Origin of the sequence: Saccharopolyspora indica (assembly GCF_027853965.1) — a bacterium.
Taxonomy (GTDB): Bacteria; Actinomycetota; Actinomycetes; order Mycobacteriales; family Pseudonocardiaceae; genus Saccharopolyspora; species Saccharopolyspora indica.
On the sequence record NZ_JAQGLB010000015.1, the window covers coordinates 115,344 to 210,391 of the forward strand.

62 protein-coding genes, 1 tRNA gene and 2 pseudogenes (1 of these 65 only partly in view) are annotated in these 95,048 nt (G+C 71.0%); 30 read left to right on the forward strand and 35 right to left on the reverse strand.

The window, feature by feature from the left end; all coding sequences use genetic code 11:
* From OU416_RS40330 to OU416_RS27990, 9 genes and pseudogenes are all read left to right on the forward strand, one after another.
* Positions 1 to 3,021: pseudogene (locus OU416_RS40330) on the forward strand (type I polyketide synthase) (its annotated part extends 2,394 nt beyond the left edge of the window); the annotation flags it as partial.
* Between the two features lie 1,383 nt (positions 3,022 to 4,404).
* Positions 4,405 to 6,309: pseudogene (locus OU416_RS40335) on the forward strand (type I polyketide synthase); the annotation flags it as partial.
* A 27-nt stretch (positions 6,310 to 6,336) separates the two neighbouring features.
* Positions 6,337 to 7,551 (forward strand): FAD-dependent oxidoreductase, encoded by a 1,215-nt coding sequence (locus OU416_RS27960; RefSeq protein ID WP_270930017.1) that lies wholly within the window; start codon positions 6,337 to 6,339, stop codon positions 7,549 to 7,551.
* Positions 7,548 to 8,501, forward strand: coding sequence for a quinone oxidoreductase family protein (locus OU416_RS27965; protein ID WP_270930018.1), 954 nt, complete (start codon positions 7,548 to 7,550; stop codon positions 8,499 to 8,501). The genes OU416_RS27960 and OU416_RS27965 overlap by 4 nt, the downstream gene beginning before the upstream one ends.
* A 16-nt stretch (positions 8,502 to 8,517) precedes the next feature.
* Positions 8,518 to 9,849, forward strand: coding sequence for a crotonyl-CoA carboxylase/reductase (gene ccrA / locus OU416_RS27970; RefSeq protein ID WP_270930019.1), 1,332 nt, complete (start codon positions 8,518 to 8,520; stop codon positions 9,847 to 9,849).
* A 3-nt stretch (positions 9,850 to 9,852) separates the two neighbouring features.
* Complete coding sequence (locus tag OU416_RS27975) at positions 9,853 to 10,854, forward strand: 3-oxoacyl-ACP synthase III family protein (protein ID WP_270930020.1); 1,002 nt, start codon at positions 9,853 to 9,855, stop codon at positions 10,852 to 10,854.
* Positions 10,851 to 11,720: a 3-hydroxybutyryl-CoA dehydrogenase gene (locus OU416_RS27980; protein ID WP_270930021.1), complete on the forward strand. Its 870-nt coding sequence runs from the start codon at positions 10,851 to 10,853 to the stop codon at positions 11,718 to 11,720. Before OU416_RS27975 ends, OU416_RS27980 begins: the two co-directional genes overlap by 4 nt.
* Positions 11,698 to 12,720: a zinc-binding dehydrogenase gene (locus tag OU416_RS27985; protein ID WP_270930022.1), complete on the forward strand. Its 1,023-nt coding sequence runs from the start codon at positions 11,698 to 11,700 to the stop codon at positions 12,718 to 12,720. The genes OU416_RS27980 and OU416_RS27985 overlap by 23 nt, the downstream gene beginning before the upstream one ends.
* Positions 12,721 to 12,753: 33 nt before the next feature.
* Positions 12,754 to 14,160, forward strand: a complete 1,407-nt coding sequence (locus OU416_RS27990) for an acyl-CoA carboxylase subunit beta (RefSeq protein ID WP_270930023.1) — start codon at positions 12,754 to 12,756, stop codon at positions 14,158 to 14,160.
* A gap of 71 nt (positions 14,161 to 14,231) precedes the next feature.
* Here OU416_RS27990 and OU416_RS27995 read toward each other — a convergent pair whose 3' ends face one another.
* Positions 14,232 to 14,447, reverse strand: a complete 216-nt coding sequence (locus OU416_RS27995; protein WP_270930024.1) for a biotin/lipoyl-binding carrier protein — start codon at positions 14,445 to 14,447, stop codon at positions 14,232 to 14,234.
* 245 nt (positions 14,448 to 14,692) lie between these two features.
* On the opposite strand from OU416_RS27995, the gene OU416_RS28000 reads away from it, so the two are divergent.
* The gene (locus OU416_RS28000; protein WP_270930025.1) at positions 14,693 to 15,472 is read left to right on the forward strand and encodes a DUF1963 domain-containing protein; all 780 of its coding nucleotides are present in this window, start codon (positions 14,693 to 14,695) and stop codon (positions 15,470 to 15,472) included.
* Positions 15,473 to 15,614: 142 nt separating this feature from the next.
* Here the strand turns inward: OU416_RS28000 and OU416_RS28005 are convergent, their stop codons facing one another.
* Entirely contained in the window at positions 15,615 to 16,088 is a 474-nt protein-coding gene (locus OU416_RS28005; RefSeq protein ID WP_270930026.1) for a GbsR/MarR family transcriptional regulator, read from the reverse strand.
* Between the two features lie 124 nt (positions 16,089 to 16,212).
* On the opposite strand from OU416_RS28005, the gene OU416_RS28010 reads away from it, so the two are divergent.
* Together OU416_RS28010 and OU416_RS28015 are read left to right on the forward strand one after the other, a co-directional pair.
* Positions 16,213 to 17,112 carry an ABC transporter ATP-binding protein gene (locus OU416_RS28010; RefSeq protein WP_270930027.1) on the forward strand — a complete coding sequence of 300 codons (900 nt, stop codon included), beginning with the start codon at positions 16,213 to 16,215 and terminating at the stop codon, positions 17,110 to 17,112.
* Entirely contained in the window at positions 17,109 to 18,719 is a 1,611-nt protein-coding gene (locus OU416_RS28015) for an ABC transporter permease (protein WP_270930028.1), read from the forward strand. The genes OU416_RS28010 and OU416_RS28015 overlap by 4 nt, the downstream gene beginning before the upstream one ends.
* Positions 18,720 to 18,900: 181 nt before the next feature.
* On the opposite strand, the gene OU416_RS28020 is transcribed toward OU416_RS28015, so the two are convergent.
* From OU416_RS28020 to OU416_RS28035, 4 genes are all read right to left on the reverse strand, one after another.
* On the reverse strand, positions 18,901 to 20,217 hold the full coding sequence (locus OU416_RS28020) for an amidohydrolase family protein (RefSeq protein WP_270930029.1): 1,317 nt from the start codon (positions 20,215 to 20,217) through the stop codon (positions 18,901 to 18,903).
* 479 nt (positions 20,218 to 20,696) lie between these two features.
* The gene (locus tag OU416_RS28025; RefSeq protein WP_270930030.1) at positions 20,697 to 21,890 is read right to left on the reverse strand and encodes a hypothetical protein; all 1,194 of its coding nucleotides are present in this window, start codon (positions 21,888 to 21,890) and stop codon (positions 20,697 to 20,699) included.
* A gap of 26 nt (positions 21,891 to 21,916) precedes the next feature.
* On the reverse strand, positions 21,917 to 24,817 hold the full coding sequence (locus OU416_RS28030) for a DEAD/DEAH box helicase (protein WP_270930076.1): 2,901 nt from the start codon (positions 24,815 to 24,817) through the stop codon (positions 21,917 to 21,919).
* Between the two features lie 5 nt (positions 24,818 to 24,822).
* Positions 24,823 to 26,319, reverse strand: a complete 1,497-nt coding sequence (locus tag OU416_RS28035; RefSeq protein WP_270930031.1) for a serine/threonine-protein kinase — start codon at positions 26,317 to 26,319, stop codon at positions 24,823 to 24,825.
* A 36-nt stretch (positions 26,320 to 26,355) separates the two neighbouring features.
* Between OU416_RS28035 and OU416_RS28040 the strand changes: the two genes are divergently transcribed.
* Positions 26,356 to 26,958: an SEFIR domain-containing protein gene (locus tag OU416_RS28040; protein ID WP_270930032.1), complete on the forward strand. Its 603-nt coding sequence runs from the start codon at positions 26,356 to 26,358 to the stop codon at positions 26,956 to 26,958.
* Between the two features lie 2 nt (positions 26,959 to 26,960).
* On the opposite strand, the gene OU416_RS28045 is transcribed toward OU416_RS28040, so the two are convergent.
* Complete coding sequence (locus OU416_RS28045; protein WP_270930033.1) at positions 26,961 to 27,890, reverse strand: hypothetical protein; 930 nt, start codon at positions 27,888 to 27,890, stop codon at positions 26,961 to 26,963.
* Between the two features lie 681 nt (positions 27,891 to 28,571).
* On the opposite strand from OU416_RS28045, the gene OU416_RS28050 reads away from it, so the two are divergent.
* Positions 28,572 to 30,764: an ATP-binding protein gene (locus OU416_RS28050; protein WP_270930034.1), complete on the forward strand. Its 2,193-nt coding sequence runs from the start codon at positions 28,572 to 28,574 to the stop codon at positions 30,762 to 30,764.
* Between the two features lie 295 nt (positions 30,765 to 31,059).
* Here OU416_RS28050 and OU416_RS28055 read toward each other — a convergent pair whose 3' ends face one another.
* From OU416_RS28055 to OU416_RS28115, 13 genes are all read right to left on the reverse strand, one after another.
* The gene (locus OU416_RS28055; RefSeq protein WP_270930035.1) at positions 31,060 to 31,689 is read right to left on the reverse strand and encodes a hypothetical protein; all 630 of its coding nucleotides are present in this window, start codon (positions 31,687 to 31,689) and stop codon (positions 31,060 to 31,062) included.
* A 130-nt stretch (positions 31,690 to 31,819) separates the two neighbouring features.
* A complete protein-coding gene (gene fmdA, locus OU416_RS28060) occupies positions 31,820 to 33,076 on the reverse strand; it encodes a formamidase (RefSeq protein ID WP_270930036.1) in 1,257 nt (418 codons plus the stop codon).
* Positions 33,077 to 33,134: 58 nt separating this feature from the next.
* Positions 33,135 to 33,425, reverse strand: coding sequence for an FmdB family zinc ribbon protein (locus tag OU416_RS28065; RefSeq protein ID WP_270930037.1), 291 nt, complete (start codon positions 33,423 to 33,425; stop codon positions 33,135 to 33,137).
* 338 nt (positions 33,426 to 33,763) lie between these two features.
* A complete protein-coding gene (locus tag OU416_RS28070; RefSeq protein ID WP_270930038.1) occupies positions 33,764 to 34,660 on the reverse strand; it encodes an alpha/beta fold hydrolase in 897 nt (298 codons plus the stop codon).
* A 46-nt stretch (positions 34,661 to 34,706) separates the two neighbouring features.
* Positions 34,707 to 35,402, reverse strand: coding sequence for an isochorismatase family protein (locus tag OU416_RS28075; RefSeq protein WP_270930039.1), 696 nt, complete (start codon positions 35,400 to 35,402; stop codon positions 34,707 to 34,709).
* On the reverse strand, positions 35,389 to 36,054 hold the full coding sequence (locus OU416_RS28080; protein ID WP_270930040.1) for an SRPBCC family protein: 666 nt from the start codon (positions 36,052 to 36,054) through the stop codon (positions 35,389 to 35,391). Before OU416_RS28080 ends, OU416_RS28075 begins: the two co-directional genes overlap by 14 nt.
* Positions 36,051 to 36,581 carry a (2Fe-2S)-binding protein gene (locus tag OU416_RS28085; protein ID WP_270930041.1) on the reverse strand — a complete coding sequence of 177 codons (531 nt, stop codon included), beginning with the start codon at positions 36,579 to 36,581 and terminating at the stop codon, positions 36,051 to 36,053. Before OU416_RS28085 ends, OU416_RS28080 begins: the two co-directional genes overlap by 4 nt.
* Before the next feature lie 77 nt (positions 36,582 to 36,658).
* Complete coding sequence (locus OU416_RS28090) at positions 36,659 to 39,091, reverse strand: xanthine dehydrogenase family protein molybdopterin-binding subunit (RefSeq protein WP_270930042.1); 2,433 nt, start codon at positions 39,089 to 39,091, stop codon at positions 36,659 to 36,661.
* The gene (locus OU416_RS28095; RefSeq protein ID WP_270930077.1) at positions 39,088 to 39,975 is read right to left on the reverse strand and encodes an FAD binding domain-containing protein; all 888 of its coding nucleotides are present in this window, start codon (positions 39,973 to 39,975) and stop codon (positions 39,088 to 39,090) included. Before OU416_RS28095 ends, OU416_RS28090 begins: the two co-directional genes overlap by 4 nt.
* A gap of 45 nt (positions 39,976 to 40,020) precedes the next feature.
* Positions 40,021 to 41,430, reverse strand: coding sequence for an MFS transporter (locus OU416_RS28100; RefSeq protein ID WP_270930043.1), 1,410 nt, complete (start codon positions 41,428 to 41,430; stop codon positions 40,021 to 40,023).
* A gap of 37 nt (positions 41,431 to 41,467) precedes the next feature.
* Entirely contained in the window at positions 41,468 to 42,739 is a 1,272-nt protein-coding gene (locus tag OU416_RS28105) for an FAD-dependent oxidoreductase (RefSeq protein ID WP_270930044.1), read from the reverse strand.
* Positions 42,740 to 43,003: 264 nt separating this feature from the next.
* Entirely contained in the window at positions 43,004 to 43,786 is a 783-nt protein-coding gene (locus OU416_RS28110) for a maleate cis-trans isomerase family protein (RefSeq protein ID WP_270930078.1), read from the reverse strand.
* 14 nt (positions 43,787 to 43,800) lie between these two features.
* Positions 43,801 to 44,847, reverse strand: coding sequence for a M29 family metallopeptidase (locus OU416_RS28115; protein ID WP_270930045.1), 1,047 nt, complete (start codon positions 44,845 to 44,847; stop codon positions 43,801 to 43,803).
* Positions 44,848 to 45,134: 287 nt separating this feature from the next.
* Between OU416_RS28115 and OU416_RS28120 the strand changes: the two genes are divergently transcribed.
* Positions 45,135 to 45,644: a MarR family winged helix-turn-helix transcriptional regulator gene (locus OU416_RS28120; protein ID WP_270930046.1), complete on the forward strand. Its 510-nt coding sequence runs from the start codon at positions 45,135 to 45,137 to the stop codon at positions 45,642 to 45,644.
* Positions 45,645 to 45,658: 14 nt separating this feature from the next.
* On the opposite strand, the gene OU416_RS28125 is transcribed toward OU416_RS28120, so the two are convergent.
* Both OU416_RS28125 and OU416_RS28130 read right to left on the reverse strand, forming a co-directional pair.
* A complete protein-coding gene (locus tag OU416_RS28125; protein ID WP_270930047.1) occupies positions 45,659 to 49,699 on the reverse strand; it encodes an NACHT and WD repeat domain-containing protein in 4,041 nt (1,346 codons plus the stop codon).
* Between the two features lie 57 nt (positions 49,700 to 49,756).
* On the reverse strand, positions 49,757 to 50,764 hold the full coding sequence (locus tag OU416_RS28130) for a hypothetical protein (protein WP_270930048.1): 1,008 nt from the start codon (positions 50,762 to 50,764) through the stop codon (positions 49,757 to 49,759).
* Between the two features lie 199 nt (positions 50,765 to 50,963).
* Here OU416_RS28130 and OU416_RS28135 point away from each other — a divergent pair, with 199 nt between their 5' ends.
* Positions 50,964 to 51,956 (forward strand): LacI family DNA-binding transcriptional regulator, encoded by a 993-nt coding sequence (locus OU416_RS28135; RefSeq protein WP_270930049.1) that lies wholly within the window; start codon positions 50,964 to 50,966, stop codon positions 51,954 to 51,956.
* On the opposite strand, the gene OU416_RS28140 is transcribed toward OU416_RS28135, so the two are convergent.
* The 8 genes from OU416_RS28140 to OU416_RS28175 are packed head-to-tail and all read right to left on the reverse strand — an operon-like array spanning position 51,928 to position 60,608.
* Positions 51,928 to 53,427, reverse strand: coding sequence for an aldehyde dehydrogenase family protein (locus OU416_RS28140; RefSeq protein ID WP_270930050.1), 1,500 nt, complete (start codon positions 53,425 to 53,427; stop codon positions 51,928 to 51,930). The two genes, OU416_RS28135 and OU416_RS28140, sit on opposite strands and share 29 nt — an antisense overlap.
* Positions 53,424 to 54,521 carry a C45 family autoproteolytic acyltransferase/hydolase gene (locus OU416_RS28145; protein ID WP_270930051.1) on the reverse strand — a complete coding sequence of 366 codons (1,098 nt, stop codon included), beginning with the start codon at positions 54,519 to 54,521 and terminating at the stop codon, positions 53,424 to 53,426. Before OU416_RS28145 ends, OU416_RS28140 begins: the two co-directional genes overlap by 4 nt.
* Complete coding sequence (locus OU416_RS28150; RefSeq protein ID WP_270930052.1) at positions 54,518 to 55,531, reverse strand: P1 family peptidase; 1,014 nt, start codon at positions 55,529 to 55,531, stop codon at positions 54,518 to 54,520. Before OU416_RS28150 ends, OU416_RS28145 begins: the two co-directional genes overlap by 4 nt.
* Entirely contained in the window at positions 55,528 to 56,277 is a 750-nt protein-coding gene (locus OU416_RS28155) for an ABC transporter ATP-binding protein (RefSeq protein WP_270930053.1), read from the reverse strand. Before OU416_RS28155 ends, OU416_RS28150 begins: the two co-directional genes overlap by 4 nt.
* The gene (locus OU416_RS28160; protein ID WP_270930054.1) at positions 56,274 to 57,209 is read right to left on the reverse strand and encodes an ABC transporter ATP-binding protein; all 936 of its coding nucleotides are present in this window, start codon (positions 57,207 to 57,209) and stop codon (positions 56,274 to 56,276) included. Before OU416_RS28160 ends, OU416_RS28155 begins: the two co-directional genes overlap by 4 nt.
* The gene (locus OU416_RS28165) at positions 57,206 to 58,036 is read right to left on the reverse strand and encodes an ABC transporter permease (protein ID WP_270930055.1); all 831 of its coding nucleotides are present in this window, start codon (positions 58,034 to 58,036) and stop codon (positions 57,206 to 57,208) included. Before OU416_RS28165 ends, OU416_RS28160 begins: the two co-directional genes overlap by 4 nt.
* Positions 58,033 to 58,992, reverse strand: a complete 960-nt coding sequence (locus tag OU416_RS28170; protein WP_270930056.1) for an ABC transporter permease — start codon at positions 58,990 to 58,992, stop codon at positions 58,033 to 58,035. The genes OU416_RS28165 and OU416_RS28170 overlap by 4 nt, the downstream gene beginning before the upstream one ends.
* A gap of 8 nt (positions 58,993 to 59,000) precedes the next feature.
* On the reverse strand, positions 59,001 to 60,608 hold the full coding sequence (locus tag OU416_RS28175) for an ABC transporter substrate-binding protein (protein ID WP_270930057.1): 1,608 nt from the start codon (positions 60,606 to 60,608) through the stop codon (positions 59,001 to 59,003).
* 202 nt (positions 60,609 to 60,810) lie between these two features.
* Here OU416_RS28175 and OU416_RS28180 point away from each other — a divergent pair, with 202 nt between their 5' ends.
* The 6 genes from OU416_RS28180 to OU416_RS28205 all read left to right on the forward strand — a co-directional run bounded on the left by OU416_RS28180 (position 60,811) and on the right by OU416_RS28205 (position 66,313).
* Positions 60,811 to 62,736, forward strand: coding sequence for a primary-amine oxidase (locus OU416_RS28180; RefSeq protein ID WP_270930058.1), 1,926 nt, complete (start codon positions 60,811 to 60,813; stop codon positions 62,734 to 62,736).
* Position 62,737: 1 nt separating this feature from the next.
* Positions 62,738 to 63,370 (forward strand): FMN-binding negative transcriptional regulator, encoded by a 633-nt coding sequence (locus OU416_RS28185; RefSeq protein ID WP_270930059.1) that lies wholly within the window; start codon positions 62,738 to 62,740, stop codon positions 63,368 to 63,370.
* Between the two features lie 258 nt (positions 63,371 to 63,628).
* Positions 63,629 to 63,769, forward strand: a complete 141-nt coding sequence (locus OU416_RS28190; RefSeq protein WP_270930060.1) for a lasso RiPP family leader peptide-containing protein — start codon at positions 63,629 to 63,631, stop codon at positions 63,767 to 63,769.
* Positions 63,770 to 63,789: 20 nt separating this feature from the next.
* On the forward strand, positions 63,790 to 65,613 hold the full coding sequence (locus OU416_RS28195; RefSeq protein ID WP_270930061.1) for an asparagine synthase-related protein: 1,824 nt from the start codon (positions 63,790 to 63,792) through the stop codon (positions 65,611 to 65,613).
* Positions 65,610 to 65,861 carry a lasso peptide biosynthesis PqqD family chaperone gene (locus OU416_RS28200; protein ID WP_270930062.1) on the forward strand — a complete coding sequence of 84 codons (252 nt, stop codon included), beginning with the start codon at positions 65,610 to 65,612 and terminating at the stop codon, positions 65,859 to 65,861. Before OU416_RS28195 ends, OU416_RS28200 begins: the two co-directional genes overlap by 4 nt.
* Entirely contained in the window at positions 65,858 to 66,313 is a 456-nt protein-coding gene (locus tag OU416_RS28205) for a lasso peptide biosynthesis B2 protein (RefSeq protein ID WP_270930063.1), read from the forward strand. The genes OU416_RS28200 and OU416_RS28205 overlap by 4 nt, the downstream gene beginning before the upstream one ends.
* 380 nt (positions 66,314 to 66,693) lie before the next feature.
* Here the strand turns inward: OU416_RS28205 and OU416_RS28210 are convergent, their stop codons facing one another.
* Entirely contained in the window at positions 66,694 to 67,680 is a 987-nt protein-coding gene (locus OU416_RS28210) for a hypothetical protein (protein WP_270930064.1), read from the reverse strand.
* Between the two features lie 688 nt (positions 67,681 to 68,368).
* Positions 68,369 to 68,453: transfer RNA gene (locus tag OU416_RS28215), tRNA-Leu, on the reverse strand.
* A gap of 119 nt (positions 68,454 to 68,572) precedes the next feature.
* Here OU416_RS28215 and OU416_RS28220 point away from each other — a divergent pair.
* Positions 68,573 to 69,925 (forward strand): M20/M25/M40 family metallo-hydrolase, encoded by a 1,353-nt coding sequence (locus tag OU416_RS28220; protein ID WP_270930065.1) that lies wholly within the window; start codon positions 68,573 to 68,575, stop codon positions 69,923 to 69,925.
* A gap of 56 nt (positions 69,926 to 69,981) precedes the next feature.
* Positions 69,982 to 70,953, forward strand: a complete 972-nt coding sequence (locus OU416_RS28225) for a tyrosine-type recombinase/integrase (RefSeq protein WP_270930066.1) — start codon at positions 69,982 to 69,984, stop codon at positions 70,951 to 70,953.
* Between the two features lie 31 nt (positions 70,954 to 70,984).
* Here the strand turns inward: OU416_RS28225 and OU416_RS28230 are convergent, their stop codons facing one another.
* Both OU416_RS28230 and OU416_RS28235 read right to left on the reverse strand, forming a co-directional pair.
* Complete coding sequence (locus OU416_RS28230; protein ID WP_270930067.1) at positions 70,985 to 72,457, reverse strand: ArnT family glycosyltransferase; 1,473 nt, start codon at positions 72,455 to 72,457, stop codon at positions 70,985 to 70,987.
* Positions 72,458 to 72,899: 442 nt separating this feature from the next.
* Positions 72,900 to 73,670: a thioesterase II family protein gene (locus OU416_RS28235; RefSeq protein ID WP_270930068.1), complete on the reverse strand. Its 771-nt coding sequence runs from the start codon at positions 73,668 to 73,670 to the stop codon at positions 72,900 to 72,902.
* A gap of 747 nt (positions 73,671 to 74,417) precedes the next feature.
* Here OU416_RS28235 and OU416_RS28240 point away from each other — a divergent pair.
* The 5 genes from OU416_RS28240 to OU416_RS28260 all read left to right on the forward strand — a co-directional run bounded on the left by OU416_RS28240 (position 74,418) and on the right by OU416_RS28260 (position 83,305).
* Entirely contained in the window at positions 74,418 to 77,180 is a 2,763-nt protein-coding gene (locus tag OU416_RS28240; protein WP_270930069.1) for a helix-turn-helix transcriptional regulator, read from the forward strand.
* Positions 77,181 to 77,284: 104 nt separating this feature from the next.
* On the forward strand, positions 77,285 to 78,532 hold the full coding sequence (locus tag OU416_RS28245; protein ID WP_270930070.1) for a cytochrome P450: 1,248 nt from the start codon (positions 77,285 to 77,287) through the stop codon (positions 78,530 to 78,532).
* On the forward strand, positions 78,526 to 79,392 hold the full coding sequence (locus OU416_RS28250; protein ID WP_270930071.1) for a class I SAM-dependent methyltransferase: 867 nt from the start codon (positions 78,526 to 78,528) through the stop codon (positions 79,390 to 79,392). The genes OU416_RS28245 and OU416_RS28250 overlap by 7 nt, the downstream gene beginning before the upstream one ends.
* Positions 79,389 to 80,216 (forward strand): hypothetical protein, encoded by an 828-nt coding sequence (locus OU416_RS28255; RefSeq protein ID WP_270930072.1) that lies wholly within the window; start codon positions 79,389 to 79,391, stop codon positions 80,214 to 80,216. Before OU416_RS28250 ends, OU416_RS28255 begins: the two co-directional genes overlap by 4 nt.
* Positions 80,213 to 83,305, forward strand: coding sequence for a non-ribosomal peptide synthetase (locus OU416_RS28260; protein WP_270930073.1), 3,093 nt, complete (start codon positions 80,213 to 80,215; stop codon positions 83,303 to 83,305). The genes OU416_RS28255 and OU416_RS28260 overlap by 4 nt, the downstream gene beginning before the upstream one ends.
* A 27-nt stretch (positions 83,306 to 83,332) precedes the next feature.
* Here the strand turns inward: OU416_RS28260 and OU416_RS28265 are convergent, their stop codons facing one another.
* On the reverse strand, positions 83,333 to 84,148 hold the full coding sequence (locus tag OU416_RS28265; protein WP_270930074.1) for an SDR family NAD(P)-dependent oxidoreductase: 816 nt from the start codon (positions 84,146 to 84,148) through the stop codon (positions 83,333 to 83,335).
* Positions 84,149 to 84,457: 309 nt separating this feature from the next.
* On the opposite strand from OU416_RS28265, the gene OU416_RS28270 reads away from it, so the two are divergent.
* The coding region (locus tag OU416_RS28270) for a type I polyketide synthase (RefSeq protein WP_408642288.1) at positions 84,458 to 95,048 on the forward strand (10,591 nt) is incomplete at its 3' end.

A 95,048-nucleotide genomic window follows, 5' to 3' on the forward strand; every position in this document is an offset into this window, starting at 1 on the left:
GGACCGGACGCGGTGCTCGCTCCGATGGCCCAGGAATGCGGCGTCGCCGAAGCAATCCCCACCTGCCGCCGCAACCGTTCCGAGGTGTCCGCGGTCATGACCGCCTTGAGCAGGCTCCACGTGGCGAACGTGCCGGTGAACTGGGAGGCGGTGCTCGACGCGCGCGCAGCGGGCATCGTCGAGCTGCCCACCTATCCGTTCCAGCACAAGCGGTTCTGGCCGGGACCGCCTGCGGCCCCGGCGGGACTCGCGGCCACCGCGCCGGAACCGGCCGAGGAGATCGAGGCCGCCGACGAGCTCGGGCTCGCCGACCTGCCCGAACCCGAACGCCGCTCGGCGTTGCTCGGATTGGTCCGCAGCAGCGCGGCGGCGGTGCTGGGACACGACTCCGGCCAGGAGATCGAGCCCGACCAGCCGTTCCAGAACCTCGGCTTCGACTCGATGACCGCCGTCGAGTTCCGCAACCTCCTGCAGCGCACCGCCGGGGTCCCGTTGCCTGCGACGCTGGTCTTCGACTACCCGACACCGGCGGTGCTGGCCGAGCACATCGGTGCCGTGCTGCGCGGGGAAGCTCGACCCGTGGCCGAGCCGGTCGGCGCCGGTGCCGTCGCCGACGAGCCGATCGCGATCGTCGGGATGGGCTGCCGGTACCCCGGCGGGGTCGACTCGGCCGACGACCTGTGGCGCCTGGTCGCAACGGGCGGCGACGCCATCTCACCGTTCCCGGCCGACCGCGGCTGGGACGTCGACGGGGCTTACGACCCGGACCCGGACGCGATCGGCAAGAGCTACACCAGGTACGGCGGGTTCGTGCTGGACGCGGCCGACTTCGACAGCGGCTTCTTCGGGATCGGTCCCCGCGAGGCCTTGGCGATGGACCCGCAGCAGCGGCTGATGCTGGAGGTGTCCTGGGAGGCGCTGGAGCGCGCCGGGATCGACCCGCAATCGCTGCGCGGCAGCCGGACCGGCGTGTTCGCGGGCATGGTGTCCAGCGACTACGCCAGCAGGCTGCGCTCCATCCCCCCGGAGCTCGCCGGTTACCTCGGCAACGGCAGCGCCGCCAGCGTGCTCTCCGGCCGGGTGGCCTACGCCCTGGGCCTGGAAGGGCCCACGATGACGGTGGACACCGCGTGCTCGTCGTCGCTGGTGTCGATCCACCTGGCGGCGCAGGCGCTGCGCGGCGGCGAGTGCTCGCTCGCCCTGGCGGGCGGCGTGACCATCATGTCCACACCGGCCGCGTTCATCGAGTTCAGCAGGCAGCGGGGGCTCGCAGCCGATGGCCGCTGCAAGGCGTTCGCCGCCGCGGCCGACGGCACGGCCTGGGGCGAGGGAATCGGGATCGTCGTCCTGGAACGGCTGTCGGACGCGCGGCGCAACGGCCACCAGGTGCTGGCCGTGCTGCGGGGCTCGGCGGTGAACCAGGACGGCGCGTCCAACGGCTTGACCGCGCCGAACGGGCCTTCGCAGCAGCGGGTGATCCGGCAGGCGCTGGCCAGCGCCGGACTGCGTCCCTCCGATGTGGACGCTGTGGAGGCGCACGGCACCGGGACGTCGCTGGGCGACCCGATCGAGGCTCAGGCGCTGCTGGCCACCTACGGGCAGGACCGGGAACGACCGCTGCTGCTGGGCTCGCTGAAGTCCAACATCGGCCACACCCTCGGAGCCGCCGGGGTCGGTGGCGTGATCAAGACCGTGCAGGCGATGCGCCGCGGAGTGCTGCCGAAGACCTTGCACGTCGACGAGCCCACCGGCCACGTGGACTGGTCGGCGGGGGAGGTGCGGCTGCTCACCGAGCCCGAGCCGTGGCCGGACACCGGGCGCCCGCGCCGTGCCGGGGTCTCGTCGTTCGGCGTCAGCGGCACCAACGCGCACCTCGTGCTGGAGCAGGCAGTTGAAGAACCGGACGACTCGCGGCCGGACGCGACGGTGTCCGCCTGGGTGCTCTCCGGGAAGAGCCCGGAAGCCCTCCGCGACCAGGCGTCCCGGTTGCTCTCGCACGTGGAGTCCGCGCCCGGGCTGCCGATCGCCGACGTCGGGCACACCCTGGCCACCGGCAGGTCCGCGTTCGCGCACCGGGCGGCGGTGGTGGGAAGCCGCGACGAGTTGACGAGCGGACTGCGGGCGATCGCCGACTCCCCGCCGCAGGAAGCGGCCGCAGCCCCTGGGCGGGTGGGCGTGCTGTTCTCCGGGCAGGGCTCGCAGCGGCTCGGCATGGGAAGGGCGCTGCACCAGGAGTTCCCCGTGTTCGCGACCGCTTTCGACGATGCGTGCGACCTCCTGGACGAACACCTCGCGGGACACCTCCCGCACGGCGTCCGCGAAGTGATACACGCGGCCGAGGGCAGCCCGGCAGCCGCGCTGCTGGACCAGACCGCCTACGCCCAGACCGGGCTCTTCGCGTTCGAAGTGGCCATGTACCGGTTGCTGGAGCACTGGGGAGTGCGGGCCGATCTCGTGCTCGGGCACTCGGTGGGCGAGCTCGCCGCGGCGCACGTCGCCGGGGTCCTCGACCTGGACGACGCGGCGGCCCTGGTCGCGGCCCGGGCCCGGTTGATGCAGGAACTCCCCGCAGGCGGGGCGATGGTGTCCCTGCGCGCGACCGAGCAGGACGTGCGGCGCGTGCTGACCGACGAGGTCTCGATCGCCGCGGTCAACGGCCCGCGGTCGACGGTGATCTCCGGGCCGGAGGACGCCGTGTCGGCCGTCGCCGCCCGCTTCGAGAAGGCCAAGCGCCTGCCGGTCAGCCACGCCTTCCACTCCGCGCTGGTCGAACCGATGCTGGCGGAGTTCGCCGAGGTGGCCGCGCGGCTCACCTACCGGGCGGCGGCCGTCCCGGTGGTCTCCAACGTCACCGGTGAGGTGTGCGACGACATCGCCACGCCCGAGTACTGGGGGCGGCACGTGCGGGCCGCGGTGCGGTTCGCCGACGGCGTGCACGCGCTGCACGAGAAGGGCGTTCGGCACTTCGTCGAGGTCGGACCGGATGCGGTGCTGACCGCGATGGCGCAGGAGTGCGTGCCCGGCTCGTGCATCGCGACCAGCCGCCGGAACCGGCCGGAGACGACGGGCGTGCTCGACGCGGTCGCCCGGTTGCACGTCGACGGTGGCGAGGTCGACTGGCAGCGCGTGTTCGAGACCTGGCGGCCTCGCCGGGCGGACCTGCCGACCTACGCCTTCCAGCACCAGCGGTACTGGCTGGACGACGCGGCCGACGGTGCGGAGGCGCACGAGGTGGTGTCGCTGGCCGGCGGCGAGGACGTGCTGCTGACCGGTCACCTGCGCAACGCATCCGACACCGACCTGGTCGAACTGGTGCTGCGCGCGGGCGAACGGATCGGCTGCGACAGGATCGGCGAACTCACCGTCGAAGTGCCGCTGGCGGGAGCCGACGTCGACGTCCAGGTGCTGGTCCGGTCCGGGACCGCCACCTGCTACGCCAGTTCCGACGGCGACTCCTGGACCCGGCACGCCACCGCGACCCTGCTGGCCGCCGGGGCGGCGAGCGCCGGGCTGCTGGAATGGCCGCCCGCGGAGGCCGAAGAGGTCGAGCCGGGCGTGTGGCAGCGCGGGGACGAGATCTGCGCCGAGATCGCCCTCGACGCGGACCGGAGCACCGACGGCGTGGGCATCCACCCGGAGCTGCTCGCGGCGGCTCTGCGGCTCACCGGCGATGACCGGCGGCCGGTCGCCTGGAGCGGGGTGACCCTGCACGCCGCCGGTGCCACCTCGGTGCGCGCTCGCCTCACCACCGCGGGCGCGGACGTGGTTTCCGTGCTGCTCGCCGACGACACCGGCGCCCCCGTGCTGTCGGTCGAGTCGGTGCAGCTCGGCGACGTCCAGCCCGAGCCGGGACGGCATGCGGTGCTGTGCCTGGAGTGGAACTCCCGTCCCGGCGATGCGGCACCGGCGGACATCGCGGTGCTCGGCGACGACCGGTCGGGAGTCGCGAAAGCGCTGGCGGACGCCGACATCCCGGTGCGGGTCGCAGCAGGTCTGTCCGAGTTGGACGAAGTTCCCGAAGCGGTGCTCGTCCCCTGCGGCCCCTGGGCCGGTGAGGTGCCGACGGCGATCCGCACCGCCACCGCGGCCGCCGTCGACCGGCTGCGCGCCTGGGTGAGCGAGTCGCGGTTCGCCCGGTCCCGGCTGGTCTTCGTCACCCGGGGCTCCGAGCTCGTGGCGGCCCCGCTCTGGGCGCTGCTGCGATCCGCGCAGCTGGAACACCCCGACCGGTTCCAGATCGTCCACCTCGACGGTGACGTGCCCGGCGACCTGCTCGCCGCGGCCGTCGGCTCCGGGGAGCCCCAGGTGGCCGTGCGGGCGGGCGAGATCCAGGTGCCCAGGCTCGCGCGCACGACCGTGACCGAGCCGGACCAGGCGCTGTTCCCGACCTCCGGCACGGTGCTGATCACGGGCGGCTCCGGCGGTCTCGCCCCGGCGGTCGCGCGGCACCTCCTGGACCGGCACGGCGTCACCGACGTCGTGCTGCTGTCCCGTCGTGGTGGCCGGGACGGTGCGGGAATCCGCCACGTCGCCTGCGACGTGGCCGACCGGGCCGCGTTGGCCGCGGTGCTGGCCGACATCCCCGAGCTGGCCGCGGTCGTCCACCTGGCGTGCGCGGTCGAGGACGGGCTGCTGGACTCGCTGACCCCGGACCGCCTGGATCACGTGCTGCGGCCCAAGGTCGACGGCGCGCTCAACCTGCACGAGCTGACCGCGGACCGGGACCTGGCCGCGTTCGTGCTGTTCTCCTCCGCCGGGGCCGTCGTCGGGAGCCCGGGCCAGGCCAACTACTGCGCGGCCAACGGCTTCCTCGACGCCTTGGCGCGGCATCGCCGCACGATCGGCCTGCCCGCCACCTCGCTGGCCTGGGCGCCGTGGCTGGCCGCCGACGGGATCAGCGGTCGGCTCGCGGACAAGGACCGGGCGCGGTTGTCGCGCGGCGGCGCTGTTGCGTGGGAGACCGACGAAGCACTGCGCGTGCTGGACGCGTGCATCAGCAGCGGGCGGCCAGACCTGGTGCCGATGCGGGTGGACAACGCCGTCCTGCGGGAACAGGCGCGCACCGGAGCGTTGCCACCGGTGCTCTCCGACCTGGTCCGGGCGCGCAGGTCGGCGCGAACCGCCGAGCGCAGCAGCGATGAACCGGCACTCGCGCAGCGGCTCGCCGCGATGTCCGAGGAGGAACGCGCGGAAACGCTGCTGGAGCTGGTCCGGACCCACGCGGCCGGTGTGCTGGGGCACCAGTCGGCTGCGGAGGTCGATGCGCGGGCCGCGTTCCTGGAGCAGGGATTCGACTCGTTGAGCGCGATGGAGCTGCGCAACCGCCTGGCCACCGCGCTCGACGTGGCACTGCCCGCGACCGTCGTCTTCGACTTCTCCACCCCCGCGGCGCTCGCCGAGCACCTGGCGTCCCGGACGGCCACCGAGGAGTCCGGCTCCGCGGTGTTCCAGAGCGGGTCGCTGGACGACGACGCGGCCGGACCGCTGGCCGCGCTCTACTGGCAGGCCTGCGAGCTGGGCAAGATCGAGGAATCCGTGCACCTGCTGGAGGCGGCGTCGCAGCTGCGGCCGATGTTCCACGCGGACGCACCGGCCGAAGCCCCGGCCACGGTCCGCTTGGCGACCGGGGACGCCGAACCGCTGCTGATCTGCTTCCCGTCGTTCGCACCGGTCGCCGGCCCGCACGAGTTCGCCAGGTTCGCCGCGGGTTTCGGCACCTCGCGCGAGGTGTGGGCGATCCCGCAACCGGGCTTCATCAAGGGCGAAGAACTGCCCGCGACCATCGACGCGCTGGCGCTGATGCACGCCAACGCGGTGCGAGAACGGGCCGCGGGCCGCAAGTTCGCGCTGGTCGGCCGGTCGGCCAGCGGCTGGCTGGCGCACGAGGTCGCCCACCTGCTGGAGCAGCAGGGCATCAGCCCGCAGGCGGTCGTGCTGGTGGACAGCTCCTCGCCGGAGCACATGGCCAAGACCGGCGTGGCCAACGCGATGGGCGGTGCGATGGCCGACCGGGAGAGCGGGTTCGACCTGCTCAGCGACATCCGGCTGGCCGCGATGGGCGCCTACTCGCGGATCTTCGACGGCTGGCGGCCCAAACCGGTCCCGACGCCGACAGTGCTGCTCAGCGCGCTGGATCCGTTCTCGCCGGCCCTGCTGGAGGAGGACAACGAGCACCACGGGCAGTGGCGGTCGTTCTGGGAGCTGCCGCACGAGGCGGTGGACGTTCCCGGCGACCACTTCTCGATCTTGGAGGAGTACGCCGATTCCACCGCGACAGCGGTGGAGAAGTGGCTGCAGGACAACGTCTGAACGCCCCGAACGGAAAGGCGGACAACAGTGAAGATCGTCATCATCGGGGCAGGCTTCGGTGGTATGGCCTGCGCCATCTGGCTGGCCGAGGCCGGGCACGAGGTGGAGCTCTACGAGCAGGCCCCGCAGGTGCGCACCAGCGGCAACGGTGTGCTGCTGCTGCCGAACGGAACCGGCCTGCTCGGCGAACTCGGCGTCGAACTCGACGGCCTCGGCGCGCGGATGGACACCGTGGACGGACTGTTCCGGGACGGCACCCGGGCATTGCGCGTCGACCTGGCGAAGATCGCCGCGCACTACGGCGGAACCGTCCTGGTGGGGCAGCGCGGGAGGGTGGCCGAGCGGTTGGCCGCCCGGCTGCCCGACGGCGTGCTCCGGCTGGGCATGAAGTGCACCGGGGTGCAGCAGATCGGGGAAGGACCCGGCTCGGTCGCAGTGCGGTTCGCCGACGGCAGCGAGGCCAAGGCCGACCTGGTGATCGGCGCCGACGGTCAGCGGTCGGTGGTCCGCACCGAGCTGTTCGGCGAAGACCCGGCGGTCTACCTCGGCGACGCCACCTGGCACGGCATCTGCGAGATGCCCGGCGAGTTCGCCGACGGGCACGCGGTGCACAGCATCTTCGGAGACGAGGGCATCTGCGTGATGCACCCGGTCGGCGACGGCCGGGTGTACTGGGCCTTCGAGCTGCCGTTCACCGACGGCGACCGGCTGCCCCCGGGCCGGCCGGGCGACACCCGGTCCCTGCGCGGCGAGGGCTCAGCGGCGGAGAACCTGCGCGCCAGGTTCGGCCACTGGCCCGAACCCGGGCTGCGCCGGCTGCTGACCGTCATCCGGGACGAAGACGTCAGCGTCTTCCCGCACATCATCCACCGCGAACTCCCGCAGTGGGGCGAAGGCCAGATCACGATGGTCGGCGACGCTGCGCACGTCGTGCCGCCGCGGGTGGGCATGGGGCTGAGCCAGGCGCTGGAGGACGCTTGGGTGCTCTCCCGCACGCTGTCCGGCGGCGGCGACGTGGTGGCGCAGATCCGCGGCTACGAGCAGGCGCGCATCCGCCGGGTGCACAAGATGCAGAAGGCCGCCCGGGCGCTGGGCCGCGACACCGTGCCGCTGCCGCCCTGGCTGCTGCGGGTGGTCGGCCGGTTCCTGCCCGCCACCAAGTTCAACCTCGCCCAGGTGCGCAACTCCAGCAACTACCTCAACGACGACCTGCCCGAGATCGCCGGGGCGGTGCGCCGATGATGCGGGCGGGAGTGCTGCACGCCTTCGGATCGGCGCCCCGCTTCGAGGAGTTCCCGGCGCCCACCGCCGCTGCCGGGGAGACGCTCGTGCGGGTCAAGGCGGCCGCGATCACCCCGCTGGCGCGCTGGATCGCCAGCGATCGCGACTACGGCCGCAGCGATGTGCCCTTCATCTGCGGCAGCGAAGGAGTCGGTGAACTCGAGGACGGCTCCCGGGTGTCCTTCGGCGTGCTTCGCGCGCCCTACGGTGCGATGGCCGAAGTCGTACCCGCGCCCACCCGGCTGTGCACGCCGATCGTCCGGGACGACGTGGACGACGTCCTCGCCGCCGCGGTGAAGAACCCGGGGGTGTCCGCCTTCAACTCGTTGGGGTGGGGCGCGAAGCTGCAACCGGGCGAGAACGTCCTGGTGCTCGGTGCGACCGGAGTGGCGGGGCGGCTCGCGGTCCAGGTGGCGAAGCTGCTCGGCGCGGGGAAGGTGATCGCGGCAGGGCGCGACGAGAGCGGCCTGGAAGTGCTCCAGCAGCTGGGCGCCGATGAACTGGTCCCCTTGGGACAGTCGGACTCCGGCCTGGGCAAGGACTTCCGGCGGATCACCGAGCAGATCGGCGTCCAGGTGGTGCTGGACTACCTGTGGGGACGTCCGGCCCAGGTGCTGCTCGACGCCATGCCTCGGCGGCTGATGGCCGATCGCGAGATCCGCTACCTGCAGCTGGGCAACAGCGCTGGAGCAACGATCTCCTTGCACGCCAACGCATTGCGCCGAACCGGTGTGACGCTGGGCGCGGGCGCCCCACCGCCGGTCGAGCTGGTCCAGGAGAACTACCGGAAGGTGCTCGACGGCGTCGCCTCGGGTCGGCTGCGGATCGATTGCGCTGCGGTGCCGCTGTCCGAGATCGAGGCCGCGTGGCAGCAGGACACCCGCGGCCGTCGGCTCGTCGTCGTCCCCTGAGAGGAAGAGGGAAATCATGGATGCACTCGCCGCCGCGGCACTCGACGGTGCCGACGCGAAGGAGCTGGAGAGCCACCCGGTGCCCACCGAGTACCTGGCCGTGCACACCGGCATCGAGGACATCGGCATGTTCGGCGGTGCCGAGGACAAGGACGTCCGCAAGTCGCTGCGCGTGGGCAGGGTGCCGATGCCCGAGCTGGCTCCGGACGAGGTCCTGGTCGCCGTGATGGCCAGCTCGGTCAACTACAACACGGTGTGGTCGGCGACCTTCGAACCGGTGCCGACCTTCAGCTTCCTGCGCCAGTACGGCAAGCGCGGCTGGTGGGAGCGCCGCCACGACCAGCCGTACCACGTGCTCGGCTCCGATGCGGCCGGGGTGGTCGTGCGGACCGGTTCGGGGGTGCGCCGGTGGCAGCTCGGCGACCACGTGCTCGTCAGCCCGATCCAGCTCGACGACCAGGAACCCATGACCCAGGCCGACGGCATGCTCGGCGAGGGGCAGCGGGCCTGGGGCTACGAGACGAACTTCGGCGGCCTCGCGCACTACGCGGTGGTCCGCGCCAGCCAGCTGATCCCCAAACCCGGCCACCTGAGCTGGGAGGAAGCGGCGAGCATCCCGGCCTGCGGGGGCACCGCGTACCGGATGCTGATCGGCGATCGCGGTGCCCGGATGAAGCTGGGCGACGTGGTCCTCATCTGGGGCGCCGCGGGCGGGCTCGGCGTGTACGCGGTCCAGCTGGTCAAGCAGGCCGGTGGGATCGCGGTCGGGGTCGTCGGTTCCGAGGAGAAGGCCGAGCGGGTGCGCGCGCTGGGCTGCGACGTCGTGATCAACCGCACCGAGCTCGGCATCGGCGACGACACCGGCGACGACCCGGCGGCGGTGATCGAGGCGGGCAAGCGGATCGGTGCGATCATCCGGCGGGAGACCGGGGAGGACCCGCACATCGTCTTCGAGTACGTCGGCCAGGCGACCTTCGGGATCTCCATGTTCGTGGCCCGCCGCGGCGGGGTGGTGGTGACCTGCGGCTCCAGCACCGGCTACCAGCACCAGTACGACAACCGCTACCTGTGGATGAAGCTCAAGCGGCTGATCGGCAGCCACGCGGGCAACCTGCAGGAGATGTGGGAGTGCGTCCGGCTCGCCGACCAGGGGCGCATCGTGCCTGCTCTGTCCACTGTGCACCCGATCGAGGACATCGGCGAAGCGGCCCGCTTGGTGCAGACGAACGGTCACACCGGAAAGGTCGGCGTGCTCTGCCTCGCCCCGATGCGCGGGCTGGGCATCACCGACCCGGAGAAGAGGGCGAGCATCGGCGAACACCGCCTCGCCCCGCTGGGAATGGGGTGAACCATGCAACGCAACACGATCGGAGTCCTGGCCACCGGCTCGTACGTGCCGGCCTGGGAGATGACCAACGCCGAGCTGGCGCCGCGGTTCGACGTCACGCCGGAGTGGATCGAGCGCAAGACCATGATCTCGGCCCGGCGCTACGCGGCGGCCGACGAGGCGGCCTCGGACCTGGCGCTGCACGCCGCGCGCAACGCGATCGAGCAGGCGGGCATCGGCCCCGACCGGCTGGACTACATCGTCGTGGCGACGTCCACGGGGGACGCGCCCCTGCCGCCCGTGGCGTGCCTGCTGCAGGACGCGCTGCGGGCCCGCCGGGCGGCGGCCTTCGACATCAACATCGCGTGCAGCGGCTTCGTCTACGCGCTCGCCGTGGCCCGGAGCCTGATCGCCGAGCGCCCGGGCGGTCACGCCCTGGTGGTCGCCACCGACGTCTGGTCCCGCTTCACCGACCCTGGCGACCGCGGGACGTCGGTGCTGCTGGCCGACGGCGCGGGTGCGGCGGTGATCGGCCCGGTCGGCGCGGGCGGCATCGTCGAAACCGAACTCCTCACCCACGGGGACCAGTCCGACCTGCTGGTGGTCGAAGCGGGCGGGAGCCGTCGCCCGGCCTCGCACGACACCGTCGACGAGGTCGCGCACACGCTGCGGATGCGCGGCCGGGCGGTCACCGAGTTCGTCACCGGCCAGGTGCCGACGACCGTCAAGGAACTGCTGGCCAGGGCCGGTGTCGGGCCGGAGGAGGTTTCGCACTTCATCCCGCACCAGGCCAACGGGGTGCTCCTGACGGGCCTCGCCGACCAGCTGGGCCTGGTGAACGCGCAGACCCACCTCACCGTCGAGCGCTACGGGAACTCCGGGGCGGCCTCGTTGCCGGTGACGCTGGACGAAGCGCACCGGGCCGGGCACCTCCGCAGCGGTGATCTGGTGCTGCTCGTCGGATTCGGCGGCGGCATGTCCGTCGGCGCCAGCCTGCTGGCCTGGAACGCGGAGGTCTCACCATGACGGACAACGCCGAGATCAGCCGGGTCGGAGTGGTCGGCTGCGGCGTGATGGGCGCCGGGCTCGCGGAGATCTCCGCCAAGGCCGGACTGGACGTGCTCGTCGCGGTGACGTCGACGACCTCGGAGCAGGCCGGGCGCAAGCGCATCGAGCGGTCGCTGGCCAACGCCGTCGCCAAGGGCAAGCTCGGCGAGGACGAGCGGGACTCGCTGCTCGAACGGATCACCTTCACCACCGACATCGGTGACTTCGCCGACCGGCAGCTGGTCGTCGAGGCCGTCACCGAGCACGAGCCGACCAAGCTCAAGATCTTCTCCCAGCTGGACGCGGTGCTCGAGGACGACGAGGCGATCCTGGCCACCAACACGTCGTCGTTGTCGATCATGCGGATCGCCCGGGCCACCGAGCGGCCGGGCCAGGTGATCGGCACCCACTTCTTCAACCCGGTTCCGGTGCTGCCGCTGGTCGAGGTGGTCGGTTCGCTGCTCACCGAGCAATCCGCCCACGACCGGCTGGCGGCGTTCCTCACCGACGTCCTCGGCAAGGAGGTCGTCCGCGCGCCGGACCGCTCCGGGTTCGTGGTGAACGCGCTGCTGGTGCCGTTCCTGATGGCGGCGATGCGGATGGTCGAATCCGGCTTCGCCGCCGCGGCCGACATCGACCGGGGGATGACGCTGGGATGCGCGCACCCGATGGGGCCGCTGCGACTGGCCGACCTGATCGGGCTCGACACGCTGCACGCGGTCGCGACCGAGATGTACGAGGAGCACAAGGAACCGCTGCACGCACCACCGCCGCTGCTGGCGCGCATGGTCGACGGCGGCCTCCTCGGCAAGAAGTCCGGCCGTGGATTCTACGACTACCGATGACGAGCGAGACGTGATGACCGAAGGTGTGAAGCGCCGGGTGGCCAGGGCCGTGCGGCCGGGTGGCCCGGAGGTGATCGAGGTGGTGGAGGAGGCTCTCGCCGCTCCGGGGCCGGGCGAGGTCCTCGTCAAGGTGGTGGTCTCGGGCGTCAACCACGCCGACGGCCTGCTGCGCTCCGGCGGCTACGTGGTGTCCGCGCGGTTCCCGCACCCCGTCGGGGTCGAGGCCGCCGGGGTGGTGGCCGCCATCGGCCCCGGCGTGCTGGTTCCGGTGGGCACCCGCGTCGCCGGGACGGGCTGGCTGGGCTCGTGCGCGGACTACGCCGTCGTCCCGGTGGAGCGGCTGGTCGAGATCCCCGGCCAGCTCTCCTTCGAACAGGCCGCATCGGTGGCGCACGCCGGCGCGGCCGCGGGCGCTCTCACCCGGGTCTGGCCGGTGGAGGGCCGCGTGGCGGCGGTGTGGGGAGCGGCGGGCGCGGTCGGCCGGCTGCTCGTGGTGATGCTCGCCCGGAGAGGCGCCGAGGTCATCGGAATCGCCAGCGGCGCACGGGTGAAGGCGGTGCAGGAGCTGGGCGCCGCGCACGTCGTCGACCGGGCTGCCGGTGATGTGGCGGAGCAGGTCCGCGCGGCGACCGGGGGCCGCGGGGCGGACGTGGTGTTCGACCCGGTGGCCGCCGAGACCTTCCGGACCAGTCTGGGCATGCTCGCCCCGCGGGGCTGCCTGATCAACTACGGCCAGCTCGCCGGGGAGGTGGACGGAGCTCTGTTCCACGAGCTCTTCCGCGCCGGGGGAGTGTTCGTGACGAAGTTCAACGCGGCCGCCTACGTCACCGGCTACGCGGACGTGACCCGGCTGATCGGGGAGGCCTTCGAGCTGGCCGCCCAGCACCCGTCGGCCGTGGTTCCGGTGGCCGACCGCTTCGGCCTGGCGGACGTGGCGGCCGCGCACCGGGCCCTCGACTCCGGCCCGGCGGGCAAGGTCCTGGTCATTCCCGGTCGCTGAACCCGAATCACCTGCTTCGCGAGGAGAGTGAGCATGTCGATCGCACCTGCCGTTGCCGAACCGGACCTGCGGGATCCGCTGGTCCGGCTTTCCCAGCTCGTGGACGTCGATTCGCTGGTCGTGCTGAACCCCGGTGACGACAGTGGCGTGCAAGCGGCCACCGGTCGCGTGGACGGCGTCCCGGTGGTCGCCTACTGCACCGACGCCACCAGGATGGGTGGCGCGCTCGGTGCCGCGGGCGCTCAGCGCATCGTGGAGGCCATCGAACTGGCGATGCGCCAGCGCAGCCCGGTCATCGGGGTGTGGCACTCGGGCGGCGCCCGGTTGGCCGACGGTGTGGAGTCCATGCACGGCGTGGGCCTGATGTTCGCGGCGATGGTCAGGGCATCCGGGCGGATCCCGCAGATATCCGTGGTGCTCGGCCCGGCAGCCGGGGCCGCCGCGTACGGTCCGGCGCTCACCGACGTGGTCGTGATGGCCGACGCGGGGCGCGTTTTCGTCACCGGGCCGGACGTGGTGCGCAGCGTGACCGGCGAGCAGATCGACATGGCCGGGCTGGGCGGACCGGAGGCGCACGGAAAGCGGTCGGGCGTGGTGCACGTGACGGTGGGCAGCGAGCACGAGGCCCACGAGCACGCGCGGCGCCTGGTGGGTTTCTTCGCCAAGCCGGGCATCTTCGACCTGGCCTCGCTACCGGCCGACGAGGAGCTGGACTTCGCCCTGCCCGCCTCGCCCCGCCGCGCCTACGACGTCAAACCGCTGATCCGGTCCCTTGTGGACTACGGTGATTTCCTGGAACTGCAGGCGAAGTGGGCGCCCAACATCGTCATCGGGTTCGGGAGGCTGGGTGCGCGGTCGATCGGTGTGATCGCCAACAACCCGCTCCGCAAGGGCGGGTGCCTGGACTCGCTGTCGGCGGAGAAGGCGTCCCGCTTCGTGCGGTTGTGCGACGCGTTCGGCGTCCCGCTGGCGGTGCTCGTCGACGTGCCGGGCTACCTGCCCGGTGTGGGGCAGGAGTGGGGCGGCGTGGTGCGCCGCGGCGCGAAGCTCCTGCACGCCTTCGCCGAGGCGGTGGTGCCCAGGGTCACCTTGATCACGAGGAAGTCCTACGGCGGTGCCTACATCGCGATGAACTCCAGATCGCTCGGTGCGACGAGAGTCCTGGCGTGGCCCGGTGCGGAGGTCGCGGTGATGGGCGCGGAAGCAGCGGTGGGGATCCTGCACCGGAAGAAGCTCGCGGCGGTCGCGGACGACGAGCGGGAAGCCCTGCTGACCCAGCTGATCGCCGAGCACGAGCGCATCGCCGGCGGCGTGGACAGGGCGATGGCGCTCGGCGTGGTCGACGAGGTCGTCGACCAGTCCCGGACTCGCCGCCGCCTGGCGGAAGCCCTCGCGGCCGCCCCGGCAGGCCGAGGCCACCACGGCAACATCCCCCTGTGATCAACTGATCTGCGCGGGGAGGAAGGGCGCCTCTCGCCGAACTGGCGAGAGGCGCCCTCCGTCGTACCGGCCTACTCCGCGGCGATGACCGCGATGAGGTCTCCCTCGGCCACCGCGTCGCCTTCGGTCACGGCCAGATGCGTCACCACGCCGTCGATTTCGCTGAGCACCGGGATCTCCATCTTCATGGACTCCAGGACAGCGAGCTCGTCATCGGTCTTGACCTGCGCGCCCTCGGCGGCCCGCACCGTCCAGACGGTGGCAACCATTTCCGCTCTGATCTCCATCAGATTCCCTTCCGCAGTGCTCAGCGGGCGGTGGCGACACTGTGGACCACGCCCACGTCATGGCCTTCTTCGGCGAATTCCGGAAAATAGGAGGACTTCGGCCTGCAGCGGCAGGTCGTCCTCCGGGCTCTGGCCTGGAAATCACCTTACCGTCAGCAACAACCAGGAGAGTGCCTCCGCTCGGTCGAATCCGCAGTTTCCACGACGGCTCACGGGGACCGGGCGGAGGCCAGTAGGTTCGATCCATGACGGACACCGAGATCGAAACCCACGAGACGACGGCCGCCCGCTTCCGCGCCGAAGCCGTCGCGCGGGGCATTCCGGCCGCCGAGGTGGAGGCGTACCTGCGCACCGCCCGCCCGGCGATCTACCTCGCTGCGGACGGCTCCGGCCCGGTGGTTGCGCTGACCGGCGGGAACCCACCGCTGCCCGAAGGTGCTCCGGCGCCGACGGCCGCGTTCGTCGGGGCCGTCGACTGCGCGGCCCTGCCGCCCGGCGCGACAGACCTGCCGCTGCCCACCGAGGGCCTGTTGCTGTTCTTCGCCGACCCCGCGCCGGGCGCCGGGGCGGTGGTCGCCGACGCGGTGCGCTACCTACCGGCCGGGACGCCGTCGGCGGAACACCCGGGCAACCCGGACGACGGCGTGAGCACCTACCGCCGCGGACGACTGGACTTCTGCTTCCACCAGTGGTCGTGGCCTTGGCACGAGGAGGACGACGACGAGGAGTCGCAGCAGGTCGCCGAGCTGGAGTCCGCCTGGTCGCACGTGGTCGGCTGGCGCCCCCGCTGGCGGTTCCAGCTCGGCGGTGAGCCGGTCCTGTTCAACTGGGACCCGGTCGAGGTGGCCCAGGGCGAAGTGCCGCTGCCCGCCGGGGACGGCGACGAGTGGACGCTGCTGGCCACCTGGCGCGGTGACGACGACTGCGACGAGCTGGAGTCGGCCCTCTTCCACTGGGTGATTCGCCGCGCCGACCTGGCCGCGCTCCGCTTCGACCGGGTGTACGTGTACGTGGACGCCTTCTGACCGTCGAGGCAGCGAACTCCCGGCAAGTCTCCCGACCGCTGAACGACTCCAGCTCCTCGCCGCCTGGACGGCCACCGAGGCGAGGGCGCAGCGCTGACCCAGGACCCGCTCGAACGATCGACCCGGCTATGCGAGCACCGCGTCATGAATGTTCAGGCGGTGTCGTGCGCTCCGCGTTCTCGACCTGCTGCCACTTGTCCAGCAGGCCTGCCATCTCGGCGTGGATGAAGCGGAAGAAGTCGCGCATGTCGGTGATGCGCTCCACCGCCGGTGAGCCGGTGTCGCCGAGGGCGCGCACGCCGTCCTCGGCGAGCTCGGCGATCGCCTGGTAGATCCCGCCCTTGGTGACGCTGGAGGTGTACCAGGCGTCGTCGCGCAGCCGGTAGCTGTCCCTGCGGGAGCCCGGTACCGGCCGCCGCTCGACGATGCCGAGCTGCATCAGGTAGCGCACCGCGCCGGAGATCGCCGGGGGGCCGACTCCGAGCCGCTCGGACAGGTCCGCCGCGGTGAGGGCGTCCTCGTCGGCGGTCATCAGCGTCATCAGCACCCGGGCGGCCATCCGGGAGAATCCCCACTCCGCGAACGTCATCGCGGCGTTCTCCACGAACTGGCTCACGGCCCGTTCGTCCCGTCCGGTCCCGGCTCCAGCGGCCACGCTCACGTCCCTTCGGTCGTCCTCCCGCAAGTGTATATGGTTCTGAATGTTCACAAATTTGTGAATGTTGTGTAGGTTGAGAACCATGGAACTGACGATCGCGGTGTCCGGGCTGGTTAAGACGTTCGGCCGGACGCGCGCACTCGACGGGCTCGACCTGTCCGTCCGCACCGGTGAGGTGCACGGCTTCCTCGGCCCCAACGGCGCGGGCAAGTCGACCACCATCCGAATCCTGCTGGGCCTGATGCGCTCCGACGCCGGGCACGCGCGGCTGCTCGGCGGAGACCCGTGGCGGGACGCGACCGAACTGCACCGGCGGCTGGCCTACGTGCCGGGCGATGTGTCGCTGTGGCCGAACCTCTCCGGCGGCGAGGCGATCGACCTGCTGACCCGGTTGCGCGGCGGCGGCAACCGGGCACGGCGCGAGGAACTGGTGGAACGGTTCGGGCTCGACCCGCGGAAGAAGGGCCGGGCCTACTCGAAGGGCAACCGGCAGAAGGTCGCGCTGATCGCGGCGCTGTCCTCCGATGCCGACCTGCTGATCCTCGACGAACCGACGTCGGGGCTGGACCCGTTGATGGAAACGGTCTTCCAGCAGTGCATCGCCGAGGAGCGGGAGCGCGGCCGCACCGTGCTCCTGTCCAGCCACGTACTGTCCGAAGTGGAGGCTCTCTGCGACCGCGTCAGCATCATCCGCGGTGGCCGCAACGTGGAATCCGGGACGCTCGCTGAGCTGCGGCACCTGAGCCGGACCTCCATCACCGCGGACCTCGACGGCCCGGTGCCCGAACTGCGGCTGCCCGGCGTGCACGACGTCGAAGTGCAGGGCGCGCGCTTGACCTGCGCGGTGGATCCCGCAGCTCTTCCCCAGGTGCTCGAACGGCTCGCCGCGGCCGGGATCCGCGGCCTCGCCAGCCAACCGCCGACTCTCGAAGAGCTCTTCCTGCGGCACTACGGGACCGAGCGCGCGGAGGCCGTCCGATGAACTCCTTGGCGGGAACCGGGCTGATGCTGCGGCACGTGCTGCGGCGCGACCGGGTGCTCGGCACCGCGTGGGTGCTCTTCCTCGCGCTGCTCGTGGTCGGGGTGGCCAAGCAGTACGCGGGGCTCTTCCCGACCGATCGGGCGAGACTGGACTTCGTCGCCGAGGTCCGGGCGAACGCCGCGCTCAACGCCTTCACCGGTCAGCTCCACGGCGACGGGCTCGGCAACCTCGTGTTGTGGAAGACGGGCGACATCGCCTTCACGCTGATCGGGCTGATGGCGGTGCTGCTGGTGGTCCGGCACACCAGGGCGGAAGAGGAATCGGGCCGTGCCGAGCTGGTGGGCGCGGGCGTGCTGGGCAGATTCGCCACGCTGACCGCGAGCCTGCTGGCGGTCAGCCTGCTCAGCGTGCTGGCGGGAGCGCTGTCGGCGGTGGGACTGGCCGCCTTCGGGCTCGACGCGGCCGGTTCCGCCGCGTTCGGTCTCGCGCTGATCGCGCCGGGTCTCGTCTTCGCCGCGGTGGGCGCGGTGGCCGCACAGCTCTCCGAGCGTGCTCGCGGCGCCATCGCGATCGCCAGCACGGTGCTCGGCATCGGCTACCTGATCAGGTTCGTCGCGGACGGCAGCGGTTTGCTCTGGCTGCGTTGGCTGTCGCCGAACGGCTGGAGCCACCTGGCCGAGCCCTTCGGCGGCAACCACGTCGGGGTGCTCGCAGTGCCCCTGGCGGTGGCGTCCCTGCTGGTAGCCCTTGCCTTCCGGTTGGCAGCACGGCGCGACGTGGGCGCCGGTGCGCTTCCCGCCCGCCTCGGGCCTCCTACCGCGGTCGGTCGGCTGCGCAGTCCGCTGGCACTGGCCTGGCGCCTGCACCGCGGCCAGATTTTCGGCTGGACGGTAGCGCTTTCGGCGTTCAGCGCCGCCACGGCGGCCGTCGCGACCGGCATGCCGGAACTGGCGAGCCGGTCGGGGGAGCACGTGCGGGAGTTCTTCCACCGCTACGCCGCAACACCCGACGCGGGTATCGCGGACACCTTCATCTGGCTGATCATCGTCAGCATCGCCGGGGTAGCGGCGCTGTACCCGATGATGGCCGTCCTGCGGCTGCGGGCCGAAGAAACCGGTGGCCGCGCGGAGATGACGCTGGCGACACCGACCAGCAGGCTGCGCTGGGCCGGCGGCCACCTCCTGTGCGCGGCGGCGGGATCGGCGCTGATGCTGGCCGCCAGCGGCCTCGCTGCTGGCCTCGTCTACGGCATCACCAGCGGCGATGTGCCCACGCAGCTGCCCGGAGCGCTGTCGGCGACGCTGGTCCAGATACCGCCGGTGTGGCTGATCGGATCGCTGGCGGTGATCGCCGTCGGAGCCTTCCCCCGCCTGGCGACCGCCTTCGTCTGGGTGGTGTTCATGCTGGTCAACCTCTTCGGGGAATCGCTGGGTCCCATCCTGGGAATCGACTACGGGTACGCGAACCAGGTGGTGCCCTTCCACCACGTTCCCAAGATCCTCACCGGCGGTGAGTTCACCGCCGCGCCGCTGCTGATCATGACGTTGCTGGCGGTGGTGTTCGCCGCAACGGGCCTCGCAGCGCTCAACCGCAGGGACATCCGGTGAGCCGGTCCGGCAGGACGCCGAGCTCGCCTGGGAGCGAAGCGCTTCCGGTGGGTGCCCGGAGAGAATCCACGGCACGACGACGCCTGGGGCAGGCCCGAGTGCGAGTCCGCGGTGCGCGCACCGGCACCCGACGCGCCGGAAGCTCGTGCGTGAGCGCCCCGGCGAGAACCGGGGCGACCGCTCACGAGGCGCGGGTCAGCGTCGTCGTCACCTGGGTGCGGGCGACGAGGCGGCCCTGATGGATGACCACGCGGTCTTCGGTGGCACCGGCGACCGCTTCGTCGAGATCAGTCGCGCGGATCGCCAGGAGTTCCGCGGGATCCCCCGGACGCAGCGTCACCGGGGGCAGGTTCAGCACAGCGCGGGCCTGGTCGGACACCGCCGCGTAGGCCGCCGGGATGTCGAGGTGGCCCGCAGCGACCAGCAGGGCGGCTATCTCGAACGGGTCGGCCCGGCCGACGGCGTTGAACGGGTCGCGCCAGTTGTCCCCGCCGGCGGCCAGGACCGCGCCCGCGCGGCGGAGCGCATCGATGGCCGTCAGCGCCCGCGGCACCCGGGTACCGCTATCGCGTCCCTGCAGGTACAGGTTGGTCTGCGGCAGCGTGATCACCGCGACGCCCGCACCCGCCGCCTGCTTCGCGATGAGCTCGGCGGTCCCCGGGTCTTGTTGGCCCAGGCTCACGCAATGCGAGGCCGCGACCCTGCCGCCCATGCCGGTCCGGGCGGTTTCGGCGATCAGCTCGCGCAGCGACAGCACGCTCGGGTCGGTGGTCTCGTCGGTGTGCAGATCGACCATGCGGTCGTACTCGCGGGCGGCGGCGAGGTATTCGCGCACCGCTGCGGCCGGGTCCGGGTCGGCGTAGGGCAGGCCGCCGACCACGTCGGCCCCCATCCGCAGCCCCTCGTCGAGCAACGCCCGCGCTGGAGCTCCTGCCACGCCGGAGATCGTTCCTGCGAAGGCCACGACCTGGATGTCGGCGATGTCGGCGTACCGCTGCCGGAGGTCCAGCATCACCGCCAGGGCTCGGGTACCGCTGCTCTCCGTGGTGTCCACGTGGGTGCGGATGGCGGTGTAGCCGTGCCGGACCGCCAGCTCGATGCCGCGGCTGGCCCGGTCGCGCACGTCCTCGTCGGTCATCGTCGGTGCGAGCGCGGGCATCACCTCGATCGCGCCCTGCAGGTCGCCGGTCGGGTTCGGCACCCGCCGCGCCAGGAACGCCTTGTCCAGGTGCGCGTGGGCTTCCACGCCGGACGGCAGCAACAGGTAGCCGTTGAGGTCGACCTCCTCGGCATCGGCCGCAGCACCACCGATCGCCGCGATCTTGCCCTGGTCGAGCAGCACGTCGGCCCGCTGACCGCCGGGCAGGGCCGGGCCCCGCAACAACAACCGGCCGCCGCCCGCGGCCGCCCCGGACGAAGTGCTGGTGCAGGCCGCTGCACCGACGGTGGCGAGCGCTCCGGCCAGCACCGCGCGCCGGGAGACGTTCGGACGAGCCATCGGACACCCCTCTGGGTCGACGGGCGCGACGCACCCTCGGGAGGCGTTCCGGAGGCTCCCTCGACTCCGATCGGGATGGATCACGCTAGCTGCGCGAACAACGCCTGACATGCCGCCGTTCAGGTGCGGATCGATCAAGGAACCATCCACTGAGGTCGCATTCCGTCGTGCTGTCGGCGACACTGGTTCAGATACCGCCGGTGTGGCTGATCGGATCGGCGGCGGTGATCGCCTTCGGATCCTTCCCCCGCCTTCGTCTGGGTGGTGTTCATGCTGGTCAACCTCTTCGGAGAATCGCTGGGACCAATCGGCGACTTCGCGGCCGCCCCACTCCTGATCACGACGGCGCTGGCGGTACTGCTCGCCGCAACGGGCCTCGCAGCGCTCAACCACAGGGACAACCGGTAAGCCGGTCTGGCAAGACGCCGAACGTGCCGCGGGCTGTCGACGGATGTGATCACCCAGCCAGGCAGGGGCATTTAGGAGTCTCGTTGCAGGTCGTTGTCCAGTTGGTCGAGCTGGTTGAGCAAGTCGGTTTCTCCGGCCTCGGTGGCCAGAGCACGTAGCCTGGTGTCGTTGAGATCGGGGAAGTCCAGTTGATCTCCGGTCATGCGTAGCAGGTCGGCACGGTCCTGCGGCCGATAGCGGAACACCCCGAGTAGCGACTTGGCGCGAGTCAGCAGAGCACGTCGGCGTACTTCGTGGTCTTGGCACCACACACGGACTACGACGGTGCGGAGATCGACGAACGAGCCGACGTCTGTGATTCCGCGTTGTGCCGCTGGTCCGAAGTCCTCGGGAGTGAGATCGGCCTGCCACGATCCGTCCGGGTGCTGGAAGAGCTCCCGTCCGGGTGGGGCATTCCGCTCCAACCAACCCCGGACGATCTGTTCCTGCATCTCAACAGGTGGCGTTTCGTTCTGCAATGTGAAGCCGATGTCGGGAAGGTTGGTGCACAGATCACTGAGCTCCTCGTCGAGCTGACCGCGGACGGCTTCGCTATAGGCGAGGTAACGGACGTAGCCGCCTCGCACGACCGTGCGCACGAGGAAGAGCGGAAGGTACACGTACTCCGGCTGTGCGTCCTCCGGGTTCTCCACCGAGAGCGGAAGGTTGAACTTGTCGCGGTCGGGGTTCTTCTCCAGGTCGGTGAGCGCTTCACGCCGGAACTGCCACGTGCTGGTCAGCCAGACGAACTCGTCCCGCTCAGCCCGGGCTCGCGCCTCGGAAGGATCCAGGAATACAGTTGAATCCTGGTAGTAGCGCCGGTGCAGCGGCTTTGATCGGAAGCCGTCGAAGTAGAGCTTGCGCCGATCTTCACGGCGGATCTCGAAGCAGGTGTTGGCGGCCAATGACTCGTGAGCGAGCGAGGTCAGTGCGAGCTGATCGCCGCGGGAACTCAGGTGACCGATGCGGTGCAACACCCGGACGGCGCGGTCCACGAGAACGGGGTCCAGGGACAAGAACTTGGCGAGATCTCGAACAGTCGTGAACTCACCGTCGTCGATGGACCGCTCGATGAACTTGTCGATGAGCGCGTAGTCGCGTCCCGTCCTGGTGGTGGCTCGGACTTCGACCTCGTGCACCGGGAACAGGACGCGGAACACTCGGGTGGGGCAGACGCCTTGGCGGTATGCTGCGTCTTCCAGAGCGCTGCGCTTGGCCTTGTTCATGTTGTGCTGGGAGGGTGCGTGTGCAGTCATGATCCCAATTCGGTGAGTCGGGCGACGATGGCGTTGTAGGCGACGATTTCTCCGTCGCGTCGCAGCGTGTCGCGCAGCTTCTCCATCAGGGCGGTGAAATCGGGATCCCTGCTGGTCAGCAGTGCTTCCAAGTCTCCGACGAGCACTAGGCGCTGCTTTGCTCTTGTGAAAGCGACGTTGAGGCGCCGCAGCTCGTCGAGGAATCCGATGTAGCCGCCTGCGTTGCTGCGGGTGAACCCGTAGAGCACCACGTCGCGCTCCCCGCCCTGAAAGGCGTCAACCGTGCCGAAGTTGCCCTCGACGGTCTTTGAGTTCGGTGCCCAGTGGCTCGCCTCCTCCTTGAGATGGCCGAGTTGTTCGTTGTAGGGCACGATCAGAGCCCACTCGGCCCGGTTGCTGTTGTAGTGCTCAGCGAGCCGATTGAGAATTCGCGCCTCTGCCCTGTTGATGTATCCCGCGTCTTCCACCTGCGTTTCGCGGCGTTCATGCTCGAGCAGCGTCGAGGTGTCCACGAACACCAGTGGCCTGCTGAAGAGAGCATCTCCCCGTCGCGGCTCCACTGCGGACTTCACGGTTCCGCCGTAGAAGTGCTCGGAAATGAGCCGTGCGATCGCCTCAGGCATCCGACGCTGCGTCTGCAGTTGCACCACATGATCCGTGGGTACTGATTCGACCAGGATTTCCAGCATGCTCTTCTGGGACAGAGCTAGGAGTTCGGTGGCATCGTCGCGCTTCTCGATCGCGCGCTTGAATGAATCTTTGGTCACTGGGGGCAATTGCTTGTGGTCGCCCACGAGCACGCCGCGTTTGCCGCGGATCAGCGGAATCAGGGCGTCGGAGGTCTGCACCTGCCCGGCCTCGTCCACGATGACCAGATCGAACTCCTCGCCAGCGATGTCCTTCTGGGTAGCGGCGCCGACGCAAGTCGTGCCGATGACGTCGGCGTAGCGGATCAGCTCCGGGCGGATCTGCTGGATCGGGCAGGAGGACACGGCGTCGTGCCACTCGTTGGCCAGCACGGAGCGCGTGTGCAGAAGCCCGATGCGCCTCTGCACACCCTGGTGCAGTCCTCCGACGAACTGGAACGTCGTCGCATCGTCCGCGCCTCCAGGTACGGGCGGCAGCGATTCGATGTTGAAGAGTGCGTGGCTTAGCGTGGAAAGCGTCTTCAGCGCGTCGGCTCGGTTCTGGTCGACTTCCCCCGCAGCGTCCTCACATTTCAACTGCGCAGCCCGCACTTCGGGTATCTCCTGGAGCATCGCCTCGAGCTGGTCGTGAGCGAGCCGGAGGAGCTCGCGGGTCTCGTTCCACCGCTTAGAAACGGCATCGAACCGATGGCGTTGCTTCTCGACGCGGCGGTCGCGCAGTCGGCCGACGAGCCGGGACCACCAGCTGTCCCGGGTGTGATCCGCGCGCTGGGCGGCCTGGTTCAGGCTGTTCTGCGCACGGCGAGCACGTTCCCGCTGATGGTCGAGTTGCTGCGAAATCTGCTGCACGCGGGCGTGCGCGGGACCACCGACGGAGCGGCGGCACCTTTCCAGTTCCGCTTTGCGCGATGCGAGCTCACTGCGGGACTGCTCCCAGGCCGTGAGCTGCTCGCCCAGCAGCTGGTGCCAGCGGAGCGCCTCCGGGAGCTTCTGGTAGTTCTCGCAGGTTACCCGGCTGCTGCGTTTGAGCCCCTCACGCAGCTCGTGTGCGTAGTTGTCCAGCAAGATGGGCTGCACGTTGGGATCGACCTTCAGCTCGTCACCGAGGCGGATCGCGATCACATCTTTCGGACGCCGGTCCAGGACGTTGTCCACAGCCTTGTTCGAGAACGACGTGACCAGGGTCTTCCCGTTGTCGGACCGTCTCAGGGCGTCGACCATCTCCGTGATGACTCGCGTCTTCCCGGTGCCCGGAGGCCCTAGAACGATCAGAAGGTCCTCGATGCTCAGTGCGCTGCGGAGGGCACGTTCTTGGGACGGGTCGAGCTGTTGGGAGGGCTGCACCTCGACCTTGCGCATCGGCCGCGTCTGGTGCTCGACGAGCACCTTCAACAGGGACCGGTTCTGCGTCTGCCGGGACCGCAGTGCTTCCGCCGTCTCACGGCGCTTGACGTGCACGACATCAAAAGGTGCCGGGACCAGGATTCCCGGGCCCGTCAGCTGATTCCAATCCGGCGAGCTGTCGAACTTCACTGCGACTGCCTTGCCGGTCACCTCCACCACCTGGCCACGCAGGTCGGAGGCACCGCTGATCTGCACGTAGTCGTACCGCTTCGGCACAGGGCCTTCGATATCAAAGATGTAGGTGCTCGTCGTGGTGAAACCGCGCGAGCCTCCTGGACGCACGCGCTGGTAGGCGAAGCCGGTTTGCAAGGAGACGTCCTGCGCTTCGACTTCGCGGGCGATCTCGTTGAAGATATCGAGCATGTCGAGGTAGCGCTCGTGCTGGGGGTCGAGACGTGCGACGTTCTCCTGGTCGGCCAGATCCTGCTCGAGCTGTTGCCATTCCTTGCAAAGCTTTCGCCAGCACCTGGTGGGGTTCTCCGGGAGCTCCTTGATCCGAGCTTTGACTCTCCATTTGGAGCGCAGCAGCAGGCAAGACCGATCGAGTTTAGCGTGATGCCACAGCGTGAACGGTGTGGCGTCGTTGATCCAGAAGAAGCGTTCGTCCTTGTTCAGACCGAGATGGACGACGTAGCCGTAGGTGTACAGATAAAGGCGGCCCTTGCCCTTGCCCGTTACCACGGTCGCGGGAACTAGCCCATCAGATCGGCGTGACAGGTCCTTGATGATCTGCTCAGGTCCTGCGGGCAGGAGCGGGGACTTCGACTCGCGCTGGCGCAGCTTTTCCTGCAGGTCATTTCCGGGGATCAAGTGGATCGGACCAGTTACCGGGACTTCGCGCAGCATGCTGCTCACTTCCGGAATGCGGATGCCAGATCGGCGACCGTCGGACGTCTGGCGGGAACGGGGTCGAGGGCGGCATCGATCGCCGTGCAAGCGGCTTCCGGGGCGACCGGACATACCTGTCGCACCGGCAGGGATGCGCTGTCGCGAGGTCGGTGACCGCTGATCTGGTGGTAGGCGACGGCGGCCAGTTGGTAGGCGTCGGTCCAGGGGCCGATGCGGCCCCTTCCTCGGAAGGTCTGCTCTGGAGCGGGATAGGTGGCGTGCTCACCCGGAACTGGCGTACGGGTCGAGGCGCCGAGATCGCGCAGCGCGAGGTTCTCGTCGTCGATCCGGACGATGCTCTGTGGTGCCAGTTCGCGATGGCTGTGTCCACGGCGGTGCAATGCGGTGAGCGGGTCGGCGAGCCCAGCGAGGGCCGCCAGTGTTCGGCGTACCACGATCGAATCCAGCTCATCGGGGTACGGGGTGTAGTCCGCGAGGGTCGCGAAGCGCTTGGGGGGTTCATCTCGCCGAGGCCAGGAGAGAACGAGGGTACGCGTGCGGTCTTCGTCGAGCAGGGCGAGCGGGCGCGGCACAGCTTCCTGGTCCCGGCTGATTTCTTCGGTCAGTTCGTATTCTGCCGCCAACGATGCGAAGAGTTCCCCTGAGCACTGGACTTTCTGCTCAACCTGTTTCAGCCAGACCCACTCGTGCGGCTCGCCGATGAGCATCGCCGGCGCCTGCCGCAGAACCTCTGGACCACCTTCGCCACCGGGCAGCTCGACTCCGTTGTGCACGAGGAGCCTCTGGTCATTCAGGAGAATCGTTTCTCCGGCGCAGAGGATTACGTTCAAGACGGGCGGTGGCGTGTCCGCGCTGTGGGGAGGATTCGATTCCTGCGTGATCGGATGGGGTGGGCCTTGCGATGGCTTGGCGTGTAGGGGGCTGTTGCGTAATACGCGCAAGAGGTCCTGGACGCGGGGGTCCTCGGTGTCGATATGGCTGATCACGTAGGGACGTCTGGAGTAACCGGCCAGCATTCGTGGGATATCCGTGATGGCCCTGCCAGGCAGGACCACTGGCAGCATCTTCTTGAGCGTCCGGGGAAGGTTCTCCGCGAGGCTGTCGCGGGCGAGCGCGGCTCCAATCACCCCCTCGGGATCTCCCGGATGCATGGAGTCCATCAGGCGCTTCATCTCGGGTGACGCTATGACCAGGATGAAATCCGCTTCGTCGGACCACGCGATCGCGTCGATCACCTGATCGGATCGCTGCGGTGGGCTCCATTCGGGCAAGTCGGCATCGATGCCTGCGCCTTCTCGCAGCATCGTGGCGAATTTGATCACCTGGGCGATGTGCGCCTCCGAGTCACGCGCACGGAAGACATAGACGCGCGGGCCTTGCGCGGATTCCCCCGGATTCGGCACGACCGGACTCTCCTCCACTTCCGTGATCGGCACCATCGGAGAACGTGCCACACCAGATGCAGCAGCGGTGCCGAAGCAGGCCGAATTGTCCAGCATTTGGCCAGTGCAGATGGTGGTTGAACAGTCATCGTCATGACATGGTTGCTGGTCAAGGTCCCAAGCGAGTCGCGTGATGAGGGAGAAATGCAGCTACCCACCGCCGTCTTCATCTCTTACATCCACGAGGATGAAGAACATCGCAAGCAGGTGTTGAAGTTCGTGCAGTTGCTGGCAAGCATGGGAATCGACTCGGTGAACGACTTCTGGCTCAAGCCGTACCGCCACGACATCGGCAAGTGGGCCGAGCACTACATCAGGGCATCGGACTACACCCTGGTGATCGCTTCGCCGCGGTTCCGGCTCATCGGCGACGGATACGGCGCTGACCATGAGAACGAGGGCGGTCAGTGGGAAATCGCCCTCCTGCGGGAAAAGCTCCAGCAAGCCCGGAGCGAGTGGACTCGACGTATCCTTCCGGTCCTGCTTCCCGGGCACACGAAGGCGGAGATCCCCGACTTCCTCCAACCGTCCGGTGCACACCACTACCACGTCCCGGAGATCACGAAGGACGGTGTCGAGAAGCTGTACCGCACGTTGACGAAACAGCAGAAGCACGTCAAACCGGAACTGGGGGAGCCGATGGAGTTGCCGCCGAAGTCCGGCCCCGGCTCACCCGGGTGGGAGTCCGGTTCGTAGCGCTACCGCTCCCACCGGATTCCGTAGGCGAACTCCGGCTGCAGGTTGCGGAAGCGCACGTGCACCTCGCCGGCGGCATCCGTTTCGAGCGGTGTGCCGGTCACCGATCGCAGGTCGTTCTTGAAGACCTTCTCCAGCAGCCCGACCATGCGCGGAGTTCGTGTACCGAACCGGACCGTGAGGGCGAACTCCGCGCAGGCGCTCTTCGGCACGCACACGTAGTGCGGCAGCATTTCCGCCGCGCGAAACCGTAGCGCGATCTCGTGCTTCTGCCCACGCCGCAACGGTTCAGGTGGCCGAAGCGTAAGCCCGTTGAGCTTGCTTGATCCGTTCCGCGTGCGCAGCAGGGTCCCACCGGCGAACACATCGACTTTGACGTCATCCGCACCGTGGATCGCCATTTGGTCCGAAGCGGTCAGCGGGGTCGCGAGGTCGAGTTCGTCGAGAGATTCGTTGCAGGCCACCACGCTACGGAACACGAAGGCCTCAGGACTCGGTTGGTCGAGCGCCAGCAGTACCCGCATCCGCTCGGTGTGCCACGAACCTGTCGGCGTTGCCGCAGTCTCGCTGCCTTCGGCGAGCAGCAGGGCCAGTTCTGCACATCCTTCGTCGATGCGACGTCGAGCGGTGCGGATGTCGCGATCGATCGCCTGCGCAACCCACGCTTGCCGGTTCTGGAGAAACCGCGACTCAGGGCCGCTGAGGCCTAACGCCGTCAGCGCGGCTTGTCGTTGTTCACGTCCCAACCACTGGGCCTGCAGAGTTATCGCCTCGATGACCTTCTGGACGGTCCTTGTCGGCGTGTCGTCGGAGGTCACTCCGCAGGCGGTGCGCAGAGCATCGCCGATCTCGTCAGCTCGCGCCAGACACAGCCCGCGATTCCTGCGAAGCCGCTTCAGCTCCGCTTCGCAGTCCTCGGCGCTGCTTCCCAACTATCCCTCCCAGTGATCACGCATTGCTGATGACGTCGACGAATCCCAGTGCAAGTTCCGTATTGGTGCGACTGAACTGCGCTTGGAAACGGAATATGCCGAGGGATGAGTTTCATTCTGGCGACAATGAGGGGGCGGCTTGAGCGCTGCGCTCACGGTCGTTCAGCTGGCTGTGGGCCGATTTCAGTGCAGGGTGAACCGGTCGACTGATTCGGCCTCTCGATCAGCTAGCCCATCTCCCTCTGCTCTAGAAGGCCGAATCAACGACACCTAAAGGTGTCGGCGGCGCAATGGCGGGGCCGGGGGCCCGCTTGACCTGCGGCGCGGTAGTCTTGGCCGGGACGCTGGTGTCGCAGGCCTGTGACGGCCTGGGGTGGAACCCGACTGCGCTGCGCGGTAGGGGCTTCGGTGTTGTTGCCACGTGGGCGATGGTCTGCGTTTCAGTCGGGATCGGCTATGGTTTTCGACGATCTTCACTCGGATAGAGCAGCTTCTCGCCACATTCGAGAGCTCTTTCACCGCTCCGTGCGATCAGTATCCCGAAATGATCAACCATCAGGTTCCTTTCGCTGGGGACAACTGGTGTGTGACGAGGTTCGGATTCTTCGTTAAGCGGTATCCAGGGCGGACTCGGTGTGTTGTCATGGACATGGGTGATCATGTTCGAGGGGTGGGGGACGCATGCACGGGACGGCGGACCGCTTGGTCGTTGCCGGTGGAGCGCGCAATGAGGTGTCGGGGTCGGTAGGCACTGTGGTTCAGGCGGGCACCATCGTCGGTGACGTGCACTTTCAGACGTCCTCCAGCTTGCCGGTTCCACAACAGCTGCCACCTGCACCGGGTGGTTTCGTGGGGCGCAGCGAGCAACTGGAGGAGTTGAGCGCTGGCTCATCCGAGCAGTCAGGAACATCGCAGGCGGGCTCGCGGATCACGTTGGTGTGTGGAACTGCGGGTGTCGGCAAGACGGCGCTCGCGGTGCACTGGGCCCATCAGGTGAGAGCGGACTTCCCGGACGGCCAGCTGTACGTCGACTTGCGCGGCTATGGTCCGAACCGTCCGTTGGACCCTGGGGAAGTGCTGGCTGGATTCCTGCGTGCCCTGGGCATACCGGTGGAGGAGATCCCAGATGCTCTGACTGAACGGGCTGCGCTGTATCGGAGCCTTCTTGCTGGGCGGCGCGTTCTCGTGGTGCTGGACAACGCGTGCGCCGAGAACCAGGTACGTCCCTTGTTGCCGGGCTCGTCGTCTTGCCGCGCGTTGGTCACGAGTCGTCGTGTGTTGTCGGGTCTGATCGTGAGCGAGGGTGCTGCCCTCGTTCGGGTCGATCTGTTGACCGCTGCGGCGGCGTTGGAGCTGTTTCGCACGCTGGTCGGTGCGCGCGTTGATGAGGAGCCGGCTGCGGCTGATTCCGTGATCAGGTCCTGTGCACGGTTGCCGTTGGCCTTGCGGGTGGCGGGGCAAGCAGCGCGTCTGCGGCCTTCGATGTCGCTGGCCGACCTCGCCGCGGATTTGAGGGAACGGGAAGTCCAGCTGGATGTCTTGGGCGATGATGATCCGTCGACGTCCGCGCGAACGGTGTTCTCGTGGTCCTACGAGCAGCTTTCTGGTGATGCTGCAAGGGCTTTTCGTGCGCTGGGGGTGTATCCGGGACATGACTTTGACGCTTATGCGCTGGCGGCGTTGCTGGACATCACGTCCCGGGAAGCCGGACGCGCGATCGATTCCTTGGTCCGAGCGCACCTCGTTCAGGATCCGGGCTGCGGTCGGTTCGACGTGCACGACCTCTTGCGGTCGTACGCCGAGGAGATCGCGGAGCAGCACGACAGCGACCACGATCGCCGCTCTGCCGTGCGTCGGCTGTTCGACTACTACTTGCACACTGCTGACAAAGCGGACCGGGTCATCACACCGCACCGTTACCGGATTCCGCTGGAGGGCGTGGTGCGTGCCTCACCGGTGTTCGGTGGCCACGACGATGCCCTGGCGTGGCTGAACACCGAGCGACCCAACACGACGGCGATATTCCAGGTGGCGGATCCGGTTCTGGACTCGCATATGTGGCAGCTGGCCTACACGCTGCGCGGCTACTACTTCCTCAGCAAGCAGTGGAAGGACTGGACGGAAACACATGAGCTGGCTCTTGAATCCACCCAGCGCAAGGGTAACCGCTACGCCGAGGCACAAACGCGAAACAACCTCGGACTGGCGCTGTTGGAGCAAGGAAAGCTGGATGCTGCGGCCGACCATTACGAGAAGGCGCGCAAGCTCTTCGAGTCCGTTGGTGACATCCACGGTGTGAGCAATGCGCTCGCCAACCGAGCAGGAGTTCTGCATCACCTCGGTGACAACGAGTCGGCCCTGCAGGAGCTCGAGCGTGCGCTCACCTGCTACGAGCAGACCGGGGCAAGGCGCAACGCTGCGATCACCTTGCGGAGGATGGCTCGCATCGAGATCGACTTGAGGCTCTTCGACGCTGCCGTCCTGCGACTGGGCCGTGCGTTGAACCTGTTCGGCGATCTCGGGCTGCAGCTGGATGCGGCGATAGCGTTCAACTGCCTTGGCGAAGCGCATCACCAGGCCGGCAACCAGGTCGAGGCCAGACAGGCGCACGAAAGGGCCGTGACCCTCAGCAACGAATGCGGCAGCCGCTTCGAGCATGCCCGCGCTCACCACGGCCTAGGTCGCATCGCTGCCAATCAGGGTCGAACCTTGGAAGCTGAGGAGCATTGGGAAGAGGCATTCGCTACCTACACCGCTTTGGGGGCTCCGGAGGTTAGCGAGCTGAATGACGAGCGGACAACGCTGCGGAAGACACCAGTTCCACGGCAACGCCGAGAATCGCCGCGACAGAATCCCGGTTCGCAAAATGAATGAACAATTTCTGCGCGATGGCTCCGAGGCGAGTTGCGCACCAATCACCTGGCTTCGGCTTCCGGATCCTGACCAGCATCCACGCCAACCTGCGAGAACGGGCACGGCCCACCTGTCCTCGATCGTGCTCGCTGGGACACCCAGGCGGCGCAGGCCAACACTCACGGATGACCTGCGGAAATAGCTCGCGCAGGAGGCGATTCGAGGCGGTTGAGCGGGGGCGCCCGAGAGATCGTCGGTTGGAGCAGGCGCACGCGCACCTGTGCGGGATCTGGCTACCGGAGGGGGGAAGCGACCGTCAGATCTTCCCGCCGTGCTCGGCGGTGCGGTGCCTCAGCTGTCGGCTGAAGGTCGCGCAGAAGCTCTCGGACAGCGGTGGCCAGTCCCAGAAGTCGAAGGCGAGGGAGCCCAGGGCGAAGCCGGGGTCCCACTGCCACTGGGTGACGGGGACGGAAGCGCCGCAGGTGGGGCAGGGGGCGGTGCCCTCACCGGTTTCCTTCCAGGTGGCGATGCCGTCCTCGAACGGCTGCCAGACCTCGTCGTCCGGTTCGAGCTCCGTCGGGTAGTTGATGATCACCGTCTCGCCCTGGCACCGCGGGCAGACGGCGGATGCCGCCGCGTCGAGTCCCTGACCGGCCACGTAGTGGTTCCGGCCGACGACGACGGCCACCGGGCCCGGCAGCCAGTCCGGGTTCGACGAGCCGGACACGGCTCGCGCCCAGCGGGGACCTCGCACGTAGCCCTTGTCCACGGGATGGCTGAACACCCGGTCGCTGGACAGCTCCCGCGTGATCAGGCCCTCGGCGACCATCCAGTCGACCATCCGCTCGGCGAGCGGCCCGGCATCCTCGAGGGTCACCTCCACGTCGATGATCCGCTCGAAGTAGTCGCCCATCGTCCCCACCGCCTGTCGATCTGCTGTGGACACTGTGCCATCCCGCTTCCGGCAGCTGTCCCGGGATCGACGGAAACGTGGAGCTGAGCGAGCCGGCCGGCACGCGGGGCGGCGGCCCGGCCACCGCCCCGGTGTGCGTTCGGATGTCGTGCGTGCCGGCAGTTCACCGGTTCTCGGCGCGCGGGGCGCCGATGCCCGGATCGATCTGGAACGGTCCGGACGCCGACGGCCGCACGTCGAAGTCGAAGATCGCGGTCGGGAGGTAGACCGTCGAGCACGAGTTCGGGATGTCCACCACGCCGGAGAGCCGGCCCTCGATGGGGGCCGCGCCCAGCAGGAGGTACGCCTGCTCGGGCGAGTAGCCGAACTTGGTCAGGTACTCGATCGCGTGCAGGCAGGCTCGCTGGTACGACAGGTGCGAGTCGAGATAGCGCTGTTCCCCGTCGAGAGTGACCGAGGTGCCCGAGAAGGCGATCCACTCGCTGAAGCGCGGATCCACCCGACCGGGCATGAAGATCGCGTGCTCGTGCACGCCGTAGGTCTCCATGCCGCCCCTGATCAGGTCGACGCGCAGGTCGATGAAGCCACCCATCTCGATCGCGCCGCAGAAGGTGATCTCTCCGTCGCCCTGGGAGAAGTGCAGGTCTCCCACCGAGAGGTTCGCGCCGTCGACGAACACCGGGTAGAAGACCCGGGTGCCCTTGCTCAGGTTCTTGATGTCCTGATTCCCGCCGTTCTCCCGCGGCGGCGCCGTGCGCGCCGCTTCGGCACCCACCCGCGCCCACTGGTCACGCGGCAACCCGCCCAGCACGGCGTGCTCCGCCTCGGGCGGGAGCGCCAGCGGCGGAACGCGATCGGGGTCGGTGGCGATGAGGGCCCCCTCCCGGGTGTTCCACCTGGCCAGCAGATCAGCCGAGGGGGCGGTGCCCATCAGGCCGGGGTGGATGAGGCCTTCGAAGCTGACGTGCGGGACGTGCCGGCTGCTGGCCACCTGGCCGTTGAAGTCCCAGACCGCCTTGTAGGCGTCCGGGAACTGGTCGGTCAGGAATCCGCCGCCGTTGTTCCTGGCGAAGATGCCGGTGTAGCCCCAGCCCTGGCCCGCCAGCGGACCGGAGTCCTGCTGCGGGATCGGACCGACGTCGAGGATGTCCACGATCAGCAGGTCACCCGGGCGAGCGCCCTCGACCGCGAACGGGCCGGACAGCTTGTGGACCGACAGCAGCGGTGCGTTGAGGATGTCCTCGGCGGAGTCGTCGTTGACGATGGCACCGTCGAACCATTCCCGGCAGTCGACGCGGAACGAGTCGCCGGGCTTGACGGTCGCGACCGGAGGAATCTCCGGGTGCCACCGGTTGTGCCCCAGCTTCTGCTGGTCCTCGAAGCGCTTGCCGGAGTCGAGCGGGAAGATCACTTCAGGCATGTCGTGCTCCTGATCAGGTCGTGACGGGTTCTGCCGGGCCTCGGCCGGTGGCGGGGAGTCAGGGACGCGGCAGCTTGCTGTGCAACGGGTTCTGCGACACCCGCGGCGCCGCCCGGCGGGCCGGTCCCGACGGCAGCGAGGTGACGACCGCCGGCTCGTGCGCCGACGCGGCGGTGGAGTCGATCAACCGGTACGCCGCGCTGCCGGCTCGGGAGAGGCGCGGCGCGGTGACGCGCCGCCGGGCCGGTTCCCCGCACGCCGGGCAGGCGACCGACGCCGGCACTTCCCGCATGGCGAAGCTGAGGTCGAACTCGGTGCCTTCGGGGCAGCGGAACGCGTACAAGGGCATGGCGCTCAGCACCCCCGCGACCCGGTGTTCGACGCCGGGTCGTTGCCGGTCGTGTCACCAGTGCTGCTCGGCTTGCCTGAGACCGCTGCGCGACGCATGCGCTTCCTTCCTCCTGGATTCACCTTGCTTGCGACGAGGGTTCGACCGCGGTGGCTCGACACCTCGGCGACACCGACCAGAACAACGGAGATTACGAGAGCGACCGCGTCGGAGCCACCGGAGAGCGGCCACCGGGCGTGGAGCCCAGCAGCGCCGCAACGGTGCAGGTCAGCCGACTGCCGGACAACAGCGGCCAGCCGGTGGAACGGACCGGTGAGCACGGCTGGTGGCGTCGGCGATCAGCTCAGCTTCCGCAGTGCTCCGCGCACCGCGGCGAGGGCGGCGCCGGGTTCGTCCCAGAAGACCATGTGCCCGGCTCCGGGCACTTCGACGAGTTCGGCGGAGGGATTGGTCTCGGCGGCTTCCCGCGCGCCCGCGGCGGTGACCACCGGGCTGTCGGCTCCGTGGACGAGGACCGCGGGGGAGGGGACGTCGGGCCAGTGGGCGAAGAAGTCCTCGGATTCGAACCCGGCGTGCGTTGCCGCGATCGCGGTCCGCGAGCAGGAGGACAGCCAGCGGGCGCGCAGCTCCTGCTCCCTGCGGGGCCAGCGGGGCCAGGACTGCGCCACCTCGTCGGCGTCGGTGCCGCTGCGGGCCTGGTCGAGTTGGCGGAGGAAGGCTTCGAGGCTGGTGGGGTACGGGTCCCTGCCGGGTCCGCTCATCGGCGGGTCGACCAGCACGACCCCCCGCAGTTCGTGCTCGCCGGTGGTCGCGGCCAGCGCCGCGATCCGCGCACCCATGGAGTGCCCGAGCAGGACGGGCCTGTCCAGGTGCAGCCCGGACACGACAGCATCGACATCCGCGGCGTAGCTGGCGAGGTCGTAGCCGTGCAGTGCGGAGTCGGCGGACGGGCTGTCGGAGAGCCCGCGGCCCCGGACGTCGAGCACCAGCGGACGCACGAGACCGGTCAGGCCGCGCGCCACGAAGTCCATCGTGATGGCGGGGCTGGTGATGCCGGGCAGGATCAGCACCGGCACGCCGTCGGCCGGGCCGTAGTCGAGCAGGTGCAGCCGGAGCGATCCCGAACGCACCCACCGGCTCACCGCGGGGACGTCGCCGAGATCGGCCAACGCCGGTTGGCTCAGGGTGCGGGCAGCCGGCGGTTCGGTCGGGATCAGCGGGAGGGGCGTGGTCACGAGTGGCCTTTCTGGGTCGGTGGGTCGGCGTGCGCTCCGGCGCCGCCTACGCGAGGGACGCGGCGGTGCTGAGCCGGGGCAAGCGGTCGAGGTAGGCCAGTGCGTCGTAGAGGCCGATGACATCGGCGTACTTCGCCTGCAGGTCGAACAGGGCGGCATCGTGCGGGCCCCGCGCACGGTCACCGCAGGCTTCCCGCACGACGAGGGTGTTGAAGCCGCTCTGCACGGCATCGACCGCGGTGGCGCGGACGCAGCCGGAGGTGGTGGCGCCGCAGACCAGCAGCGTGTCGGTGCCCAGGCCGGTCAGCAGGGCGGCCAGGCTGGTTCCGTGGAACGCGGAAGCGCCCTTCTTCAGCACGAGGTGGTCGCAGGCTTGCTGCTCCAGCCTGGGATCGAGGGCGATCTCGTCGCTTCCTTCGCGCAGAGCGCGCATGCCCGGTGCTTTGCGGAGCCAAGCGCAGGAGTCGCCGTCGGCCTCGGCGGGCGTGTAGCTGATCGCGGTGTAGATCACCGGCACGGCGTGCTGCCGGGCCGTGGTCGTCAGCACGGCCGCCGCGGTCACCTCCCGGGTGAGGTCGGACCCGGAGGCGAAGCCGGGCTCGGTGAAGCCGCGGGTCAGGTCGACCACGACCAGCGCGGGGCGGCTGCCGCGAGGAACGGCGGCGCCGAACCCGGCCCGGTCGTAGGTCGCATCGGTCTCGGCCCCGTGCAGGCCGGCGGATCGGTGGTCATCGTCGGGCACGCTGCAACTCCTTGATCAGTCTGTCCTGGGTGCGGATCCGGCCGAGCAGCCAGCCCTGGAAGAACCCGAGCGCCGCGGCGGCAGCCACCGCGGCGTACCGCCCGGCGCCGGGCGGGAGCAGCATCGCCAGCCCGTCGAGGGCATCGCCGCTGTCCTTCGCGGCCGGGGCGGGCGCGGTGCCGCTGTCGGCCGGGACCGCGGTGCTCGGCCCTCGCTGCAGTTGGGTGGCGAGGTTGCGGGCGAACTGGTCCAGCAGCCGGTTGGACACGGTGCCGATCGCGCCCTTGCCGAACTGGGCGAGCTTTCCGCGCACGGACAGGTCCGTGCGCAGGGTGAGCGTCGCGCCCCCGGGAGCTTCGAGCACGGTCAGGACGACATCGGCCTCGGCATCGCCGTTCCCGTGGCTGTCCGCGCCCCGCGCGAGCAGGCGCAGCCTGCGATCGGCGGCAGCGACCTCGCTGAAGCGCACCGTGCCGGAGTACGCGGCGCTGATCGGGCCGACCTTGAACTTCACGCGACCGCGGTAGGTGTCGCCGTCGCGCCCGTCGAGGGTCGCTCCCGGCAGGCAGCCCGCCACCCGTTCGACATCGTTGATCAGGGCGAACACGGCGTCCGGGTCCGCCGGTACTTCGAGTTGGTTCTCCAGGATCACGGGGTCGCTTCCTTCTCGGCGGAGGTGGGGCACGCGGCTTCGGCGTCCGAAGTGGACCGCCTGGCTTCGGCGGTGGCGGCGATCGCGTCGACGATCGTCTGGTAGCCCGTGCATCGGCACAGGTTGGCCGAGACCGCCTCGCGGATCTCCTCGCGGTCGGCGTCCGGCTGCTGGGCGAGGAAGCCCTCGGCGAGCATGAGGAATCCGGGGGTGCAGAACCCGCACTGGAGCCCGTGGTGGTCGCGGAAGGCCCGCTGCAGGTCGGAGAGCTCGCCGTCGCCGGCGAGCGACTCGACCGTGCGGATGTCGGAGTTCTCGGCTTGCACGGCGAACATCAGGCAGGCTCGCACCGGTTCGCCGTCGACGAGGACGGTGCAGGCGCCGCACACCCCGTGCTCGCACCCGACGTGGGTGCCGGTGAGACCCAGGTCGTGGCGCAGTGCGTCGAGCAGCGTCTTGCGCGGTTCGACGAGCGCCTCGTGCTCCGCACCGTTGACGTTCAGCCCGATCAGGTGTCGCTCGTTCATCTTGTGCAGGTGGCGCAGCCCCGCGGTGTCGGCCTCGGGGCGGAAACCACCCCACCTCCTTTCGCCAGTCGCGCTGATCAAGCCCGCACCGGGTGTTCCCGCGGGGTGCGCGCCGCGTCCAGCGCGGCCAGCACCGTCTGCGGGTGCACGGGCGTGGTGTCGAGTTCGACCCCGGTGTGGCGCAGTGCGTCGTTGACCGCGTTCAGCACCGCGGCCGGTGCACCGATGGTGCCGCCCTCGCCGGCGCCTTTCGCGCCGCTCTCGGTGAACGCGCACGGCGTTTCGAGATGGGTGACGGTGATGTCCGGGATCTCCGTCGCGGTCGGCACGAGGTAGTCGATGAAGCTGGCGGCCGAGGGTTCGCCGTTGTCGGCGTAGGTGACCTCCTCGAACAGCGCTCCGGCGATGCCTTGAGCGATCCCGCCGCGGCACTGGCCGTCGACGACCTGCGGGTGGATCACCACACCGCAGTCCTCGACGCAGGCGTAGCGCAGGATGCCGATCCGGCCGGTGCCCGGATCGGCCTCGACGACCACGGCGTGGGTGGCGTTGGAGAACGTGCCGTCACCGGCGACGTCGAAGCTCGCGGTCGCGGTCAACGTCGGTTCGACGCCCTCGGGCAGCAGGTGGCTGCGCAGGTGGGCCACCTCGGCGATGTCCTCGAAGGACACTCGCCGGGAGGGGTCGTCGATCTGGACGACGCCTCCGTCGCCGTCCAGGCGGACGTTGTCCGGACGGGTCTTGAGCAGGTGCGCGGCGATGGTGCGCAGCAGCTCGGCGAGGCGCCCGGCCGCGACGGACACGGCGGAGCCGCCGATGGTCACCGACCGCGAGGCGAAGGTGCCCCACCCGTAGGCGATGCGCTCGGTGTCGCCCTGCCGCAGCTTGACCTCGTCCAGGTCCAGCCCCAGCCGGTCGGCCGCGATCTGGGCGAGGGTCGTCTCGTGCGACTGCCCGTGGTTCATCGTGCCGCTGGTGACCACCACCGACCCCGTGGTGTCCATCCGGATCTCGGAGACGTCGAAACCGGGGACCACCCGCATCTTGCGCTTGGCGAAGGCGTCGGACCCGTAGCCGGTCCGCTCGGAGAAGCAGCAGTAGCCGATGCCGATGTGCCGTCCTTCCGCGGCGGCCCGCTCCCGGAACTCGTACCAGCCCTCCTCGCGGAGCGTGGCCTCGGCGAGGTCGAGCGATTCCCGGTAGGTGCCGGGATCGTAGGTGATGCCGTTGACACCGGTGTAGGGGAATTCGGTGATCACGTTGCGCCGCCGGATCTCGACCGGGTCGATGCCGAGTTCGCGCGCCGCGCGCTCCATGACGCGTTCCACCGCCATGACGTACTGCGGTCGGCTGACCCCGCGGTAGGGGGCGGTCGGCGCCTTGTTGCTGGTGATGGCGCGACCGCGGACCCGGTAGGCGGGCACCTGGTAGACGCTCGGCATCTCGGCGGAGGCCATCAGCGGTTCGATGCCCGCCGTGAACGGGTAGCAGGAGTAGGCGCCCATGTCGCAGACGACGTCGACGTCCAGCGCGGTGATCCGGCCTTCGGCGTCGAACGCCGCGCGGGTGCGGTAGCGCTGCTCGCGGGCCAGGAACGCGGCGGTCAGCGCCTCCCGGCGGTCCTCGATCCACTTCACCGGCCGGTCCAGCTTCCGGGCCGCCGCCGCGACCGCGATCTCCTCGCGGCCGACCACGCACTTCTGGCCGAACCCGCCGCCCATGTCGGGGACGGTGACCCGCACGGTGCGCTCCGGGACGCGCAGCGACCGGGCCAGCACCGTGCGCACCTGGTGCGGGACCTGCGTGCAGGTCTGCACCAGCAGCTGGTCGTCGCGGTCGTCCCAGGAGGCGACCACACCGCGCGTTTCCAGCGGCAGCGCGTTCTGCCGCCCGCTTCGCGTGACGACCTCGACCACGCAGCCCGGCCCGGATTCGGCGGCCTCGAACGCGGCGTCGACCCCGGGCGTGTCGAACATCGACACGTCGAGGAGGACGTTGCCGGGCGCCTCCTCGTGCACGAGCGGTGCGTCCGGGGCGAGCGCGGTCTCCTCCGAGACGATCGCGTCGAGGGGTGCGAAGGTGACCACCGCGGCTTCGATGCCGTCTTCCGCGCTGTACGGGTCGCGAGCGATGACCACGGCCACCGGTTCGCCGACGAAGCGCACCTTCTCCTTGGCCAGGACGGGCATCGCGGTGGGCGCGAACTCCTCCGGCGGGCGGTCGAGCAGGGCCACGATGTCGCCGAGGTCGAGATCCTCTGCGGTGTAGGCGGCCACGACGCCGTCGACCGCGCGGACCGCGGAGAGGTCGATGTCGAGGATCCGGCCGTGCGCGACGGTGGAGCGGACGAATCCCGCGTGCAGCATCCCGCTCAGCTGGACGTCGTCGATGAACCGCCCTCGACCGCGCAGCAGGCGTGGGTCTTCGCGCCGGGGCACCGCAGCCCCGACCCAGCGCTTCCCGCCGGACTGCGGAGATCCATGTCGGGCACCGGTATCGCGTCCGGTCATCGCGTCACTCCTTTCTGCCACGCCTCGTGCAGGGCCTGGGCGACGAGCGTCCGGGTGAGCCGGCGGCGGTAGGCGCCGGTACCGGCCGCGTCGTCGGGTGGATCGATGGCCGCTGCGGCGGCCTCCCCGCACTCGGTGAACAGATCCGGTCCGGGGACACCACCGGCGAGCACGGCCTCGGCCTCCGGAATCCGGACGGGCGCCGGGGACACGCCCCCGAGCACCACCCGCCCTCCGGCCAGCCGGTCCGCGTCGGCGGCGTCGAGCGAGACCGCCGCGTCGACGATCGCGAAATCCCCGTGGCGGCGGGCGAACTCGGTGAGCGCGGCGCGCGGCGCCGGGCGCGTGAAGCGCACTTCCACGACGACCTCGTCGGGTTCGACGGCCGTGGCGTAGAACCCGTAGAACATCTCCGCGGCCGGGATCTCCCGTTGCCCGTTCGGTCCTTCGGCGACGATCACCGCGTCGAGGAGCAGGGCGAGCAGGCACCACTCGGCGGTGGCGTCTCCGTGCACGATGCTGCCCGCGACGGTGCCGCGGGAGCGGATCGGCAGGTGCCCCACCCACCGCATCGCCCGGGAGAGCACGTCGAACTCCGGCCCCAAGGTGCGACCGGCGGTCTCGACGGCGCGATGGGTGCTCAGCGCCCCGATCCGGAGTTGCGGGCCGTCGCGCCGGATCGCGCTCATCGCCGGATCGCGGCGCAACGGCCCCAGGTCGACCAGCACCGTCGGCCGGGCGAGCCGGAAGTTCATCATCGGGATCAGGCTCTGGCCACCGGCGATGAGCTTCGGCTCCGCTCCTGCCGCCGCCAGTTCGCCGAGCAAGCCGACGGCATCGGCGACATCATGCGCCCGGTGGTAGCTGAACGCAGCGGGCTTCACGCGGTCGACCTCCTCGTTGTTCGTCACTCGCAGCGATTTTCGACGTCATGGAACCGGAATATCCGTCGTCGCAGGGTTTTTCGAATCCGCCGACGCCGACCCGGGATCGGTGATGCGGTCGAGTTCGCGCCCCCGGGTCTCCGGCGCGGCGACCATCATGAACACGACCGCGGCCACCACGAGCACACCGAGCACGGTGAAGGTCAGCGGCAGGCCCAGCACCGGCCACAGCACGCTGCCGAACAGCAGCGGGGCGAAGCCGGTGACGGCGCGGCTCGACGACGACGCCCAGCCGAAGCCCGAGGCGCGCAGCTCCGTCGGGTAGAGCTCGGAGACGTAGGCGTACATGACCGGGATGACCGTCAGCGCGAAGAGGCCGAATGCGCCGATCGCCACGACCGCCCAGGAAGGCGTCCCCAGCAGCAACGAGAACACCACCAGCAACACCGCCATGGCCGGGCCCGCGGTCGCGATGACCCGCTTGCGGCCCACCCTGTCCACCACGAGCACCGCCAGCACGACGCCGACGATTCCCACCGCGTTCATCAGCGCGGTCGAGGCGAAGGCCGCGATCTCGCCGAAGCCCTCCGCCTTCAGGATCGACGGCATCCAGCTCAGCGCGGCGTAGTACACGAGCATCACGCTGGTGAACAACGTCCACGACACCGCGGTGATCCGCGGGTTGAAGGCCCACACCCGGCGGAGCTGGTCGAACGCTGCCGCCAGCGCCCCGCCGCGGGTGTCCTCCGCGACCGCCGCCGGGATCGCGTAGGGCTCCGGCTCCGCCCCGGTGCGCCGGACGAGATCGTCGATGACCGCGCGAGCTTCGTCCTCGCGGCCCTTGCGGACCAGGTACAGCGGGGATTCCGGAACGCCGCGGCGCACCCAGATCAGCAGCACCGCCGGCAAGATCATCAGCACCAGCATCCAGCGCCAGTTCCCGTCCACCGGGACCAGCAACGTCGCCGAGACGCCCGCCAGCGTGGTGCCCACCGGCCACCAGCCGTCCATCGCCGAGAGCACCCGTCCCCGTTGCCTGCGGGGTGAGAACTCGCTGACGATCGCGTAGTCGACCGGGATGCACCCACCGAGACCGACTCCGGCGAGGAAGCGCAGGAGCAGGAAGATCTCCAGGTTCGGCGACAGCGCGCCGACCGCGGAGAACAGCGCGAAGAGCAGCAGCGTGATGCTGAACGCCCGCTTGCGGCCGATGCGGTCGGCCACCGTCCCCCAGGCGACCGCACCGACTGCCATGCCGATCAGGTTCGCGGTGGCCACCAGCCCCTTCTGGCCCGGCGACAGCCCGAACTCGGTCCCCACCAACGGGGTGAGGAAGCCGTTCAGCGCGACGTCCCAGGCATCGAACATGTAGCCCAGTCCGCCGATCAGGAAGATCTTGCCCTGCACGCTCCATCGCCAGGGCAGGTCCTGGACGACTTGGTCTCCGGTACGCATGAGTCACTCCGATGTGCGGTGGCGGCGGCGTCACGCGTCAGCGTGCGAACTGGTATTGGATGGATTCGGTGTCCGGGTCGGTGAGCGGGCTGCCGTTCCACAGCCAGTCGTAGGACACGTCGGACTCACCGTCGAAGCGACGCAGCTTCTCGTCGCGCTCACGCTGCTCCGGGCCATCGGGCAGGTGGTAGAAGCTCATGTTCCGCAGGGACGCATCCTGGACCATGCCCGCGTGCTTCGCCCGTCGATCGACGTAGCGGACCAGGGCCGCCTCGATCCCGTCGCGGGTCACCCGGCCCAGCTCCTCGGCGAGCACAGCGGCGTCCTCCATCGCCTGGGAAGCGCCTTGCGCCTGGTAGGGCAGCATCGCGTGGCAGGCATCGCCGAGCAGGGCGACCCGCCCGTCGACCCAGACCGGGTCGCGGCGCCTGCGGTACATCGCCCACACCGACACGTCCTCGTCCTTGGCCTTGGCCAGCACGGCCGGCACGCGGTCGTCCCAGTCCTGGTACTCCGCGGCGAGCTGCGCCGCGGTCGCCGGGCCGCTCCAGTCGCGGGCGATCTCCTCGGTGCACGGGACGATCGCGACGACGTTGAGGTGCTGACCGCCGCGGATCAGGTAGTGCACCAGGTGCTTGTCCGGGCCGTACCAGATCGTGGAGTGGAAGCGGTCCACGAGGAACCGGGTAGCCGGGTCGGCGGCCACCAGGTCGCCGGGGATCAGCGCGCGGTAGGCCATCTCGCCGGAGAACTCCAGGGTGTCGTCGAACCCCGCCAGATCCCGCACCGCGGACCGGATGCCGTCCGCCCCGATCACGACGTCCCCGGTGAACCGGCGCCCATCAGCGGTCAGCACCGCCGGGCGCGCCGGATCGGTGCGGTCGAGGTCGACCACCTGCGCCGAGGTGGCGACCTGGACCACCGGACCGGGGCCCGTCGGGTCCGAGCACGCTTCGAGCAGGACGCCGTGCAGGTCGGCGCGGTGGTAGTGCCAGTAGGGCGCCCCGTACTGGTCGATCACCCGCTGCCCGAGCGGCAGCTGGCCGATGATGCTCCCGTCCGCCCAGCGGCGGCGGACCTGGTCCTGGGGTTCGGTGCGCACGCGTTCGAGCTCGGCGCGCAGTCCCAGTCCGATCAGGATCCGGCTGGCGTTGGGCGCGGTCTGGATTCCCGCGCCGATCTCCCCCAGCTGCGGGGCCGCTTCGACCACGGTGACCCGCAGGCCGCGCTGCCGCAGCGACAGCGCGGCGCACAGGCCTCCCAGGCCGGCACCGACAACAACGACTTCGAACGACTGGCTCGCAGCCACGCTGGCCTCCTCGTCCTCGCCGGAACCCGCGCCGGATTCAGGTGATCCGAACACGTACTATCCGGATATGCAAGGTCTTGTTTGAAAAGGATTTGTTCGCAGATGATGACCGTTTGACGCGCTCTTGATCGGCGCGAAGAGGGCGCGGGCGATCAGGGCGCGGACGAGCGAGCACGAGCTCGCAACGGGTGAGAACGTGCAGCCCGAGGAGCCGGGACGCCCCATCAGGAGCAGCCCCGGCCACGAGCGTCGCGCGCCGGAGGGTCAGACCGCGTGCGCGGGCACCCCCGGGGCGGCGACCGCTCCGCTGAGCAGCCTGCCCGCACCGGGCACTCGGGGTTCGAGCCCGAGTTCGGACAGGATCCGGAAGGTGGTGGCGGTCGCGGCCGAGAGCACCGGGATCCCCACCTCGTCCTCGACCGGCTGGATCGAGGGCAGGGACGGCATCTGCACGCAGGCCGACAGGACCAGCGCGTCGGCGTTGGACAGGTCGAGCTTGCGGTGGTGCTCGCGCAGATCGGCCGGATCCAGCCGCGCCACGGCGAGGTTGTCCGGCACCTCCAGCGAGAGCGCGTCCACCACCTCGACCCCGGCGTCCTCGATGTAGTCCGCCACCGCCTTGGTCAGCGGCTTCATGTACGGCGTCAGGATCGCGACCTTGCGCGCGCCCAACGCGCCGATGCCCGACAGCAGCGCACCAGCGCTGGAAACGACCGGGGCGCCGCAACCTTCGGCGCGCAGCGCGCGGGTGATGTCGTCCTCCGCGGTGCAGTGGTAGCCCGGTCCCTGCGCCATGATCGCCACCAGGCACGCGGTGGCCACGACCGACGGGCGGGCGTCGGCCAGTTCCGCCGCCGCTCGCTCGGCCTGCGCGTTCATCGCCCGCAGTTGTTCGGGGGTCACGTGCTGCATCCGCGCCCGCGCGGAGTGGAAGATGAACCGGTCTCCCGGATCGACCTCCTCCCGGGCTCGCAGCATCCGCGGCAGCTCGGTCTCCATGGTGAGGTTCGAGCTGGGCACGATCATTCCGATGTGGTGCTCGCGCACCGCCGCGTCCGCGCTCATCGGCCACCGGCCGGGCGCATCTCGGCAACGGTCAGCTCGCCCGCGTCGACGATCAGCTCGTCGTCGAGGTACAGCGAGTTGCCGCGCATCGGGATGTCGAAGTGGCAGGCGGTGTCGTTCGGGCCGCCCAGCTCGTTGTTCGGCCCGATGGAGAACATCACGTTGCCGTAGAAGCTGCGCAGCTCCATGCCCATCCCGCCGGGGAACTGGGTCAGGCCGTGCCAGTGGGCGCGCTCGTCGAGGCCCCAGCCGACGTGGCTCATCCCGTAGCCGCGCGGGTCGTCGAAGCTCTCGATGTAGGAGCGCAGCAGGTCCGCGTCCAGCCCGGAGGACCCGGCGCCGCCGCGGATGTCGCGGATGAAGCCCTCCTCGATGGTGATCTCCACCGGGGTCTGCACGTAGGTGTTGAACGGCAGGAGCACGTCTCCGGGCGAGAGCACGATCTTCCCGTCCACACCGTCGTCTGCTCCGCCGGTGAAGACGAACGCGGCCGGCCAGTGGTCCCATCGCCCGGGGGTGTCGGTGTAGCCGTACTCCGACAACGTCGGGTACACGCCGAGCTTGTAGGTGACGTCGGTGCCGGCCGGGCTGGTGATCCGCATCGTGCTCGCCTTGGCCAGCAGCTCGGCGCCGGTCTCCACCCGCTCGCGCAACTCCTTCGTCGGCATCAACCGGGCGAGCAGTTCCGGCGGCTCGACGGCGGTCAGGATCCGGACCCCGGCGTCCTGGATGGCGAACTGCTCCTTGCTGAACAGCAGGAAGGTGCAGTCCACGACCATGTCGACGCCCTTGAGCGCGTCCACGGCCTTGGGGATGTTCCCGAGGCCGGAGTCACCCACGGCCCACGCCCCCGAAGCGCTCGCCGGCGAGGGCAACCGCATGTGGAACGCCGCGGCTCCCAACTGCTGCGCGGCCCACAGGAACGCGTCCGCGTACTCCGCGCGCTCCCCGCCGCGAGTGAGCACGACGACGGTCTCTCCCTCGTGCACGCCGGACAGGCGCAGCTGCTGCAAGCAGATGTCGTTGAACAGGTTCTGGTCCACGGTCGACCACCTCCGCCAACAATCCGAGCACGTATAATCCGGATACGCAAGAGTTGTCTTTGGCGGGACCTCCGCGTACCGGGCCCGCGACTGCCCCTCGCCGGGGGTCGACCGATCGGCCGATCCGACGAACGGGACAACTCCGTTGCACGACCCCGCGTTGCGCCATCCGGACGGCCCAGGGCTGGACAGGGGCCGGGCCGATCCCGCACCCGGGAGCAACCATCCGGGCACGTATTATCAATGGGCACCTGACCCAGGTGCCCGAGTCGCATGGGAGGAACTCAATGGGGGAGCCAACGCGCACGGGCCGGCGTGTTGCGGGTGCGTCTGCCGTCGATCCGGCACCGCCCGCGGACCTGCTGGCCGCCCCCGGTTACGGCGCCCGTCGGCTCCACCAGGCCTACCTCGCCGCCTGGAACCGGCACGTCGACCCGGTGCTGACCGGCCCGCAGTTCGCGGTGCTCTCCGCTGTCCACGCCTACCCGGGCAGCGACCAGAGCTCGCTGGCCGACGCCGCCGCGCTGGACACCTCGACGATGGCCGACCTGTGCCGCAGGCTGGAGCGGCGAAACCTCATCCGGCGCGTCGAATCCCCGCGCGACGCCCGCCGCAAACTGCTGTCCCTCACCGAGGAGGGCGAGGCGGTGCTCGCCCAGGTGCACCAGCGCGCCCGACGGCTGGACGAGGCCCTGCTCGCGGGCAACGACATCGCCCGCGATGCCGACATCGCGACCCTGCTCAACACGCTCGGCGCCCGCTGGGAAGCCGTCGCGGCAATCGAAAAACTGGACTGAGCCTCGCGCGGCTCTCACGAATCCGGGCAGGGCGATTCGATGATCTCCCTGCCGGAGAAGTGCCTGTCCCACAAGGCGGGCGTGAGGTAGCTTCCTGTCGTCTTGCAGATCCTGTCGATCACTTGATCGATATTGATGTTGTGCAACCGAGCCGCAGTTGCGGTGTCGCTGGCTAGTGTCCGGCCGTCCGCGCTGAACGCCACCGATTCGACAGGCTTGCGTTGGGCGGTCAGGAGATCGCCTAGCGGTTCTGCTTTCTCCGGGGCGGACACATCCCACAACCGCACGAAACCACCCCCGTTGAGTCCTCCGCTGCTGGCTAGTGTCTGGCCGTCCGCGCTGAACGCCACCGAGGAGACGGGCTCGGCTGGGGTGGTCAGGGGTTCGCCTAGCGGTTCTGCTTTCGCCGGGACGGACACATCCCACAACCGCGCAAAACCAGCCCCATCGATGACACTGCTGCCGCTGGCGAGCGTCCGGCCGTCCGCGCTGAACGCCACCGAGGAGACGGGCTCGCCTGGGGCGGTCAGGAGGTCGCCTAGCGGTTCTGCTTTCGCCGGGACGGACACATCCCACAACCGCACAAAGCCGTTGCCGTCGCCGCTCTCGCTTCTTCCGCCACCGCCGGCCAGCGTCCGGCCGTCCTCGCTAAGCGCCACCGAAGAGACGGGCTCGCCTGGGGTGGTCAGGGGTTCGCCTAGCGGTTCTGCTTTCGCCGGGACGGACACATCCCACAACCGCACAAAACCATCCCCATTGCTGCCAACGCCGCCGCTGGCCAGCATCCGGCCGTCCTTGCTGAACGCCACTGAAGAGACGGACTCGCCTGGGAAAGTCAGGGGTTCGCCTAGCGGTTCGGCGTTCTCGGGAACGGACACATCCCACAACCGCACCGAACCATTTCTGGTGCCGATGATGCTGCCGCCGCCGCTGGCGAGCGTCTGGCCGTCCTTGCTGAGCGCCACTGAAGAGACGGACTCGCCTGGGATGGTCAGGGGTTCGCCTAGCGGTTCTGCGTTCTCCGGGACCGATACATCCCACAACTGCACCGAACTGCTGATGATGCTGCCGCCGCCGCTGGCGAGTGTCCGACCGTCCTCGCTGAACGTCACTGACCTGACATAGTTGTCATTCGCCAGGGGGCGATCTGGAACATCCAGCAACCGAACCGAACCACTACCGGTGCTACTGCTGGCGCTGGCGAGCGTCTGGCCGTTCGCGCTGAACGCCACTGAAGTGACAGACTCGCCTTGGACGCCCAGCGGATCGCCTAGCGGTTCTGCTTTCTCCGGAATGGACACGTCCCACAGCCGCACCGAACCACCCCCGTTGAGTCCTCCGCCGCTGGCCAGCATCCGGCCGTCCTTGCTGAACGCCACCGAGAAGCCAGCCTCGTCTCGCGAGGTCAGAGGATTTCCCAACGGTTCCGCTTTCTCCGGGACGGACACGTCCCACAGCCGCACCGAACCATCGCTGTCGCTGCTGCTGGCGCTGGCGCTCGCCAACGTTCGACCATCACTGCTCAACGCCACCGAATTGACGGTTGCGCCTTGGGCGGTCAGGGGTTCGCCCAGTGGCTCTGCTTTCTCCGGAACGGACACATCCCACAACCGCACTAAACCATCCCAGCCGTTTCCGCCGCCGCTGGCTAGTGTCCGGCCGTCCGCGCTGAACGCCACCGAATAGAGGGATTCGCCCTGGAAGGTCAGGGGTTCGCCCAGCGGTTCTGCTTTCTCCGGAATGGACACGTCCCACAACCGCACCGAACTACTGGTGATGCTGCTGTTCTCGACGTGCCCGCCGCCGCTGGCTAGCGTCCGGCCGTCCGCGCTGAACGCCACCGAAGAGACGAACTCGCCTTGGACGGTCAGGGGTTCGCTTAGCGGTTCTGCTTTCTCAGGAACGGACACGTCCCACAGCTGCACCAAACCATTACCGTTGCTGTCACCGCTGCCGCTGGCTAGTGTCCGGCCGTCCGCGCTGAACGCCACCGAAGAGACGGACTTGCCTTGGACGGTCAGGGGTTCGCCTAGCGGTTTCGCTTTCTCCGGAACGGACGCATCCCACAGCTGCACCAAACCACGCTCGTCGCTTCCGCCGCCGCTGGCCAACGTCCGACCATCCGGGCTGAACGCCACCGAGTCAGCCCCTTCCTGGGGGATCGGTGGAGCGGACAGCAGGTCGTTCGCGGTGTCGTACAGCTTGGTCTTGATCGTTTCGTCACCCTTGTTCAATTGGTATGCGGCGAGGTTCAACTGGGCGGCGAGCGAAAGGTCGGCGCCGTTGAGGCTGTCCTTCAGGATCTGGTCGGCTTGTGCTGTGAGCTGGTTGGCGGTCGCGACTTCTCGTTGGGAGTTCGCGACGTACGCCGCGAACAGGGACAGCACCGAAAGCAAGGACAGCGCCACGATCACAGTGTTCCGGCGGCGGGCCGCGCGGCTCTCGTTGTGGGCAGAGGCACGGAGGAAGCGGCGTGTCGTGGCAGTGAGGTTGTCGCTGTGCGGTCGGGTCGATGCGTGTTCGCGGGCGGTTTGCAGGCGGGCGCCTCGGTAGAGCGCGCTGCGGTCGCGGCCTTCGTTCTCCCAGGCCGTGGCGGCTTCGGTGAGCTGCTGGCGGATGAGATTGCCCGCTCGGTCCTCGTTGATCCAGTCCCGCAGGCGTGGCCAGGCGTGGATCAGCGCTTCGTGGGTGATCTCCACCGTGTCTCGGTCGAGTCCTTGGGTGAGCAAGCGTTTGCCGGTGAAGGCGTCGAGGGCCGCGGTCACGGTCTGGCCGGTGCCAGCACCGAGCAATTCGGTGCGGGGCACGCGGCGGCGGGTGTGCTCGGTTCCGTCGCCGATCTTGATCAGCTGGAGGAACAAGACGCGTGCGGCATCTCGTGCTGCGGGGTCGAGCCGGTCGAAGGCGTGGTCGGCGGTCGTGGCGACCGCGTTCTCGATGCCCCCGGTGAGCCGGTACGCCTCCACCGACAAGGAGCGACCGTGTCGCCCGAGGTACGTGGCCCGCAGTGCGTGGGCGAGCAGGGGAAGGCGGCCGGCCTCGTACCCACCGGGCCTGTAACCCTCGTCGCCGTCACCGGCCATCGCGCCCAAGTCCCTCAGGAGCAGCTCGACCAGGCCCGGCTCGACGCTCAAGCCCGCGCGCTGGGCGGGATGGAGGATCGCTTCGCGCAGCTCATCCCGGGTCATGGGGCCGACCACGACGTGCCCGTGCTGCACGGACTCGCGCAGCTCCGGGTATTCGGCGCAGCGCGCGTAGAAGTCCGCACGCATCCCGAGCACCACCAGCGCCACCGGCTCCCCATCCGCGGCACCAGCGGTGCACAGGCGCGAGAGCAGGTCGAGGAAGCGGCGTTGTTCCTGATCGTCGGTGCACAAGGTGAACAGCTCTTCGAGCTGATCCACGATCACGATCAGCCTTGCGCCTGCTGCGATCGCGCTGCTCGATCTCGACCGCACGACCGCACCTAGCGCCTCCACGCAGCGGTCGGGCCGTTCGGCGATCGTCCGCTCCACGTCGGCAGCGGGCTCACCGGTGATCACGGCGATCGCTTCGGCCAGTGCTTTGATCGGCCGTGCGGTCGGGGTGATCCGCAGTCCCGGCCAGTGCTGCGAGCCGGGTATCGCGCCCTGCTCCAGCTTGGGGATCAGGCCGGCGTGCAGCAGCGACGACTTCCCCGCCCCGGACGGCGCCATCACCATCAACGGCCCGCCACCTTCCCGGAACCGCTCGTCCACCCGCCGGATCAAGTCCGCCAGCAACCGGTCCCGGCCGAAGAACCACTCCGCATCCTCCGGGCCGAACGCGGCCATGCCCTTCGGGTACGGATCGGCCTCGGTCGCCGAACCGGGCTCCACGCGACGCGTGCGATGAACACCGACACCGAAGTAGAGGTGGGTCTCGATGTACTGATCCCGCCCCGCTTGGTACACGCCGGCATTTCCGGAAGCACGTGCCTCCTGCACATGCACATCCCGCGTCCGACCTGTCCGGACAAGCAGATCAGGATCGTCGGCGCTGACGTTGTGCGCCCTGCGCGATTCCTGCTCGTCCATGCCGCGTTCCCTCACATCGCCCCGCCTGATCCGAGAACCTGACCATGCTCCACCGGTTCACCTGTCGGTGATGTGCTGGTCGCCCAGCGCCTGGTACACCCTGCCGTTACCGGAGGCCTCCGCCTCCATGTGCACGCTCTGCTGCCTGCGGTCGACATGTTGGGTGTTGCCATCGCCGATCTGAACTTGCTCGGTGTGCTTGGCGTCGATGTTGTACTTGCCTTGTTCGCTGTGGTTGACGTTCCCGTGGAACGTGCCGGCGTGAACTGCGGTGTTCGCCCCGCTGAGGGAGTTGCTCACGCTTGTGCGGAAGGTGTTGCCGTCTCCGGTGACCTGGTTGCCATGGACTGATCCGCTGTTGCTGATCGAACGCTCGCCAGAAGCGCTGCCCGGCGGGTGAGAGGACGCTTCCGGTGACACCGCGGCCGGTTCGCCGGTGAGCGGGATGCTGCTGATCTGACTCGGGTGGACTCCGGTGACCCGAACCCACGAATGTTCGGTGAACTCCTTGTTCGTGATCAGCAGCGGAGCGAACTCGTTTCGGTCGATCACGCGCGTGTAGTCCTCTTGGAACACCGTCCGGTAGGCGATGTCGGAAAGGATGAGCGCGGTCGTGAAGGCATCCGTGGTGATGTGCTCCTGGCAGTGCTGGACGACTTGCTTGAACGCGGCCGCGTCGAGCAGCCGGCTGAGGTCGATGTTCGGTCGGTGAAAGCCGCGCTCGGCAGGCAGCGCGCCCAGGTGCACGGCGACCCGGAGCCGGATTTCAGGCTTCGAGAACCTGTTGTGCGCGGCCAGGAATTCGTCGAGCGCACCGATCATGTCGACCAGCGTGGGCAGGAACCTGCTCGGATACACGCGCAGGAACCCGTCCCCGGTGAACTGGTCGTCCTGGACGGCGTCGCTGCCGAGGCCGACAGCGCGCAGCGCTGCTCGCGTCAGGTCGCGGACCAGTTCGGGGATGCTGCTGAGATGTTCGGGGCGGCTGCTCCCTGACCCGATCATGTCCACCGCGAGAAGGGCGGCGTGTTCCGGCATCAACGCCGAACCGGGCGTTTCGGACAAGGGGTGACTCCGTTCATGCCGTCGAGATGAACGCAGTTTCCCCAACCCGCGCAGCTGTGTCTCCCTTGTTTCAGGGAATCAGCCATATGGCTGCCACCGCCATGAATCGCTGCGTTGCTCGGCGTGGTCACGGAGATGCGTCACAGGGAGACGGGTCGCCGGGTGCCGGTGGGGTAGAGCGGCGGTTATTGTCGTTACCGTGCGCAGGAAAGAGTCGGTGAACCTCGTCGAGGTGGCCAAGGCCGCCGGAGTCTCCAAGACGACGGCGTCCGACGCGCTGCGCAACTCCGGACGGGTCTCCGAGCGGACCCGCGAGCACGTCGTCGCCGTCGCCAACCGGCTCGGCTACTCGCCGAACCTCGTCGCCCGCTCGCTGCGCAGCTCCAGCACCGGCACCATCGGCCTGCACCTGCCAGAGGTCCTGACCCGCTCCGAGTACTACATGTCGTTCGTGCTCGGCGTCGTCGACCGGGCCGCCAAGATGGACTACGACGTCATGCTGATCACGGCGCACAACGTGCCCTCGCGCCGGTTCCACCGCGTCGACGGCGTCGTGCTCGGCGATCCGCTGGAGACCGACACGGTGGTGCGCGGGCTGCTGAACTCGTCGGTGCCCGTCGTCACGTGCGAGCGGTACACCGGTGACGCCGAGCCCGCCGCGGTGGTGCGCTCCGACCACGCGGGCACCCTGGACCGGTTGCTCGACCACCTGCGTTCGGCGGGTGCGCGCGACATCGCGTTCCTGGCTTCGAGCACGGTCACCGACTGGGGCCGCACGCTGCAGCAGACCTACCTGCGCTGGTGCGAGCGCCATGACATGCGGCCCCGGCTGCGCGAGATGGCGTTCGGCTCGCCGACCGCGGTCATGCAGGACAACGTGCGCGCCCTGCTCAACGCCGACCCGGCTGTGGACGCGCTGGTGTGCGCGCCCGACGGTTCGGCTGCTGCGGTGCTGCCGGTGATCCGCGCGGCGGGCCGGACCATCGGCGAGGACCTGCTGCTGGCGTCCTGCGTGGACAGCACGGCGCTGCACCACACCGATCCGCCCGTCACCGCGATCGACCTGCGCCCGCGCGAGGCGGGGGCGGCCTGCGCGCAGCTGCTCTTCGACATCCTGTCCGGCGAGGCCCCGGAGGGCACCGTGAGCGCGCTGCCGATCGGTCTCACCGAGCGCCGCTCGACGCGGGGCTGACGACCACCCCGTCGACGCGGCGCGGCAGCCGCCACGGGTTCGCCGCGCGCAGCGCGGGTGGCAGCGCGGCGTCGGGCATGTTCTGGAAGGCCACCGGGCGCGTGAAGCGCGCGAGCGCGCCGGCGCCGACCGAGGTCGTCGCGGGTTCGGTGGTCGCGGGCCACGGCCCGCCGTGGTGCTGGGCCCAGCCGACCGCGACACCGGTCGGCCAGTCGTCCACCACCACGCGCCCGGCGAGGCCGCCGAGCCTCGCGACGAGTGGCGCCACCTCGGGATCGTCGGCGCCTCCGGTCTGCACCGCGGCGGCCAGGGTTCCCCGCAACCTGCCCAGCGCGCTGTGCAGTTCTCCGGCATCGGCGTACTCGGTGACGATCGCGACCGGGCCGAAGCACTCGTCCAGCAGGCGCGAGCCGGATTCGAGCTTCTCGATCGGCACCCGCAGCACCGTCGTGTCCACGCTCCAGCCGCCGCGCGGTCCCGGGACGTCGGCGACGACCTCGGCGCCCGCGCCGACCAGCTCGCGGACCCCGGTGGCAGCAGCGCAGGCGATGGCGTCGGTGAGCATCCACGCGCTCGGGGAGAGCCTGCGCAGCGCCTCGGCGACGTGCGCGGCGGCGCCGGTCCCGGCAGGCGCGAACAGCAGTCCCGGCTTGGTGCAGTACTGCCCGGCTCCCCGGGTGAACGACGCCGCGAAACCGTCGGCGATCCCGGGCATCCGCGCGGCCGCGCTCGTGGTCACCACCACGGGGTTGACGGTGCCCATCTCGGCGAACACGGGGACGACCACCTCGCGTTCGTTCGCCATCCGCCACAGCGCCAGGCCGGCCCGCTGCGAGCCGGTGAACGCGACGGCCGCGGTGCGCTCGGAGCGCACCAGCGCGGACCCGGCCTCGAATCCGGTGACCAGCGAGAACAGGCCCTCCGGCGCGGAGGTGCCGGTGAGCGCGTCGCGGGTGAGCCGGGCGAGCGCCTGGCTCAGCCGCGGGTGCGCCGGGTGGCCCTTGACCACCACGGGGCACCCGGCCGCGAGCGCCGACGCCGTGTCGGTGCCCAGCACGCCGAACGCGAACGGGAAGTTGCTCGCGCCGAACACGGCCACCGGGCCGAGCGGCACGCGGACGCGCGCCAGCGCGGGATCCCCGGTGTCGACCGTGGCGTCCAAGAAGGAGCCCTCGGTGGCGACACCGGCGTAGAACCGCAACTGGGCCGACGTGCGGCCGATCTCCATCCGCAGCCGGTCCTCGCCGAGCGCGGTTTCCTCGTCGGCGAGCCGGACGAGTCCGGGTGCCGCGTCGAGGGCGTCGGCGATGGCGGCGAGCCACGTCGCGCGCTCCGCGGGCGCGGTCGCCGCGATGGACGGCGCCGCGGAGGCCGCGGCATCGAGCGCGGCGCCGACCTCCGCCGCCGTGCTCGCGGGCACTTCCGCGACGGCGGCTCCGGTCCGCGCGTCGTAGCTGATGTCAGCGGTCATGCGAACGCCCCTCCTCCGGTGGAACACGTGATCCACGACCGCTCGTCGACCGTGCACGGGCCGCCGTGGTGGACGTGCAGGCTGTGCGCGGCGACGTCGATCGAGAGGGTGGCCAGGCTTTCCCAGCGCTCGTGCGCGGGCAACGCGAGGTCCGCGTGCGCGCAGATCGGGGCACCGCTGTCCCGGTGGACGCACAGCGCGCGAGCGCGCTCGGTGCGGTCTTCCGCGCCCAGCGCCGCGCCCCCGTGCTCCCGCAGCCATGCGTAGCGGTCGAGCGTGCTCGACACGTCCGCCGTCGTGCGCTCGCCGGAGGCCAGCGACGGATCGAGGAAGTGGTTGGTGTGCAGCAGGAACCCGTTCTCGGGGTGCAGCTCGGCGACCCCCGCCGGACACAGCTCGACGCAGCGCGCCCCGTCGCGGGTGACGACGGTGAGCACCGACGACGCCGACAGCCGCGCCGAACGCGCGATCCGCACCGCATCGTCCGCAGTGGTCGCTTCGTCGAGGATGCGGCGGGCGACGACGTGCACCGGCACACCGATCTCGGCGCCGTCCGACCGGTGGCGCAGCACGTTGAAGTGCAGTCCCAGGCCCGCGTCGTTGACGCCGATCTTGCCCACCACGCCGAACTCGGTGAACGTGGCGACCCGGCGGCCCGTCCCGGTGGTGAGCGTCCACGCGAGCATCGCGCCGCGCAGCACGTCGTGCCAGTCCCAGGTCTGCACCGTGCGCGGTGGTGTCCCGTCGCCGGGCAGCACCACCGACGTGGAGCACTCGCCCTCACCGGTGACGGCCGCCGCCGCGAGGATCTCGGTCCGGGCGTTGAGCGCGCCGAGCTGCCACGCGGGCAGTCCGCTGCCCTCGGCCATGCCGGCGATCTCCGCGCCCAGCGACGGCGCCCACGCGCCGATCTCCGCGAGCGCCGCCGCGCCGTGGTCCCGCACCTGGTGCGGGTGCAGCCCGTGCGCGGTGAACAGGCGCGCGTACCCGGCGAAGGTCTCGCGGAGCCCGTCCCGGCAGGCCGCGCCGAGTTCCCGGCCGCGCGCGGCCGGTTCGGTCTCGGTGCTCGCGTGCCGCGGAACCAGCGCGTTCATCGGGCGCTCGCCAGGACCGCGTCCCACGCGAGCTCGGAGGCCAGCGCGCCGAACCCGGTCGCGTTGACGCCCTGCAGCTCGACCTCGTCGGTGGTGAGCGCGTACAGGGTGTCGCCGTCGAGCTCGGTGTGGAACGGGTGGATGGCCCGGTGCATCGAGCTGTGCACCTGGGTGGCGAACTGCTTCAGCGCGACGTCGTTGAGCTTCGCGTTGGTCACCACCACGGTCAGCGTCGTGTTGCCGGACGCCGTGCGCGCGGTCCCGGTGCCCGCTGCCGCGGCGGCGTAGTCGTCCGCGGGCATGCGGCGCTCGCCGGTTTCGGCGTGGTAGTTGCCGCGCACCACCGTGCCGTCGCGGTCCACGATCACGCCGACGGCGTTGACCACGGTCGCGACGAGCACCTTCAGCTCGCCGTACCGGCCGAAGGCCGCGCCCTGCCCGGCGAACTCGGCCCGCGAGAAGTCGATCTTGCCGACCGAGGCCGACCGGCCCGCGCCGCAGCGGCCGACGGGGAACCGCCCCTCGACGGCGTTGTCCAGCGCGGCCTTCCCGAGGGCGAGGTCGGGCGCGATCGCGGTGTCCCGCACGGAGAAGTCGTAGATGACGGAGCCGGAGACGTGCTGCAACGCGGCCCAGTGCGTGCGGTTCTCCGCGCGGTGCAGCAGTGCGGTGCTCACCCCCGCCGCCGCTTCCAGCCCGTACACAGAGCCGCCCGCGAGCACGATGGCCTGGTGGAAGCCGTAGCCGCCGGACATGCCGACCGCGCCGCCCCGGGCGTCGATCGCGGTCCGCGCGCCGCCCGGCACGTGGATCACCGTGCAGCCGGTCGGTCCCTCGGCGTACTCGGCGGTGCCGACGTGCACGCCGGGGATGTCGAAGGCGACGACCGAGTCGCCGGGACTCGGCTGCGGGGTCAGCATCACGTCGTCGTTGGTGAGCACCCCGGGCGCGAAGGCCGAGGCGGTGGCCGGTCGCGGCGCAGTGCCGTTGGTTCCGCTGGCAACACTCACAATGCCTCCACTAGTTTCCTCGAGTACTCGTGCTCCGGGGTGCCGAAGAAGACCGCGGCGGGGGCGGTCTCCACCAGCTCGCCGCGCCGCATCACCGCAACCCGGTCGGCGACGTAGCGCACCGCGCCGATGTCGTGGCTGATGAACAGCGCCGCGAAGGAGAACTCCGCGCGCAGGTCCTTGATCAGGTTGAGGATCTGGGCCTGCACCGACACGTCCAGCGCGCTGACCGCCTCGTCGAAGACGACGAACGGCGGCCGGGTGATCAGCGCCCGCGCGATGGACACCCGCTGCCGCTGCCCTCCGGAGAGCTGGTGCGGGAAGCGCTGCGCGAACGACCCGCCCAGCCCCACCTGGTCGAGCGCGGCGAGCACCCGCTCGTCCACCTCGGCCCGGTCCGCTCCGCCGAGCACGACCAGCGGCTCGGCGACGCACTGCCCGACGCGCATGCGCGGGTTCAGCGACCACTGCGGATGCTGCAACACCGCCTGCATCCTGCCGGTGAGTTCCGCGCGCCGCTTGGGGAAGGGCTTGCCCTCGAATCGCGCGGTGCCGCTGGTGGGCCGCTGCAACCCGAGGGAGACCATGCTCGTCGTGGTCTTGCCGGAGCCGGATTCTCCCACCAGACCGAGGATCTCGCCCTCGGCCACAGACAGCGACACCCCGCGCACGGCGTGCACCTGCCTGCGCCGCCACGGCGGTCCGGAGCTGAACGTGACGCCGACGTCGTCGAGTTCCAGGATCACCGGCCGACCTCCGTGGTCAGGTGGCACAGCACGTCGCGTTCGCCCGTCGACACCAGGGGAGGGCGGTCCGACGAGCAGGAGGCGTGCGCTTCCGGGCAGCGGGGCGCGAACGCGCAGCCCGCGGCGGAGCCGGTGAGCACCGGTGGCTGACCGGGGATCGGCACCAGCCGCTCGCCGTCGGCGACCGCCCCGGGCACGGCCCGCACCAGCGCGGCGGTGTAGGGGTGGCGGGGTGCGGCCAGCACCGCGCTCGCCGGGCCGGACTCGACGATCCGCCCGCCGTACATCACCACCACCCGGGAACAGCGCTTCGCCACGGCCGGAAGATCGTGGCTCAGCCACAGGATCGTGGTGCCCGCCTCGGCCGCCAGCGAGAAGATCACCCCCAGGACCTCCTCGCGGATCTGGCTGTCCAGCGCGGCCGTCGGCTCGTCGGCGATCAGGATCTCCGGTTCTCCCGCCATCGCCATGGCGATCGCGACGCGCTGCGCCATCCCGCCGGAGAGCTGGTGCGGGTAGGACCTGGCCACCCGCTCGGGATCCGGGAGCCGCACGCGCTGCAGGTGCGCCACGACGTCGCCGCGCCCGCGCAGCACCAGCTCGACCTGCTTGCCGACGCGCATCGTGGGATCGAGCGAGCCGATCGGCTCCTGGAACACCCAGCCGAGCCTCTCGCGCCGGAGAGCGCGGAGTTCCTTGGGGCGCAAGGCGTTCACGTCCTGGCCGCCGATCCGCACGGCACCGCTGACGACGGTCGCGGCGCCGGGCAGCAGACCGCCGATCGCCGAGCCCAGCGTGGACTTGCCGGAGCCGGACTCGCCGACGATGCCGATGGTCTCGGCAGGCTCCACCGCGAGCGTGGCGCCGTCGAGCGCGCGCACGCCCGAGGAGTAGTCGACGACGAGGTCGTCGACGTGCAGAAGGTGCGTCATACCAGCGACCGAGCCTCCCTCGGTTCGAGACCGTCGCGCAGACCGTCGCCGAACACGTTGATGGCCAGGATCGCCGCGACCAGCACGATCCCGGGGACGATGACCAGCCACGGCGCCGCGAGCAGGTAGGTGCTGCCCTGCTGGAGCAGCGCGCCGAGCGAGGACTGCGGCGGCTGCACGCCGAAGCCGAGGAAGCTGAGCCCGCCCTCGACGAGGATGCCCACCGACAGCGCGTAGGTGCCCTGCACCGCGATGGTGCCGGACAGGTTGGGCAGCAGGTGCCGGACCAGGATGCGCGGCCAGCGCGCGCCGCTGATCACCGCGGAGGTCACGTACTCCCGCTCGGCCACCGCGACCGCCGCCGCGCGCACCACGCGCGTCATCAGCGGGATGGTGATGAGGACGATGCTGCACAGCGTCGCCGTTCGGCCGGGCCCGACCACGGCGGCGACGAGGATCGCGAGCACGATCGTCGGGAACGAGTGCAGCACCTCGATCAGCCGCATCACGACCTCGCCGAGCCAGCCGCCGCGGTAGCCGGCTGCGATGCCGAGCAGCGTGGCCAGCACGGCGGTGACCAGCACCGCAGCCGCCGAGAGCAGCAGCGTGCTGCCGATGCCTTCGAGCAGCCGGGGCAGCATCGAGCGGCCAAGCTCGTCGGTCCCCAGCAGAAAGTCGGCGCCCGGCGGGGAGAGCCGCGGCCCCACCATGGCATCGGGGTCACCGCCGATCCCGGTCGCCGTGCCCACGGCCGAGGCGAGCACCAGCACCGCCAGGCACACCAGGCCGGAACGGGTGAGCCAGTCCGCGTTGCGCCACCAGATCATCGCTTCCGTCCCTTCGCAGCACCGAAGCGCGGATCGAGCACGCCCGCGACGGCGTCGGTCAGCATCGTCGTCACGACGAAGACCACGGCCGCCAGCAGCACGCCCGCCTGAACCACCGCGTAGTCCCGCCGGCCCACCGCCTGCACGAGATAGGTGCCCACACCGGGCAGGTTGAACAGGTACTCGACGATCACCGCGCCACCGAGCAGGTAGGCGGTGACGGTCGTGAGCACGGTGACGACCGGGATGGCGGCGTTGCGCAGCACGTGGCGGACCACGATGGACACCGGGCTCTCGCCGCGCGCGACGCACGCCGTGATGTAGGTCTCCACCAGCACGTTCAGCACCGCGTCGCGGGTGGTCCGGGCGGTCACGGCGATCACGAACACCGACAGCACGGCGGCCGGCAGCACCATCGACCGGAGATTGCCCACCGGGTCCTCGCCGAACGGCACGTAGCCGCCCACGGTGAGGCCGAGCGCGTAGCGGGAGAACAGGAACACCACGACGCTGCCGAGCACGAACTCCGGCACGCTCACGCCGAGACCGCTCAGCAACCTGCCGACGGCACCGCCCCTGGCGCGCACCGCGGTCCAGACGCCGAGCGGCACGCCGATCAGGACGGCGGCCACCACACCGGAGAGGGCCAGCTGCACGGTCACCGGCAGCCGCAGCCCGAACTCCGCGGTCACCGGCTCACCGGTGATCATCGAGGCGCCGAGGTCCCCGGTGAGCGCGGTGCCCAGCCACCGCCAGTACTGCACGGGGATGCTCTGGTCGAGCCCGTACTTCGCCGCGACCGCGGCCTGCTGCTCGGGACTCGCGAACGGCCCGAGCACGACCTCGGCGAAGCCGCCGGGCATCAGCCGGGAGGTGGCGAAGATCAGGATCGAGACGAGGAACAGGATCACCACGGCGCCCACCGCCCGCCGCAGCCACCACGTGAACAGTCGCACGAGTCCTCCTAGTCGGTGCGCAGCCGGAAGTCGGCGATGCCGCGGAACAGGTGGCCGTAGCCCTCGGTCTCGTAGAACGTGGGGCTGACCGCGTCGGACCGGAAGCCGACCAGCGCGGGTTTGGTGACGAGCGGAATCATCTGGCCGTCGGTGTCGACCGCGTCGCAGAGCTCCTGCAGCGCGGTGGTGCGCTCGGGGCCCGCCGGGGTCTCGATGGCCTTGTCGATCGCGGCGTTGAGCGCGGGATTCGGTGCCATGAAACCGGCGTTGAACCCGGCCTGCTCGGGGTTCCACCACCTGCCGGCCATGCCCGCGTCGGCGTACCCGGCGAACCAGGACAGCGCCGCGTCGAAGGTGGCGGGCACCTCGCCGTAGACCTCGCCCGCCCAGCTGCCCTCGTCGAGCTGCTCGATGCTCACCCGGATCCCGATGCGCTCGAGGTTCTGCTGGATCACCTGCGCGACGGCGGGCGCGGGCCCTGTCGAGTACGCCGCGAGCCGGAAGGTCAGGTTCTCGGAGCCGGCCTCCCGGAGCAGCTGCCGCGCCCGGTCCAGGTCGGCCTGCGCCGAGGGCACCAGCGCCGGATCGCATGCGCCGGGCAGCGCGACCGGAGTGACGCCGGTGGGCCTGCCGAGGCCGCCCAGCGCGGAGTCGGCCATCGCCTGCCGGTCCAGCGCGATGTTGATCGCCTGGCGCACCCGCGGGTCGTCGAACTTCCCGCCGGGCGCGTTGCTGTTGAGCATCAGGTAGTAGAAGTCGGTGGTGGTCTGCGCGCCGATGCGGGTGCCGCGGGCGCCGTTGAGCAGCTTCGGCGCGTCGACGTTGCCGAGCATCGCCACGTCGGCGCTGCCGTTCTGCAACGCGGCCATCCTGGCTTGCTCCTGCGCCGAGATCACCACGGTGACGGTGTCGGCAGCGGGCTTTCCCGCCGCCCAGTAGCCGGTTCTGCGCTTGAACCGCCACGAGACGTCCTGGCGGTGCGTCTCGACCTCGAACGGTCCGGTGCCCAGCATGGTCTTGGCGGGATCGAGCGATCCTTCCGAGATCTCCTTCATGGGAAGCACGGCGGCGGGCACGTTGGCGAGCGCGGCCAGAAACGGCGCGTACGGCCGGGAGAGCTTCACCGCGACGGTCCGGTCGTCCACTGCGGACACTCGCTCGACGGGGCCGACCTGCGCCTGCCACACGCCCTGACCGGCGAGCAGGCGTTGCAGACTGCCCACCACGTCGTCGGCGGTCATCGCCCTGCCGTTGGAGAAGGTGACGGCGTCGCGCAGGTGGAACACGTACTCGGTGGGGCTCGGGGTCTCCCAGCTCTCGGCCAGCGCCGGTTGGACGCCGAAGTCGGGGCCGACGGTCACCAGCGTCTCGTAGACCAGCGACATGAGCTGCCACGACGTGGCGACGTCGGCGAGCTGCGGGTCGAGTCCGGTGGCGGCGCCGATGTCGACGGTCATCTGCAGGTCGAGCGTCCCGCCCGCGGGCACGGCACCGTCGGCGACCGCGAGGTAGCCCGGCACGTCCGAGCGCGCGGTGGTGCTGTCGAGCGGAGCCGCGGAGCAGCCCGCGAGCGCGACGACCGTCCCGGCGGCGCAGGCGAAGTGGGAAATCCGCATCGGACCTCAGCTTTCCGGTCGCGGCCTGACGACCGCGGTGCCGACCAGTGCCGGAACGTTCCGACATGGGCAGCGATTAAACGGCGGCAGCCCGGTCGCGTCAACCCCCAGATGCTGTTCATTGACCGGCTATCGCCGAGTGGTTAACGTGACCGGACAATGCCGGAACGTTCCGGCAGTGCTGCGACCCCCAGGAGATCCAGTGCTTGACCGCCAGGAACCCCACCCGCTCGCACCGCTGACCGCCGACGAGATCACCGACGTGCGCCAGATCCTCGATGCCGCCGACGTGCTGCGCGGGACGACGCGGTTCTCCTACCTGGGGCTCGTCGAACCCGCCAAGGTCGACCTCGCACGCCACGAGCGCGACGGCTCCGCCGTCGCCCGGTGGGCGCGGGCGCTGCTGCTCGACGTCGCCACCGGCGAGGCGCACGACGTGCGCGTGGACCTGGGCGAGCGCGCGGTGCGGTCGATCACCGCGATCGACGGCGAGCACGGCCAGGTGCCGGTGCTCGGCGAAGAGCACGACGTGGTCCGCGAGGTCATGGCCGCCGACGAAGGCTGGCGCGCCGCGCTGGAGAAGCGCGGGATCACCGATCCGGCCCACGTGTACCTGGCGGCGCTGTCGGCCGGTCGGTTCGAGTCCGTCCCGGACGGTGGGCGGCGGATGGTCCGCGTGCTCGCGCACTGGCGGCCCGATCCGTCCACAATGGTCTGGGCGCACCCGGTCGACGGGCTCGTGGCCTACGTGGACCTCATCGCGCGAGAGGTCGTGGAGATCGTCGACACCGGCGTCCTGCCGATCCCGCGGGAGTCGGGCGACTACGACGATCCCGCGGTCTCCGGCCCGCCCCGGACGACCCAGCGGCCCATCGAGATCACCCAGCCGGAAGGACCGAGCTTCACGCTCACCGACGGCGTGCTGAGCTGGGAGAACTGGCACGTGCGGCTCGGCTACGACATGCGCGAGGGGCTGGTGCTGCACCAGGTCGGGTTCACCGACGGCGGCGAGCTGCGGCCGGTCGTCCACCGGGCCTCGGTCGCCGAGATGGTCGTGCCCTACGCCGACCCCGGCCCGATCCGGTTCTGGCAGAACTACTTCGACACCGGCGAGTACCAGCTCGGCAGGCTCGCGAACTCGCTGGAGCTGGGCTGCGACTGCCTCGGCGAGATCACCTACCTCGATGCGACCGTCGCCGACGGCCGCGGCGAGCCGACGACGATCGCCAACGCCATCTGCGTCCACGAGGAGGACGCGGGCGTGCTGTGGAAGCACACCGACCCCGCCAACGGCAGCAGGCAGACCCGGCGCCAGCGCAGGCTGGTGATCTCGTTCTTCACCACGGTCGGCAACTACGACTACGGCTTCTACTGGTACCTCTACCTCGACGGCACGATCGAGCTGGAGTGCAAGGCCACCGGAGTCGTGTTCACCGCGTACTACGACGAGCGGATCGCGCCGCACGCTTCGAAGATCGCGCCCGAACTCGCGGCGCCCTACCACCAGCACCTGTTCAACGTCCGGCTCGACATGGCCGTGGACGGCGACGTCAACGCCGTCGACGAAGTGGAGGTCGCGCGGATGCCGATGGGGGAGGGGAACCCGTTCGGCAACGCGTTCACGCGCTCGGTGCGCAGGCTCGCCAGCGAACGCGAGGCGCAGCGCATGGCCGCTCCCGAGCGCGGCCGGGCGTGGCACATCGTGAATCCGCAGCGGCGCAACCGCCTCGGCGACGAGACCGGCTACGCGCTGATCCCGCAGGGGCAGCCGACGCTGCTGGCCGACGAGCGCTCGGCCATCCACGGGCGGGCGGCCTTCGCCACCAAGCACCTGTGGGTCACCCGCCACGACGAGACCGAGCGGTACCCGGCGGGAGATCTGGTGAACCAGAGCCCGGCCCACGCGGGACTGCCGCAGTTCGCCGAGGACGACCGCGATCTCGACGGCGCGGACCTGGTCGTGTGGCACACCTTCGGCCTCACGCACTTCCCGCGCCCCGAGGACTGGCCGGTGATGCCGGTCGACAGCTGCGGTTTCACGCTCAAACCCGCGGGCTTCTTCGACCGCAACCCGACGCTCGACGTTCCCGCGCCGTCGGGCGACCACTGCCACCGAGGGGGAGCCTGACATGCACGAGTTCGCGCGCTACGCGGCACCGTCGACGGCCGACGAGATCGAGCTGGTCCGGCGGCACCCCTTCGCACTGGTGGTGAGCGCGGCTGGACAAGCGCCGGTCGGCACCCACCTGCCGGTGATCTTCCCGCAGCGAAGGGAAATCCCGGACTCCTGGGGGGACGTGACGCTGCTCGGGCACCTGGCGCGGGTCAACCCGCAGTGGCGCGACTTCGCCGTGAACCCGCAGGTGCTGATGGTGTTCTCCGGACCGGACGGCTACGTCTCGCCCTCGACCTACGGCTACACGCCGGCAGTGCCGACGTGGAACTACGCGGCCGTGCACCTCACCGGCGAGGTGGAGCTGATCGAGGACGCGGCGACCACGCTCGACGTCGTGGAGCAGACCGTGCTCGCGATGGAATCGCAGCGAGATCCGAGCTGGGACATGACGTCGTCCCGGGCGAAGTTCGAATCGCTCGTCGAGCACGTGGTGGCGTTCCGGGTCCGGGTGCGGACCGCGCACAGCGTGTTCAAGCTGAGCCAGGACATGCCCGCCGACGTCCGCGAACGCGTCCGCGACGACGTCGCGAGAAGCGCCCCCGCGGGCGCGGAACTGGCCACCCTGATGCGCGACCACGACAGCTGACGCGTTCGGGGGCTGCAACTGCCCGAGAAGCTGCAGTCCCTCGGAACGACCGACAGGCGTGGACCTCGACCCCGGAGGACTTCGTCGAGAGGACGAATGCAGCCTCCGAACTCCTTGGTGAAGCTGCCCTGCAGCATCCAGAAGTGTGTTCGGGCCACACGGTGAGCTGACAGCGCGAGCGCTCTTGTCCATGACCGGCTTGAGTGTCCACCGGGACCCGGAAGTGTCCGGTTCCGCGCTCGAGGTGAAGGAGAGATCATGGACGTCACCGAGATCCGTTCCGACGAGGGCATCGCCGCCTACGAATCACCCACGATCACCGACGCCGGCGAGTTCGCCGAGCAGACCAGGGGCGAATTTGGCGATTGGGCCGACTTTCCGGTCGGTCTGTGGCTCTGACCCGGAGTTGAGCACTGATCGTGACTGATAGCAGCGATTTCCCCGCGCGATGGTTCGTCGTGCTGCCCGACTCCGACGAGCACCGGGAGGTGCTGGAGCGGGTGCCGGCCACCGCGCGGCGGATCGCCTCGCACGCCTCCGGCCGACCCTGGCTGGTGGGAGACCTGCCGCCGGGGCAGTGCACGACCGTGGAGGCCGGAGATGTGCGGCTGGTGGTGTTCGGGCTGTGCCCGGACACCACCTCGGCGTTGACTCAGCAGCTCTCGCGGGTGCGTGGTGTGGAGGACCTGGACGGGCTGGCCGCCGCGCTGCCGGGCAGTTACCACCTGGCGCTGTCGGTTGACGGCCGGATGCGGGTGCAGGGAACGGCCTCCGGGCTGCGGCGCGTGTTCCACACCCGGCACGGCCGCGGCACCATCGCCGCTGACCGGGCCGACGTCCTGGCCGCGCTGACCGGTGCTGCGCTGGATGAGGACTGGCTCGCGCTGGGGATGCTCAGGTTCCTGCCGCACCCGCTGGCCGACCGGCGGACGTGGTGGCGCGGTGTGGGCGGTGTGCCCGCGGGATCGGCTCTGCTGTGGGAGGCCGACGGGCAGCCCCGTGTGCGCCGGTGGTGGACACCACCAGCGCCGACCCGGCCGGTGGCCGAAGGCGCGGAGGCACTGCGCGAGGAGTTGGCCCGCGCGGTCGCACTCCGCGTGCGCCACACCTCACCAGATGTCCGGTTGGGGTGCGATCTGTCCGGTGGGATGGATTCGACCTCGCTGTGCTTGCTCGCCGACCACCACGGCGCCGACCTGGTCACCGCCACGCTGAGCCTGAGCGACGCATCCAGCACCGACGCCAAGTGGGCCGACCTGGCCGCCGCGGCGATGCCCGGTCTGGACCGCTTCCACCTCGGCGCAGAGGACCTGCCCGCATGCTTCTCCGGCATCGACGGGGTCCACCCACCCACCGACGAGCCCTCTCCGATGCCGCGCGGCCGGGCGATATTCGGTCGGGTCGCCCTGCACTACACCCACCACGGGGTGGGGATTCAGCTGGCCGGGCATGGTGGCGACGAGGTCGTCGCCGCTCCTGATGCCTACCTGCACGAGCTGGTTCGCCGTGATCCACGCACGGCCCTGCACCACCTTCGTGGCCACCGGGCACGACGTCGCTGGAGCAAGGCTCGCATCGCGCGAGGACTGCTCGACCGCAGCGGCTACCAGCAGTGGCTGGCTGCGGAGGCGGGCCTGCTCACCGCACCCGACGAGGCGAGCGCGCTGTTCGGCTGGAGCCCACCGGTGCGGATGCCGCCGTGGGCCAGCAAGCACGCTGTGCGCGTGGTCGCCCGCGCGCTGCGCGAGGCGGCCGCCGACGCGCACCCGCTCGCGACCACTCGTGGCCAGCACGCTGCGCTGCAACGCATCCAGGGCGCGGGGTACTTCTACCGGTTGATGTGCCAGGAGCTCGGCAGCCCGCACACCGAACTGCCCTATCTGGACGATCGCGTGATCGAGGCGTGCCTGTCGGTGCGGCTGGCCGACCGCGGCACTCCCTGGCGGTTCAAACCGCTGCTGACCGAAGCGATGCGCGGCATCGCACCGGCCGAGTTCCTGTCCCGCACCACCAAAGACACCGCCAACCTGGACTGCTTCCAGGGGCTGCGCACCCACCGCGACCGAGTGCTGGAGATGGTGGACTCCTCACCGCTGGTCCAGCACGGACTGGTCGATGCGGCCGCGCTGCGCGCCGCCGTGATCTCCCCGCACCCACAGCGGTGGGCGGCGTTGGAGTACACGCTGTCCTGCGCGAGCTGGCGACCCCACACCCCGATCACGATCTCAGGAGCACCGGCATGACACCGCAACTGCACCCCAGCGTCGTCGCCACCACGACCGACAGCGGAATGGTGCTGCTCCACCAGGATTCGGGCCGCTACTACGAGCTCAACCCGACCGGCGCGACGATCGTCCAGTCCCTGGCCGACGGCACCGACCCGGTGCAGGAACTGATGCGGCGAACCTCGGTATCCCAGGACCGAGCAGCCCAGGACGTCAGCACCTTCCTCCAGTCCCTGCACTCCCGCGGACTGGTGGTGCAACGATGACCAGGCCAGCGGCTGTCACTGCCGTCCCACCGCTGGTGTGGTGGCGGCGTCCCCCAGTACTGGTGGCGGTGACCGGCGCGTGGTGGCTGGCGCGTCAATCACCTGCACGCATCCAGACCGTGCTGACGAAACTGCGGCGCGGCGCCAGACCGGCCACCTACCCGCAAGCCCTCAAAGCCCGAAACGACGTGCTGGCCACCAGCGTGCAATGCCACGGCGAGGGCTGCCTGCAACGATCGCTGGCCACAGCGCTGCTGTGCAGGCTGCGGGGCACCTGGCCGACGTGGTGCACCGGGGTACGCACGCACCCGTTCGGCGCACACGCCTGGGTCCAGGTCGGTGACCGCCCGGTCGACGAACCATACCCGGACGACTACTACCGGCCGATGCTCGTCGTAGCCCCCGGCCCAGGAACACGTTCCACGGTGAAGCCCCGACCAAGCCAGCGTTGACGGCTGGAGTTCGCGTGCGTGCTTGGGAGACGAACCAACACAGGTGCTGACCGCAGCGGACTGGGCGTGGAAGTGGACGTGACGGTGGCGCCGTGTTCGGCGGCCGGGTCGTGGCACTGCGCGACTCGATTGGGCCTGCCATCGACCGGAGCGGCCTACGAACGGCGTGCGGGATGACCCGTTGATCTGGGTCAGCTTCGTGCACCAGCTCCGCCACGTCGACGGCTACGTCCGGGACACTCTGACGAGACAGGAGCCTGCGGCACCCTCTACTGTGCATCCGAATCCGGCATCAAGTCAGCGGTACAGCTCATGCTGCTGGGGCTCATGGGGGACTTGAGCCGCGGACGTGCAAACGCCAGGCGGATCAAATCGTCACGTCAGGAGAGCAGGCGCATGGCGAGCACGGTCCCATCCGGGAGGACCGACACCGGGCCATTCCACGAGTCGTTCGAGGAATGGCTGGGCCAGGCGGAGCGGCGCTCGTAGATCTCGCGGCGATACTGCTCCACCCGTCCATCGGCCAAGAAATGGAGCAGGTCGTCCGCAACGCCGGAGAAGGCCTCAACACGGGTCCCGTTCAGCCGGAAGACGTGGTCGGTGCCGGTGAAACGAATGCCGAGGAAAGTGTGGGCCACATCCTGCACGCTACCGGCGGCCGCGTGCGCGAATCCGGTGAAGTGCTTCCGCCCTTGGCGGTCGGTCAAGTACTGAGTGGTCGCTCCTCCGCCGCCGGCAAATGCCGTCAGTCCAGCGGCGGCCGTGCGCGCGAGCACCCGCCCAAACCATTCGTACCGCTCCGGTGTGACGTGGAAACCGGTGACCGAAGTACGGGGCTTGTCTCCCTCGGCGGGCAGTCGGATTTCGGGGAAGTGATGCGCATCGCTGAGCTGGACGTCCAGACCGCCACCCTCGGCGTGGGGCCTGCTCAGCCAGCCATCGCGTCCCTCGGCGCAGAGTGCGTGAACGGTGACATGGCCGTCCGGGGGCAGCCCGGTGCTGAAGATCAGGACTGGCGTCTCGTTCAAGTGCCCGATGTGCACCGCCTCCACGTGAGCCGATGCGGATGCGAGTTGGCCATGAGCGAACGCAGTGTTGCTGTGATTGCCCTTGCAGGCGATCGGGAGCGCCAGGGAAGGCTCTCCCGGCTTCCACAGTTCGGCGAAGAACTGCGGGCGGTAGTTACCTCGTGCGACCCAGCCGGCGCGCAGCGTCGTATCCGCGGGCACGATCGAGACCATCCGGTCCGGATAGCGCTGCGCCAAGACCCGCTGGGCCGCCACCAGTGCGAAGCCGATGCCGAGCTCGCCCGACTGGAGAGTCTTGTAGTGCTCCGCCGTCACCCTGCCCTCATCGGACAGCTTCATGAAGGAACCGGTGTCTCCGGTCAGCGCCTGGCCGTACTTGAGCGCTCCCCAATGCTCGGCGAGTCCGCGCGCGGCTCCTCGTCGGCATCCGCTGCGGCAGCGGCCACGGCGCCAACCAGCTTGGAATCCGAGCGGAGGGAGATGTTCGAACGTTGGGCAAGATCCCTCAACACGTCTTCTGCCGACTTCAACACCATTCCCCCTATGGGCCCGTAGACGGACTGCACTCGGTACTGTGTGATCGACACCGACGTGCAACGCTACGTTTTCGATCACACACGCGCTTCCGCGCAACGAGTGATGCGGGTCGAGGATCTTGGTTGGTCCACGGTGATGTGGCGCTGGTCGGCTCGTGCGGCAGAGCGTTGAGATTCAGGCGGTGACGGCCACCGACTGGGTGGTCGTTCGGGTGTGGGAGCACGAAGATCCCGAAGAGGCAGCCGACCGCACCGCGCAAATGGGCCGCGATCGCAAGGGCTACCGGTCAAGTTAATAGCGCTGTGGTTATCGCGGCGGAGAAGTTGGGTCTTGAGACACTTGCGGCCGAGACGACTGGCGGGGAGGTGCGTACCCGAAAGGATTTGCACCCCCACTGGTAAACGCGCAGGCTGGAGAGTTGAGGTGTTGAGTGGTCGACAGCTTCTGCATCAAAAATCCCAGGTCAAAGACTTGACCTGGGATGATCTTGTGTCCGAGGGGGGACTTGAACCCCCACGCCCTTAATCGGGCACTAGCACCTCAAGCTAGCGCGTCTGCCATTCCGCCACTCGGACATCTCGGGTCACCCTCGTGCTCCGGGGGTTCCCGCTGTGTTGTGTAGATAGATTAGCCCATGGTCATCCGGGGGTCGACGGCACCCCCCTCTTTCGGGCTCGGGTGATAGAAATGCCTGGTGAGCGAGCACAGCGGTTTGTCCGGTACTGATCATGAGGCGGGGTTGCGGCTGGCCGAGGAGGAGGTTGTCGGCCTGGCCAGCGACTTGATCCGCATCGACACCACCAACACCGGTGATCCCGAGACGCTCGTGGGCGAGCGTGCCGCCGCCGAGTTCGTGGCGGGCAAGCTCAGCGAGGTCGGGTACGAGGTCACCTACGTCGAGTCCGGGGACCACCCCGGGCGGGGCAACGTCATCGCGCGGTTGCCCGGGGCCGATTCCAGCCGGGGCGGGTTGCTGGTGCACGGGCACCTGGACGTCGTGCCCGCCGATCCCGCCGAGTGGTCGGTGCACCCCTTCTCCGGTGCCGTTCAGGACGGGTACGTGTGGGGCCGCGGTGCGGTCGACATGAAGGACATGGTCGCCATGAGCCTGGCGATCGCGCGGCGGTTCAAGCGGGACGGCATCGTGCCGCCGCGGGACGTCGTCTTCGCGTTCCTGGCCGATGAGGAGGCCGGGAGCTTCCACGGGGCGCAGTGGCTGGTCGACCACCGGCCGGAGCTGTTCGAAGGGTGCACCGAGGCCATCAGCGAGGTCGGCGGGTTCTCCGTCACGCTCAAGGACGGTGTGCGCGCTTACCTGGTCCAGAGCGCCGAGAAGGGCATTCGCTGGCTGAAGCTGCGGGTCAGGGCGCGGGCCGGGCACGGGTCGATGGTGCACGACGACAACGCCGTCACCAAGCTCTCCGAGGCCGTCGCCAAGCTCGGCAACCACCGGTTCCCGCTGGTGCTGACCGACTCGGTGCAGGAGTTCCTCGCCGGCGTCACCGAGATCACCGGGTGGGACTTCCCGGACGACGACGTCGAGGGCGCGGTCGCCAAGCTCGGCAACCTGTCGCGGATGGTCGGGGCGACGCTGCGCGACACCGCCAACCCGACGATGCTCACCGCCGGGTACAAGCACAACGTCATCCCGTCGGTGGCCGAGGCCGCGGTGGACTGCCGGATCCTGCCCGGGCGGGAGGAGGCGTTCGAGCGGGAGCTGGCCGAGCTGCTCGGTCCCGACGTGGAGCGCGAGTGGGTCGGGCTGCCGCCGGTGGAGGCCAAGTTCGAGGGGCGGATCGTGGACGCCATGAGCGCCTCGCTGATCGCCGAGGACCCCGGGGCCAAGGCGCTGCCCTACATGATGTCCGGGGGCACCGACGCCAAGTCGTTCAGCCGGCTGGGCATGAGCTGCTACGGCTTCGCCCCGCTGAAGCTGCCCGCCGACCTCGACTTCAGCGCGCTGTTCCACGGCGTGGACGAGCGGGTTCCGGTGGATGCGCTGCAGTTCGGCGTGCGAGTGCTGGACCGGTTCATCCGCAACAGCTGACTGTCAGAGGTGTCTGGTTTCATCCACCCCGTAGTTGATCATCGGGGAGGTGCGGCGTGGACCTGGCGCGCTTGATCGAGATCTACCTGGAGCACTTGCAGGCGCGCAAGCTCGCGGCGAACTCGCTGCGGGCCTACCGCCGCGACCTGGAGTCGGTGGCCGGTGAGCTGGTCGAGCTCACCGGCTCCACCGCCGACCGGTTGCCGGTGGAGCGGGTCGACGCCTCGGTGCTGCGTTCGGCGTTCGCGCGGTTCGCAGCGGCCCGGTCGGCATCGTCGGTGACCCGGGCCTGGTCGACCTGGAACGGCTTCTTCGGATTCCTGGTGGTCGAGGGTGCGGTGCCCGGCAACCCGATGCAGGTGATCCCGAAACCGCGCAACGCGCCTTCGACGCCGAAGCCGCTGCAGGGCGAGGACACGCCCGAGCGGCTGCTGCGGATGGTCGCCTCCGGGGCCAGGCGGGCGCGCAACCCGTGGCCGGAGCGCGACCTCGCGGTGCTGGCCACGCTGCTGTGCACCGGCGTGCGCTCGGCGGAGCTGCTGGACCTGACCGTGGCGTCGCTGGCCGGGCGCGACGGCGACCGGCGGCTGCACGTGCACGGCAAGGGCGGCAAGAACCGCTCCATCCCGATCGAGGACGCCCTGGACGTGCTGATCCAGAACTACCTCCGGTCGAGGCGCGAGCGGTTCGGCGAGCGGATGCCCGGGGGTGAGCCGTTGTTCGTCGATCACCGCGGCGAGCGGCTCCAGCGCGGCGGGCTGCAGTACCTGGTGCGGCAGTCGTTGCGGGCCGCCGGCGTGTCCGACCGGGTGCAGCCGGGTGCGATGGTGCACGCCCTGCGGCACACCTTCGCCACCCGGCTCGCCGAGGACGGGGCGAACGCCGCCGAGATCGCCAAGCTGCTCGGCCACTCGTCGATCAACTCCAGCCAGACCTACATCGACGTGACCGCCCGCGAACAGCGGATGTCGGTGCGGGCCAACCGAACCCTGCACGTCCTCGGCGAGCTCTCCGAACCGAAGGGCTGATCACGCGGGAGTCGCGAAGCGGGGCCGGTTTCTACGGGTCGCCGTAGGACTTGAGGGTGCGGTAGCGGGGCCACAGTTCGCGCCAGGGGGCGCGGGGGTTGCGGCACACGGTGATGGTGGCGTGGCGTTCGGTCGTGTCTATGCCGGTTCGGTCGTCGGCGCGGGCTGCGATGCGGCAGTCGGCGAAGTCGGCGGTCAGGCGGTTGCCGTCGACGGATATGGCGATGATGACGCGGGCGGAGTCGGGTGGTGGGCCGAGTCGGTGGAGTTCGTTGTTGCCGCTGTAGACGGCGGGCAAGTGGTGGGCCGGGCCGTATCGGTCGAGGGCTCCCGCCTCCCCGTAGTTGCCGGCGAGCACAGCTGCGGCCGCGCGGTCGTCGCGGGGCAGGCCGCGGTGGACGGCGGCGACCTGCTCGGTCAGGGACTGCCAGCCCACGCTGTCGACGGCCAGGGTGTTGACCGTGACGTGGGTGAGGGCGCGCACCGGGAGGACGGGGAGCGCGAGGAGCAGGTTCACGACGGCTCCGAGGGCCAGCAATCCCGCGGCCGCGGGATTGCGGAGGCGGCCGCGGGCCGACCACGCGGCCGTCCGGACGCAGCCGGCGGCGAACAGCACGACCAGGTATCCGGCCACGTAGTCCCCGCGACCGCCGTTCGTCAGGAGCACGGCGAGGGTGCCGACCAGGAAGCCGGGCACGAGCGCCCGCACCGGCCGCCACGCCCGTTCCCGCCACAGCGCCAGCGCCCCCACCACGCAGAAGAGCACCTGTGCGAAGCCGATGAAGGAGACGAGGGTGAGCACGAAGAAGCCCGCACCGTCGTGCTCGTGGGCCTTGGCCAGGGCGTGCGCCATCTGCAGCTGCGGAAAGTCGTGGGTCGCTTGGTAGACGAGGTTCGGGGAGCCGAGCACCAGCGCCAGGGCCGCCCCGGCGTAGAGCTTCCGGTCGCGGAAGACCGCGCGCGGTCCCGTCAGCGCCAGGGCCACCAGGAGCGAGACGGGCAGCACCAGCACGATGTACTTGGCGTACATGGCCAGGCCGCACACCGCGCCCGCCACGAGCCACCACCTGCCGTCGCGCCGCAACAGCGCCCGCAGAACGGCCAGCTCCACGGCGCACCAGGCGACCAGGTCCACGCTGCTGGTCAGGACGTAGTGGCCGTAGAGGAGAACCATGAACGAGGTTCCCAGCCCGGCCGCGGCGAACAGCTGCGCCCTGCGCCCGCCCCCGAGCTCCGCGGTCATCAAGGCTCCCAGGACCACCACCGCTGCGAAGCACATCGCGCCGACAACTCGCACTGCCCACAGGGTGTCGCCGAACACGCCGATGCTGCCCCGGTAGAGCAGGGGCAGCAGCGGCGGCTGGTCGGCGTATCCCCACGCCGGGGCCCGAAGGCCCAGCAGCCGGAAGTACAGCTCGTCGGCGTGCAGCCCGTACCGGTCGGCGCACAGGAGCACGGCGGACGTCAGAACGCCGGCGGTCAGCAGCACCCCCGTCCACGCCACCGGCTTCCCCGGCCCGCTGCCCGAGGGCGCGCCCACGCGCTGTGGAAATGGCGAAGCGGTGAGTAGCACGCGTCTCCTCCTGGGATCGGTCGGCGAACTGCTCCGCAGCAGCCGGTCTCGGCGGCGAGGCAGACCGCTCCCAGGACGGGAACCTTCTTGCGAACGGGGCAGAACGGCGGGCGCCAGCACTCCTCGACGCCACTGCTGCAACGGTGGTTCCTGCACACGGCAACACGTTTCGTCTCGGTGAACATCTCCTGCCGACCCGATTCACCCCCGGCCGCCGGAGAAGCACCCGATCAGGCGCCGCCGCTGTCGACGTCCGGTGCGAACTCCTCCTCAGCGCAGGGCGGATGTGGCCGCTGCGTTTCACGTCCATTTCGCCGGCGGGAATTCTTCGCGACCACATCCGGGGTCCTTCGGGGTGGAAAGGCGCGGCGGCTTACCGGGCTCTGCCGGTCGCGGGACTGATCGAGCGCAGTTCTCGGCTGATCTCGGCGTTCACCGCTTCCTGGTGGTTCACCAGGTAGAAATGTCCTCCTTCGAACACCTCCACGCGGAATTCGCCTTCGGTGTGCCGGTGCCAGGCCTCGGCTTCCGGGACGGTGGTCTTGGGGTCGGCGTCGCCGGTGAGGACCGTCATCGGGCAGCGCACGGTGCGATCCGGCGGGCACCGGTAGGTCTCGATCGCCCGGTAGTCGTTGCGGATCGCGGGCAGGACGGTCTGCAGCATTTCGTCGTCCATGAGGCCGAGGTCGGTGCCCCCGAGTCGCTTCAGCTCCGCGAGCAGGCCGTTGTCGTCGCTTTCGTGCACGTTCTCGCGTCGCGTTGTGGAGGGGCCGCGGCGGCCCGAGAGCACCAGCGCGCGCGGAGCGGTTCCGCTGTGCTGCTGCTCCAGTCGCCACGCCGTCTCGAAGGCGAGCACCGCACCCATGCTGTGCCCGAAGAAGACGGTCGGCCTCTCGTCGAGGTGGGTCAGTTCGGCCGCCACCAGGTCGGCGAGCGCCGGGATGGAGTCGACGAGCCGTTCGCGGCGCCGGTCCTGCCTGCCCGGGTACTGCAGCGCGACGACGTCCACGTCGGGGGTGAAGTGCGCCGATGCCGGGTGGTAGAAGGTGGCCGAGCCGCCCGCGTGCGGGAAGCACACCAGTCGCGCCGGGCTGTCGGGCGCCGGGTGGAAGCGGCGCAGCCACTTGTTGCTGGAATCCGTCATGGGCAGGTTCCTCCGTCGGGGCCGGGTCGTCGTGGCCGTCGGATCGCGTCAGCGGGCACCCGCGCCGGTGCGGCCGACGAGATCCCGCGCCCCCAAGTCTCCGAGCTCCGGGCGCCGGTTCAACTCCGTCCGCGGCATTAGGGGGTTCGAGGCGGTCCGATAGGGGTTTCGGAGCGGCCGGGCGTGGTGGGCGTCCGGCCGGGCGCACATCCGGGAATTTCCCAGAAATGGGGGAGGGGCGCGGAGGATACTGACCGCGTGCCGGGTGGCAGCAGGGTCTTTCCGGGTGATCTCGCGCCCGACTCGCCTCGAGTTTGCGGAATTATCCCGAACTGGTGGTGGAGGTCGCATTCGGGCAGTTGATCCGGCGCAGTTGAACTTGTGGTGATGGTCACAGCCCTTCGGTGGTTCTCCTGGCTCGGGGTGAACGAGGCATCTCGGGACGTTGTTGTCCAACTGGGGGCATTTCGGGAGGTCGGCGGCGTCCTTGGTGGAATTTCCCGGCCGATGCAACCCTCTTTCGGCGTATTCGTGATTCTGTTGTTCGGATTATCGCTACTCGGTCGGTTGCGCCGTCGCGAGATACCGCATCAAACATCGCAATGAGTGGCCATTCCGACGTTGTCCGGCGCTTGACACCCGCCGACGCCCCGTGGCACGTTTTTGCTGCTGGGGCTCATTGAGCCTGTCCATTTGCTGGTCGGGTCGCGTTTTCTTGATTTTTAAAATTCCACGTTGGGGGATTTCGTGACTGGGTTGGTCGAACGTCGCCGGCAGTCGGTGGCTTTGGACGGGATGCTGGACGCCTGCGTCGGCGGAACCGGTGGGGTCGCGATGCTGCGCGGTGCCGTTGGCAGCGGCAAGACGGCATTGCTGACCGAGTTCGTCCGGCGCGTCGTGGTCCGGGGAGTGCGCTGCCTGTCCCTGTTCGCCACGACCGATGACGCGGACCGCTGGAGCCTGCTCGACGCCGTCGCCGACGCCGCTGGGCGTCCTGGCGCCGACCCGCTGGTCGTCATCGAGGACCTGGTCTCGGAGGGACCGGTGGTCGTGGTCGTGGACGACCTGCGCCTCGTGGGTGCGGCCGCCGAGGAACTGCCCCGCGCGGTGGCCCGGCTGCAATCCGCGGGTGCCCTGGTCGTGCTGGCCGACGCGGGCCTGCCCTGGGACGTGGTGCACGTCGAACTCCTGCGGTTGTCCGGTTTCCGGTCGATCTGGTTGCCCGCCCTGGCCTCCTCCGGCGTGCTGGAGGTGCTCGCCGATCACCTCGACGACCCGGACGTCCCCGCTCTCGCGGCCGAGGTGCACGCGATCACCGCGGGAAATCCGCTGCTGGTGCGCGCTTTGGTGGAGGACCTGCTGGCGGTCGATCCGGGGAAGCGGCTCCCGGTGGCCCCCGGCCGCGCCTTCGGCGAAGTCGTGCTCGCCTGCCTCACCCGGATCGGCTCCGGAGCTGCCCGGCTGGCGAAGTGCGTCGCGGTGCTCGGCGATGACGTGGACCCGGCCGTGCTGGCCGCGGCCCTGGAGGTCGACGCGGAGGAGCTGCCCGCGCACCTGCGCACCTTGTCCGGTACCGGTCTGTTCGCCGACGACGGGCGCGCCGCGTTCCGGTCGGCGGACGCGCGGGCCGCGGTGCTGTCCGGGATCGGCGCCGGTCACGCTGCGGACCTGCGGGTCCGGGCCGCCGACGCGCTCCGCCGCAGCGGTGCCGAAGCCGGCGAGGTCGCCGCGCACCTGCTGGCCGCTGAGTGCGCGCCGGACGGGTGGGCGGTCACCGCGCTGTTCGACGAGGCCCAGCGCTGCCTGCGCGACGGCGACCTCCACCTGGCGCGCCGCTACCTGGACCTGGCTGCGAGCCGGCGCACGGCCGCCGGGTGCCCCGGCATGGACGCCCACGCCATCGCGCTCGGCTGGTTGATCGACCCGGCGAGCGTGCCGCGCAGGTTTCGCGGAGCGCTCGGTGCCGTCGCCGACGGCGAGATCGCGGCGCACGACGCGATCGTGCTGACCGGGCAGCTGCTCTGGCACGGGTGGCACGACGAGGCCGTCCCGGTGCTGGACTGGCTGGCCTCGAACGGAGACGCCTTCGGCGCCGACGACGCCACCGACCTGCGGATCCTGTCGTTGCACACCGCGATCACCTATCCCGGTGTCGCCGGGCGGTTGGCCGTCTTCGACCCCGGCCAGGTGCGCAGCGAGGTGATGATCGGGGCCAGCGACGCGGTGCTGCGCTCGATGCAAGCCCTGCGGAACACGATCACCGCCGGTCCGAGCGAGGAGCTGGTCGGTGAGGCGCTGCGGCTGCTGGAGGTCTGCACGCTGCGCCGGATGTCGTTGCAGCCGTGCCTGTTCGCCCTGCTCACCCTGATCTACGCCGACGAGCTCGGCCACGCCGAGCACTGGTGCGACCGGCTCATCGAGCAGGCGAGCAGCGACGGGATCGTCCTGCTGGAGGCCAAGCTGCACGAATCCCGAGCGCACATCGCGCTCGCTTCGGGCGATCTCTCGAAAGCCGAGCTGCACGCCCGCCGCGCGCTGACCGCCATGCCCGCCGAGGCCTGGGGAACGGCGTTGGGCGCCCCGCTGAGCACGCTCGTCGCCGCGCTGGTGGGGATGGGGCGGCTGGAGGACGCGGCCGTCGAACTGGGCAGGCCGGTGCCGCCGGCGATGTTCCGCACCGTGTGGGGCCTGCGCTACTTGCGATCGCGCGGCTACTACTACCTCCACACCGGAGCCGCGCGCGCCGCGCTCGGCGACTTCAGGTCGATCGGCGGGCTGATGACCGAGTGGGGACTGGACAGCCCCGTCCTGCTGCCGTGGCGCTCCGACGCCGCGGAGGTCCACATGCACCTGGGCGAGCGCGATCTCGCGTCCCGGTTGCTCGCCGAGCAGGCCCGGCTGCCCGGCGGCGAGACCGCCCGGCTGCGCGGGGTCGAGGCCCGCATCCGCGCGGGCAACATGGACCCGAGGGACCGCGGGCGCACCCGGATCGCGGCTGCGGCGGTGCAGCACCTGGAGACCTCGCAGGACCGGCTGGAGCTGGCCAGGGCGCTGGCGGTGCTGGGCGAGGCGTACCGCGGGTCCGGGGACAGCCGCCGGGCCCACATGGTGACCCGGCGGGCGCTGCACCTGGCGACGCTGTGCCACGCCGAGCAGCTGACCTCCGAGCTCACCGTGCAGCAGCGGCCGGTCGCGGTGGCGGACCGCCGGGCGGAAGGGCTGGAATCGCTCAGCGACGCCGAGCGGCGGGTGGCCGAGCTGGCGTCCCGGGGCGACACCAACCGGGAGATCGCGCGCAGCCTGTACATCACCATCAGCACCGTCGAGCAGCACCTCACCCGCGTCTACCGGAAGCTCAAGGTGCGCAGGAGGGTCGACCTCCCCGCCGACCTCGGGCTGCCTTGGCAGGCTTCCGGTGCCGCGCAGCCCGAACCGTTGCGCAAGGTCGAGGTGCACCCCGGACTTCCGCGCGAGCACCGGCGGGGTAGGAGTCGTCTAGGGGGCTCTTAGGGGCGGTCGCGGCTGTGCCGCCGCCGTAATTTCCTAACCGGGAGCGGTCGGCGAGGTGCCCGCTCTTCCGTTCGACCTTTCGACCGAAATTGGGAGATTGTCTCGTGACCACGCCCAATGATGCCGATTCGGCGCAGATCCCGGCGTATCCGATGGCCAGGGGTTGTCCGTTGCACCAGCCCGCCGAGTACGCCGACCTGAGCACCCGGCGACCGGTCAGCCGGGCGGTTCTGCCGTCGGGGAAGTCGGTGTGGTTGGTCGCCAGCTACGAACTCGTCAAGGAACTCCTGATCGATCCGCGGGTGAGCTCCAACCGCTTCCACGCCGGTTTCCCGCACCAGTTCCGCCAGGTGCCGACCGCGGCCCAGCAGGACGCGCAGCTGCGGCAGAAGTCCGCGGTGATCGGGCGGGCCTTCGGCGTCGACGGCGCCGAGCACGCCGCGCGCAAGCGGCTGGTCGTGCCGGAGTTCACCGTGCGGAAGGTGCAGGCGCTGCGGCCGCGGGTGCAGGAGATCGTGGACGACTGCCTGGACGCGATGGTGGCGGCAGGCAGCCCGGCGGAGCTGATGTCGGCCTTCGCGCTGCTGGTGCCCTCGCGGGTGATCTGCGACCTGCTGGACGTGCCGCAGGCGGACCGGGAGTACTTCCTGGAGCGGACCATGACCATGGTCGACCACGCCAGCACCGTCGAGCAGCGCAAGCAGGCCAACATCGACGTGCTCAGCAGCCTCGACGGGCTGATCCGGGCCAAGGAGGCGGACCCCTCCGACGACGTGCTCGGCCGGATCGTGCGGCGCAACGTCGAGCTGGGCGTGCTCAGCCACGACGAGATCGTCGGGATGGCGGCGTTCCTGCTCATCTCCGGCTTCGAGACCACCGCCAACATGATCTCGATGGGCACCCTCGGGCTGCTGGAGAACCCCGACCAGCTGGAGCTGCTGATCGCCGACCCCGGCCTGGCCGCGAACGCGGTCGAGGAGCTGCTGCGCTACTTCAGCGTCTCCGACCCGGCCGGGTCCCGGGTCGCCCTGGAGGACATCGAGATCGGCGGCGAGACGATCCGCGCCGGCGACGGCGTGATCGCGCTGGCCGGGGCCGCCAACTGGGATCCGGCGGTCTTCGACGACCCGGAGCGGCTGGACATCCGGCGCAACGCCGGCGGCCACCTGGCCTTCGGGCACGGTGCGCACCAGTGCATCGGCCTGCACCTGGCCCGGTTGGAGCTGGAGGTCGTGTTCAGCACGCTGTTCCAGCGCTTGCCCGGCCTGCGGGTGACCACTCCGGTCGAGGACCTGCGCTACAAGGTCGGCACGAACATCTACGGCGTGCACGAGGTGCCGATCGCATGGTGAAGTCCACCCAGCGCACGATCGTCTTCGACGAGATCGCCGAGCAGTACGACAACACCGGCATCGCGTTCTTCCGCCCGATCGCCGACAGGCTGCTGGAGCTGCTCGCCCCGCAGCCCGGTGAGCGGGTGCTCGACGTGGGCTGCGGCCGGGGAGCCGTGCTCTTCCCGGCAGCGGCCGCGGTCGGGCCGTCCGGCTCGGCCCTCGGGATCGACATCGCCGAGGCGATGATCACCGCGACCGCGGCCGACGCGGCAGCGCGCGAGTTCGCCAACGTCGAGGTCCGGGTGCTCGACGGCACCGCACCGGACCTGCCCGCCGCGTCGTTCGACCTCGTCGCGGCGAGCATGAGCGCGGCGCACTTCCCGGACCCCTTCGCGACCGCCGCCCACTACGCGCGGCTGCTGCGGCCCGGTGGCCGGATCGGGATGACCGGTCCGGTGCCGCCGCCGACGCTGTCCGAGTGGGACCTCGGCGCGCTGCGCGTCGACCGGATCATCGCCGCCGCCGATCCGGACGCGCTCGCCGCGGCGCACCCGCGGGTGGCCGCGCTCTACGGCGCGCACCCCTTCGGCCCGCCCGGCCGGATCTGCGAATCCCTGCGCGCGGCCGGGTTCACCGAGGTCGCCGAACACCGCCAGGACGTCGTCCTCGCCGCCCCGACCGCGCAGGCGCTGATCGACTGGACCTGGTCCACCGGCTTGCGCGTGTACTGGGAGCTGGTGCCGCCCGAGCGCAGGGAACAGGTCGCCGCCGAACTGGCCGCCGAGCTCACCGAGCGCGCGGCGGGCGGGCAGGTGACCGCCGTGTACCCCGTCCACCACTACCTGGGGCGGCTGCCCCGGACCGGAGGCACGACATGACCACGACGCCGGTGTGGCGGGAGATCGGCGCGGACCCCGGAGGGCCGACGATCGCGCTCGCGGTCGACTACGCGGCCACCGGCCGCCCGGAGGCGGCGTTCGGCGACCTGGCGGACGGGCTCGGCGCCGGGACGGCCCTGTGGGAGACGGTGCAGCCCCCGCTGGGCGCGGAGGCGGATTTCGACGCCGCCGACTACGTCGACCGGTGGCTCTCCGCCGTGCCGGACCGGCCCGTTGGCGCCGTGCTCGGGTTCTGCGCGGGCGGGGCGTTCGCCGGTGAGCTCGCCGCACGGCTCGCCGAGGACACCGGCCGCGCTCCGGCGCTGCTGCTGTTCGACCCGGAGTCCCCGACGACGCTGACGCTGTACTACCAGTACCGCAAGGTGGTGGAGAGCCTGTCCGGCGTGCTCGGCGCCGAACGCGCCGCTGCCGCCGCCGCCGACGGCGACCGGGCGCTGGCCGGTGCCGACGGCGTCGAGCGGCTGGGGACCGAGCTGGTCCGGATCTTCACCGGCGCCGCCGAGGTGGCGTGCGCGGCCGCCGGTTTGGACGAGGAGTACGCCGAGGAGCTCACCGGCACCTACCGCTCCTTCGTCCGCTACCTCGTCGCCGCGGCTCAGATCGACCGCGACGAGCGGTGGGCGGGCGCGGTGGTGTTCAGCTCGGCCACCCCGACCAGCGGCCTGAACCCGCTCGACCCGGCCGCCCGGGCCGCACTGGTCGACCGGGAACTGCGCTTCGACGTCGCGCACGCCGACCTGCTGCGCACCCCGGAGGTCGCGGCCGCCGTCGACGAGGTGCTGGCGGGGAAGGGCGCGCGGTGACCCGCACGAGGGAGGAGGCCGGCCCGGTGCCCGCCTCCAGCAAGGAGACGGCGCTGTGGCTGCTGGAGCGCCTGGTGCCCGGGGCCGGGGTGAACAACCTGCACCTGGCCTTCCGGGTCACCGGCGGCGTTGATCCGGCGCTGCTGACCCGCACGCTGGACGTGCTGGTCGCCCGGCACGAGGTGCTGCGCCGCGCGTTCCGCGCCGAGGAGTCGGGGCTGGTCCGGGAGACCGTCCCGGAGCTGGTGGTGCCGCTGGAGCGGGAGACCTGCCCGCCGGAGGCCGCGGCGGCCCGGCTCGCCGACTTCGTCGCCGCACCGTTCCCGCTCGACGGTTCTCCGATGCTGCGCGCGCTGGTGCTCGGCGTCGGTGCCGACGACGTGGTCTGCGTGGTCGTGCACCACTTGGTGTTCGACACGGTCTCGGCCGCGGTGCTGCTCGACGACTTCGTCGCGGTGTACGACGGGCTGGCCGCCGGTGCGCCGCCGCAGCGAGCGAGCGGCTGGGCGCAGGCGGTGGCCGAACCCGAGGCTCGGCCGGAAAGCCTGGCGTACTGGCGGGAACAGCTGCGCGGGGTGCGCCCCGACCGGCTCGCGCTGGCCCTGGTGCCGCCAGGGCCGTCCGCGTCGGCCGATCCGGACGAGGCCGCGGTGCTCGGTGATCAGGTCGAGGTCGAGCTCTCCGGCGAGGCCGTCGGCGCGGTGGCGACCGCGGCCAGGGCGCTGCGCGTGCCGGAAGCCGTGGTGCTGCTCGCCGCGTACGCGGTGCTGCTGCACGCCCACGGCGCCGGGCCCGACCTAGTGATCGGCTCGCCGCTGAACGTCCGCGGCAGCGACGCTCCCAGAGCCATCGGCTACCACGTCAACGTGGCGCCGCTGCGCATCGCGGTGGATCCGGAAGCCGGGTTCGCGGCACTGGTCCGCGCGGCTCGCGACGCGTTCTTCGGCGCGCTCGCGCACCACGACGTCCCGGTGGACGACCTGCTCGGGGAGATCCCCCGCAGCGGCGGTTCGTGGCGGCACACCGTCTTCCGGCACGTGTTCAACTACGTGCCGCACACCGGGCCCGCCGAGTTCACCGTGGGTGGCAGGCCCGCCGCGGCGGAGCCGGTGGCCACCCGGTACAGCAAGTTCGACCTGGAGTTCTTCCTGCTGCCCCGGCCGGACGGCATCCGGGTCCGCGCGGTGCACAACACCGGTGTCGTGTCCAATGCGGATGCCCACGCGATGGTGCTGCGCTACGACCGCCTGCTCGTCGACCTCGCCGGGGACGCGGCGCGCGCGGTGGGCTCGGTCCCGGTGGCGCACGCAGGCGACCTGGAGGTGCTGACCGCGGCGAACAGCACCGCCCGCGAGGTCCCGTTCCCGACGGTGCCCGCCGTGCTGGGCGCGGTCGTGGCCGCCCAGCCGGACCGGGTGGCCGTGGTGTCGGCGGACCGCGCGGTCACCTTCGGTTCGCTGTGGACGATGGCCGGATCGGTCCGGGACCGGCTGCGGGCGGCCGGGGTCGGTCGCGGCGACGTGGTGGCGCTGCTGGCCGCGCGCGGGCCGGAGCTGGCCGCGGCGGTGTTCGGCGTGTGGCTGGCCGGGGCGGCGTACCTGCCGCTCGACCCCGAGCACCCGGTCCAGCGCCTGGCCTACCAGCTCGCCGACTCCGGGGCGGCCGCGGTGCTGGTCGGCGCGTCGGCGCGGGTCCCCGACGAGATCGGCTGCCCGGTCCTGGAGCTCGCGGACGCCGTGGCCGGGCCGGGTCCGGACGAGCCGCCCGCGGTGCCGGTGACCGGGGCGGACCCGGCGTACCTGATCTACACCTCCGGTTCCACCGGCCGTCCCAAGGGGACGCTCGTGGGGCACGCGGCGCTGGCCAACCTGATCGGGCACTTCGCCGCCGACCTCGGTGCCGCCGCGGACACCGCGCTGTGGTCCACCACCTTCTCCTTCGACATCTCCGCGCTGGAGCTGTTCGCGCCGCTGGTGCGCGGCGGCCGGGTCGTGGTCGCCCCGGACGAGGCCAAGCTCGACGGCCGGGTGCTGGCGGAGTCGGTGCGCGACCACGACATCACGCTGCTCCAGGCCACCCCGACGACGTGGCGCCAGGTGCTCGGCGAAGCGGGCCACGCCCTCGCCGGGCGGACCGTGCTCTGCGGCGGTGAGCCGCTGCCGGCGCCGCTGGCCGCGGAGCTGGTGGCCACCGGGTGCTCGCTGCACAACGTCTACGGGCCGACGGAGACCACCATCTGGTCGACGTGCGCCCGGATCGGGGCGGCCGGGGAGCGGATCGGGGTCGGGGCGCCGATCGCGAACACCACCGCGTTCGTCGCCGACGAGCAGGGCCGGGAGCTGCCGGTGGGCGTGATCGGGGAGCTGTGCATCGCGGGGGCGGGCGTGGCGCTGGGCTACCACGGTCGTCCGGAGCTGACCGCTGAGCGCTTCCGCACCCGGCCCGGCCGCGGCCGCCACTACCGCACCGGTGACCGGGCCCGCTGGCTCCCGGACGGCACCCTGGAGGTGCTGGGCCGGGCCGACCGGCAGGTGAAGCTGCGCGGCAACCGGATCGAACTGGGCGAGGTGGAATCGGTGCTGCTCGGGCTCGCCGAGGTGAGCGCGGTGGCCGTCACCGTCCTCGGCGAGGACGAAGGAGCGGTGCTGGTCGCCGCGGTGCTGGGCACCGAGCAACCCGGTCTCCGCGAGCGGCTGTGGAGCTCCGCGCGGGCCGAGCTGCCCGCGGCAGCGGTACCGCAGGACTTCGTGTTCCTGGAGCGGTTCCCGCTCACCGGCAACGGCAAGGTCGACCACCCGGAGCTGCGCCGGATGCTGTCCGAGCGGGCCGCCCCCGCCGCCGGGCCCGCCGGTGCGCAGGCCGCGGTCGATCCGGCGACGGCCGGGATCATCGCGCGGTTCGCCGAGCTGCTCGACCGCGCGGACGTGGTCGCGGGCACCAACTTCTTCACCCACGGCGGGCATTCGCTGCTGGCCGCGAAGCTGGCCCAGCAGGTCCAGCGCGAGACCGGGGTGCGGGTGCGGATGGCCGACGTGTTCAACCACCCGACCCCGGCCGAGCTGGCGGGCTTCGTCGAGTCCGGCGGTTAGTCCGATGTGGACCCGATGGCGGGGTGCTCAGCGCAGCGGTGCGCCGAGCACCTCGTCGTGGTCGGCGCGCAGCAGCGGGATCAGCTTGTCGGCGTTGGGCAGCGCGTAGAACCGGTTCTCCCGGATCGCCTCCAGCGTCATCTCGGCCACCTGCTCCGGTGCCATGCCGTCGTGCTTGGTGCGGCGGGCGTGCTCGGCCAGCTTCCTGGCCTCCGGCGGCAGCGACTCCGGGCCGTCGCCCTCGCGCGGGGTGTTCGGGTCGATCGCGCTGACCACCGCGCCCGGGCACAGCACCGTGACGCCCACGTGCGGTGCGCGGTCGGCCAGCTCCAGGCGCAGCGACTTCGACAGCCCCACCACCGCGTGCTTGGCCGCGGTGTACGGGGCGATGAACGGTGCCGACACCAGGCCGCCGATCGACGAGGTGTTCACGACGTGCGCCTCGGGCTGCTCCAGCAGGTGCGGGACGAAGCTGCGCACGCCGTGCACGACTCCCCACATGTTGACCTCGAGCACCCAGTGCCACTCGGCCAGCGGGATGTCCCAGCTCCGGCCCATCCGGGACACGCCGGCGTTGTTGCAGACCACGTGCACCGCGCCGTACTCGGCCACGGTCCGCGCGGCGAGGCGGTCCACGGCTTCGGGATCGCGCACGTCGGTGGGCACTTCCAGCACGTCCGCTCCGGATGCCCGGATCCGCCGCGCGGTCTCGGCCAGCGCCGGTTCGTCCACGTCGGCCAGCGCGAGCGCCATGCCCCTGGCGGCGAAACCCCCGGCCAGCGCTCGGCCGATCCCGCTGCCCGCCCCGGTGACCACCGCGATCCGGCCGGCCAGTTCTCGCATGTTCTTCCTCCGCGTCTTCCTTGCCCAGCACCGGATTCCGGTCGGAACGGGGCGCATTTCCCCGTGCGGCAGCGAGTCTAGCGGTGACGGTGCTCACCGGGTAGCGCTGCGCGCAGGCGGGGCGGGCCCGGTCCGGGCGCGGCGCATAGGGGGGCTCTAGGGGGCGTTGCCGGGGTAGCCGGGCGGTTCGGGTCACTACGTTCGATGTTCGGGACCAGCTGGTTTCGCCCTGTCCATCGAGAGTTCGGGGGTCGAGTCGACGTGACGACAACTGCCGCGGAGCCGAACGAGCCGATCGCCGTCGTGGGCATGTCGTGCCGGCTTCCCGGCGCACCCGATCCGGGTGGGTTCTGGCGCCTGCTGCGGGAGGGGCGCTCGGCGATCGCCGAGGTGCCCGCGGACCGCAGCGCGCAGTGGGACCCCGAGGCGCTGCGCCGGATGCCGACGACCCGCGGTGGATTCCTGGAAGCGGTCGACCGGTTCGACGCCGGTTTCTTCGGCATCTCGCCCCGGGAGGCCGCCGCCACCGACCCGCAGCAGCGGTTGATGCTGGAACTGGCGTGGGAAGCGGTCGAGCACGCCGGGCTGCTGCCGGTTCCCGGCCGGGTCGGCGTCTTCGTCGGCGCGATCTGGGACGACTACGCGCTGCTGACCCACCGCCGGGGCCCGGATCTGGTCGACCCGCACACGTTCACCGGGCTCAACCGGGGCCTCATCGCCAACCGGGTCTCCTACGCGCTCGGCTTCACCGGGCCCAGCATGGTGGTCGACACCGCCCAGTCGTCGTCGCTGGTCGCCGTGCACCTGGCCTGCGAGAGCCTGCGGCGCGGCGAGGCCGACGTCGCGGTCGCGGGCGGGGTGAACCTGCTGCTCGCCGCGGAATCCGGGCTCGGCGCCGCCGGTTTCGGCGGGCTGTCCCCGGACGGGGACTGCTACCCCTTCGACGCCAGGGCGAACGGTTTCGTCCGCGGCGAGGGCGGCGGCGCCGTCCTGCTCAAGCCGCTGGCCGCGGCGCTGGCCGACGGGGACCGGGTTTTCGGCGTGCTGCGCGGCAGCGCGGTGAACAACGACGGCGCGTCCGTCGGCTTGACCGCGCCGGACGCCGACGCCCAGCGCGACGTGGTGCGCGCAGCCTTCGACGCGGCGGGGCTGGCCCCGTCGGCGGCCCAGTACGTGGAGCTGCACGGCACCGGCACCCCGGTCGGGGATCCGGTGGAGGCGCGCGCCCTCGGTGCGGCGCTGGGCACCGGCCGCGACGCGGACGAGGCGCTGCTGGTCGGCTCGGTGAAGGCCAACGTCGGCCACCTGGAGGGCGCGGCGGGCATCGTCGGGTTGCTCAAGGTGGTGCTGAGCCTGGACGCGGGCGAGATCCCCGCCAGCCTGAACTTCCGCACCCCGAACCCGGACATCCCGCTGGAGGACCTGCGCCTGCGGGTCGCGCGGACCGCCGGGTCGTGGCCGCGCCCGAGCGAGCCGCTGGTCGCGGGGGTGTCCTCGTTCGGCATGGGCGGGACGAACTGCCACGTCGTGGTGACCGCCGCGCCGGAACCCGCCGCGCCCCGCAGGCCGTCGGCCGAACCGGGAGCCGTGCTGCCGTTCGTGGTGTCCGGACGCGATGCCGCCGCGCTGCGCGCGCAGGCCGCCCGGTTGGCCGACGCCGAGCCGGGCTCGCCCGCCGACACGGCGTTCTCCTTGGCCACCACCCGATCCGCGTTCCCGCACCGCGCGGTCGTGCTCGCGGGAGACCAGGACGAGCTGGCGCGCGGCCTGGCCGCGGTGGCCGGAGGGCTGCCCGCGGCGTCGGTCGTGCGCGGCACCGCGGCCGAGGGGCGGCGGGTCGGCCTGCTGTTCGCCGGGCAGGGCGCACAGCGCGCGGGCATGGGCCGCGAGCTGGCCGCGCGGTTCCCGGTGTTCTCCCAGGCGTTCGACGCCGTGTGCGCGGAGTTCGCGGACCTGGGAGTGCCGGGCTTGGCCGACGTCGTGCGCACCGGGGACGGTTTGGAGCGCACGGAGTTCGCCCAGCCGGCGCTGTTCGCCTACGAGTTCGCGCTCGCCGAGCTGTACCGCTCGTGGGGCGTGGAACCGGAAGCCGTGACCGGCCACTCCGTCGGCGAGTTCGCCGCGGCCTGCGTCGCCGGGGTGCTCTCCCGCGCCGATGCCTGCCAGGTGGTGGCGGCTCGGGGCAGGCTGATGCAGGCGCTGCCCGCCGGTGGGGCGATGGTGGCGGTGGAGGCCGCCGAGGAGGACGTGCGGCCCCTGCTGGCGGGCGCGGTCGACCTCGCCGCGGTCAACGGCCCCCGCGCCGTGGTGCTCTCCGGAGCGGAGGACGACGTGGCCGCCGTGCTGGCGCGGCTGCCGGAGTGCCGGACCAAGCGGCTGCGGGTGAGCCACGCGTTCCACTCGCCGCTGGTGGAGCCGATGCTCGCCGAGTTCGCCGCGGTGTTGTCCACTGTGGAGTTCTCCGCGCCTGCCGTGCCGTTCGTCTCCGCGGTCACCGGAGCGGTCGCTGCCGACGAGGTGGCGTCCCCGGAGTACTGGGTGCGCCACGCCCGGGACGCGGTGCGCTTCGGCGACGCCGTCGCAGCGATCCGCGACCTCGGGATGACGGACCTGCTCGAAGTCGGCCCGGACGGCACGGTGGCCGCGCTGGCCCGCGAGATCGGCGGCACGACCGTCCACACCGGACCCAGACCGGACCGGGCCGAGGACGCGGCCGCCCTCGCCGGGGCGGCCGGCTTGTTCGCCCGCGGTCTGCCGATCGACTGGACGGCCGTGGTCGACGGCGAGCGCGTGCCGCTGCCCACCTACGCCTTCCAGCGCACCCGGCACTGGCTGCCCGCGGCCCCCTCCGCGAGCCCCGCCGTCGCGCCGCCGCCCGCAGAGCCCGCTCCCGAGCCCGAGGCGGTGCCCGCGGACTGGAGCGCCGAGGACCTGGTGCTGCGCACCGCCGCCGCGGTGCTCGGCCACGCCGGTCCGGATGCCATCGACCCGGACGCGACCTTCCGCGACCTGGGCCTGAGCTCGCTCACCTCGGTGGAATTCCGCGACGCCCTCGCCGCGGCCACCGGACTGCGCCTGCCTGCCGGGCTGCTGTTCGACCACCCGACTCCCACCGCGCTCATCGCGCACCTCGACTCCCGCCGGGACGGCGGAACCCCGGACCCGGGCGATGCCACCAGCGCCGAACAGTCCGATGTGGATGACGACCCGATCGCGATCGTCGGGCTGGGCTGCCGGTTGCCCGGTGGCGTCAACTCGCCGGACGACCTGTGGCGGCTGCTGCGCGAGCGCGGCGACGCCGTCGGCGCGTTCCCCACCGATCGCGGCTGGGACCTCGACGCGCTCCACGACGCCGACCCGGCCAGCAGCGGCACCTCGTACACGCGGTCCGGCGGGTTCGTCTACGACGCTGACCGGTTCGACGCCGCGTTCTTCGGCATCAGCCCGCGCGAGGCCGCGGCCATGGACCCGCAGCAGCGGCTGCTGCTGGAGACCTCGTGGGAGGCCGTGGAACGGGCGGGCATCGACCCGCTCGTGCTGCGCGGCAGCGCCACCGGGGTGTTCGTCGGCGCGATGGCCCAGGAGTACGGCCCCGGCATGGTCGACGCGGCCGATGCCGAGGGCTACGCGCTGACCGGGAGCACCGTCAGCGTCGCCTCAGGCCGGATCGCCTACACCCTGGGTCTGGAGGGCCCCGCGCTGACGGTGGACACGGCCTGCTCCTCCTCGCTGGTCGCCCTCCACCTCGCCGCCCGGTCGCTGCGGGCGGGGGAGTGCTCCCTGGCCCTGGCGGGCGGGGCGGCCGTGCTGGCCAGTCCCGGGATGTTCGTCGAGTTCAGCCGCCAGCGCGGGCTGTCCCCGGACGGCCGCTGCAAGGCCTTCGCCGCGGGTGCCGACGGCACGGGGTGGGCCGAGGGCGCCGGCGTGGTCGTGCTGGAGCGGTTGTCCGATGCCCGGCGCAACGGTCATCCGGTGCTCGCGGTGATCCGCGGGTCGGCGGTCAACTCCGACGGTGCTTCCAACGGCCTGACCGCGCCCAACGGGCCGTCCCAGGAGCGGGTCATCCGCACCGCGCTGGCCGAGGCGGGCCTGACCGCCGCCGACGTGGACGCGGTCGAGGCGCACGGCACCGGGACCACGCTGGGCGACCCGATCGAGGCCGAAGCCCTGCAGGCCACCTACGGCCGCGCGCACACCGCCGACCGCCCGCTGCTGCTGGGCTCGCTGAAGTCCAACATCGGGCACACCCAGGCCGCGGCTGGCGTCGCCGGAGTGATCAAGATGGTGCTGGCGATGCGGCACGGCGTGCTGCCCGCGACCCTGCACGTGGACGAGCCGACACCGCACGTGGACTGGTCGGCGGGCACGATCGGCCTGCTCACCGACGAGACCGAGTGGCCGGCCACCGGACGCCCGCGCCGGGCCGGTGTCTCCTCGTTCGGCATCAGCGGGACCAACGCCCACCTGATCCTGGAAGAAGGCGCCGGGCGGCGGCAGGAACCGGCCGGGACGCCGACCGCCACCGGTCCGCTGGCCTGGACGTTGTCGGCCCGCGGTGCGGACGCGCTGCGCGGGCAGGCCCGGCGGCTGGCCGAGCACCTGGACGCGCACCCCGGCGCCACCGCCGCCGACGTGGCGGTCTCGCTGCGGGGCCGGGCGATGCTCGACACCCGCGCCGTGGTCGTCGCCGGTGACCGCGAGGCGCTGCTCGGCGGGGTGCGGGTGCTGGCCGACGGCGGCACGTCCCCGGCCGTGGTCAGCGGGCAGGCGCGACGCCGCGCGAAGCCGGTCCTGGTGTTCCCCGGTCAGGGCTCGCAGTGGGCCGGGATGGCGGCCGACCTGCTCGACGACGAGGTCTTCGCCGCGAAGATCGACGAGTGCGCCGCCGCGTTCGAGCCCTACGTCGACTGGTCGCTGCGGGACGTGCTGACCGGTGCCCCGGGGGCGCCCGAGCTGGAGCGCGCCGACGTGGTGCAACCCGCGTTGTTCGCCGTGATGGTGTCGCTGGCGGCGCTGTGGCGGGCCGCGGGTGTGCGCCCGGCGGCCGTCGTCGGCCACTCGCAGGGCGAGATCGCCGCCGCGCACGTGGCAGGTGCGCTGAGCCTGGCGGACGCCGCGCGCATCGTGGTCTTGCGCAGCCGGGCCCTGGGCGTGCTCGCCGGGCGCGGCGGCATGGTCTCCCTGCCCGTTCCCGTCGCCGAGGTCCGCGAGCGGCTGGCAGCCTACCCGGACCGCATCGGCGTCGCGGCGATCAACGGCCCGGCCGCGACCGTCGTCGCGGGCGATGCCGACGCGCTCGACGAACTGCTGGCCGAGTGCGAGCGGGACGGGGTGCACGCCCGCCGCGTGCCCGTCGACTACGCCTCCCACTCCCCGCACGTCGACGCCATCCGCGACGAGCTGCTGGACCTGCTCGCCGGAGTTTCCCCGCGCAGCGCCGAGATCGCGTTCTACTCGACCGTCAGCGGAGGTCCGGTGGACACCGCCGGTCTCGACGCCGGCTACTGGTTCCGCAACCTGCGCCAGCCCGTCCTGTTCGAGCAGGCGGTGCGGGCGGCGCTCGCCGACGGGCACGACGCGTTCGTCGAGAGCAGCCCGCACCCGGTGCTCACCATCGGCGTGCAGGAGACCGCGGACGCGGCGGAATCCACCGCACTGGTGTGCACGTCGCTGCGCCGGAACGAGGACGGTCCGACCCGGTGGCTCACCTCGCTGGCCGAAGCGCACGCGGGCGGCCTCCGGATCGAGTGGCCCGCGCACGCCGGGGCCCGGATCGCGTTGCCCACCTACGCCTTCCAGCGGCAGCGGTACTGGGTCGAGCCGTCGACCCGCCCCACCGACCCGGATCAGGCCCGGCTGTGGGCCGCCGTCGACGACGCCGACGCCGACGCGCTGGCCGAGGTGCTCGCGCCGGACGGCGACCGGGCCGCATCCGACGCCGCACTGCCCGTGCTGGCGGCGTGGCGGCGGCGCACCCGCGACCGGGCCGCCGCCACGCCCGGGCACTACCGCGTGCGCTGGCAGCCGGTGCCCGAGCCCGCCGCCACCGCGCTGCGCGGACGGTGGCTGGTGGTGGTTCCCGACGGCGCCGAAACGCCGGACCTGCCCGCCGAGCACACCGCCGTTCCCGTCGTGCCGGGCACCGACCGCGCCGAGCTGGCCCGCGCGCTGACCGGAGCGCTCGCCGGACCGGACCCGGTCGTCGGTGTGCTCTCGCTGCTGCCCGGGCTGATCGACACCATCGCCCTCGTCCAAGCGCTCGGGGACACCGGCAGCTCGGCGCGGCTGTGGTGCGCGACCCGCGGCGCGGTGGCCACCGGACCCGACGACCGGGTCACCGCCCCCGCCCAGGCCCGGCTGTGGGGACTGGGGCAGGTGGTCGCGCAGGAACATCCGGACCGCTGGGGCGGTCTCGTCGATCTGCCCGCCGAGCTCGACCAGCGGGCGCTGCGGCGGCTCGCCGCCGTGCTGGCCGGGGCCGCGGGCGAGGACCAGGTCGCGCTGCGCCCGTCCGGGATGTTCGGCAGGCGGCTCGTTCCGGCGCGCGGCACGGCCACCGGGACCGGCCCCGATCCGCTGCGGGGAACCGTCCTGATCACCGGTGGCACCGGCGCGCTCGGCGGGCGCGTGGCCCGGTGGCTGGCCGCCCGCGGCACCGAGCACGTGGTGCTGGCGGGTCGCCGCGGTGCCGCGGCACCCGGTGTCGCAGCCCTGCTCGACGACCTCGCGGAGACCTCGACGCGGGTGACCGCGGCGGCCTGCGACGTGACCGACCGCGACGCCCTGGCCGCGCTGCTCGCCGAGCACCCGCCGACCGCCGTGGTGCACGCCGCCGGGGTGCTCGACGACGGCGTCGTCGACGGGCTCACCCCGGAGCGGGTGGCCGGGGTGCTGGCCGCCAAGGCCGACGCGGCCGAGGTGCTGCACGAGCTGACCGCCGGACTGGACCTGGAGGCCTTCGTCCTGTTCTCCTCGGTGATCGGCGTGCTCGGCAACGGCGGCCAGGGCGCTTACGCCGCCGCCAACGCGCACCTGGACGCGCTCGCGGAACTCCGCCGCGCCGATGGCCTGCCCGCGACCTCGATCGCCTGGGGAATCTGGTCCGGCGGAGGTATGGCCGATGGCGGGATCGAGGACCGGATGAGCGGGCGCGGCCTGCTCGGCATGGACCCCGACGCCGCACTGGCCGCGCTGGGCACCGCGCTGGAGCGCGGTGAGACGACCCTGGTCGTCGCCGACGTGCGCTGGGACCGGTTCGCCCCGGTGCTGACCGCTGCCCGCCCGAGCCCGCTGATCGCCGAACTGCCCGAAGTCGCCGCCCTGGCCCGGGAAACCGCGGGCGAGCTGTCCGGGTTGGCGGGACGGATGGCGGGCCTGGCCCCCGACCAGCAGCGCCGCGTCGTGCTCGACACCGTGCGCGACCACGCCGCCGGTGTGCTGGGGCACGCGAGCGCCGGCGCGGTGGTGGTGGACAAGGCGTTCCGCGAGATCGGGTTCGACTCGCTCACCGTGGTGGAGCTGCGGAACCGGCTCGCCGCCGCCACCGGCCTGCGCCTGCCGACCACGCTGCTGTTCGACCACCCGACCGTGACCGCCGTCGCCGACTACCTGCACGGCCGCCTGCGCCCCGATGCCGAGGCGGCCGCCGACGGGGGAGCGGTCGTCGCGGCCCGCACCGGCCCGTCCGACGAACCGATCGCGATCGTGGCGATGGGCTGCCGCTTCCCCGGCGGGGTCCGCTCTCCGGAGGAGCTGTGGGAGCTGCTGGTCGACGAGCGGGACGTGGTGTCCGACCTGCCGTCGGATCGGGGGTGGGATCTGGGTGGGTTGTTCGATCCGGATCCGGATCATCACGGTACGTCGTACGTGCGGTCGGGTGGGTTCTTGCACGATGCGGCGGAGTTCGATGCGGAGTTCTTCGGGATTTCGCCGCGTGAGGCGTTGGTGATGGATCCGCAGCAGCGGTTGTTGCTGGAGACGTCGTGGGAAGCGGTCGAACGGGCCGGGATCGACCCGCGCGCGCTGCGGGGCAGCCGCACCGGCGTGTTCGCCGGCATGGTCTACCAGGACTACGGCACCCGCCTGCACGAGGCGCCCGAGGGCCTGGGCGGGTTCCTGGTCACCGGCAAGTCCTCCAGCGTGATCTCCGGTCGCGTCGCATACGCCCTCGGGCTCAGCGGGCCCGCGGTGACCGTGGACACCGCCTGCTCGTCGTCGCTGGTCACCCTGCACCTGGCCTGCCAGGCGCTGCGCGCGGGCGACTGCTCGCTGGCGCTGGCCGGTGGTGCGACGGTGATGGCCGCACCCGGCATGTTCATCGAGTTCAGCCGCCAGCGCGGCCTGGCCCCGGACGGCCGCTGCAAGCCGTTCTCGTCCACTGCGGACGGAACGGCCTGGGGCGAGGGTGCCGGGATGCTGCTGCTGGAGCGGTTGTCCGACGCCCGCCGCAACGGTCACCCCGTGCTCGCCGTGGTGCGCGGTACGGCGATCAACTCCGACGGCGCGTCCAACGGGCTGACCGCGCCCAACGGTCTCGCCCAGGAGCGGGTCATCCGCGACGCCCTGGCCAACGCCGGTCTGTCCACAGCGGACGTGGACGCGGTGGAGGCGCACGGCACCGGCACCACGCTGGGCGATCCGATCGAGGCCCGAGCGCTGCTGGCGACCTACGGCCAGGACCGCGCCGAGCCGCTCTGGCTGGGCTCGCTGAAGTCCAACATCGCCCACCCGCAGGCCGCCGCCGGGGTGGCCGGGGTGATCAAGATGGTGCTCGCGCTCCGCAACGGGCTGCTGCCCGCACTGCTGCACGTCGACGAGCCGACGCCGCACGTGGACTGGTCGGCCGGAGCGGTGCGGCTGCTGACCGAGACGCGGCCGTGGCCGGAGGTCGACCGACCGCTGCGGGCCGGGGTGTCGGCCTTCGGCGTCAGCGGCACCAACGCCCACGCGGTGCTGGAACAGGCCCCGGCCGAGGACGCGCCCGCAGCCGTCGCCGACCGCGCCGTGCCGCTGGTGCTGGCCGCCCGCGACCCGCGGGCCCTGGCAGCGCAGGCGGCCGAGCTCGCCGACCGGCTGACGGCCCCGGCAGCGGCCGGTCTGGTCGACACCGCCTTCTCCCTGGCCACCGGCCGGACCCCGTTCGACCACCGCGCCGTGGTGGTCGCCGCCGACCGGGCCGCCGCCGGGGCCGCGCTGCGCGAGCTCGCCGCCGGGACCGCACCGTCCGATGTGGCCATCGGGGAGGCGGTTCCCCGCGGGCGCACGGCTTTCGTGTTCCCCGGGCAGGGTTCGCAGTGGCTCGGCATGGGCTCGGCGCTGCTGGTCTCCTCGCCGGTGTTCGCCGCGCGGTTCGCCGAGTGCGCGACGGCCCTGGAGCAGTTCGTGGACTGGTCTCCCGCCGAGATGCTGGGCGACGAGCCGGGCCTGTCCCGCGTGGACGTGGTGCAGCCCCTGCTGTGGGCGGTGATGGTCTCGTTGGCCGCGGTGTGGGAGTCGCTGGGCGTGGTGCCCGACGTCGTGGTGGGCCACTCGCAGGGCGAGATCGCGGCGGCGGTCGTGTCGGGTGCGCTGTCGGTGCTCGACGGGGCCCGGGTCGTGGCGCTGCGCAGCAGGGCGCTCGTCTCCCTCGCGGGAGCGGGCGGGATGGTCTCGGTGACCGAGCCCGCCGACCGCGTCCGGGAGCGCATCGCCGGGTGGGGGGAGCGGATCTCGATCGCCGCGGTGAACGGGCCCGCGGTGACGGTGGTGTCCGGCGAGCCCGCCGCCCTGGACGAGCTGATCGCCGGGTGCGAGCGCGACGGTGTCCGGGCCCGGCGGATCCCGGTGGACTACGCCTCGCACTCCGCCCAGGTGGAATCGCTGCGGGAGGAGCTGGTCGAGGCCTTGCGCGCGGTCCGGCCCGCGGCCGGCCGGTTCCCGCTGCTGTCCACGGTGACCGGTGAGCCGACCGACGGGTCCGACCTGACCGGGGAGTACTGGTTCCGCAACCTGCGCGAGCCGGTGGTGTTCGAGCGGGCCGTGGCGGAGCTGAGCCGGTCGGGGCACGACGTGTTCGTCGAGTGCTCCCCGCACCCGGTGCTGACGCTGGGCGTGCAGCAGACGGCCGAGGACGCCGTCGTGGTGGGCACGCTGCGCCGCGACGACGGCGATTGGGACCGGGTGCTGCGCTCCGCCGCGGAGGTTCTCGTGGCCGGCGGCTCCGTCGACTTCACGCCGCTGCTCGACGACGGCCGGACGGTGGACCTGCCCACCTATCCGTTCCAGCGCAAGCGCTTCTGGCTGGACACCTCCGCATCCGCGGGCAGCGCGACCCCGGTCCCGGAGCTCATCGCCGAACCGGTCGCCCAGTTCGAGCTCGCCGGCACCGCGGACGGCGAACGGGCGGAGGCGCTGCGCCGCATCGTCCGCGCGGAGACCGCCGTCGTCCTGGGGCACGCCGACCCGGCCGACGTCCGCCCGGCCCGGACCTTCGCCGAACTCGGCGTGGACTCGCTCATCGCGCTGCAGCTGCGCAACCGCCTGGTCCGGGCGACCGGGCTGCAACTGCCCGCCGCCGTCGCCTTCGACCACCCCACCCCGGCCGCGCTCGCCGACCACCTGAGCGCGCTGGAGGCCGGGCCCGCACCAGCGGAGGCCGAGCCCGCGGCGGCGCCCGCGACCACCGGTGAACCGATCGCCATCGTCGGGATGGCCTGCCGCTACCCCGGCGGGGTCCGCTCGCCGGAGGACCTGTGGCGGTTGGTGCAGGAGCGGACCGACGCCATCACCGGCTTCCCGTCGGATCGGGGGTGGGATCTGGGTGGGTTGTTCGATCCGGATCCGGATCATCACGGTACGTCGTACGTGCGGTCGGGTGGGTTCTTGCACGATGCGGCGGAGTTCGATGCGGAGTTCTTCGGGA

Bases quoted from the DNA above. Each gene is read 5' to 3' on its own strand.
- OU416_RS28040 (WP_270930032.1), top strand. From the start codon at position 26,356: ATGACATGGTTGCTGGTCAAGGTCCCAAGCGAGTCGCGTGATGAGGGA.
- OU416_RS28160 (WP_270930054.1), bottom strand. From the start codon at position 57,209: ATGACGCACCTTCTGCACGTCGACGACCTCGTCGTCGACTACTCCTCG.
- OU416_RS28205 (WP_270930063.1), top strand. From the start codon at position 65,858: ATGACCAGGCCAGCGGCTGTCACTGCCGTCCCACCGCTGGTGTGGTGG.
- OU416_RS28090 (WP_270930042.1), bottom strand. From the start codon at position 39,091: ATGACCGGACGCGATACCGGTGCCCGACATGGATCTCCGCAGTCCGGC.
- OU416_RS27980 (WP_270930021.1), top strand. From the start codon at position 10,851: ATGACGGACAACGCCGAGATCAGCCGGGTCGGAGTGGTCGGCTGCGGC.
- OU416_RS28175 (WP_270930057.1), bottom strand. From the start codon at position 60,608: ATGCGGATTTCCCACTTCGCCTGCGCCGCCGGGACGGTCGTCGCGCTC.
- OU416_RS28025 (WP_270930030.1), bottom strand. From the start codon at position 21,890: ATGAACAAGGCCAAGCGCAGCGCTCTGGAAGACGCAGCATACCGCCAA.
- OU416_RS28250 (WP_270930071.1), top strand. From the start codon at position 78,526: ATGGTGAAGTCCACCCAGCGCACGATCGTCTTCGACGAGATCGCCGAG.
- OU416_RS28085 (WP_270930041.1), bottom strand. From the start codon at position 36,581: ATGAACGAGCGACACCTGATCGGGCTGAACGTCAACGGTGCGGAGCAC.
- OU416_RS28020 (WP_270930029.1), bottom strand. From the start codon at position 20,217: ATGGCTCGTCCGAACGTCTCCCGGCGCGCGGTGCTGGCCGGAGCGCTC.
- OU416_RS27975 (WP_270930020.1), top strand. From the start codon at position 9,853: ATGCAACGCAACACGATCGGAGTCCTGGCCACCGGCTCGTACGTGCCG.
- OU416_RS28235 (WP_270930068.1), bottom strand. From the start codon at position 73,670: ATGACGGATTCCAGCAACAAGTGGCTGCGCCGCTTCCACCCGGCGCCC.
- OU416_RS28035 (WP_270930031.1), bottom strand. From the start codon at position 26,319: ATGCTGGACAATTCGGCCTGCTTCGGCACCGCTGCTGCATCTGGTGTG.
- OU416_RS28140 (WP_270930050.1), bottom strand. From the start codon at position 53,427: ATGACCGCTGACATCAGCTACGACGCGCGGACCGGAGCCGCCGTCGCG.
- OU416_RS28190 (WP_270930060.1), top strand. From the start codon at position 63,629: ATGGACGTCACCGAGATCCGTTCCGACGAGGGCATCGCCGCCTACGAA.
- ccrA (WP_270930019.1), top strand. From the start codon at position 8,518: ATGGATGCACTCGCCGCCGCGGCACTCGACGGTGCCGACGCGAAGGAG.
- OU416_RS28120 (WP_270930046.1), top strand. From the start codon at position 45,135: ATGGGGGAGCCAACGCGCACGGGCCGGCGTGTTGCGGGTGCGTCTGCC.
- OU416_RS28000 (WP_270930025.1), top strand. From the start codon at position 14,693: ATGACGGACACCGAGATCGAAACCCACGAGACGACGGCCGCCCGCTTC.
- OU416_RS28125 (WP_270930047.1), bottom strand. From the start codon at position 49,699: ATGGACGAGCAGGAATCGCGCAGGGCGCACAACGTCAGCGCCGACGAT.
- OU416_RS28065 (WP_270930037.1), bottom strand. From the start codon at position 33,425: ATGCCCTTGTACGCGTTCCGCTGCCCCGAAGGCACCGAGTTCGACCTC.
- OU416_RS28010 (WP_270930027.1), top strand. From the start codon at position 16,213: ATGGAACTGACGATCGCGGTGTCCGGGCTGGTTAAGACGTTCGGCCGG.
- OU416_RS28030 (WP_270930076.1), bottom strand. From the start codon at position 24,817: ATGCTGCGCGAAGTCCCGGTAACTGGTCCGATCCACTTGATCCCCGGA.
- OU416_RS28255 (WP_270930072.1), top strand. From the start codon at position 79,389: ATGACCACGACGCCGGTGTGGCGGGAGATCGGCGCGGACCCCGGAGGG.
- OU416_RS28015 (WP_270930028.1), top strand. From the start codon at position 17,109: ATGAACTCCTTGGCGGGAACCGGGCTGATGCTGCGGCACGTGCTGCGG.
- OU416_RS28100 (WP_270930043.1), bottom strand. From the start codon at position 41,430: ATGCGTACCGGAGACCAAGTCGTCCAGGACCTGCCCTGGCGATGGAGC.
- OU416_RS28185 (WP_270930059.1), top strand. From the start codon at position 62,738: ATGCACGAGTTCGCGCGCTACGCGGCACCGTCGACGGCCGACGAGATC.
- OU416_RS27990 (WP_270930023.1), top strand. From the start codon at position 12,754: ATGTCGATCGCACCTGCCGTTGCCGAACCGGACCTGCGGGATCCGCTG.
- OU416_RS28265 (WP_270930074.1), bottom strand. From the start codon at position 84,148: ATGCGAGAACTGGCCGGCCGGATCGCGGTGGTCACCGGGGCGGGCAGC.
- OU416_RS28165 (WP_270930055.1), bottom strand. From the start codon at position 58,036: ATGATCTGGTGGCGCAACGCGGACTGGCTCACCCGTTCCGGCCTGGTG.
- OU416_RS28200 (WP_270930062.1), top strand. From the start codon at position 65,610: ATGACACCGCAACTGCACCCCAGCGTCGTCGCCACCACGACCGACAGC.
- OU416_RS27995 (WP_270930024.1), bottom strand. From the start codon at position 14,447: ATGGAGATCAGAGCGGAAATGGTTGCCACCGTCTGGACGGTGCGGGCC.
- fmdA (WP_270930036.1), bottom strand. From the start codon at position 33,076: ATGCCTGAAGTGATCTTCCCGCTCGACTCCGGCAAGCGCTTCGAGGAC.
- OU416_RS28210 (WP_270930064.1), bottom strand. From the start codon at position 67,680: ATGAAGCTGTCCGATGAGGGCAGGGTGACGGCGGAGCACTACAAGACT.
- OU416_RS28050 (WP_270930034.1), top strand. From the start codon at position 28,572: ATGCACGGGACGGCGGACCGCTTGGTCGTTGCCGGTGGAGCGCGCAAT.
- OU416_RS27965 (WP_270930018.1), top strand. From the start codon at position 7,548: ATGATGCGGGCGGGAGTGCTGCACGCCTTCGGATCGGCGCCCCGCTTC.
- OU416_RS28145 (WP_270930051.1), bottom strand. From the start codon at position 54,521: ATGAACGCGCTGGTTCCGCGGCACGCGAGCACCGAGACCGAACCGGCC.